We start from the raw sequence: 115343 nt of genomic DNA, 5'->3' as shown, positions 1-115343 counted from the left end.
AATTATTCAATGCAGGTCGCTATCAACAAGCAGCGCAGGTGTTTAGTGAGATACTGGCAGAGTTGGGCGAGCAACCAAGTCATAAACGCTGTGTTACTTTGGGTATGCTGGGGCGGTGCTTTGCAAACCAAAGACAAACAGCACAAGCAGCAGAAATTTACCACCAGGGGTTGGCAGTGGCGCAGCAGTTGGAACAGTCTGATTATGTAAAGCAACTGATGGGAATTTTGCAGACTGACTTGGCAAATGCGCTGAGGAATATGGGAGATTATGGTGAGGCACGCATTGCTTATGAAGCAGGATTAGCTATTGATAAAGAACTTGGAAACCTTAGTGGGGCTGCGGTATCAAATTTTCAACTCGGCACTCTAGCCATGCTGCAAGGCAACATCCCAGAAGCAGAACAGCGTTACCGTGAAGCACTGACTACTTTCCAGCAACTCAACGAACCAGCACAACAAGCCACGGTTTGGCATCAACTGGGTATGGTGTACGCAAAAGGTGAGCAGTGGGACGCTGCGGAAGATGCCTACCGAAACTCAGCACAAATTAACGAATTTCTAGGAAATCTGGCAGATGCAGTAGGTACTTGGGGTCAATTAGGTAACCTCAATGCACTTGTTGGCAAACTGGGAGAGGCAGAAGCTTGGTTTCGTAAGGCTTTGAAGCAATTTCAACAATTAGAAGACCAAGCAAATGCATCTCAAACATTAAGGAACCTCGCTTTCATACTACAAAACCAACTCCACCGCCTCAGCGAAGCCCGACAATTGGCAGAAGAAGCATTAGCTATCGACAAAACCTTCGACCCGGCTGCGGCTGAGATTTGGAAAATCTATGACCTCTTGGCATATATTGCCGACAAGCAGGGCTACAGCACCCAAGCTAAAGAATATCGTCACCAAGCAAGGCAAGCAAAAGCAGCGTTTGCGGGGATACAGTATGAGTTGCGGCAATATGGGCAGTTTATTGCAAGGGTAGTAGCTGCTGTGGATAATGCAGAAATCAGGGAACAGTTAGAAATTGAGATGGAAAATTTTGCAGAAGTGTGGCAAAATCTCGTTGCTGCTATCCGTCGTATCTTAGCCGGCGAGCGAGATGAGAATATACTGTGCGAGCAGTTATATTCGGAACATTCTATGATTATCTCCGCTATCCTGCGGGGTATTGCTGACCCTCAATCCCTTGCGGCATTGTTGGCAGAGTGATATTAATTCGTAATTCGTAATTCGTAATTCGTAATTTGCAGTAAATGTAGGGTGTGTTGTCGCCAAGCGGCGCACCGTCAAGAATCTAATACCAATTCAAATATAGCGCTTCTGGTGTTGGATACAAGACAAAATTATATCGTCGCCTGTAGGGGCATCGGCACTGCCGTGCCCTTAAGAGTGTGTAGACTCAACCGATAACCGCTATCATGTTTGCGACACATCAATTATTCTAGGCAATGCCTTGCCCATTGGTGTCAACTTAAGCTTAGATGTATACAGCGTAAGTCTTTGAGCTTATCTCTCTTAGCACCATAAACTTTCTATCCCCCCTAACCCCCCTTAAAAAAGGGGGGAAAAGAATCAAAGTCCCCCTTTTTAAGGGGGATTTAGGGGGATCAAATATCTTGAGCAACAAAGCCTTTCGCGTTAAGTTGACACCAATGCGGCATAACACACCCTACTGGACTTGGAGTACTCTTACTCTCTGCGCCTTTGCGCCTCTGCGTGAGACAAAATTCATTTATTATCCACTTCCGAAGAATAATCTTCACAAAAAGCTTTCAATCCAATATGAATAATAATCACCGTTACTGCAACAACTAAAGGAGATAACACATCCCCCGAAAAACCCATCCCTACCAACACCCCACCCAAGCGTTCCACAGCATCCTTATTATCCAAATCACCCCATTTCTGCCACTGCTTATTCAGCATTCCCCCTTCTTGGCATAAATCACTTTTAGCCGCTCGTCCAAATTTCTGCAAAAAACTCTGAGAATTTTCTTGTGTAAGATTTGTAATTGCTGCGGTTTGTTTTACCAGCAATTTTTCATCTGATATTTCATCCTCTCCTTGTTTTAGCGCTGAATCTGCGACATAGCGCAGTTCTATTAACTGGCGGTCAATTTCCGCAGAGAGGGCAGTAATTTCTTCGGGGGTAAAGATGCTGTTCATTACTGATCTTCAAGAGAATTCTGTTAAAAATAATCATAGATAGTATATGCCATGCACGCCAAAACTGCTGTATGAGTCGTCCCCGAATCATTCAACCCAATCAAAGCTCTACATTAAGCTAAAACACATCTAATTTGCCTATTAAATTTCATCTAACTCTTGTGGGGTGGGCATCTTGCCCGCCCTGATTATGCAAAATAAACGCCGATTCGCTTACCTATCTTCAGTAGCCCCACAACGTTTTGATCCCCCTAAATCCCCCTTAAAAAGGGGGACTTTGATTCTTTTCCCCCCCTTTTTTAAGCTACGGTGTATACACAAGTCAAAAATTTCACGCTGAACCTATTCCCGCCTAGGAATGAATTCCCAGGCTAATAGCGAAAGTCCGTTGAAACGGACTGAAGATTGTAGGAATTTATCATCTAGTCCTCTTGAGAGGACTTGTGCTATTAGACTCGGAATTCATTCCGAGGCGGGATGGATAAACTCCGCCAAGATTTGTGTATACACCGTAGCGGCAATAGCTGCGGGGAGTGTCAATCAACAAATCTCCGCATCAGAGCCTTCCTTCGTCTCCGTATCCACCTTCTGGCTTTCACCCATAAACTCAATTCTAAAATTGTATTTCTCACATCAAATAATTGAGAAATTTCTCATCACTCGCTCAATTAATAAACCAAATAAAAAATCTCTTCCCCATTACCCATTCCCCATTCCCCATTACCCAGTCCCCATTCCCCATCTGTTTATCATGCACCTTTATCAAAATTAAGATTTGCTTGATAAAGCACTTATTATTTGTTTAAGTTGAATTATCTTGATAAAACATCAAAAAAATTTGGGTAAATATGATGTTATGTTGAGAAAAATACGGTTATTGCTTCATCCAATCTTTGTACTAATTACAACGTAATCTATTTAACTGATTTATTACGGTAATTATTGTAATTATTATTTAATCGATATCTAGCCAGTAGGCAAAGGAATATGAGGTTGCTAATCGAAGCTAAAGCTGATACCTGTGCTTTGGTCTTAATCAAATCTTTTTGTCAGCAACACTCAATTTTTTTTCTTAAATTCCTTTAAACTAACGATTCGCATTATGCAAATTGTGCTAGTGTTTGTATTAATTCAAGTCTTTCAAAGCGGCAGGTAAATTAGTGATTTTCTTGGGAGTATAAAAGAAAAAACTAAAGCCAGCAGCATTGTTACTACCTTACAAAGGCTCGATTAATGTTTAAATTACTGCATAAATTCGGAGTAAAAGTGAGGTTTTTTCTGTAACGAACTTGTCAACTTCTATCGGGCGAATTGCATAAAATACATTATCCTGGAAGCTGAAACTGGCTATGACATTTATCAAGATACAGAACGTTGTCATTAACACCAGCTATGTGGCTGCAATAAACTTAGATAGTCAAACTAGTTTGGGAGAAAAAAGCGTTTCTGTCCTAATAGCTACTCCTAAGTTTCCCTTGCTCCAGTGGGATGCAGTTGCCCAAAATCTCTATCACTACGAATGGCTCGAATTTACAGGTCAAGCTGCTACAGCGCTTCACGACTATTTTACTAATTTCAACAACGTCATTGACCTACTGCCACAATATCAAGAGTCGGGCGTTGTCTAGGATTTTTTCCCAATCACTGCTTAATAAAGTGTGAAGGATGAAGTATGAAATATCAATCACCCTTGAGCCTTTATCCTCGCCTACGGCAACCCGCTCCGCGTCTACATTCTTTACATTGTGTGTGGTGTTAATTCGCAGAAAAGCATTTAGCTTTTGCGGATAGGATAGCTAGCTGCTTATTAAAACAGATAGCTTTCATTATTGCACAGCAACAGAAATTACTGTGGCTTGGCAATTCAAAGTCCTCCAGATTCGTTATTTCTATGTCTGCTTATTCCATTGATACTGCCTTGGCTGATTTGGAATCCCAGATCAACAGCTGTGAAAAGACTTTGATTAAGTTTATAGAGGAGAAAAAAGTGAAGACTGATAAACCAATTTCCATTAACAAGATTAACAGACAATTACAACAAAATCCTATAGCCATTATTGGGATGGCATCTTTATTTCCCAAGGCGCGAAATTTACGGGAATATTGGCGGAATATTGTTAACAAAGCTGACTGTATTACTGATGTTCCCGAAACCCATTGGAGCGTTAAAGATTACTACGATCCCAATCCGAGAACAACTGAAGATAAAACCTATTGTAAAAGAGGTGGGTTTATTCCTGAGGTTGATTTTAACCCAATGGAATTCGGGATTCCCCCCAGCATTTTAGAAGTTACAGATGTATCGCAACTATTAAGTTTAGTAGTTGCGAAAGAAGCAATGGAAGATGCTGGCTATGGTGAAACCCGTGAGTTTAGCCGCGAGACGATTGGGGTTATCTTAGGCGTGGCGATGGCTAAGCAATTAGGAATGCCACTTTCGGCGCGGTTAGAATATCCTGTTTGGGAAAAAGCGCTAAAAAGCAGCGGTTTATCTGATGAAGATACCGCACAAATTATAGAAAAAATTAAAAGCGCTTATGTCAAATGGGATGAAAATGCCTTCCCAGGGATGTTAGCGAACGTTGTCGCCGGCAGAATTGCCAACCGTCTGAATTTTGGCGGCATGAATTGTGTCGTTGACGCAGCTTGTGCTAGTTCCTTCGGCGCTTTGAAAATGGCGATTAGCGAACTCGTTGAGTATCGCAGCGATATGATGCTAACTGGTGGTGTGGACACAGATAACACCATCATGGCTTACATCTCCTTCAGCAAAACCCCGGCTGTTTCTCCCAGTGAGAGTGTCAAACCTTTCGATGCTAAGTCCGATGGGATGATGCTGGGTGAAGGTATCGGCATGATTGTCCTCAAGCGTCTAGAAGATGCAGAACGGGACAACGATAAAATCTATGCAGTCATCAAAGGTATCGGTACTTCTAGCGATGGACGCTATAAGAGTATTTATGCTCCCCGCAAAGAAGGTCAAGTCAAAGCCTTAGAACGTGCTTATGAAGATGCAGGCTTTTCTCCCGCTACTGTAGGCTTGATGGAAGCACATGGCACAGGTACAATGGCTGGTGACCCCACAGAATTCGGTTCTTTAAGAGATTTCTTTGGGGAACATGACTCGAAGAAACAGCACATTGCACTTGGTAGTGTGAAATCCCAAATTGGACATACAAAAGCTGCTGCGGGTGCAGCAAGTTTAATTAAAACTGCTTTGGCGCTACACCACAAGATATTGCCGCCAACAATTAACATTACCGAGCCAAACCCCAAACTCAACATTAAAAATTCGGCATTCTATTTAAATACAGAAACCAGACCTTGGATTAAGGCGGAAGGCGACGCACCAAGACGTGCGGGTGTAAGTTCCTTTGGTTTTGGTGGGACAAATTACCACGTTGTTTTGGAAGAATACGAAGCCGAACAAAATAAGCCTTACCGTTTACATAATGCACCTGCGGAAATTCTGCTGTTTGCTGGAACTTCTGCGCAATTGGTAACCAAGTGCGAAGAAACTTTGGCTAAGTTGCAGTCAAAGGACGGCGAAAGACATTATGCACAATTAGTTCAAGATTGCACAGCACAAGAAATTCCCCAAGCGGCGGCGAGAGTTGGGTTTGTAGCTGAAAATCTGCAAGAAGCCTGCAAGTTAATGCAAATTAGTCTTGACTGGCTCAAACACAAAGGTTCTGCTATCTCTTGGGAACATCCCCAAGGAATTTACTTCCGTTCTGCGGGGATGAATTTGGCTGGTAAAGTCGTCTCCCTATTCTCTGGACAAGGTTCTCAATACTTAGAGATGGGGCGGGAATTGGTGATGAATTTCCCCCAAATGCGCCGTCTTTACAGCAAAATGGACAGTTTGTTGCTGAAAGATAATTTGCGCCCATTGTCAGAAATTGTCTTCCCCAACCCAGTATTTGAAGAAGCAGAAAAGAATGCTCAAGTAGCCGCCTTACAACGCACAGAATATGCACAACCGGCAATTGGGGTATTGAGTGCGGGACTGTATACCATACTGCAACAAGCTGGTTTTAAATCAGATTTTGTCGCCGGACACAGCTTTGGGGAACTGACAGCTTTATGGGCTGCGGGTGTGTTGAGCGAGCAAGATTACTTATTCTTAGTGAAAGCTAGGGGTCAAGCAATGGCTGCTCCCGAAGATCCAGACCACGATCGCGGTAGTATGTTGGCAGTGAAAGAAGAAATTGCCAAAGTAGAAGCGATTGTTAGACATTATCCTCAAGTAGCGATCGCTAATATTAATTCTCCCACCCAAGTTGTCTTAGCTGGCCCCACCGCCGAAATCGCTAAAGTTCGCCAAGTACTACAAGATAAAGGCTGTGCGGCTGTATTGCTTCCTGTATCCGCAGCTTTCCACACCCCATTGATTGCTTTTGCGCAGAAATCCTTTGCGATTGCAACTAAGTCTGTCAAATTCCAAGCACCCCAAGTTCCAGTTTTCAGTAACGTTACTGGGCAAAAGTATCCCCAAGAATCCCCATCAATTCAAAAAATCCTGGAAACTCACCTATCTAACTCGGTGCTGTTTAAGCAGGAAATTGAGAATATTTACGCCGCTGGTGGTTACTGCTTTGTCGAATTTGGCCCCCGCAGAATCCTTTCTAACTTAGTCAAAGATATTTTAGGCGATCGCCCGCATCTTACCATTTCCTTGAACCCCAGCACCCAAAAGAATAGCGATCGCTCTTTAAGAGAAGCCGCTGTTCAGTTGCGTGTAGTTGGCTTGAGTTTGAAAAATCTCGACCCTTATCAACTCCCACCCGCCTTACCCGCACCCGAAAATGAGAAGAAAAAGGCGTTAACTGTCAAGTTAAACGGCATTAATTATGTGTCGGAAAAAACCAAAAACGCCTTTCCCCAAGCTTTGCAAAATGGACATAAAGTCAAATTAGCTAGCACCCCAGAACCCACAATTACCAGCATCCCCGAATTCTCTGCACCTGCACCTAAAGTTAACAACATTCCCGAAATCTCTGCACCTTCACCTGCACCTGTGAACATAGAACCTGTAAATCCTACACCCATTCACACCAACGGACATAAGAAAACCGCTCCTGCACCTACCCCAGTCATGAACGGCGTGACTTATTCCCCAGAACCAAAGCCTCAAATGAATCCTGCGACCCTTTTAGAAATACCAGCCCAGGAATCAAAGATGCAAACACCAGAAAAACCTGTAAATCATCAAAGAGTTCTCGAAAGTTTAGAATATCTCCTGTCACAGTTTCAGAACAATCAAAGCGAAAATTTACAAGTTCACGAGCATTATCTCAATCATCAGATGGAATATGCCAAAACATTTTTCCAACTGATGCAACAACAAAACGCCTTACTCGCTCAAGCTAAAACCACTGCGGAAACCGCCAAACTCAAGCAAGTTGTCATGGAAAGCTTAGAGCGTAGCATGATGCAGTTTCATTCCCAACAAGGTGAAACCCTACGCATTCACGAACAGTATCTGCAAGAGCAAATCGAATATACCAAAAACTTTTTCCAACTAATTCAGCAAGAGTATTCACACTTCGTTTCTGGCGAAGAAATCACCCTACCCCAGGTAACATTACCCTTCGCCAGCGAACCCGTTACCGAAGCACCCGTTCCACCCACCGCCAAAATTGTTGAAACGCTTACAACACCTCTAGTTGAACCGACAATTGAGCCTGTAGTCAAAAATGGCTCCACTCCCAAAATTGTCGAACCTCAACCTGAGCCTGTAGCCGAAATTCCTGCGCCTCCAGTTGTGGAAATTCCCCCTCAACCTGTAGTTGAGATTCCCGCACCTGTAGCTGAAGTTGTCAGCTTCACCCCTGCACCTGCACCTGTAACTGTCTCCAGCACCATCGATTTATCTCAATTGGGTACTAACCTGTTAACCATCACCAGCGAAAAGACAGGCTACCCCATCGAAATGTTAGAGATGGACATGGACATGGAGGCAGACTTAGGGATTGACTCCATCAAACGGGTAGAAATCTTAGGCGGATTGCAAGAATTATACCCCGATTTACCCAAGCCAAACTTGGAAGAACTAGCAGAGAAACGTACAATTGGACAAGTTGTCGAGTATCTGCAAACCCACGCATCTGGCAATGTCTCAGTAGCTGTACAGAGCAATTCAGTACAAATAACCACGGAAATTCCTCAAGGAGTCACCGCAGTCACAACTGTAATTACTACTCCTGAGCCAGTAGCGCCAGTCACCGCAGTCACAACTGTAATTACTGCACCTGAGCCAGTAGCACCAGTCACCGTAGTAGAAACTGTAATTACTGCACCTGAAGCAGTCGCCTTCGTCCCCGAAGTAGAAACCACAACTAGCGCTAACTACGCAGACATCGGTCAAACCCTACTCAACATCACCAGTGAAAAAACTGGTTACCCAGTAGAGATGCTAGAACTGGAAATGGACATGGAAGCCGACTTAGGAATCGACTCCATCAAACGAGTAGAAATCCTGGGTGCGATGCAAGAAATGTACCCCGACTTACCCAAGCCAGATATCGAAGAACTCGGCGACTTACGCACCATCGGCCAAATAGTTGATTATCTCCAGAAGCTGGCTGGAGGTGAAAAAAAAAAGCATGAGTTTGAGTTTGACGACGAGCCGATAATCGATGTAGAACATAACGTTCAACGTCTACCCGCCAAACTCAAATACCTTCCCCAACCAGATTACTTAGACTTCAACTTACCAGAGGGACACATCGCCTTAATTACCGATGATGGTTCCCTCACCACCTCAGTGGTAGTGCAATCCCTAGTTGATAAAGGTTGGAAAGTCGTAGTTTTAAGCTTCCCCCAATCGATTGTTCCCCAACAAGCACTCTTACCCCCAGGCGTTACCCGGATTACCCTAGCCGATTTAAGCGAACAACTACTACAAGATAAATTATCTGCCATTGCAACTACCATCGGCAACATTGGGGCCTTCATCCATATACATCCAGTATTCCAAGCCAGTCACACAAAGACACTTCCTTATATTGAACAAGAAAAGGCGATCGTCAAACAGGTCTTCTTCATGGCTAAACACCTGAAAAAATCCCTCAACGAAGCCGCACGTTACGGACGCAGTAGTTTTATCACAGTAGCTCGTTTAGATGGAGCCTTCGGGTTTGAGCATAACACCAACTTTGGAGTCATCGGCGCCGGTTTAGCTGGCTTAACCAAAACAATGCGATGGGAATGGCCCAAAGTATACACCAGAGCAATTGATATTAGTCCCGCTCTCGATGCTCAACAATCAGCGCAACACATCATTGCTGAATTACACGACTCTAATCTTTATCTCAGTGAAGTTGGCTACGGCGCTCAGGGAAGAGTTACCCTAATCACTTCATCTGAGAAGTAAAAGGACAAGGGAGACAAGGGGGACAAGGGAAGGGGGACAAGGAGGAATAAAAATTACTTATTTCTTCTTCTCCCTCCTCCAAAAAACTCTCTAAAACTCTTCTTTCTCTGCGCCCTTGGCGTTCTTGGCGGTTCGTTTAAAAATCTTCTTATCTCACGCAAAGGCGCAAAGACGCAAAGAAATTGTAATAACTTATCTCCCTCCTCCAAAAAACTCTCTAAAACTTCTCTTCCTCCGCGCCCTCTGCGGTTCATTTAAAAATATTTTTTTCTCACGCAGAGACGCAGAGGCGCAGAGAAGAAAACAAATCTAATTATCGGCATTTAAAAATCACATGGCAACACAAACACCTATTCGCCCCTCATCAGTTTTTCTTGTTAGCGGTGGAGCCAAAGGTATCACCGCCGAATGCACCATTGAACTCGCTAAAAAACAACCTTGTAAATTCATCCTTTTAGGACGTTCCGAACTATTAGCAACCGAACCAGATTACGCGCAAAATTGCTTTGAAGAAGCCGCATTAAAAAAACGCATCATGGAAAATCTTCTCGCCCAAGGTGAGAAACCCACACCCATGAATGTGCAAAAAATCTATCACAAAATTAACTCCAGCCGCGAAATCAAAAAAACCCTCGCCGCCATTCAACAAACAGGCGCTACCGCCGAATATCTCAGCGTCGATGTCACCGACACCCAAGCATTAAAGACACAACTCGCAGCTACTGTCAACCGCATGGGGCCAATTACCGGCATCATACATGGCGCAGGGAACTTAGCTGACAAATTAATTGAAAAGAAAACAGAACAGGATTTTGAAAAAGTTTACACCGCCAAAGTACAAGGCTTAGAAAACCTGTTAGATTGCGTCCCCGCTGAACAACTCCAGCATTTAGTGTTGTTCTCCTCCATCACAGGATTTTACGGCAATATCGGCCAGTCCGATTATGCGATCGCAAATGAGATCCTCAACAAATCAGCCCACTTGATGAAACAGTACTACCCCAACTGTCATGTTGTGGCGATTAATTGGGGTGGCTGGGATAGTGGAATGGTAACCCCAGAACTCAAAAAAGCTTTTGCAGAACGGGGAATTGACATTATCCCGGTGGAAGTGGGGACAAAAATGTTAGTCAAAGAACTACATCCCAAGCATCACGACACCACCCAACTAGTAATTGGTAGCCCGCTAATTCCACCACCTCCACCTTTAGATTCAGAACTGAAAACTCATTATATCCGTCGCCGCATCACAGTTGAAGCCAATCCTTTTTTAATGGATCATGTAATTGCTGGTTATCCAGTAGTTCCAGCTACCTGTGCAATGTCATGGATGATTAATGGTTGTGAAGAAGTTTATCCTGGTTATAGATATTTCAGTTGCAAAGATTTTAAAGTTCTCAAGGGAATTACCTTTAATGAATCGGTAGCCAGCGAACATATTTTGCAACTGAAAGAAATTGCTAAAGCTGATGGTGAGTTCATTGAATTTCAAACAACTATCTTCAGTAAAACTCCCGCTGGCAAAACTCATTATCATTTCACTTCTACTATCAAACTGGTGCGAAAATTACCTGATGCACCTATGTATGAGGGCATGAATTTAGCTGAGGATAATCTGATTACCACGATTGGTAAAGATTTCTATCAAAATGGCCCATCTACATTATTTCATGGCCCGTGTTTTCAGAAAATCCAGAGGGTTTTAAATATTAGCGCCGAAAAAATTACTACGGAATGTTTTTGGGAACAAATTACCGAACAACAACAAGGACAGTTCCCAATTCATTGGCACAATCCTTATGCAACTGATTTGAGTACACAACCTTTATGGGTTTGGTTAAGTCATTTTCATGAAGAAGTTTGTTTACCTGGACAATTAACAACATCGGAACAGTATAGAGCAATACCAGTCAATGAAACCTTTTATGTTTCTACTGATATTAAGGAGAAAAAAGGTACTGGTTTAACTGCTGATTTTATCCTTCATGATCGCGAAGGAAAATTATACGCACAAATCTTAGGTGCTAAGGCTGTTGTTGTGCCAATGAGTTTGCTACAGCCTAAGTAATTAAAAACCTTAAATTGCGCGTAGGTTGGGTTGAGGAACGTAGACGCGGAGTGGCTTCCCGTAGGGAAACCCAACATTATCTCGGTGTTGGGTTTCCCAAAGCCTCAACCCAACCTACAATTATCCTTAACACCAATATAAATTCCATTTGGTTTAGTTTAAAGCGTAAATCTTGTGATGTTTGGGGAATCTAATTGATGCGGTTGTTGATTTTTTAACGAACCGCCAAGTACGCCAAGTACGCCAAGGGGAGAGATTAAAGAATAGAGAAAATATCCCCTTTTATTTAATACCCCAACGAGGATATCAGTAGTGGAAAAAATAGCAATTATCGGATTATCATGCCTGTTTCCTGATGCTAATAATCCTGAGCAGTTTTGGCAGAATCTTACAAATGAGAAAGATGCAACTTCAACTACTACTGTTGCAGATTTGGATGTAGATCCCACAATATTTTACGATCCAATTAAAGGAAAACCGGAAAAAATCTATTTTCTCCAAGGTGGATTTATTCGGAATTTTGAATTTGATCCAAGCGAATACAATTTACCTGCTGAGTTAGTAGAAAGTTTGGATAATTCCTTTAAATGGTCGCTGTATGCAGCTAAACAAGCCATTCAGCACAGCGGTTATTGGGGAAATCGGCAAGTTCTCTCAAAATGTGGGGTAATTCTAGGGACTTTATCTTTACCCACAAAGATGTCTAATCAATTGTTTGCTCCAATATATCAGCAAACGATTCAACCTGCGATCGCAGAACTTTTACAAGATGAAAATTTCCGGTTGGCTGCGTTACCAACTACAACGAAGCCTTCCCCATATAATGCAATGATAACCGGCTTTCCCGCCGCGCTGGTCTCTCAAGCATTTTCTTTATCCAGTAATCATTTCTGTATAGACGCTGCTTGTTCATCCTCATTTTATGCGATTAAGCTGGCATCTTACTATTTGCAAACACGCAAAGCTGATGTGATGTTAGCCGGGGCGATTAGTTGTGTAGATCCGCTATTTTTACGGATGTTATTTTCCGGTATTCAAGGTTATCCCGAAAATGGCATTAGCCGTCCTTTAGATAAGTCTTCTCGCGGTTTAGTTACCGCTGATGGGATTGGGATGGTAATGCTAAAGCGTTACAGCGATGCTGTCAGAGATGGTGATAAAATTCTCGCCACAATTGCGGGGAATGGACTATCTAATGATGGTAAAGGTAAGCATTTATTAAGTCCCAATTCCAAAGGGCAAATTCTCGCTTTTGAACGGGCGTACAAGGAAGCACAACTTAGCCCCAAAGAAATTGATTATATGGAGTGTCATGCTACAGGGACATTATTAGGAGACACCACAGAATTTAACTCTATAGAAACTTTTTTTGGTGAACACCAAGCATCGCCTTTGGTTGGTTCTACCAAAGCTAATGTCGGTCACTTATTAGTAGCGGCTGGTATGGTTGGTTTGGCGAAGACAATTTATAGTTTGAATGCTGGTGTGATTCCCCCAACGATTAATGTCAGTGAACCGATTGGTTCAGAGAATAGTATCATTTCTAGCCAAAATATTGTGAGAACGGCGACAACATGGCCAAATAATTCGCCTGTGAAACGTGCAGCTTTAAGTGCATTTGGTTTTGGCGGAACCAACTCACATCTGATTCTAGAAAAGAAAGATGAAGAATGAAGTCATTCTTTCAAAGTGACTCCTAAAACTTGTTTTTTCTCTGCGTTCTCTGTCTTGAAAAGTTTCCTACGCCGGGGAACCCGGCTTTCCTGCGGAACGCTCACGCGAACGAGGAACTTTTCGCTGCGTCCTCTGCGGTTCAAAAATAATTTATCTAACCACAGAGGCACAGAGTACACAGAGATTAAGAGGTTAAAAAGAAATTTCCCAAATAGGATTCTGATATTCTCTGCTTGAGACTTACAGATCATTCTATTCACGACATATCTGATATCGCGTAATTAAACAATGTTTGAACAAGAAATACAATCAGGCAAAATTGCCATTGTCGGCATGGATGCCTTTTTTGGTGAATGTAAAGATTTAGATGCTTTTGAACGTAGTATTTATGACGGCAAACAGCATTTTATTCCTCTACCTTCTCAAAGATGGTATGGCATAGATGGCAAAGAAGATTTACTCAAAGAATACGGTTTACCTGATGGTAAAGCACCGATAGGGGCATACATTCAAGAATTTGCCCTTGATACTTTAGCTTACAAAATCCCCCCAAATGAAGTAGAACAACTGAATCCGCAACAACTTTTACTGTTAACAGTTGCAGATGGTGCATTGAAAGATGCCGGGATTCAAGAAGGGGGAAATGTTGCTGTCATTATAGCAGCAGAAGCAGATTTGTCTGTTCATCAACTACAACAACGCTGGAATTTATCGTGGCAAATTAAAGATGGTTTGAATGCTGCGGAAATTGCTTTACCTGCGGATAAAATTTCTCAGTTGGAAACTATTGTTAAAGATAGTGTTCACCATCAAGTAGATATTGGTGAATATCTGAGTTACATCGCCAATATTATGGCGAGTCGCATTTCTGCGCTGTGGAATTTCACTGGACCATCTTTTACGATGACGGCGGTGGAAACCTCTGCTTTCAAGGCTTTGGAAGTAGCACAAATGCTACTTATGACTGGGGAAGTGGACGCTGTTGTAGTTGGGGCTGTGGATTTGGCTGGCGGGATAGAAAATGTTCTGTTGCGTAGCCAATGGGGAACAGTGAACACTGGTGCTAATACCTTAAGCTACGACCAAAATGCTAATGGCTGGACAGTTGGCGAAGGTGCAGGTGCAGTTGTTCTCAAGCGTTATGATACAGCCAAACAAAATGGCGATCGCATTTATGCTGCGATTGATGCGATTAGTATCGGTCAAGCTGCTTCTACTTCTATAGATGCGGGGACGATTAACCAAGTCTGTCAGCAAGCTTTCCAAATGGCGGGGATTCAGCCGACAGCAGTTAACTATGTAGAAGTGGTTGCGAGTGGTTTCCCCCAAGAAGATGAGGCGGAAATTGCAGGGATGCTTCAGGCTTATCCCTCTGTGGGTGATGGTTTACATTGTGCGATTGGTAGTGTGAAGTCCAATATTGGGCACACTTATGTAGCATCGGGAATTGCTAGTTTAATCAAAACGGCTTTGTGTCTCTATCACAACTATATTCCTGCTACTCCCAACTGGTCTGGGGTGAAAACGCCCCAAGTATGGCAAGGTAGTCCTTTCTTTGTGGCTACGGAATCAAGACCTTGGTTCCTCCATAAAGATAGTACCCACAGAATTGCTGCCATTAATGGTATCGGTTGTGATGGGACTTGCGCCCATGTCATCTTGTCCGATGAACCAGACCAAATCAATCACAGCAGTAGGTATTTACAACAACGGCCGTTTCATCTGTTCCCTGTAGCAGGTGATGACCGTTTGGCTTTACTGAATCTGTTAGATAATTTGCAACAAGAGATTGAGAATTCTGAGTCTCTAGCTGATGCTGCTAGTCAGAATTTTGTTAAATTTCAGCAGCATTCCACAGCCAAGTACACCTTAGCCATTACTGGACGCAACAAAAAGGAATTACTCAAAGAAATCGCCTCAGCCCAAAAAGGTGTAAATACTGCCTTTGAAAAGGGTAGTGATTGGCAAACACCTATAGGTAGTTACTTCACCGCAAAACCTTTGGGTAAAGAGGGTGAGGTTGCTTATGTGTATCCAGCGGCGGTGAATTCCTATGTGGGTATTGGTCGGACTCTCTTCCGGCTGTTCCCTAACCTGCAAAATGAACCCTTCGTGAAGAGTCTGTATAAACGAGTTTCGGATGTCGAGAAACTGGTTTTTCCCAGAAGCTTACATAAGTTGTCTACCAGAGAACTAGAAACCCTGGAGAAGAAATTGCTAGATGATTCCCTAGCAATGTTTGAAGCGGAAATGTTCTTCACTAGGCTAATCACCACAGTAATCCGCGATCGCTTTCAAGTCAAACCCAAATATGTGTTTGGCTATAGCCTGGGCGAAACTAGTATGATGGTTGCCCAAGGTGTGTGGAGTGATTTCTTTGCTGGAAGTAACAGCTTTAACTCCTCGGCTTTATTTGGTGATAGGTTATCGGGGCCAAAAAATTCTGTGCGTGAGTATTGGAACCTACCACCAGCCACCGATGCTTCTGACAATAACTTCTGGGCTAACTATGTACTCATGACTACCCCAGAGAAAGTCACAGAATGCCTCAAAAATGAGAGTCGCGTTTATTTAACGCAGATTAATACACCAGAAGAAGTATTAATCGCCGGTGAACCAGCAGCTTGTCAGCGAGTGATTAAAACCCTTGGCTGCAATGCTTTCCCAGCTCCCTTCGACCATGTCATCCACTGTGAAACCATGCAATCGGAGTACACAGAGTTAGTAAAACTCAACACTTTACCAACTCAGGATATTCCCGGAATTACATTTTATTCTGCTGCTGGATATAAACCTATCACCCTTAACAGTGAAGTAGTAGCCCACAGTATCGCTACTGGACTCAGCCAACAACTAGATTTTCCCCGCTTAGTTAACCGCGTTTACGCCGATGGAGTCAAAATCTTTATCGAAGCTGGTGCTGGCGGTGTCTGTTCTCGCTGGGTAGGTAAAATTCTCGAAGGACAAGAACACATCACCGTTTCTCTCAATCGTAGAGGTATGGATGACCATACTTCCATAGTCAAAGCCCTAGCTAAATTACTCAGCCATCAAGTTGAGTTAGACATCTCATCTCTTTACAACATCACTCAAGAAACTGGGAAACAAAGTAAATTAACCCAACGAAATATTACATTGGGCGGTAACTCAATTATTGCCACAATTTTGAGTGAAGAGAATCGCCAAATTTTCCAAAATTTAGCTAACAAACCACAAACCAACTCCACTACAGTTGATTATTCCAGAGCAAATTCAGTAATCAATTCACTGAATACTCCAGTCGTAATTGCTACCAATAATCAACCTAGCGATGATATTTTACTGCCAACAAATCAGCCAGAAGCAATCGCCGAGAAAAATATCATGGAACACGGTTTAGTCTCAACGAAAGAATTAAAATCCTTTGAGATAACTACCACTCCCCAACAATCAACTCAGCCCAGCTTTTCTCCACAAAATATAACTCGCAAATCCGGTCAAACTATCCGTATGCTCGATTTAAATAAGACTCAATATCAAAAGCTCAACGCTAACAATGCCAATGTAACTAAAGCTCATACTGCTTTCTTAAAGTCTAGACAAGATTTTAGCAAGCAAATGAGCGAAATTATTCAATTGCAATTAGCTTGCGCCCAAAATTTACTGAATGAAGAATCCTAAGAATTAAGTATGAAGTTTGAAGGATGAAGTATGAAATTACTCTATCATCTCTCTTCACTCTGTGTCCTCTGCGTCCTTGGCGGTTCGTTAAAAAATAATCCTTGCAACTCAGCTAAAATTTAACGAACTTTCCAAAACCCAGTAACACTCACGATAGACAAATCAAAATTGGTATTACCTCTTATTTCACCCTTCATCCTTCACCCTTTACCTTTTATAAACCATTGCTTATAAATCGAGGGATAACTAGCGTGACCACTGTAGATACGCCACTAAGTCAACACGAAAACGGACTAGGATTTACCTGCTATTCCTATGGACAAAATCTCATCTGGAAAGGTTCCCTAGATTGCATATCTTTTGATCAACAAGGCATAGTAGATAAATTTCTCAACTTAGAACAACCCTGTTATATAGTCAACGTTTCAGGGAAAATTGGTGTTACTAATGTTGGGTATTTATGCCCAGTTGATAGCACTGTCACCGCACCAGTAGAACTTTTAGCATCCATCCCCCCAATTAAAATTCAACAATTAGGCGACCCCAGTTTTCTCTCCTTTTATGGAGTGAAATATGCCTATGCAACTGGTGCAATGGCTGGCGGTATTGCTTCCGAAGAAATGGTCATCGCCCTCGGAAAAGAGAAAATTTTAAGTTCCTTTGGTGCAGGCGGTTTAAGTCCAGAAAGATTAGAAGCCGCTATCAACAAAATACAACAAGCCTTACCACAAGGCCCCTATGCTTTTAATTTAATTCACAGCCCCAATGAACCGATGATTGAACGTCGGGCTGTGGATTTATTCCTTAAATATGGTGTGAAAGTAGTCGAAGCATCAGCATTTTTGGACTTAACTCCCAACATTGTTTATTACCGGGTTGCAGGATTAAGTTTGAATGCAGCCAATCAAATTGAAATCAAAAATAAAGTCATTGCCAAAATTTCTCGGAGAGAAGTAGCCAGCAAATTTCTCCAACCACCACCAGCCAGAATCCTCAAAGAACTTGTACAACAGGGATTAATTACTGAGTTACAAGCAACTCTGGCTGCTCAAGTTCCAATGGCGGATGATATTACTGTAGAAGCCGATTCTGGTGGTCATACAGATAATCGTCCCCTGGTTTGTCTGTTACCTTCCATTATGGCTTTGAGAGATGAAATTCAAGAACAATATCATTACTCAAAACCAATTAGAGTGGGAGTAGCCGGCGGAATTGCTACACCACAATCAACTTTAGCTGCTTTTATGATGGGTGCAGCTTATGTAGTCACAGGTTCCATTAATCAATCTTGTGTGGAATCTGGTGCGTGTGAACATACCAAAAAATTACTCGCGCAAGCAGAAATGGCTGATGTCATGATGGCTCCCGCAGCTGATATGTTTGAAATGGGAGTCAAATTACAAGTCCTCAAACGGGGCACAATGTTCCCCATGCGGGCGCAAAAATTGTATGAGTTATATCGCGCTTATGACTCAATTGAAGCCATTCCCCTAGCGGAAAGAGAGAAATTAGAAAAACAAGTTTTCCGCAAGACAATTGCTGAAGTTTGGGAAGGAACTGCTGCTTATTTATCCCAAAAAAATCCCGAAAAATTGGGTAAAGCAGTAAATAATCCTAAATTAAAAATGGCATTGATTTTCCGGTGGTATTTAGGATTATCTTCCCGTTGGTCTAATTCTGGTGAAAAAGGACGAGAAGTTGATTATCAAATTTGGTGCGGCCCGGCGATGGGTAGCTTCAACGACTGGGTGCGCGGTACTTATCTAGCTGAACCCCAAAACCGCAAAGTTGTTGATGTTGCTAATCACCTAATGACCGGAGCAGCATTTTTATATCGCATACAAAGTTTGAAATTTCAAGGTTTGCAAATTCCCGATTACTACAGTCAGTATCGCCCAGCTAGTTCTACATTGGAGATGTAAAAATGAATTCAAAACATTCTTTTAGTGCAGCAGATATTCAAGCATGGCTGGTGTCTAATCTGGCTGAATTGATAGGGGTAGAAACTGATGAGATAGATATCCAAGAGAACTTGGAAAACTATGGTTTGGATTCAGCCCAGGCAATGATTCTCGTCAGCAAATTGGAGAAAATGCTGGGATTCCAACCCTCTCCTTTGCTGTTGTGGCATTACCCAAATATTGCGTCACTTTCTCAGCGTTTAGCTGAAGATTTACCGGAAGATTCAGTAATTCAAGATACAACTTCTGCTACTGCTAATACTCCTATCCCAGCTTTAGATTTAAATGCTGAGGTAGTTCTTGACCCCACCATTCGTCCTGACGCTTTACCGCCAGTTGCAATTACTGAACCAAAACACATCTTTTTAACTGGTGGTACAGGCTATTTAGGAGCATTTATCATCCGGGAACTGCTACAGCAAACTAATGCAGATATCTACTGCTTAGTGCGGGCTGCTAATGCTCAAGAAGGTAAGAGTAAATTAGTCAAGAATCTCGAAACTTACGCACTTTGGGATGATTCATACCAGCCGAGAATTGTCCCAGTTGTGGGTGATTTAGCTCTACCATTGTTGGGTATGGGCGCGGAACAGTTTCAAATTTTAGCTGCCAATATTGATACTATCTATCATAGTGGTGCTTTGCTGAATTATGTTTTTCCCTATTCAGCATTGAAAGCTGCCAATGTGTTAGGTACTCAAGAAGTATTGAGATTAGCTAGCCAAATCAAACTCAAGCCTGTACATTACGTTTCTAGTGTAGCGGTGTTTGAATCACCTGCTTATGCTGGTAAGGTGGTGAAAGAACAAGATGACTTTAATCATTGGGAAGGGATTTTCTTAGGTTATTCCCAAACAAAATGGGTAGCTGAGAAGTTAGTTAAACTTGCTCGTGACCGAGGTTTACCTGTAACTATCCACAGACCACCATTAATTTCTGGAGATAGCCAAACAGGAATTTGTAACACCCATGATTTTATTAACTTGATGGTCAAAGGCTGTCTGCAAATGGGATATTTCCCAGATGTGGAATATATGATGGATATGTCTCCTGTAGATTATGTCAGCAAAGCCATTGTTTATCTCTCAATGCAGCCTTCATCTATTGGTAAAGCATTCCACTTGCAACATCCCCAACCAGCGCCATTGAGTACTTTAATTAAATGGGTACAATCCTTTGGTTATCCTGTTAAGGCGATTCCTTACGAACAATGGCAATCAGAGTTAATTAATAATGTCTCTTCTGTGGACAATCCTTTATATACTCTGCGACCATTTTTGTTAGAACGCTGGTCTGATGAGCAATTAACAATTCCTGATTTGTATCTACAAGCAAGAAGACCACACATTAGCTGTCAGGAGACTCTACAAGCACTCGCAGGTAGTTCGATTGTTTGTCCGCCAATCAGTTCGGAAATGTTTATGACTTATACTGCGTATTTAATTCAGACTGGTTTTCTGAATGTTGCGTAGTCGCTAGCTAATAGCCGACACCCTCAAGGGTGCGGCTATACGAACAAAGCCTGCAAAAGCAGATTCATATTCTTACAGCCCGCGAAAGCGGGCTTTGTTTATTTAGCCCCAGGCTTCTAGCCTGCGGGCGGTTTTGGGGTGATTCCAATTAAATAATTGCAACATATAAATTGTTGTCAAGGGCGGGGCGTCAAGGGCGGGGAGACCCTACAGTTATTTTGCGAAAATGGTATTATTCTGGCAACTTGTCTATCATTTCGTGTAGTTCTTCTTTTGCTTGCTTGGCAAATTGAACACTCGTAATAGTGGCTAAAACTCCGCCTCCCGCAGTCAGACTTGCTTCTGAAACTTTATCGAAGTAGAGAAGCCCAACACCAAATAAAGTCATTAAGGCAGATGCAGTAGTTACACCAAGTGCAAGATTGTAGCTTTGACGCACTTGCCGCAACAATTCGCGGATTATTTCTTCTTTAAGATCGCTATAATTATCATTAATTTGTGGTTTTTTAAAAAGCTGGAACTGCATCGCTAACCTCTGAAATGCTGTGTTGTTCTGTTTTGATATTGGTATCCTAGCTGAGTAAAAAATATATATCGAGGGCAGATAGGTTTAGTTTGTCTTGATTTTTGCCCTGTTATTTAGGGCAGATAGGTAAGGTAAAAAAATCTATCTGCCCTAGACTGTAAACGTGAAAATTCGTTATTGTTTGAATATCAGTATGCTTTGTTAAATTTTGACGATGCGTGAATCTCATAAAGTTCAATCGAGCGAACAAGGAAAAGCCAAACTCAAACAAGCTTACAAATATGCCAACCTGACTCAAGAAGTACTAGCACAGCAAGCAAATGTATCTGTTGATACGGTTAAACGCTTACTTGGTACTAAAGATTGCCCTAATGGAGTTGAACGTTGGGCAGTAAAAAGTATTGCCACAGTTTTAAATCTTAAACCTACCGATATCATTGACCCTAAAAGCTGGTATGAACAACAGCAATTACCACCAGAATTTGAACGCATAATTCTAGATAAAACTGAATCATTTTGTGGACGTGAGTTTGTATTTGATACAATAGAAAATTTCTTCAGCAGAAACACTAACGGCTATTTTACAGTAGTAGGTGATGCTGGGATGGGTAAAAGTGCGATCGCAGCACAATATATTATCGAGCATCCTGAAGCAATTTGCTTTTTCAATATTCGTGCTGAGGGGATGAATCGCCCGGAATTATTCCTGAAAAAAATTCGCCAACAATTGATGAATCGTTACCAGTTAAATGATACGGCCGATGCTGATTTATCAACGTTATTGATTAAAGCTAAGGAAAAAACATCTGCTAGCGAACGCTTGGTAATTGTTGTTGATGCGCTGGATGAAGTTGACCAGGAATCAGCCGGAAACCTTTTATATTTACCTACCATTCTTCCAGAAGGCGTTTACTTTCTGCTGACTAGAAGACCATATAACCAGAATGAAAAAAGATTAAGTATTTCACCCAGCATTCCCACTGAGCAATTAGATCTAAGAGAAAAATATCAAGAGAGTTGTCAGGATGTAAATCAGTATATTAGCAGATTCCTAGAAAATGAAAAATATAAACAAGGATTGATTCAGTGGATTCAAAAGCAAAATCATTTAACTACTGATAATTTTGTGGAAGAAATTATCACAAAAAGTGAAAATAATTTCATGTATTTGCGCTGTGTTTTGCCAGCCATAGCTGAAGGGTTTTACGATAATAAACCTCTCGATGAATTACCTATAGGTTTACAAGGATATTATGAAAACCATTGGCAAATAATGGGCATGACAACTAAGCCATTACCAAAAGATAAAATAAAGATTGTCTATGTAATGTGTGCCCTAAGAAGTGCTGCTTCGCGTGGAGTAATTGCCAAATATTCTAAGAAGAATGAGTTGACTGTGCAAGAAGTTCTTGATGGTTGGGCACAGTTTTTACAGAAACAGGAAAATTATCAACCACCACGTTACAGATTTTATCATGAAAGTTTCCGCGATTTTTTGCATCGCCAGGATGTTGTGCAAGCAGCAGGAGTAAATCTACCTGATATCAGCGCCGAAGTTGCCGATATTATGACAGAAGGACTTCATGGTTATGAGTAATATTCGTACCTGGTTAGCTGAACTATCATCAGAAGAAATAGAACATTTTTTAGGTGAAGTTCCACGCTTGTGGTTAGAAGGTAGACGAATTAAGAAATTATGTTGTCTATTGACTGATTTTAACTTTATAGAAGCAAAAATTAATCATCCTAATTTTGGTATACAAGCGCTGATTGAAGATTATGATTTGATTGAAAAAACAGAATTATTAACTCACCGAGAATATAACGACTACAGTGTAAAAGGGCTGAAATTAATTCAAGGGGCTTTACAACTATCTGCACATATTTTAAATGAGGATAAAACGCAACTAGCAGCGCAATTATGGGGACGTTTACAATCTTTTAAAACTAGAGAAATTGGGGTATTGTTGCAGCAAGCAAAGCAGATGAAAGCTTCACCTTGGTTACGTCCTCTATCTGTCAGCTTTATGCCTCCAGGAGGAAGATTATTACGTACTCTTTCAGGGCACACTGGCTTGGTAAGTGATGTGGCTGTAACACCTGATGGCAAGAGAGTGATTTCCGCTTCGGAGGACTACACTCTCAAACTATGGAATTTGGAAACAGGAACCGAACTTTTGACCCTCAAAGGTCATCAAGGATTAGTGCAAAGTTTAGCCGTGACACCGAATGGTAAGCAAATTATTTCTGGTTCTACTGACCAGACTCTAAAAGTATGGGACTTAGAAACGGGAACACAGCTTTTTACCCTCAAAGGTCATACAAGTTCAGTAGATACTTTAACGGTGATGCCTGATGGTAAGAAAGTAGTTTCTGGTTCACATGATAATACTATAAAATTCTGGGATTTGGAAAATAAAAAAGAAATTTTTACTCTAATAGGTCATACAGAGAGAGTAGCAGATATTGCAATAACCCCAGATGGTAAATGGGTGATTTCTGCTTCTGCTGATAAAACTCTAAAAATGTGGAATATTGCAACTGGGAAACTAATCTTTACGCTAAATGGTCATACTGCATGGGTTGAATCAGTGACAGTAACACCAGATGGGAAACGTTTAATTTCTGGTTCGCATGATAACACTATCAAAATTTGGGATTTGGAAACACAAAGGGAGCTTATTACTTGCACGGGTCATGGACACTCAGTTGAATCTTTAGCAGTAACGCCAGATGGGAAACTCTTAGTCTCCAGTTCACGTATTGTTATTAAAGTTTGGGATATAGAAACTGGAGAGGAAATTTTATCCCTTATCGGTCATAGTGATTGGGTAGGAACTGTAACTATTTCCCCAGATAGCAAACTGTTAATTTCAGGTTCATATGACCAGACTATAAAAATCTGGAGTTTAGTAACAGGAGACGAAGTTTATAGCCTCAATGGTCACGTTGACTCTATAAATGTTTTGGCTGTTACACCAAATGCTAAATTGGTAATTTCCGGGTCATATGACCATACTATTAAAATATGGCATCTAGAAAATGCAAAATTAATTTATACCCTTCAAGGTCATACTGATAATATAACTGCCTTGGTAGTGACACCGGATAGTAAAAAAGTGATTTCTGTTTCATCAGATAATACTATTAAAATCTGGGAAATCAAAACAGGGAAAGAACTTTTTACTCTAAAATCTGATAGTAATCTTTTAGAATCTGTAACAATTACACCAGATGGTAAAAAGATAATTGTTGGTTTATCTCAGGGTCTTATTGAAGTTTGGAGCCTAAGAAAAAGAGAAAAAATTGCTACTTTAAAAGGTAGTACAAGGTTAATAGATCCTATAACTGTAACGCCTAATGGTGAAAAGATTATCACTGGAGCAGTATGTAATAACAATTATAATATTGGCAATTGTAAAGTTTTTAATTTTAAAACAGGAAGAGAAAATTTAACTCTAAAAGGCCATACACACTCAATTGAATCTTTTGCAGTGACACCGGATAGTAAGCATCTGATATCTGCTTCTTGGGACAATACTGTTAAAATTTGGGATCTAGAAACAGGAGAAGAACTTTTTACCTTTACTGGTCATACTTTTTGGGTACAAGGTGTAGCAGTGACACAAGATGGCAAGTGGGTAATTTCTGCATCGTCTGACAATACTCTTAAGGTGTGGAATTTACTAACTCATGAAATAATTGCCAGTTTTATTGCAGATGGAGAGTTACTTTGCTGTGCCGTCGCCCCAGATGGCGTAACAATTGTTGCAGGTGAAGCATCTGGACGCTTGCATTTCCTCCGCCTGGAAGGTGTGGAGAAGTAACTATGAATACATCACCTTCCAAAATATCCATAAATTTCACGTTATACTCAACCGAATTTAAACAAATAATTCTTGAAAAAAGCCAAGATTTTGTAGGTCGCACTTTTATCTTCACCTCTATTAACGACTTTTTACAGCGTCACAACCGAGGCTACTTTATCATTATTGGCTCACCTGGTAGCGGTAAAAGTGCCATCCTCGCCAAGTATGCGATCGCAAATCCTGATGTTGTCTATTACAACGCCCAAATTGAAGGCAAAAGTCGCGCTGAAGAATTTCTGAAAGATGTTTGCACGCAATTAATCAAAAGAATTGCCAATGAGGGAGATGAAATAGAGGTTCCTGATAACGCAACTGAGGGGAGTTGGTTTCTCTCACTGCAACTTCAGAAAATTAGCGACGAATTAAAATATAATCAAAAATTGATAATTGCTATTGATGCATTAGACGCTATTGAACGTCACAGTCAACCTCCTGGTTCAAATTTGTTTTATCTTCCTAGGTATCTCCCTCAAGGTGTTTATTTTCTTCTCACCCGCCGTCCCTTTCCTAAAGAAAAATCTGGTTTATTAATTGAAACGCCTACCCAAATACTTGATTTAGCAGCATACCCAGAACAAAACCGTCAAAATGTGCAAGCATACATTCGGCAATACCTAATATCAAATCCAATTGAATACTTATCATTAGGACTGACGCACAGACGAGGGGACACGGAGTCATTAGAAGGACTTGACATACCCCATCACTTTGTAGAGGGTGAACAGTTACAGGAAGAATTTATTTCACGTCTCACAGATGAAACCGAAAACAATTTTATGTTTCTCAGCCAGATTCTACCCTCCATTACTGAAGGTTTTTACTCTCAACCATTCCAGCGCCAACCACTTCCGCCTGGTTTAGAAGCTTACTATCAACAGCATTGGTTGAAGATGACGGCTGAAGGTTTGTCTGATGTGGCGTTGAAGGTAATTCGCGTTCTTACCCATCTTAAAAATGGTGAATCTTTATCAACACAAGCGATCGCACAAACTATACATGAAGATGCATACGATATTGCAGAAGTGCTGGAAGATTGGTTTGAGTTCTTGGTGCCACAGAGAATAGACACAAAAACGCATTACAGTTTCTACCATTCCAGCTTTCGTAATTGGTTGGCAGAAAGGCTTAGTAACAAAGAAATAGAGTAATTAAAAGATCTCTTACAAAAGTCCCCTAACACCCCACCCCTAACCCTAGACTGTAGCCAGGGAGGAGAGACTTTGACTGTTGTCGAAAGCGGGGTGGGGTTCTTTTTTTCAATTGATGCAAGAAGTCTATTGATTAAACAGCAGAAACACTGTTTGACCTAAACCCACAATCACACCCAAAACACCACCTAAAGTCACAATTGCTTGCAATTCATTTTTAACAATTCCTTCAATCGCCGCTTCTAAATCAGCCGGGGAAGTTGATTTTACGCGGTCAACAATTACCTGATCTATAGATAAAATTGGAATTACCTGAGCCACAATTGCTTCTAAATCTTTCTCTAAATATCGCTCCAAAATTAAAGCTAATTCTTGACTCACAACTTCTAAGGAACTACTAACTACAGGTGAGGCGCTAAGACGATTTAGCAGCAGGGAAGCAATATTTTCCCAGTCAACAGAGTCAGTTAATCCTTGTAACACATCACTACCACTTGTTTGTAGGTAGTGGCGGACGCTTTCTCTAGTAGTTTTGCGCAGTTGTCTGACTGTTCCCACAGGTAAGTTTTGCAAGGATAAATTTTGCAATAATTTCTTGACGCGATCGCGGATTCGCAATTCTTGAATCAATTCTTTTAACCTAGCATTACTAGCCTCTTTTTCATCTAAGCAAAAAGCTCTGAGTCTGGTGAGAGTATTGCGTAAACCAAACAAATTGGCCACTACCCAATAAGTACCACTGGTCTTTTCCCGAAAGGTTTCATCAATTGTTTGAATCGTGCGGTCGGTCAAAAAATCAACTATGGTTTGTCGCAGCACATCTGGCGGTAAAACTACTTCTAATAGCCAATCAGCCAGTCTTGTTGACTGTTCTTCACTCAGTTGAAGTTCCAACAGTATTTGGTCAAAAATTTGATTGATTTGTACTTCTAAAAAGTCTTCCTGCCGAGCTAAAACCTTCAACAGACGTGGCAAGGATTCTCCTAATAAATCACGCAAAATCCCGCCCACAATTTTGGCGCTTTTCTGATTTTTCTCCTCTGATTTAACTTGGTCAATGGCTAATTTTAACAACCAGAGAATTGCTGCTTGTACCCGTTCTGTTTGCAAGAGACGACGTGCGAGATTTTGCAATTCTTCTGGTGTCAAAAGTGACCCCATGATTGTATTAGAAATTTTCAGCGCTAAACGTTCCTGGTTGCGGGGAATCAATCCAGGCGTAAACGGCAATCTTTGCTTACCGATATAAATTGCTCGGTAAGGCCGAAATAACATTTTGATGGCTATATCATTTGTGAAATAGCCGATAATACCACCTATCACTGGGGGTGATAGATAAAGCCACAGATGAGACCAATCCACAGAATTTTGGACTTACCAATTTTGGATTTTATTTACTGACTACTAGCACTCCCATCATACCGTTCGCAATGGGGTAGTGTGTGGCCGCAGCAAAACCAACTTGATCGGCTAATTCTACTTGCTCTTTGCCTATGGGAAACCTATCTAAGCTGGGGCTGATGTAGGCGTATTCTTCTTTTACGCCCAACTGAGTCGCTATTGGGACAACAATATTCTCTAAATACCATTGCTGAAACGATCGCAATTGCGGATTAAGCGGCCGATGAAAATCTAAAATGGCGGCTTTCGCGCCAGGCTTGAGAACCCGGTGCAACTCTTGGAGGCTGCGAGGAATATCTTTAACATTTCTTAAACCATAGCCCATTGTTGCTGCGTCAAATTGGTTGTTGTCAAAGGGTAAATCCAGTACATCGGCTTCAACCCAGGTAATAGTTGGTTGGTCGGTATACTGTCTTTGGGAGCGTTCTTGAGCCATCGCTAGCAGGTTAGCAGAGAAATCTAGTCCATACACATGTCCTGTCGCCCCTACACGCCTTGCTAACCCTAAGGTGATATCGCCACTTCCGCAACACAAATCTAGGCAAGTATCACCAAGCTGAGGGTTGCTCCATTTGATTGCCATTTCCTTCCAAATTCGGTGCTGTCCCAAACTCAACCAATCATTCAACTGGTCATAAACAGGAGCAATCCGATCAAAAATCGCGCGAATTTCGTGAGTCATTGGTCAACTGAAGTATGAACTATGAAGTATGAAGTATGAAATGACCCTAGCCATCAAGGGATGGGAGATCAATCACTCCAAAAACTCACGGCAGTTGCTCCTGGGGCATATATCCATTTTTTCATCCTAGCCTGCGCGTCTACATCCTTTAGACAGGGTAGCATTTAGCGTTCCCCAGTCTAAAGCTGAAATTTTGACGGCAACTATTGACTTTGGATTCAATATATGTTCATGAGCAATTACTGCTAGTCAGAGCGATCGCTACCAATTGACCTGATAAATGAATGAGCTTTAATTCATCTTCTCGCAAAGTATGTGGTTGTTTCCACTGTAGAGACAACAATCCCATGACTTTGTTGCGGTAACTAATTGGAATTACCAAGTGTGCTTGGACACCAGAATTTTGGTAGTGTTCAACACTAGATAATTTTTGGTCTTTCAGGACATTTAAGCAGATTTGCACTTGCTCTGTAGCGATCGCCAAGCTCACCAATGGATCTTGCGCTAGCCAGTTTTCCACAGTACCGCCGTAACCGTAAGATCCTTGTGTAGCAGTGAGAGTATTGCCTTCAACTAGTTGCAGAATACAGCCATCAGCCCCAAAACTGTTACTAAAAGCCGTAGCAATCGGTGTGAGAGTTGCTTCTAAACTATTAGCTGCTTGGGTTACCTCTACCAAAACAGTCAGTAGTGCCATTTGAGCGTTAGCACAGCGTAATTCTTCTGTGCGTTGCTTGAGCAAATCGTAGGTTTCTGCTGCCCTCTGGACTACAGCCTTGAGTTCTCCAGGGTCCCAAGGTTTAGTGATATATTTATAAACTTGCCCAGCATTAATTGCTTCTACCAAATCTTCAATATCTGTAAAACCAGTCAAGATAATTCTGACTGTATCCGGGAATTGAGGTACAGTCTTGCTGAGAAATTCCGTACCTTTCATTTCTGGCATCCTTTGATCGGAGATGATCACAGCCACCTCCCCTTCCAGAGCCAACATTTGTAGGGCATTCATGCCGCTATCAGCTTTCAGCACATGAAAATCCCGGCGAAAAGTGCGATACAGCAGATCTAGATTATCTGGTTCATCATCCACTACAAGGATTTTCAGCTTTTTCGGTCTTTCTAAAGTTTTTAATTGACGACGTTCTGTATTAATTTCCAGACTGGGATTATTCACAAAGTTAATTCCTTTAAATAATTACTATCTTGTTATATTCCATACCAAGTCTAGTCGATAATAAATTACCAGCCTTGCGAAAATTTGCGGATGTAGCTCAATATATAGGCAACTGGGTATTGGGCATTTGTCAATAGTCAATGGTCAATAGTCAATGGTCATTTGTCCTCCTTGTCCCCCTTCTTTGCCTTGTCCCCTCCATCCCCCATCCACCTACATTCCTGCATTGCCGCACCGGGGTTTTTGGGCTTTTTTCCTATAGAATAAGACTTGCTGATCGGGTATTAATTATTTGCTGCGTATGACTAACCTCCCACCCAATCCGGAAAATCCTGATAACGCTGATTTAGATACCGCCCAAGAGTTGCTGCGGAAGTTAAGGCAAAAGCAAGGTAACTGGGTGGAATGGGGTCAAGCGATCGCCAATTTGCAAAAATCAGGTTACAATCCCCAAGATATTTTTGAAGCCACTGGATTTGAGCCTGTTCAACAAAATCAAGTGGTTGTTGGTTCTCAAGTTTACAATTCTTTAGAACAAGGTGGTGCCTCAGAGGCAACGCGATCGCATTACGCCACACGCGGCAGTGATATTTTATATGAGTTACGCTTGCTCACCCACGAAGAACGAGCTGCTGCGGCTGACTTGACTTTCCAGCACAAACTGGATATGGATGAAGCACGAGATATTGCCAAAGCGATTAAAGAGTACTCCCGTTTCCGTACCTTGCCAGAAGGATTTTCCGCCCATCCGGGAGATGCTGTTGCCTATAATGTATGGAAACTAGCAAGGCAAAACACAGATTTGCAAGAGCGATCGCGCCTGATTGCTAAAGGTTTGCGGTTTGCTCACACGCAAGCAGCTAGGAAACAAATAGAACAGTTACTTACAGATTTTACTGTAGTTCCCAAACGTCCGGCTCCATTGCTTCCCTTTTATCGCCTAGAGTCTGAAGACGAATTACCTAGGATTGTCCCTGTAGTTGGAGAGTTACCATTAACACCAAACGATTTAAAATCTGTGCCCTTAGTGACAGAAATTGAACCATTTCGCATGGTCAAGTTTACAGGTGAGCAAGCTTGGGTACCATTACCAGGTTGGCAAGTGCTTTTAAGTGCGGAAGACCCAGTAGTGATTTTAGCTAATAGCGATCGCCTGCCCAACCAAACACAGAGTCAGCTAGGAAAAGTATTGGTGATTGTAGATCGCGCCCAACGTGAATGGGATGCATCTAGTTACTTTGTAGTAGATAATTCTGGTGAACTTGATATTCAGTGGTTTGAAACTGCTTCCGAAATCCCCTTATTAGGAAAAGTAATTATCATCTTGCGTCCTAAGAAAATCCTTGATGAAGAAATTACCAAAGATTCCTGGCAAATTGACGAATAAAGATTGAATACGGGTTCAAATTACCCCAAATAGATATATTAATTCAAAGTTAGCCTCCTGAGCGATCGGTGGGGTAATTTTTTTGTCTATTTTCGACAAGTAAAGTGAAGCCAAGGTTGGGCGGCGATCGCCCACATCAAAATAGAGAGAAAATCTGCAATTTACGACTTAAAAATTAGTAAATGATAGAAATCATGGCTCATCAATTCTTTATTGGTCAAATTCAGCAGATTTATTTTTTGAGAAATGTGTGATTAGAAAAATAAATCAGGGAACACTGAATCTAGAAGTTTAAGTTTTGATAAAATTTATGAGAATAAAAGATGATGAAACCTCAAGCCAATTAGACCTGCAAGAGTGTCAAACACACTTAAAGCTGGCAGTTAAGTATCAAAAAATCTTGGGTAGAATTATAGCAAAGATTCGCGCATCAATCAATTTAGAATCCCTTTTTTCAACTACTTGTCAAGATATTTGTCGGCAATTGCAGATTGAGCGAGTAGCAATCTACCGCTTTAATGCAGACTGGAGTGGTAGTTTCATCAATCGTTTTGGTTTTGCAGAATCTCCCTGGAATACACTGACAGCCTTTGGAGAGGAATTAGTGTGGCAAGATTCATATTTGCAAGAAACCCAAGGAGGACGATATCGCACAAATGAGCCATTTGCTGTGGCTGACATTTACGAAGCAGGACATGCTCGTTGTCATATTGAAGTGTTAGAACAGTTTCAGATTCGGGCGTATGCGATCGCCCCGATTTTTGTAGGAGCAAAATTATGGGGAATGCTTGCAGCCTATCAACATTCTGCTCCCCAAAATTGGTATGCTCACGAAGTGGAATTCATAGCACAAGCTGCAAGTCATCTGGGTCTAGCATTGCAGCAAGCAGAAATTTTAGAACAAAGCAAACAACAAACCGCCCAACTGCAAGATGCGATCGCCCGACAACGAGCTTTGGCAGAAGTGGTGGGGAATATTCGCTCATCTGTAAACACCGAAATTATTCTCGACACCGCTTGTCAGGAAATATGTAAACTCCTGAAGCTAGAGCGGGCAGCGATTTACCGCTTTAATGAAGATTGGAGTGGCGAATTTGTCAGTCAATTTGGCATCGTAGAAGCGAAGTGGGATAGAATCAACCCCTTTGGCAAAAATTTGGTTTGGGAAGATACCCATCTACAAGAAACCAAAGGTGGGCGATATCGCAATAACGAAAGTTTTGCCGTCAACGACATCTACCAAGCCGGACACACCCGCTGTCACGTTGATATTCTCGAGCAATTCAAGATTCGGGCTTATGCTTTAGTACCCATCTTCATTGGGCCAAAACTATGGGGACTGCTAGCAGCTTATCAACACTCAGCACCGCGTCAATGGGCAAATTATGAAGTTGAATTTCTCGAACAAGTCGGGGCACAATTGGGAGTGGCAATTCAGCAAGCCGAGAATTTGGCTCAGTCGAAACAACAAGCTTCTGCCCTCAAAGATGCGATCGCCCGCCAACGCGCACTTACAGAAGTAGTTGGGAAAATTCGCTCTTCCCTAGATATTGATTTAATTCTCAAAACTACTTGCCAGGAAGTGTGTAAACTACTGAAAGTTGAGCGAGTCGCCGTTTATCGCTTTCATCCAGACTGGAGTGGCGAATTTGTCAGTCATTTCGGCATGGTTGAGGCACAGTGGGACAGCATCAATCCCTTTGGCAGAAATCTCGTTTGGGATGATACCTACCTACAAGAAAGCAAAGGCGGACGCTACCGCAACAACGAAAATTTTGCTGTCAACGATGTTTATCAAGCTGGACACTCACGCTGTCACCTAGAGATTTTGGAGCAGTTCAAAATTCGGGCTTACGTGTTAACGCCAATTTTTGTTGGCCGGAACCTGTGGGGATTGCTAGCTGCTTATCAACATTCTGCGCCACGCCAGTGGGATGCTGTGGAAGTTGAATTTTTGGGACAGGTTGCTAGTCAACTGGGAGTAGCACTGCAAAGTTCGCAAATGATGACGCAAATCCAAACTCGTGCTGATGAAATGCACAAATCGGCTGAACAGCGGCGAATTTTATTTGATCTGGTCGTCAAAATTCGGGAATCCTTGGACTTAGAAACAATATTTTCCACCATAGTACAGGAAGTAAGGCGATCGCTCACAGGCGATCGCGTCGGCATCTTCCGTTTTGACTCTGATGTTAATTTTTGTAGTGGTGAATTTATCGCTGAAGACGTGCTACCCCAGTTCAATTCTGCCCTCGCTGTCAAGATGCAAGACTATTGCTTCGGCGATCAGTTCGCACCGCAATATCGTCAAGGGCAAATGCAAGTAATATCTGATGTCAACAGCATTGACTCCAAAGTGCCCCATCTGGATGTAATTGAGCGATTCCAAGTTAAAGCAGAGATTATTGTCCCCCTAATGGAAGGTGACGAGCTATGGGGTTTATTGTGCATTCACCAATGCACCCATGCACGTAATTGGGAACAAGCAGAATGGGAATTTGCCAGCCAAGTGGCAGCTCAAATCAGTGTGGCACTACGTCAAGCCAACTTATTCCAACAATCGAGTTTATTGGGTCAAACCCGTGAAGAAGCAAATCAACTCGCCCAGGCACTAAATGAGCTGCGCACAGCTCAAATGCAAATTATCCATGCTGAAAAAATGGCTAGTTTGGGACAATTAGTAGCCGGAGTAGCCCACGAAATTAATAATCCGATTAATTTCATCCACGGCAACTTGGAACACGCCCATCAATACACCCAAGAGTTGCTGCGCTGTGTGGAACTTTATCGGCAACATCATCCCTATGCGGCATCAGAGATACAAGAGTTTTGGCGCAAAGCCGAGATAGAGTTTTTATTTGACGACTTACCTAAATTATTCCAGTCCATGCAGGTCGGCACCGATCGCATTCGCGACATTGTCACCTCTTTACGGAATTTTTCCCGCCTAGATGAAGCCGAATTGAAACAAGCAAATATTCATGAAGGTATAGATAGTACGTTAATGATTTTGCAACATCGCTTGAAGCCCTCAACCGATAAGCAGACCATTCATGTGAGTAGAGAATATGATTCCTTACCTCTGGTCGAATGTTATCCCGGTCAATTGAATCAGGTATTTATGAATTTGCTGTCCAACGCCATTGATGCTTTGGAAGAACGAAACGCGCGGCTATCTCCTGAGGTGGTTGCTGCCAAACCCAGCGCCATCCGCATTTCTACCTCTGTGTTTAATAAAGATTGGATATCTATTCGGATTGCTGACAACGGACTTGGTATGGATGAAAAAGTACTATCACGGCTGTTCGATCCATTTTTTACCACCAAAGCTGTTGGCAAAGGCACAGGGCTAGGACTTTCTATTAGTTATCAGATTGTGACTGAGAAACATCATGGCAAAATCTACTGCCAATCTGAACTTGGCAAAGGTACAGACTTTGTGGTTGAGCTGCCAATTCGTCAGGAGATAACTAAAAAACCACTAGTCAAAGTCAACTTATCAGATCAGGAATAAGCAAAAATACAAATTGACAGACAGAACTTATGCACTCAGATCTGCCAACTCCCTTGACAAGGAGGCTTTAGAGGTTCCCCCCTTTTTGAGGAGGGGGGATCAGGGTTTCAGGTTGAGAGTGCGTAAGTCCGATAATATTTGTTTCGCGATCGCTTTGGTCTGTTTCTACAACCAAGACAAATCTTCGACAGCCGTTACATAAATCCCTGGGGACTGCCTCACAAATTAGGAATTACGCGAAAGGTACTAGTACCGCTGCGCAAAAGTCAAAAGGAGCCAGTGCGTTGCGCGGGTCTCCCGCGTTGTAGCAACTGGCGTTCAAAAGTCAAAATTAAGACAGAGTTGGCATTTCGTTCGTTGACAATGGTTGGTTTATTTACGCCGTGCTGTACTAGTTACAGACTCATTCTTTTGTGAGTTCGTCAAATTCACATTAAATTTATAAAAATTTAGGTAATCACGCTCTAGGCTTGCTTAAACGTGATTTGTCATGATGTATTTAATAATTATTTATGCAAAGTTAATTCAATTTCCAGCTTTGCCCAATCAACCTGGAAATTGAATTGTATCGTTCATTTGAATTGCATAGATAGTTATTCATTCTGAAATAACTTTACCGTTTTAGTAACCGACACAGATGTTTTAATCCATAGAGAGCAAGTACAATATCGCCCTAATAGTAGTATTTGTCCAGAGGATTTTTGATGGTTTTTTAGTCAGGATTTTAGCCTTTTAGTAAACAACTAAATTCCTGATCATAAAATATGTTTCATCCGTCATAACTTTGTCTTAAATAAAAATTACATTCTCAGCAATTCTGTCGATCTACAATCTTTGGAAACCATTTAACCATGTTTGAAAATTCCGAAAATCATATCGACTACTCTTCAGCACAATTGAATAATACTTTAAATTATCTAGATAATAATTCGGTTAATCCTTGCCTACAGGATTGGAAAAATTTGGATTCACAGCAACTTTTGTCATTAGCAGGTGAGACTCTCATTGACGCATGGAAAAACCCCACCAATCCAAACCTAGCATTAATTTACGCAGCTGGGAGTATCTTCAAAAGCAACTTTGTAGAAGCATCTCAGATTGCCTTCGGAGATACCTTTGATATTCACAAAGCAGAAGCATTAGGTGTTGAGATATTCGGTGGACACTATGGTGTATTACCAGATGTACAATTTCTCTCTAATACTCAAATCAATGGTGCTTTCGGTGCATATGCAAAAAGTACCAACACCATCTACATTAACAGTGATTTTCTTACACAGAATTCAACAAACCCAAATGCTGTAGGTAAAGTTCTTGTTGAAGAACAAGGACACTTCCTCGATGCTTACGCCAACAGAGTTGACTCCCCTGGCGATGAAGGTGAGATATTAGCAGAATTGATTTCAGGTAACCAACTGAGTGCAGATAAGCTTAGTCAGCTTCGTCGTGAAGATGATACCAAAACCATTGTTGTTGATGGAAGCCGATTGCTAGTTGAACAATCAACCATAATACCCACAATTACCATCAGCGCCACAGATAATAATGCTGGCGAAACCTTAGCCACAGCAGTCGCAAACCCCGGTCAATTTACCCTGACTCGTACAGACAATATTGATTCAGCACTAACAGTCAATTACACAGTCGGTGGAACAGCAACCAATGGTACAGATTACAACGCACTCACCAACAGCGTCACCTTTGCAGCTGGTTCATCCACAGCCAATGTTAATATTATTCCCATTGATGATGTCCTCCTGGAAAACACCGAGACAGTAATACTCACCTTAGCAACTGGTACAGATTACAATTTGGGTACAGCCAAAGCTGCTACTGTTAACATTGTAGACAACGATAAACCGACAATTACTATCAGCGCCACAGATAACAATGCAGGTGAAACTTTAGCTGGACAATTAACAAACCCCGGTAGATTTACCCTGACTCGTACAGTTAATACGGCTTCAGCACTGACAGTCAATTACACAATTACCGGCACAGCAACTAATGGTACAGATTACAACTCCTTAACCAACAGCGTTACCTTTGCGGCGGGTTCATCCACAGCTTTTATTGATATCACTCCCATTGATGATTTGGAATTCGAGGGTAATGAAACAGTTGTACTCACCTTAGCAACTAGTACTAATTACAATTTGGGTACAGCTAAGACAGCTACACTCAACATTGTAGACAACGATAAACCGACAGTTACCATCAGCGCCACAGATAACAATGCAGGTGAAACCTTAACCACAGAAGTCGCAAACCCCGGTCAATTTACCCTGACGCGCACAGGGAATACAGCTTCAGCACTGACAGTCAATTACACAGTTGCGGGGACAGCAACCAATGGTACAGATTACAACGCACTCACCAATAGCGTCACCTTTGCAGCTGGTTCATCCACAGCCAATGTTGATATTATTCCCATTGATGATGTCGCTTTGGAAAACACTGAGACAGTGGTGGTGACCTTAGCAATCGGTGCGAATTACAATTTGGGTGCAGTCAATACTGATACTGTTAACATTGCAGACAACGATAAACCCACCATTTCTATCAGCGCCACAGATAACAATGCGGGTGAAACCTTAGCCACACAAGTCGCAAACCCCGGTCAATTTACTCTAACTCGCACAGGAAATATTAATTCCGCACTGACAGTTAATTACACAGTTGCGGGAACAGCAACCAATGGTACAGATTACAACGCACTCACCAACAGCGTCACCTTTGCAGCTGGTTCATCCACAGCAAACATTGATATTACTCTGATTGATGATTTGGAATTCGAGGGTAATGAAACCGTTGTCCTGAGTCTAGCAACTAGTGCGGATTACGATTTGGGTACAGTCAATACTGCTACAGCCAACATTGCTGATAACGATAAACCGACAATTACCATCAGCGCCACAGATAACAATGCTGGCGAAACCTCAGCCACAGCAGTCGCAAACCCCGGTCAATTTACCCTGACTCGTACAGGAAATACTGATTCGGCACTAACAGTAAATTACACAATTACGGGAACAGCAACCAATGGTACAGATTACAATGCACTCAGCAACAGCGTCACCTTTGCAGCTGGTTCATCCACAGCCAATGTTGATATTATTCCCATTGATGATGTCCTCCTGGAAAACACTGAGACAGTTGTACTCACCTTAGCAACTGCTACTGATTACATTTTGGGTACAGCTAAGGCTGCTACACTCAACATTGTCGATAACGATAAATCCACAATTACTATCAGCGCTACAGATAACAATGCTGGCGAAACCATCACTGGACAAACCGCAAACCCTGGTAGATTTACCCTGACTCGTACAGTCAATACGGCTTCAGCACTGACAGTCAATTACACAATTACCGGCACAGCAACTAATGGTACAGATTACAACTCCTTAACCAACAGCGTTACCTTTGCAGCTGGTTCATCCACAGCTTTTATTGATATCACTCCCATTGATGATTTGGAATTTGAGGGTAATGAAACAGTTGTACTCACCTTAGCAACTAGTACTAATTACAATTTGGGTACAGCTAAGACGGCTACACTCAACATTGTCGATAACGATAAACCGACAATTTCTATCAGCGCCACAGATGACAATGCTAGCGAAACCTTAACCACAGAAGTCGCAAACCCCGGTCAATTTACCCTGACGCGCACAGGAAATACGGCTTCAGCACTGACAGTCAATTACACAGTTGCGGGAACAGCAACCAATGGTACAGATTACAACCCATTAACCAACAGCGTCACCTTTGCGGCTGGTTCATCCACAGCAATAATTAATATTACTCCGATTGATGATCTCGCCAATGAAAACACTGAGACAGTAGTACTCACCTTAGCAACTGGTACAAACTACAATCTGGGTACAGCCAATACTGCGACTGTCAACATTGCAGATAACGATACGCCCACAGTTACCATCAGCGCTACAGATGACAATGCTGGGGAAACCTTAGCCACACAAGTTGCAAATCCCGGTCAATTTACCCTGACGCGCACAGGAAATATTGATTCAGCACTGACAGTCAATTACACAGTTGCGGGCACAGCAACCAATGCTACAGATTACAATCAATTAACCAATAGCGTCACCTTTGCGGCTGGTTCATCCACAGCAATTATTAATCTTGCTCCCATTGACGATCTCGAATTCGAGGGTAATGAAACAGTTGTACTGACCTTAGCAACTGATGCGAATTACAATTTGGGTACGGTGAATACGGCTAGTGTCAATATTGTAGACAACGATAAACCCACAATTACCATCAGCGCCACAGATAACAGTGCAGGTGAAACTTTAGCTGGACAATTAACAAACCCCGGTAAATTTACCCTGACTCGTACAGGAAATACTGATTCAGCACTGACAGTCAATTACACAATTACGGGAACAGCAACCAATGGTACAGATTACAATGCACTCAGCAACAGCGTCACCTTTGCAGCTGGTTCATCCACAGCCAATGTTGATATTATTCCCATTGATGATGTCCTCCTTGAAAACACTGAGACAGTTGTACTCACCTTAGCAACTGGTACTGATTACATTTTAGGTACAGCCAAAGCTGCTACTGTCAGCATTGTAGATAACGATAAACCCACAATTACCATCAGTGCCACAGATACCACTGCTGGCGAAACCTTAACTGGACAAACCGCAAATCCCGGTAGATTTACCCTAACCCGCACAGTCAATACGACTAACGCAGTCACAGTCTATTACACAGTCACGGGGACAGCAACCAATGGTACAGATTACAACTCTTTAACCAACAGTGTCACCTTTGCGGCTGGTTCATCCACAGCCAACATTGATATTAATCCCATTGATGATTTGGAATTCGAGGGTAGTGAAACAGTTGTCCTGACCTTAGCAACTGATGCGAATTACAATTTGGGTACAGTCAAGACTGCTACACTCAACATTGTAGACAACGATAAACCGACAGTTACCATCAGCGCCACAGATATTAATGCAGGTGAAACTCTAGCCGGACAAACGACAAACCCAGGTCAATTTACTTTTAGTCGTACCGGAGTTACGACACAAGCATTAACTGTGAATTATACGGTACAAGGAACAGGGACTAATGGTACTGATTACGATACATTAACTGGTTCTGTTATCATTCCTGTGGGACAAAGTAGCGTCACGCTTCCCATTAATGTTAAGGATGATTTAATCACTGAAGGTGATGAAACTATTGTTCTCAGTTTACAAGCGAATAATAGCTATGGTTTAGGAAATAACACTCAAGCTATTGTCCGAATTGCTGATAGTAATTTGGGAAATAATCTCAAATTTGATGGTGTGGATGATTATGTTAATGTCCCCGCTACAAGTTTTGGTGGTTCTGTGACAGTGGAAGCATGGGTTTATGTTGATCAACATCAACTTTGGTCACGGATTATTGACTTAGGGAATGGAGCCAATAATAACAATATTATCCTTGGGTATGTTGAAAATTCTGGTAAGATGTTCTGGGAAAGTTTCCAAGGAGCAAATACTCAAAAAATTATCACCAATGATGTATTCCCCACGCAACAATGGGTACATGTTGCTGCTGTTAATGATGGACAAGGGAACGGATACATTTATTGGAATGGAGAACTAAAAGCTTCAGGAAATGTTTTAGCTCCTTTAAATGTTACCCGAACTAATAACTATATAGGGCGCAGTAATTGGAGTGCTGATGCTTATCTTAAGGGACAGATAGATGATGTCAGAATTTGGAATACAGCCCGAACTCAAGCTGATATCAAAAATTATCTGAATCATGAATTAAATGGCAATGAAGCAGGATTAGTAGGTAATTGGAAATTCAATGAGAGCGCAGGAAATGTAGCTATTGATTCTAGTTTTGTCCAGCGCAATGGCACATTAGTAAATAATCCCACTTGGGTAAATCCAAATCAGGGTTTACCTGTTAATCCAAAACAATGGAATGTCAGTTTCATCAATCGGAACGATACAAATTATTCGGCCGTTAATAGTTACGACTTCAATCATCCTGTTGCCACTGTAAATTTGGGTTGGCAGAATGGATTTGTTTATGAATCTACACCGTTTGAAACGTTGACGGTTGATTCGAGAGCTAATGTTGCTCCTATTGGACAACCAAAAGTTAATTCTTCAGTCTTAGAAGCGGGTGTACGTTATCGAATTGAAGCATCTGGTAGTTGGAATCCAGCTACTAATTTAAGTGGATGGCAAGCAGATGCGCGTTTTTATAGTCAGAATAACTGGAGTAGCGTTGCAGGAGATTCAATACCACCAGATATAGGTTTATTCTCTGATCTGCTTGGTGGAGGAAATGACGACTTCTGGGGAGAATATCGAGCGGATCATGTTTATACTTATGAAGTTCTAGGAAATGGTCAACGAGTTGATTTCTACGTCAATGACAGTGATTATTTGAATAATCAAGGCTCATACACTGTCAAAATCTATCGTCAATCTGCTGCACAACCAACTGGTAATACTATCCTTTTGAATGCGAAATTTGGAGAAAGAAATCCAGCACCAAATGTTCAAAGCGATAACTTTGTAATGCAAGCGTGGACAACTACCCGTTTAGAAAACGGAAAAACCTATCAAGTTACTACTCAATCTGATGATGGTACACGCTTCTTTGTCAAGAATTTAGTGACAGGTGAGATCACCTATCTTGGTTCAGACTGGCGTATTCGTAGCGATCAAGAACCAAGTACGACATTATACTTTAATGTCAATCAAACTGGAGATTATGACTTCTATATTCAAGGTTATGACCATTTAGGATGGTCAGCCTTTAATGTCGAGTTAAAAGAAACTCCTGCAAACAGCAAACCCAATCATTTAGGTTTAGTTACCGACTTTAATAAAGACGGTACAAATGATATCCTGTGGCGGAATCTATCCAATGGAGAATTTGGTGCTTGGGCAATGAATGGCACTACAGGTAATTGGATAGATATTGATGATGGGTTTGATAAAAATGATGGAGCTTGGAATTTTGTAGGAACAGGAGATTTCAATAACGATGGTAACACGGATATTATTCAGCGTTATCATTGGGTAGGTTCTCCTGGTTATACTCGTATTTGGTTGATGAATGGTAATCAGCACGTTCAGACTATCGAGATTGAAGCAATAAATAGTAATGACTGGCATATTGCCGGAACAGGCGATTTTAACCAAGATGGTAATGTAGATATTCTCTTGCGTAACTATGTAACAGGTGCTAATCACGTTTGGATGATGCAAGGATATAACGTGATCAATCGAGTTGATTTAGACTCAATGGCTGATCTAAATCAACGCATCGTCGGAACAGGTGACTTTAACAGTGATGGCAAGATTGATATTCTCTGGCGTAATGCAGCTACAGGGGATAATTCCATTTGGTTGATGAATGGTGTAAATCGTACTAGTATCGCCACCATTGAGAAAGTTGCCGATCTCAACTGGCATATTATGGGCGCAGGAGATTTTAACAATGATGCTAAATCTGATATTATCTGGCGTAATTATGCCAATGGTCAAAACGTCGTCTGGTTGATGAATGGTACTACCCACACCAGCGATTTGGATATTCAAGATACAGCCGATCGCAATTGGACTATTGTTGGTAAATCCGATCCTGTTGGCATTTGGACAGCCGAATATTTTGGTAATAAAGATTTGTCAGGTACGCCTACCTATGCTGAAGGTTTTACCGATGTCACTGGTAATTTTAGTCGGAACTGGGGTTCAGGTGCGCCTCCCAATACTCCTGTTGATGCCTTTTCAGCACGATTCAAAAGTGAACGTTATTTAGCTGCGGGACTCTATAAAATTAATCTGAGTTCAGATGATGGAGTCAGGGTTTGGATTGGCAATGAATTAATTATTGATCAGTGGGTAGATCAAACTGTTAATTTATCAGATTATTTCACATCCTCTGGTGGTTATTATCCCGTTACCATTGAATACAAAGAAAATGGAGGAGCCGCTCAACTAAATTATGAAATTGTCAAGTATCAACCCTATGACAACTTTGGCAATCCTGATGGCATAGTTAACTCATGGAATGCCACCTTTTTCCACTGGAATGGGCAAGGAAATCCAATTATGGATGATGCTCATAAAATTGGCACAGTGAACCTAGGTGGAAATGTCCGTGGTGATGGACAATGGGGGATGAATTCACAAAATTGGGGTAGTGGTTCACCTGCGCCCAATGTTCCTACTGATTTCTTTGCGATGCACGCTTATACTCGCAAGAACTTAGAAGCAGGACATACCTATGAAGTTTGGGTACGTTCAGATGATGGTTATCAAATATTTGCTCATAAACTGGGCGGTGGTGCGTTTAATATTACTCCTGATGCTTTAAATGGTGTATGGCAACCTGGTGCTTATGGTAATGCGGTGAAGTGGACATTTGTTGCACCAGAATCAGGCACATTTGACTTCAAGATTAATATGTTTGAAAGTGTCGGAGATGCTTATGTCGATTTGGTGTTGAAAGATGTGACAGCACCAGCTTATAGTCCTATGCTCACAACTCAGGGAGCGCAATATTTTAAAGATCGTCCTCAGTTTTATACAACTGGAAACATATTTGCCCAATCAGGCTATGGATCAAGCCTTGTGAATGCTACTGGTTCAACAGAAGGAAATTGTACTTGGTACGCTTATGGTCGTGTCAAAGAATTGGGTGGCAGTACTGCTGCACTTAATTCGATGTCTGGTAATGCTAATCAGTGGCATAATCAGCTTTCCAATGGAGCAACCATTGTAAGTAGCAATGATGTACAATTTGGTGACATTGCACAATGGACAAGATGGTATACAGATTCTAGTGGTGTCCAGCGTCAAATGAATCATGTGGCTGTGGTTGAGCGTGTATATATTGATGGCTCTGGTGTAAAAAGAGTTGTAGTTTCAGAGTCTCACTATAGTACAAATTATGATGGTGGAGGATCTGGGACACTACATCGTATTTTTGACTACCTTGCAACTAATCCTGATAGGTATATTAGAGTCCCTAGAGCTTAATGCTTAAAGGTTAGGTGACATAGGGAGAAAACGCGCGATCGCTCTTGTATCCTGAATAAATGTAAGGGTTTAGCATTGCTAAACCCCTACCCCTATCCTGTGGTTTTGGGTCATAGAATTTAAAGAGCGATCGCCAAAGTAATTACCCAGAGTGCGATCGCTTTCCCATTCTCATACATATTCAAGTGCGATCGCCTCTGTAATTACCCAGAGTGCGTTGGCGCAGCCTGCCGCAGGCATCGCTCTTTTGTGGTTGTAGATGAAAGTGCGTTGGCGCAGCCCGCCGCAGGCATCGCTCTTTATGAATCAGTTAAAATTAAATCAATCGTTCTCTCGCTCTCGGAACATATTAATTATGAGATGGGAAGAAGTTTGTGAAAATAAAAATTTACAAGATTTACCCTTCAAAATCGAATTAAATAAATGGGGTCAAATTGTCATGAGTCCCGTAAAAATTAAACATTCTTTTTACCAAGGGAGAATCCAACGTTTATTAGAATCTCTACTGAATACCGGAGAAGTTATGCCAGAATGCGCTATAGATACGTCAGATGGGGTTAAAGTTGCTGATGTTGTTTGGTGTTCAGAGGAACGATTTACGCAAATTGAAAATGAAGTTTCAGCGTCGATTGCACCAGAAATCTGTGTAGAAGTTAAATCCAGTGGTAACAGTTTGGAAGAAATGGAATTTAAACAAAAATTATATTTAGAAGCTAAAGCTATAGAAGTATGGTTATGTAATGAACAAGGTGAAATGAAATTCTATAATGAACAAGGTGAATTAGAACAATCTTTATTAGTCCCTAAATTTCCTAAGCAAATTCAACGGTAAGTAATTAATCTGAGTGCTATTGCGTTAGTCTAACAACAAGGCGCTACAGGTCTATGGTTTTTTAATGTCATAGATTATGAAGTGCGTTAGCGCAGCCCAACCCAGGCATCGCCAAAATAACTACCCAAAGTGCGATGTCTAACGACAAGCCGCTACGCATTTACGCTGTTTCATTGTCTTATTTCAAAGAGCGCAATTTCATAGTACGATCGCTCGTCTATCGTCAATGAATTTAGGGGTAAAGCGCATTGCTAAACCCCAACCTATATGCTGAGGTTTTGGGTTATAGAATTTAAAGAGCGATCGCCTTTATGACTACCCACAGTGCGTTGGCGCAGCCCCCACAGGCATCGCTTTGTTAGCACTCCAATAAATTAAATCCTTTGTCGTCTCTCAACTTTCGGTCAAATGTTGCTGTCGTGGTACAACCAGATTGTTGAGCAACTGCACCAATCAAATAGTGGGAAAAATCTGCGCTTCCTTGCTTAAAACGCTGTAATGCTTGATAAACTACAGAGCGATTTTCTAACTCAAAAACTGCACATTGCAGCATCATCTCTATAGTCTCACTGATTTCTTCTCTACTAAATTGATAAGGCTTACCGCGCAAAACCCAAACTAATTCACACAGAACTATATTAGCAATAAAACACTGCTCTTTTCCTTCAATAATCTCAACAGCTTGCTCCCACTGCTGCTCATTATCTTTTGTCAGGTAGCGCACTAAAATATTTGTATCAACCCCAATCACTTACACCTTCTCTGATTGCTGTTTCCATTTCCTCTAAAGTGGCGCTTTTCATCCCTGGACGATGTAAAATCCCTGATAAGTTTTGAACAGGGATATTCAAGGGAATAAGTGTCACAATCCCATTTTCATCAATCACAAAATCAACCTTGCTACCTGTGTCTAAATTTAGGTAATCTCTAATTTCTTTAGGAATAGTTACTTGTCCTTTCGTCGTGATGGTTGCAGTAGTCATTACTTAAACTCCTTACTTGAGTTCCTTACTTCATCGTAACATGGAATGAAGGAAGCATAGATATTATCTGATGGATATGATGGGAGAGCGATTGCCAAAGTAACTACCCACAGTGCGTTGGCACAGCCCGCCTCAGGCATCGCTCTTTCGCTGAAAATACTAAAAGCGATCGCTTATTCTAAGGATAGGTATAGCCATTAATCTGAACCCCACCATAGAGACCTGGTGTTGGGCGAGGAAGAGAAATGCGAGATTGGGGTAGTTGAGTACCATAATTACCATATACTGCGGGAGTTGAGGGGTTGACAACACCAGGTATTGAAGTTGGCGCAGAATATGGTGAAATATTGTTGCTGACAGCAGAAGTAACAGTTGGTGTCACTGTTGTTGCTGGTATTCCATTAGGTAATGGCTGACTATTGTTGAAGTTAGGGTAAGAATTTTGGTTTGTTGCAGTTGGTTGAGTGTAACTTGTGACCGTATTTAAGTTATTGTTAGGCGCTACATTTTGAGTGGGTAAGCTATTAGTTGATGGCATCGTTGCTCCGTTATATGAAGCAGCCCCCATAATATTTGTCTGGTTAGAAGAATTTTGGTTTATTGATGCTACTCCAGTATCAGAACTAGTCCCCATAATGTTTGTGGGGCTAGAAACTGTAGTATTGAAATCAGAAATATTCTGGTTTGATGATTGATTGATAGCAGCTTCTAAGGGACTGATATTAGCAGAATTTTGAGTTTTCTTGCTTTGATTTGCTAATCCTATTCCTGAGTTAACAATGGGTGTTGTTGCAGTTTCTATTTCTGCTGAGGAATTAGTTGAAGATTTAGTATCTAACAATGGGCTATTACTATAACCCGATCGCAATAAATTGTCTGCTTGTACCACAAAGGGGTTGTTATCCTTAAAAGTAGATGTGCCATTAACTGTTCCCAAGCTAGGATTTGATTTGGCAACATTGGTAGCAGAGGGTTGTTGGCTAATAACATCATCAAATAAGCTTTGGTTGTTCTTGGCGTGGGAATTTTCTTCAGGTATACTTAATCCGGCTGCCAAATTTGCTTGTTCTATGTCTTGAGTCAGGACTGGTAAATTATCAATATCTGCGATCGCAGCTCTGTCTTCAATTGAAAGTGAGGATTCAGTAACCTTGGGGGAATTAGCTTCTTGATTCTGCTGTTGAGTAAACACATCTGGATCTGACAGAAATTCCCACGTTACCAGCCCCAGCACAGATAAAATAATTGCTGTCACCCAAAAGCTAGGTCGCCCTAAATTCAATAGTCTGGCTTTAAGATAACGTAAGTAGGCGGGGGGATAATGAAGATTTGACATAGGTTTGGGTATGAGGAATTTACTTAGAGGTGATAATAAGTTACGTAATTTCCGAATACAGAGATGACTAAAAAGTTTCTGCTGAGAAAAATTTTCAAATAAAATTTAAGGTTGATTTCATCCTAACTGCTCAATCTTCATGAGTCATTAGTGATGGACAATTATTAGTGAAAAATTTACTTTTTGCTAATTAGTTTATTGTGTATGGCTTTGCTGGGGGAATAAGATAACTATTTTTCAGCGATGGTCACTTTGGATATCATCAGGAATTGAAAGCTAGTCTAAGTTTATGGTTGTAGCTATTTTCTAGTTACTCAACTGTGCGTTGCCATTGTCGATATGCCTATAAAGGCGCTGCCAGCCTTGTTCTTGCATCGCATAGTATTATTTACCAGGAGACTACAGCAATGATGAAAGCTGAAGATATCATGACCAAGAACGTAGTGACCATTCGTGGTTCAGCGACTGTTGCTGAAGCGGTGGGACTAATGAAGGAAAAAGGATTGCGTGCTTTGGTTGTGGATCGTCGTCATGAGCATGATGCCTATGGCATAGTCACTGAAACGGATATTGTCTATAAGGTAACAGCCTACGGTAAAGACCCAAAGCAAGTACGAATTTACGAAATCATGAGCAAGCCTTGCATTGTCGTCAATCCTGAGTTGAGTGTGGAATATGTAGCGCGGTTGTTTGCTAATACTGGGATTCGTAGGGCACCTGTGATTAAAGGTAAGCTGTTAGGGATTATTTCAGTGACCGATATTTTGACAAAAAGCGACTTTGTTGAGGCTCCCAAAAGCTTACTGCTAGACGAGAGAATTCAAAAAGCGATCGCACAAGCCCGTGCTATTTGTACCGAACAAGGAGCCTATTCTAAAGCCTGCGCCGCCGCTTGGGATGAAGTTGAAGAACTCCAAGCAGAAGCAGCCCATCAAAAAGCTGAAGGTATGGAGTCAGCCAAACTCTCTTTTGAAGAATACTGTAAAGACAACCCAGAAGCCCCGGAATGTCGGCAGTATAGTTCTTGAGGGATGAGGGAATGGGGGCAGGGGGGCAGGGGGGGCAGGGGGGACAAGGAGGACAAGGGGGACAAATGCCCCATGCCCAATGCCCCATGCCCAATGCCCAATGCCCAATGCCCTTTATCTTTGCGCCACTCGCATCAATAAAAATAGCCCTGTTCCCAAGCCGATAAAGTTAGGTAGCCACGCCCCCATAAAGGGAGAGAGGATATTCGCCTGTCCTAAGGCTCCAGTAATAAAGCTGAGGAAGTAATATGAGAAAATGACAATGACACTAATCCCAAAACTTGTGCCGCGTCCAGTGCGCTGGGGTATGCTTCCCATCGCTGCGCCTACTAAGCCAAACACTACACAGACAAATGGTAAGGCGATTTTTTGTTGAATTCGGACTTCCAGTTTACGGATTTTTTGGCGATCGCCACCGAGACGTTCTACAGCTAGTTGTTCTATGGCTTCGGAAATATTCATCTCGCCGTAGTCGCGGCTTTTTTCTGCCAAACTTAATGCTGTGCGGGGAAGGCGCAGTTGTTGGTGTTCAAATCGCAGAATGTTGCGATAGGAGCGATCGGGCGATACTAAATAGATGGTGCCGTTATAAAAATCCCAAACGTTTTGTGATGCGTTCCATTGCCCTGATTCTGCTACGACAATTTGATTGAGATTTTTTTCCGAACGGTCAATAATTGTCAAACCTGTCATACGCTTACCATCAAATTGGTCAGCGTAAAACAAGCGTGTCAATATTCTATTTGTCGTCCCATCCTCCCCCTTGACATCTCGATATTCCGGATAGAAAATGTTTTGTTGTTTTAAAATTGGTTTATCTGACTTTAAGGCGTTGTTTAAAGTCATATTTGCTTGATAACTTGCAGCTGGTGCTATATGCTCGTTAAACACAAATGTCAGCCCTGTGACGACTAAACTTAACATCACAGCAGTAAAAACCATCCGATAAACACTTACCCCACAGCCCCGCAGGGCAATGAGTTCACTCTCGCTAGAAAGACGACTGTAAGTCATCAAAGTAGCTAACAAAGTGGACATAGGAAAGGCTAAAACAATGAAAGTTGGCAGTTTTAAAACAAAAACTTGCAGCGCAATATCTATCGGTAGCCCAGATTCTACGATTTTTCTGACTAAGTCAAATACGGCATCAATTGTCACCCCAATTGATGAAAAAGCTCCCACCCCAAATAAAAACGGCGGTAGTAATTCGCTGGTTAGGTAGCGATCCATGATCGTAAAAGGCATCAGCGAATTGAGGGTGTAATAAGATGTGAGCTTTTTTGTAATCATACACTAACTTAAAAAGTAAATATCTAGAACCCAGACACAGCCAAACCTTGAAAGTAAATTTAATCAGGAAAATAAATTATCAGTCGCTGGAAATAAAGATAAAACCTCTGGATTAAATGGTAATAATAAAGGTGTAACAATCTCCAGAGAAATTATTAATTAATCAATTTGGTTTTAAACTTGGAAATTATCGCCTAAGTAATATTGACGCACTAGCGGGTTATTATAAAGTTCATTGGCATTACCAAAAGCGAGAATTTGTCCCTCGCGCATGATATAGGCGCGATCAGTAATAGCCAAAGTTTCGCGGACATTGTGATCTGTTATTAAGATACCCATACCGCGATCGCGAAGTCGCGCTACAATCTGTTGAATCTCCGAAACTGCAATTGGATCGACTCCAGCAAATGGTTCATCCAAAAGTAAAAATTTTGGCCCTTCTCTACCAGAAGCTAAAGCTCTAGCTAATTCCGTCCGGCGGCGTTCACCACCAGAAAGTTGAATTCCTTTACTGTTAGCTACTTTTTCCAAACGAAACTCCCGCAGTAAATTTTGGGTTCGCCCTGACCATTCCCACTGTGGTACATTGGTTTGCTCTAGTACTAAGAGTATGTTATCGCGTACCGAAAGCTGGCGAAAAACACTTGCTTCCTGCGCTAGATAGCCAATACCCAACCTTGCCCGCTTGTGCATTGGCATTGCGGTAATATCGAGATTATCTAGCCAGACTTTTCCCTGATTGGGTTTTTCTAACCCTGTGGCGATATAAAAGGTTGTCGTTTTACCTGCGCCATTCGGCCCTAATAAACCAACAACTTCTCCTTGAGCTACAGAAAGGTTAACACGATTGACAATCTGCCGCTTACCGTAAGATTTGTGGATATTCTCCAAAATAATTTTCACTTTCTTGATGCCCCTCTCTGTTACTGCTAATTAGAACCTTTGAGATCTGGTGTCTTTGGGGCAGGTTTTGCAGATTGTCCGCCAAGTTCTCCATCCTGTACCATATAAATAGACTCTACCTGACGGTTAGATTCGGGCAAAGCCACAAATCGTCCTTCGTCAATCAGATAAGTTACTTTCTCTGCGCGGATACTATTGCCGCCCTGTTGCAAAATATAGACATTCCCACTAAAATCAATCCGGCGTTCCTTGCTAAAATATTGTGCTTGAGTAGCTGTTGCCTGAATCTGGCGTGCCGGATATAACATTTGCACATTGCCGCGAGCAGTTACCACTTGGCTTTTGGCATCATATTCTTGGACATCCGAGCGAATTGTCAAAGGGCGATTTCCCCCAGATGTTTGTGCCGTAACACTTTGCACTTGGGGAGGAATCACCATTGCACCCAAGAGAGTCACTGGTAACACCAAGCTTAAGGCACAGCGACGTATTTGCGCTTTGGTCAATCGATAGGAGGACATCATAGCAATTTACAATTTAGAATTTCAGCTTGTATTTTAATTATCTCAACTACTCTATCCAAACGTGAAAAATCCCATCTGGACTAATTTCAGATAAATACTGATGCTATAGACGCTTATCCCCACCTCAAGGTTTCGCATCAGTTCGTAGTCAGGACTTTAGTCGGTGAATTTTTAAGCACGCTTTGTGCTTACTACGAACTGATTGTGCCTAATTACATCGAACCCAAAACCACACCCCAGAAATAATCCTCGAAATGGCCTTTACCCTTGTCGATGTAATATTTTTTTGCCCAAGAGTAGACATCCATGCTGAAACGTCCAGTATCTTTTGACCACAATAAACCTCTTTTAATTGAGATATTCCCCAGTATGGTGATCCAATGATTCGGGTAAGGCAAAAATGGCTGATTACCAGTGTCAAGTAAACCATCAGCAGTAATTAAAGCAAAAGCTACACCACCAGAGGCGATCGCTTGTGTCGCTGTATTCAAAGCTTCAGTTTCACCATATATATATGTATGGATGTACTTGACTTGGCGATAGTTTAAAACTTCCTGTGTCCAGCCTTTCATTTCCCAAGATTTAGTCATACCAGCTAAATTGCGGAGAATATCCGGTGCATCTGGTTCCACAGGAAAAATCAGATTTTCCGATTCTCGTAATGTTGCCAAAACCATCCAATCTGCTTGACTCATCCTTAGTCTACCTTGAGAGCGCCGCAGCCTCTCAGTTGCTTGAATGCGTTTAGTTTGTCCTGCAAAACCCCCAGTTTCAAACAGACTGCGGCAAATTTGCACATATCTGAGTGGTTGTTTGCGAATCAGTTCAAACAAAATTGATGCAGGGCCACAAAATGGTTGTCCCCCCTGATTAACTTGAAAAGGATCGTTGAGGCGGATTTTAATTTCCGCCAGCACTTGCTTTTTATCCAAATTTGCCCACACACTGGGGGAATTGGATTTTTCAAAGTCTGCAAGGGCGGCAATAATTGATGTATCTAAAGGTTGGGAAGTCATAATTTTTTGTGCAAAATAGGTTATTGGTTAGTAATTTTCGGAGAATTTGGATAAAAATTATACCGTAAATTTTGATTTATTCACGCAACTTAGTGAGCAAGAAGGCGATCGCTTAAAATCAGGTTTTGCAGACAAATCCCAAAAACTCGCACATTGTACAGGTGAATTACTCTTGAGTAATTTCCACAGGTTGAGATGATGCAAATTTGCAATCAAAGGTTGTATTTGCGATCGCGAGTAGAACACAATAGCCCAAAGCTGACTAGATAATTTACTTTTTTGTCTTCCCGAAGCCGTTTTTCATCTATTTTTCATCTAATTTCAGTCTCATCATTTTTTTGTACCTTTTTTTACTGCATCCAACTCACATTAAATTCATCACAATTTAGGTAATCACGCTATAGCCACGCTTCAACTTAACTTGTCATGATGTATTTGATAGATATTTTAGCCAATTTAATTGCATATAAACTTCGCTAAATCATGCTTTAAATAAAGTATGAAATACTCAGTCATAGATTGACTTTGGCAAGTTTAATGTTTCAGAAATTCTGTTTATTTTCAATATTCCGAACTAACTGAACTATGTTTGACAATCCTGAAGTTAACATCAATTCTTCGTTGCCAGAATTAGATAATAATTCGCTAAATCCTTTACAAGCTGATTGGCAAGGATTCAGTTCACAGCAACTTTTATCATTAGCCGGTGAGACTCTCATCCAAGCATGGCAAAACGAAATTAACCCAACCAACGCATTATTTTACGCTGCTGGGAGTATTTTTAAAACTAACTTTGCTGAAGTAGCTCAGATTGCTTTCGGAGAATCTTTTGATGTTAATAAAGCAGCAGCATTAGGTGCTGAGATATTGAGTGAAAGCTATGGTGTATTGCCAGATGTGCAATTTCTCTCTAATGCTCAGATGAATGGTGCTTTAGGTGCATATGCTAAAGATACAAACACCATATATATTAATAGTGTTTTTCTCGCGCAGAATGCAGATAACCCAACCGCTATAGGCAAAGTCCTTGTAGAAGAAGAAGGACACTTTTTAGATGCTTACGCTAATTCTATTGACTCCCCTGGCGATGAAGGTGAGATATTAGCTGAATTGATTTCAGGTAACCAACTGAGTGCAGAGCAGATTATTAAGCTTCGTGCTGAAGATGATACGACAACAATTTTTATTGATGGACACTCATTGGTAGTTGAACAGTCAACTCTCATACCCACAATTACCATCAGCGCCACAGATAACAATGCAGGTGAAACCTTAGCCACACAAACAACAAATCCCGGTCAATTTACTCTGACACGCACAGGAAATACGGCTTCTGCACTAACAGTAAATTACACAATTGCAGGGACAGCAACCAATGGTACAGATTACAACAAATTAACCAACAGCGTTACCTTTGCGGCTGGTTCAGCCACAGCTTTAATTAATCTTACTCCCATTGATGATGTCGCATTTGAGGGGAATGAGACAGTTATACTCTCCTTAGCAACGGCTACAAATTACAATTTGGGTACGGTGAATACTGCTACTGTCAACATTGCAGACAACGATAAACCCACAATTACCATCAGCGCCACAGATAACAATGCTGGCGAAACCTTAGCCCCACAAACAACAAATCCCGGTCAATTTACTCTGACACGCACAGGAAATACGGCTTCTGCACTAACAGTAAATTACACAATTGGAGGGACAGCAACCAATGGTACAGATTACAACAAATTAACCAACAGCGTTACCTTTGCGGCTGGTTCAGCCACAGCTTTAATTAATCTTACTCCCATTGATGATGTCGCATTTGAGGGGAATGAGACAGTTATACTCTCCTTAGCAACGGCTACAAATTACAATTTGGGTACGGTGAATACTGCTACTGTCAACATTGCAGACAACGATAAACCCACAATTACCATCAGCGCCACAGATAACAATGCTGGCGAAACCTTAGCCCCACAAACAACAAATCCCGGTCAATTTACTCTGACACGCACAGGAAATACGGCTTCTGCACTAACAGTAAATTACACAATTGCAGGGACAGCAACCAATGGTACAGATTACAACAAATTAACCAACAGCGTTACCTTTGCGGCTGGTTCAGCCACAGCTTTAATTAATCTTACTCCCATTGATGATGTCGCATTTGAGGGGAATGAGACAGTTATACTCTCCTTAGCAACGGCTACAAATTACAATTTGGGTACAGCCAAGACTGCTACTGTCAACATTGCAGACAACGATAAAACCACAATTACCATCAGCGCCACAGATAACAATGCTGGTGAAACCTTAGCTGCACAAACAACAAACCCCGGTCAATTTACTCTGACACGCACAGGAAATACGGCTTCTGCACTAACAGTAAATTACACAATTGCAGGGACAGCAACCAATGGTACAGATTACAACAAATTAACCAACAGCGTTACCTTTGCGGCTGGTTCAGCCACAGCTTTAATTAATCTTACTCCCATTGATGATGTCGCATTGGAGGACGGTGAGACAGTTGTACTCACATTAGCAACTAGTGCGAATTACAATTTGGGTACGGTGAATACTGCTACTGTCAATATTGCAGATAACGATACACCTACAATTACCATCAGCGCCACAGATAGCAATGCTGAAGAAATCTTAGTCGGACAACCGACAAATCCTGGTCAATTTACCCTGACTCGCATCGGAAATACGGCTTCAGCAGTGACAGTAAATTACACAATTGCAGGGACAGCAATTAATGGCACAGATTACAACAAATTAACCAACAGCGTCACCTTTGCGGCGGGTTCATCCACAGCATTAATTAATATTAATAGCATAGACGATCCCGAATTTGAGGGGAATGAGACAGTTGTACTCTCCTTAGCAACTGGTACAAATTACAAGTTGGGTACGTTAAATACTGCTACTGTCAACATTGTAGACAACAACGATAAACCGACAATTTCCATTAGCGCCACAGATAGCGATGCTGGCGAAATCTTAGCTGGACAACCGACAAATCCTGGTCAATTTACCCTCAACCGCACAGGAAATACGGCTTCTGTACTAACAGTAAATTACACAATTGCAGGGACAGCAATTAATGGTACAGATTACAATAAATTAACCAACAGCATCACCTTTGCGGCTGGTTCATCCACAGCGTTAATTAACATTACTCCTATTGATGATGGGGAATTCGAGGGAAATGAGACAGTTGTACTCAACTTAGCAACTGGTACGAATTACAATTTGGGTACGGTGAATACTTCTACTGTCAATATTGCAGATAACGATAAACCCACAGTTACCATCAGCGCCACAGATATTAATGCAGGTGAAACTCTAGCCGGACAACCGACAAACCCCGGTCAATTTACTTTTAGTCGTACCGGAATTACGACACAAGCATTAACAGTTAATTATACGGTACAAGGAACAGCAACTAATGGTACTGATTACGATACCTTAAGTGGTTATGTTGTAATTCCTGTGGGACAAAGTAGCGTCACGCTTCCCATTAATGTTAAGGATGATTTAATCACTGAAGGTGATGAAACTATTGTTCTCAGTTTACAAGCGAATAATAGCTATGGCTTAGGAAATAACACTGAGGCTATTGTCCGAATTGCTGATAGTAATTTGGGAGGAAATGTCAAATTTGATGGTGTGGATGATTATCTTAGTATCTCCCTGGATGAGCCAGAAACAGAAATTACCCATGAGTTTCGCTTTAAAACCAGCGATCCAAATGCAGGATTATTTGCTGTAGTTGATGGTGACTTAGGCGCTGGTGGACACGATCGCCATATTTACTTAACAGGCGGAAATATTAAGGCGCGTCTTTGGAACACAGAAGAAATTCAGAGTAAGGGATTATATTTAGCAGACGGAAATTGGCATCACGTAGCTTATACTATTGGCGCTGCTATTGGTGGACAAAAATTATATATTGATGGTCAATTAGTAGCTTCTGGCAGTAAGACTAAATCTGATTTTGATTGGCAAAAAAAGATTAATATTGGCTTCTCAAATGATGCAGTCAATAAATACCTCAACGGCAATATAGACGAGGTTCGCATTTGGAATAAAACACGTAATTTAGATGAAATTCGTGGTTACATGAATCACGAATTAAACGGTAATGAAACTGGATTAATTGGCTATTGGAAGTTAAATGATGCAACTGGAAATATTGCTGTTGATTCTAGCAGTGCTAAACGAAATGCAGAATTGCGCAATAATCCGACTTGGGTAAATCCAAATCTAAGTCTACCTTCTAATCTTAATCAATGGAATGTCAGCTTCATTAATCGCAATTCTAGCAATGTAGCTGATTACAACAGCTATGATTTTACCCGTCCCGATGCAACTGTCAAACTTGACAGATTTAACCTAAATAGCAACCTCAAATTTGATGGTGTGGATGATTATGTCAATATTTCCGCTACAAGTTTTGGTGGTGCTGTAACCGTTGAAGCATGGGTTTATGTGGATAAACATCAAGGTTGGTCACGCATTATCGACTTGGGTAATGGAGCCAATAATAACAATATCATCCTTGGGTATGTAGAAAATTCCGGTAAGATGTTCTGGGAAACTTACCAGGGAGCAAATACTCAAAAACTGATCACCAATGATATATTCCCAGAAAAACAATGGGTTCATGTTGCTGCGGTTAATGACGGACAGGGGAAAGGATACATTTATTGGAATGGAGAATTAAAAGCATCAGGTAATGTTTTCGCTCCCTTAAATGTTACCCGTAGTACGTCTTATATCGGGCGTAGTAATTGGAGTGCAGATGCATATTTCAACGGCAAAATGGATGATGTTCGCATCTGGAATGCGGTACGAACTCAAGCGGATATTCAGACTTATCTGAACCGCGAATTAAATGGTAATGAAGCGGGATTAATTCGCTACTGGACATTAAATGAAACAACAGGAAATATTGCTGTTGATTCCAGTATTAATAAACAAAATGGAGAATTACGCAATAATCCCATTAGGATTACTAACAATTCAGTTGCGCTAAAAGTTAACTATGGAGAAGGAAGTCCAGCAGCAAATGTGCAAAGCGATTACTTTGCAATGCAAGCGTGGACAACTACCCGTTTAGATGCTGGTAAGATTTACCAAGTTACTACTCAGTCGGATGATGGGACTCGCTTTTTCCTGAAAAATGTAGCTAATGGTCAGATCACTAACATTGCTGGAGATTGGCGGATTAGGAATGTTGGTGAATCTGCAAGTACCTATTTCTTCAATGTGGCGCAGTCTGGTGACTACGATTTTTACGTTCAGTATTACGAAAATTTGGGTGGTGCAGCAGTTAATGTCGATGTAAAAGAAGCACCAACTAATATTCAGTTTGATAGCTCTCAGGGTATCTTTATTGATCAGAATAGTTCCTATCGTGCTGAATATTACAACAATATCTCTCTTAGTGGAACACCTACTTTCACTCAAAACGAGAGTAATATTAACCACGATTGGGGATTAGGTAGTCCCGCCACTGGTATAGGTGCTGATAACTTCTCTGTGCGCTGGACAGGTAAAAACTATTTCCAAGGGGGACTATATAATTTAATCAGTCAAGCTGATGATGGAATTCGCATTTTTGTTGATGGAGTCAAGGTATTAGATAAATGGGTTGATCAACCCTATATTCGCAATGATTCTTATGTACAAATTTCTCCTGGAGAACATCAGGTTGTAGTTGAATATTTTGAGCATGGTGGCAATGCTATTCATAATTTGCGTTGGGAACGCTTAAGAGATTTAAATGATTGGCAAACGGGTGTTTTGCCGATTAATACGTTCCAAGCAGAGTATTTCAATAACCGTTCTTTGAGTGGTAATCCTAGTTTTAAACAGGTTGAAGATCGAATTTACCATCAATGGGGAACGGGTGGCCCTGGTAATGGCGTAGCAAATGATAATTTCTCAGCGCGTTGGACAGGATTATACAATTTTGCAGCAGGATCTTATTTCTTCCGTGCCATTGCTGATGATGGTGTCCGTTTATGGATTGATGACAATTTAGTAATTGATGCTTGGAAGGATCAAGGCGCAACAAATTATGGATTTAATCGTTTTTTGAGTGACGGATTACATCGAATTAAAGTTGAATATTACGAAAATGGTGCAGATGCTATTACTAATGTTTGGTGGGAGCAAAGCACCCAAACTGGACAATGGAATGCTGAATATTTCAACAACCGTGATTTAAGTGGTAATCCTACTTTTACCCGTGCCGAAGGCGAAAGTATTACTCCAATCAAAGCACTTAGTAATAATATCGTTTCTCAGCCTTTATACAATGAATTAGGCAGCAAAATTGATTACTTTTGGGGTGTAGGTGGGCCTGGTAATGGTGTAGGAAATGATGGCTTCTCCGCGCGTTGGGCAGGAGTTTTCCAGTTCGATGAAGGTAACTATTTATTCCGCGCTAATGCAGACGATGGAATCAGAATTTGGGTAGACGATCAGCTGGTTGTGAATGGATGGAAGGATCAGGGTTTTGCTGCCTATGGGGCTAATCGTTATCTCACCGCAGGACAACATAAGGTGAAGGTGGAATACTACGAAAATGGTGGGGATGCTGCTGTTAAAACATGGTGGGAAAAGGTTGGTGCAACAGGACTATGGACTGGTCAATATTTCAATAATACCGATTTAAGTGGAACTCCTGTATTTACTAACCCTGCTGAAGCAAGTCTTAGATATGATTGGGGTTCAGGTAGTCCAGGAAATGGTGTGAATAATGATAATTTCTCGGCACGTTGGATAGGGGTATTTAATTTTGAAGAGGATAATTATCGCTTCAGTAATAGTGTCGATGATGGAATGAAAATTTGGATTGACGATCAATTAATCCACGATACTTGGAATGGTCGAAATGCGGTTAATTATAGTGTGGATCGGTTCTTAACGAAAGGCGATCACAAGATTCAAGTTGAATATCGAGAATTTGGTGGTTTAGCTATTTCCAAAATCTGGTGGGATCGGATTGTTCAAGCCCCTGTTTATACGCCTCCTGCATTACCAGCCCCAACTCCAGTACGCGATACTTACACAGTAAAACCCAATGATACGCTTTGGGGTATTGCACAAAGCTACTACGGCGATGGAAGTAAATGGACTCAGATTCAACGGGCGGATGGATCTACCTATACCTCTGAACAAGCAAAGTATTTACAAATTGGTGCAGTAGTTTATATCCCGAAAGGAACTAGCACCCCTGCTTTACCTAATCGTATTTCTTACACAGTACAACCCAATGATACGCTTTGGGGTATTGCTCAAAGTTTCTTAGGGGATGGTACGCGCTGGACAACAATTCAACGGGGGGATGGTTCAACCTATACTTCTGAACAAGCACGGTATTTACAAATTGGTGCAGTAGTTTATATTCCCCAAGCGAATACAGAGAATACTGCAAGTGTCAGCCCCGTGGCAAACCTGCCAAGTTATATTATCAAATCGGGTGACACACTTTGGGATATTGCTTCTCAATATATGGGAAGTGGTGCAAAATGGACTTCGATTTTAAAAGCTAATGGTACAAGCTTTACGGAAGCAGAAGCCAGAAGGCTACAAATTGGTACGATAGTTTATTTCCCACCCAATACTAATACTAGTAAACCAGTTGGCGCTTCTCCTGTTGTCAATTTACCCAGTTATGTAATTCAGTCCGGTGACACCCTTTGGGATGTTGCACAGCGTTATTTGGGTAATGGTACTCGCTGGACTTCGATTTTGAAGCAAAATGGTACGCAGTTTAGTGATGCAGAAGCGCGACAATTACAAGCGGGTACTGTAGTTTATTTCCCTGCGGGTACGGATACTTCTCGTCCGATTGTTTCTAATCCTTCAACTCCTAGGATCAATAATCCTGTTGATAATCCTTCTGTGAATCCACCTATACAAGAGCCGATTAGTGGTAATCCAGGTAGTGGTAATCCCGATAAAGGTTATTACAATGGAGATTCTACTCCTTATAATCAAGTCGCGAATTTTATTGAGAGAGCTAAACAAGGTTATGAGTCTGAGAAACCTTGGGATTTAGACTTTATTAAAAAAGCTCGATTAAGCGGACTTAAGATTTCTTTATATGGACTGGCAAATACTTGGGATAGTTGGGGTTGGGATGATGCAGCTCAATTACTTCGCCATTTTTTGGATAACAATGGTGACACATGGTATGCAAACGCTGGCTCAAGTGTCTCAATAGATGAATTAATTCGGGAATCTGGAAACTTTAGAGAAATTCTATTTCAGAATGCTATTAAAGATGCAGTTCAAAGAAGTAAGTCTTATATTGCATCAGATTATTCTGGTGGAAATCTAGAACAACAATGGGGAAATGCGGTAGGACACTTTGATCTGTGGGATGATGGAGGAAATTGGTCTGAAGCTCTTGGAGGTTTTAGTTACAGATATAGTGCAGGATTTACAAAGGTTTCTTCCAATATAATCAGTATCAACGTGAAATTTTACGTTGCTGACATATATGATTTTGAGAACGATTCATGGGCAGGTTGGATTTTAGAAGCAATCAACGAACTTCATAAAGCAGGCTATGCAAAAAACTTTGCTGTATCTGGTGAATCTCGTGAATATACATGGCTTTATTCAATCGATAGTGGATTCCTAGATAGTATAGGTGGTGTTTGGAATGACACTTTCGTTTAATTTTTTCATGTCATAGATGAACTGCGATCGCCTTTATCACTACCTACAATGCGATCGCCTTTCCATTTTCATACATAATCAAGTGCGATCGCCTTTAGGACTACCCACAGTGCGATCGCTTTCCATTCTCATACATATTCAACTGCGATCGCCTTTGTCATTACCCAGAGCGTGATCGCCTTTGTGTGATGGTGGATGAAAGTGCGATCGCTCTTGTTTACCAAAACCCTGTAATATCATTTCATGATTGACCATGACCAATTATTTAAAAAGCTTTTAGAAAACTTCTTTCCTGAGTTCATCGAGCTATTTTTCCCCGATATCACTAACTATTGGGAACGCGACAGTATCGAATTTATACCCCAAGAGGTATTTACAGATATCACTGTGGGAACCAAGAAAATCGTTGATTTAGTTGTCCGCGCATCTTTTTGTGATCGAGATTCATTATTTATCATCCATACCGAACATCAATCATCCAGTGAATCTGATTTTAATGCGCGGATGTTTACCTATTTTGCACGTCTCCACGAAAAATATGCTTTGCCAATTTACCCGATTGTCTTATATTCCCACGACTCACCCCTAACCCGCGAACCAAACATTTACACCGTTGAGTTTCCCGGTTGGAAAGTCCTAGAATTTAACTACAGGGTAATTCAATTAAACCAATTTAATTGGCGGGATTTTGTCAATACACCCAATCCAGTTGCAAGTGCTTTAATATCAAAAATGCGGATGGACAAACAAGAACGTCCCACCGTGAAATTATTGTCATTACAGTTACTTGTGAGTTTGGGACTAAATCCCGCACAAATTGAGCTAATTTCCCAATTTGTCGATGTTTACCTAGAATTAAACACCCTGGAAGAAGCCATTTTCCAATCACAACTTGCTACCATTGAACCAGCACAGGAGGAAGAAGTTATGGAGATTGTCACAAGTTGGCAACGTCGAGGAAGGGAAGAAGGACGAGAACAGGGAAAACAATTAGAAGCATGTACGATGGTTCTGCGACAACTCAATCGTCGTGTCGGTGCGTTAACTCCCCAGTTACAGGATCGGATTCAACAGCTATCAACCCCTCAGTTAGAAGATTTGGGTGAAGCTTTGTTAGATTTTAGCATGATCGCCGACTTAGAAAACTGGTTGATTGCCCATGAAAATTGAGGATAAGTAAGAGCGTTGGCGTAGCCCGCCGCAGGCATCGCTTGGACAATCTCATACATAATCAAGTATGTTGGCGCAGCCCAACCCAGGCATCGCTTTCCCTAAAAATGCAGCTATTCCACTAAATTAATTTAAAAACTTCTCCACACACCTAATAAATATTTCCACACCCATTGGTAATGCAGTTTCATCAAAATCAAACCGGGGATGATGATGAGGATAAGCCAAATCTTTGGCGGGATTGGCAGAACCTAAAAAGAAATAACACCCAGGAACTTCTTGCAAGAAAAATGACATATCTTCACCGCCCATAGTTTGGCATTCTGGCACAATTCCCATCGGCGTTTCTACCACTTCTTGTGCTAGTGATCGCACTAATTCTGCAATGCCTGCATCATTAATTACTGGGGGATAAAGTGACACATATTCTAAGTCATAACTTGCGCCATGACTCTGGCACACTCCGGCAATTATCTGCTCAATCCGCTGGTGAAAATAACCTGCAAAAGCTGGGTTAAAATACCTGACTGTGCCTTTCATATTTGCTGTGTCAGCAATCACATTATGTGCTGTACCCGCATGAAGCGCACCTACAGTTACCACTGCTGAATCAATGGGATTCACGTTTCGTGCTACGATTGTTTGCAAAGCGTTGACAATTTGGGCGGCAACGACAATCGAATCCACAGTTTGATGTGGTATTGCCCCATGTCCACCTTTGCCGAAAATTGTGCAGTTGAATAATTCTACAGCTGCCATTAACGCTCCAGGCCGAACGCCGACTGTTCCCAAGCCTAGGTTATTCCACAGGTGTAAGCCAATAATTGCATCGACATCGGGGTTTTTCAGTACCCCAGCCTCAATCATCGGTTTTGCACCTCCTGGCCCTTCTTCTGCTGGCTGGAAGATAATTTTTACAGTGCCAGCAAAATCGTCGCGATGCTGCTGGAGATAGTAAGCTGTACCTAGGGCGATCGCAGTATGTCCGTCATGTCCACAAGCGTGCATTACGCCATCATGCTGGGAACAATAAGCCACTTGGTTGAGTTCTTGAATTGGCAAAGCATCCATATCAGCCCGAATTGCCAAAACCTTACCATTGCTGAGTTTGTTACCTTTGATAATCGCCACAATTCCAGTTTGGGCAATACCAGTTTGATGCTCAATTCCCCATTCTTGCAACTTCTGTGCGATAAACTCAGCTGTGAGTTTTTCTTTAAAACCCAACTCTGGTTTTTGATGTAGTCGCCGCCGCCATTCTACCAGTTGCGGAAGCAATGAACGGATCGAGAGTCGGACATGAGATAAGTCAACAGACGCAGGATTTGGGAAGGTGGAAACCATCTGAAGGATGAAGGATGAAGGATGAAGGATGAAAGATGAACTTACATAACTTTATTATTAACGTGATTTTTTAGTCTTTGTCTTTTACTCTTGAGATTTTGTTGATTTCTGGAATGATTCCTAAATCTAAATTTGACGCAACTTGGGCTAATTTGTCTAAGTCAGCGAGGTTATCTAAATGGGGTAAGCAACCTAAAACTGGGGTATTGGTGAGTGATTGAATCAAATCTTGTGGCGTTAAGTCGGCTATTTCTGCCTCAGAACGGGGTTGTACGCAGTTGAGAACAATTCCTTTGAGATTTACCCGCGCTTGTCTAGCTAATGCTACATTAGCCACTGCTTGCGCGATCGCTCCTAACCTGACAGGAACTACTAGAACCGTTGGTAAATGCCAGTCTCCAGCTAAGTCTGCTACCGTCAATTCATCTGTGATGGGTGAGCCTAAGCCCCCTAAAGATTCTACCAGGACAAAATCCCGCTGCGATCGCAATTTAGACAGAGCTTGCCAAACTACAGCTAAATCCACTTGGCGATTTTCCTTGGCGGCGGCGATCGGCGGCGCTAAAGGTGCTTGAAAATACAACGGTGTAATTTCTTCAGATGTTTGTTGTAGGGAAAACAGCTTTTGATACCATTCGCGATCGCCTTCTCCTGATTGAATCGGTTTCATAATTCCCCAATTGCGCTCAGGAAAATATTTTTGCCAATAGGCTGCTAATGCTGTTGTTAAAACAGTTTTCCCCGCTTCAGTATCAGTACCTGTAATTAGTAGTGTGTTCAACAATTTGTTTCTGGAAAAGTCAATTATCAGCTTGTGTACTAATTGCTCATCATACTTATAATTCTGTTTATTTACAATTGATTTATTATTGTAAATTTTAATAGCTAACATTTATTAAAGATAAAGGATGAAGTGAGAATTGGTACAAGCTTGCCCTACGTCCCGCTACGCTAACGCCCAAGGTGGGCGAAAAAAATTAAGTTTTTCCTTAATTTCTGCCCCATCCCACCCTTCAGGAATTAACGCATTCAAGAAATTTATTTTTGACTTTTGACTTCCGTTCATCGGTTGGGTGGGGTAATTTCATACTTCAGTTGACTTCAACCCAACTATCTATATAGTTTAAACCTTCAGGCATCATCCGCCCTTTTTCTCGAAAGCGACGGTATATTTTTTAAGGATCGCGATTGTTGAATCGCTCGATTACCATGAATAACATTTTGCCTCCTTAGCCATCTTTAAAAAACACAATGTCTTGGTATTCAGTGGAATTCCTGTTTAAGTTCCTGGGCTATTAGTGGGATTAGGTACGTTAGTTGGTTGTTCAGTGGCAGTGGGTGTGGGTGTGGGGCTTGGTGTGGGGCTTGGTGTGGGAGTTGGTGTGGGAGTTGGTGTGGGGCTTGGTGTAGGAGTTGGTGTGGGAGTTGGTGTGGGAGTTGGTGTGGGGCTAGGTGTAGGAGTCTCCTGGATGGATTTTTCTAATCCAACATTGAGAGTGTAATCACTCTCGGCAATTCCTGGTTCTAGACTTAATTGAATAGTGTATCTACCTGTTCGCGGTAATTTGCCATCATAGGATGTAACTTGATTAGCCAAATTATCAATGGGTTGTTTATTCCTATCTAAAATTGCTAGAACAATGCCATTACCTTGCTCCAGCGCCGCAGTTAATCTTTGCCCTTTTTGTCCAGAAAAACTGTACTGAACTATTTGATTTTCTTTCAGCGTATTTTCTACTTTAGCTGTATTGGATGCTCCAAAATTAAGGCGCTTACTCAAAACAACAGGTTCAGCATTAGTCGGTGTCGGTGAGGGTGTTAATGTCGTACCACCAGAAACAACTGGTGAAGGGAAAGTTTGTGGTGGTGTTTCTGGTGGTGTTTGCGGCGACTGACTGCGAATAGAACTCACCAACGCCCAAGAACCAACTCCTGCTAAAATAACTACAGCACTGCCAATAGCCCCAACTGCTAGTGGATTATCTAAGACAGAATTACTATTGCTGGGTGGAATTGCTGGTCTAGGCTTATTGGGTGAAGGTGAAGGTGCTGGCTGAGGCTGACGACCACCAACAGCAAGGGTTTGGAGATTGGAGACATTATTGGGGATAGGGACATTGGGTTGATCGATCGCTTGCAATGCTTGGATCACCTCAGTTGCACTTTGGTAGCGATCGCTTGGTCGATAATTCAACATCCGATTAATCACTTCGGCAAATCGGGGATTAACTCTCGCCCATTGTTGCCAATTCCATGTTAGTTGATTGTCATCAAATAAATCTCTTGGTTCTCTACCAGTCAGCAAAACGAGCGCAGTCACAGCGAGTGCATATAAATCACTATTAGGGTAAGCTTGCCCTGTTTGCATTTGTTCGCTGGGAGAATAACCTGATTTCCCCACAGTAGTGACGGGCGCGGTGCTATTGGGAGATTGCAATCGAGTTGCTAATTCTTTCACTACCCCAAAATCAATTAATACTGGTTTAGCATCACTATCTCGTAAAATAATATTCTCTGGTGAAATATCTCGGTGAATAATTCCCCGACTGTGAATATGCTCCAATACAGGTAACAAAGAGCGCATCAACAGTAACACTTCTGGTTCTGTTAAAGTTTGACCAGTAGCTTGGCGTTCCGCAAGTATAGTCCGGTAAGTCTTACCTGGAACATAATCTTCCACCAAAAATAAACGCTGATCTTGTTCAAATCTTTCTCGGAATTTTGGTATTTGCGGATGTTCAATTTGATACAAAATTGCCGCTTCTCGGTGAAAAAGTTCTTGTGTCTTCTCCCACACAGAAGTTCCAGTAGTTGTCGGAATTAATTCTTTAATCGCGCAAAGTTCATTAAATCGCCGCTGATCTTCCGCCAAATAAGTTCTGCCAAATCCTCCTTGTCCGAGGATTTGAATCATGCGGTAACGGTTTTGCAGGATAGTGCCAACAGTAATAGGTGGTTGCATAATTGTTTAATTAAGGGGCATTGGGCATGGGGTATTGGGCATTGGGCATTGGGCATTGGGCATTGGGCATTGGGCATTGGGCATGGGGCATTGGGCATTGGGCATTGGGCATTGGGCATTAGGCATTTCTGATTTATCTCCCTTGTCCTCCTTGTCTCCCTTGTCCTCCTTGTCCCCCTCATCTCCCGGTGAGTTTCGACTTCTCTGCGAGACGCTACGCGAACACTCAACTACCGCGAAGTCGAACCACATCTCCCTCATCCACAAAGCTTTTTGCATTCACAACTGGCTGCTGTATGATTTATCACTACCATTGTTTTTAATTCGGTAAATCAGTATCATATAAGACTTGTTATTTACTTAAGTGTTGATTTATTCGTGTGCGACTATATAATATCTCGGAGCAATTGCGCTGAAACTGTAAAAAGTTTGTAGCTAATTCCCAAAATAGGTGCGTATAAGTAGCAATCTCCCAAAAAAATCTCAGATGTGAGGTTTTGCTGACTGCAAGCAAAAATCCGAATAATGGCTCTAGTTATTCGAGTGCTTGTTCAGTTAAGCTATCAATGGTTTGTTTACCAAACGTACTCAAAAATTTGCAAATCATAATTTTTAGGAGAAATGTTTTAACTTTTACAGATATTTTTTTACACTATTCCGGTTAAATTTGCTAAATTGCTGATGTTAAGATTGCCATGAATGCACATCGAGGATCTGCTGTGCTCAGTTCTGCAACTTTATCTAAAGTGCAGCCAGCTGCAACAGGAATAACTGAAAATAATCGCCTGCGGCTGTTTTCTGGTTCTGCCAATGTACAACTGTCTCAAGAAGTCGCTCGCTACCTGGGCATGGACTTAGGTCCAATGATCCGTAAAAGGTTTGCGGACGGCGAACTCTATATCCAAATCCAGGAGTCTATCCGGGGTTGTGATGTCTATCTCATCCAGCCATCCTGTCAGCCCGTTAACGATCATTTAATGGAATTGCTGATTATGATTGATGCCTGTCGTCGAGCTTCTGCTCGCCAGGTGACAGCAGTAATTCCGTACTATGGCTATGCGCGGGCTGATCGCAAAACAGCAGGACGAGAATCAATCACTGCGAAGTTGGTTGCTAACCTCATCACTCAAGCAGGAGCCAACCGTGTTTTGGCAATGGATTTGCACTCAGCCCAAATTCAGGGATATTTCGACATACCTTTTGATCATGTTTATGGTTCGCCAGTTTTACTAGATTATCTGGCCAGTAAACAGCTATCAGATCTTGTAGTTGTCTCTCCTGATGTTGGCGGTGTAGCCAGAGCCAGAGCATTTGCCAAAAAGCTGGGTGATGCTCCGTTGGCGATTATTGATAAACGTCGTCAGGCTCACAATATCGCCGAAGTATTAAATGTAATTGGTGATGTGAGGGGTAAAACAGCAGTCTTAGTGGACGATATGATCGACACTGGAGGCACAATTGCTGCCGGAGCAAGGTTGCTACGTGAAGAAGGAGCGCGTCAGGTCTATGCCTGTGCAACTCATGCAGTGTTCTCGCCACCTGCTGTTGAGCGGTTGTCTAGTGGCTTGTTTGAGGAAGTAATCGTCACCAACACGATTCCCATTCCAGAAAGCAATCGTTTTCCGCAACTCGTAGTGCTTTCAGTGGCTAATCTACTCGGAGAAACCATCTGGCGGATTCACGAAGATACTTCAGTAAGTAGTATGTTCCGCTAGCAAAAAAACGACTGTTACATCCGTTACAGTTCTGCGTAAATAACTATGAAGTACGAAGTATGAAGTAGGAAATTTTTCTCGCTTCATTCTTCAACCTTCATGTCGAGGGGAATCTCAGCAGAGGCGTTCTAATTCTGCGGCGATCGCTCTTTGTCCCATATTGTGGAAGTATATGAATAGCGAAACAGTAACCTTGCAATCTTTGTATACGGTTACAGATCAAGAACTACTGCTGATGAGTTCGCAAAACCCAGAACTGCGGTTTGAACGCAATGCTGATGGAACTATAGATACTATGCCACCAACTGGAGGAATTTCTGGGAATCGGGAAGCCAAAGCCGTAGCTTATTTATTAAATTGGGTAGAAAGTCAGGATTTAGGCGAAGTTTTTAGTGCCAGTACAGGTTTTAGATTACCAAATACGGCTGTACGTTCTCCTGATGCTGCTTTTGTCGCTAAAGGACGCTTACCAATCGGTTGGGATGAGCAAGAAGATCAGTTTATCAACTTAGCACCGGATTTCGTGATTGAAATTCGTTCTCAAAATGACAGCCTAGAAAAACTCAAAGCCAAGATGGCAGAATATATTGCCAATGGCGTGCGCTTAGGATGGTTAATTGACCGTCAAAATCAGCAAGCTTTAGTTTACCGTCAAGATGGCTCAATTACTCAATATCCAGCCACAGCCACTTTGAGTGGGGAAGATGTTGTACCTGGATTTACGTTGTTGTTAAAAAAATTATTGTAATTACAAATCTTAACTACTATTCAAGATTACCAATCCGGTTAAAAGGGTAAAATCTTTTGCTGACTTTACCAACAATCAATTCACGAGGTACAACTCCCCAGCAACGTCCATCATAGGAACTGTTGCGATTATCACCTAATGCTAGATAGGATGCAGGTGGTATAGTGACTGGTTTTGCTAGGTAAGGTGGCTGAATTCCTGATGTGCAAACATCAATTACAGTTCTCTGATTAGAACTCAAGTACTTATTTTCTGGTAAAGGTTGGTTGTTAATATAAACTTGCCCATTCTTCAATTCTACTTTTTCACCAGGTAGCCCAACTATACGCTTAATAAACGCATCCTGGTATCCTTCCTTTTGTAGCGCTTCAGTAGGCGAAAATACTACAATGTCGCCGCGTTTGGGATCTTCAAAGCGATAACTGAGCTTATCAACTAAAATTTTATCTGCCTCCCATTGGTTTGGTGAACCGTGCAGAGTTGGTTCCATAGCGCCTGAAGGTATCCATCTAGCTTCCATTACATATTTTCTCAAAGAAAATCCAGTGCTTATAAATAATAAATCTGATACTGCTATGAGTATGGCAATAATTAATGCCCAATTTTTTGACCTTTGACGATGCACTGGGGAAAACACATATGCTAGATATGAAATCACAGCATAAATAATCGGTGAGAGAAATTGTGAGATACCTGAAAAAACAATGATCAAGATAACTGCGAATATGCCAAATAACCACTTACCAATGTAGAAGTGACCGATTCCTAAAAATAGCTGCGAAAGAAACATAGCTAGCCAAGGGTCTTTACTTTGCTGGCGTAAGTCCTCGAATTCTCGAGTATTCTTACTTTTGGCAGCACTATAAGCATCGAAAAGATTCCACAACCAGACAAACCCAAGAGTAACTAAAAGACCAACACCAATTATCAAATTACCTTTGGAACTGACTATCGAGCATAATGCAGTTATATATAAAGCAATATAAATAAATATCAGGAAATATCCCTGATTTTTTTGTCCTGAATATATTTGTCCTAACCCAGGAAATATTTTGGATAAATTTACGGCTAGCCAAGGTTCTTTAGACATATCAAATCACTCTTCTGTGAGGATGATGTAAAACAAAGATTTTATAAGTAATCATATTTTATAGCTATAAGAGTCATATTTGATTTTTGAAATAATACGTAGGGGAGCCACTGCGTTGGACGGGTTCCCCGGCATAAAGCAAGTGGCGTTGGGCATTGTCCACTCTACAAATACTTCAGATTCAGCAATAGCAAATTTGAGGGGCAAAGATATTGCAGAAGGGTTTACTTTGCTTTTCAAAAGTTAATATAATTTTGCAGTGTTACAAGCTTTATCCATTATTTGCTTTGCTAATGGATGATAACCATTGTGATTTAAAAACGCTAAAGGTGATTCTTTTACTTGATAGCTAATAGCTTCACCTGTAGTTACCAACCTAGCGAAGTGTTCACAATTCCATCCTAAAACCCCATAATGCCAGTCCTTGAAAAGTTCATAAGCAATTAAGCATCGAGCAAGCACTTTCTTTCTATCTAATAAAATTACATGTTGTGTTCTTTGAGCCTGGTGTGGAATTGGAAATACAGCAAATCCGTTTCCACCAAAGTTAAAAGCGTGAGTTTTAGAGATAGTTATGTGATAGTGCAATGTAGAACTTTTTCGATGATCTTTGTGATGTATGAGTAATCCAGCATTGGGGCTGTCATAGTCTACATGTGCAGTAAATTCCTTAATAATACGGTCTGTGGATGTAGAATTAACGATTTTGATAGTAGGAAAGTTAACATTAGCGCTTTGAAGACTTTGAATATTCAAAAGTGAAAGCCACTCCTCAATTGACTGAGGGCGATTTTCTGGCTTCACCTCCATACCCTTGAGAATTGCCTGATTAACTCTATCGCTGATACCAGGATTGATAATTTTTGGTTCTTCTAACGGCGCACCAATTGCTCTGATTGGAGCCATTGTTGGTACTTCTCCCGTTACCAAACAATACAGCGTTGCAGCCAAAGCATAAACATCTGTAAAAGCACCTCGTTTTGCTCGCTTATCATATTGCTCAATTGGCGAAAAGCCATCAGCTAGCATTTGTGTATGAGTCTGAGTCAAATTTTGAGAAAATTCCCGCGCAATCCCAAAATCAATTAATACCGCCTCTGATTTATCAGCACGCAACATAATATTTTGCGGTTTTACATCCCGATGCAGCAAGCCGTTATTGTGAACTACGGTTAGCGCCTCACCAATTTGCTGAATATATCGTAATGCTTCCGCCTCTGGTAAAATACCTTGATTCTCAACTCGATAAGCTAAATTGTCGCCATCAATGTATTCCATGACAATGCACCACAGGTTATCCTCTTGGATTACCTCATCTATTTGCACAATATGGGGATGACTGCATTTAGCTAGTTTTATAGCTTCATTCAAAAAATCTTGCTGAAACCTGGTAAAGTCGGGACGGCGTTGTACTTGATCGTTCAATGTTTTAATTACAATGTAGCGACCATTATTATCTCTAGCGCGGTAAGTAATACCAAAGCCACCTTCGCCTAATTCTGTTTCTATCGTATACTTACCACACTGCAACTGCTGTCCAGTTTTCCAAACCATAATGACAAATTTCCTGCCAAAAATTTATGTCAATTTTGGCACAACGGTAATTGGCAAATTGGAAATTTGAAGTAATGGGTGAAAAAGTCCCCGGAATTGTGACGATTACGCTAGAATTGTTAAAGCTTCTTTACAGAGTTTGTACTTTATCCGCAATTCTGCTAAAACAGCCTAGCATCCTAACATTTAAGATGTACATCTGAAAACCCCCTCTAGAGTTCACAAAAGCTTCTATGACGCTCCCAATTCGTAACGTCGCCATTATTGCCCACGTAGACCACGGCAAAACCACCCTGGTTGATGCACTCCTCAAACAATCCGGCATTTTCCGAGAAGGTGAAGACGTTCCGGATTGTGTCATGGATTCCAACGCCCTGGAACGAGAACGGGGAATTACAATTCTCTCTAAAAATACAGCGGTTCGTTACAAAGACACGCTAATCAATATTGTTGATACCCCAGGTCACGCTGACTTTGGTGGTGAAGTTGAACGCGTACTCGGCATGGTTGACGGATGTCTGCTGATTGTCGATGCCAATGAAGGCCCCATGCCCCAAACACGCTTTGTACTCAAAAAAGCGTTAGAAAAAGGTCTGCGCCCCATCGTTGTTGTCAACAAAATCGACCGTGGCCAAGCTGACCCCCACGTTGCTGTTGATAAGGTTTTGGATCTGTTCTTGGAATTAGGGGCAGATGAAGACCAGTGTGATTTTACCTATCTGTTTGCCTCCGGTATGGGGGGTTATGCCAAGGAAAGCTTGGAAGCAGAATCGGTAGATATGCAACCCCTATTTAATGCAATTCTGCAACACGTTCCACCACCAGTTGGCGACGTTAACAAGCCCCTGCAATTGCAAGTCACAACCCTAGATTATTCTGAATATCTGGGACGAATTGTGATTGGCAGAATTCACAACGGCACTATCCGGGCTGGACAACAAGCCGCTTTAATTACAGAAAATGGCACAGTTGTCAAGTCTAAAATCACCAAGTTGATGGGCTTTGAAGGCTTGAAACGGGTGGAAATGGAAGAAGCCACCGCAGGTTATATTGTGGCGGTTGCTGGTTTCGCTGATGCTTACATTGGAGAAACAATTACTGACCCTAACGAACCACAAGCTTTGCCACTAATTAAAGTGGATGAACCAACCTTACAAATGACCTTCTGGGTAAATGATTCGCCCTTTGCAGGTCAAGAAGGAAAGTTGGTGACTTCACGCCAAGTGCGCGATCGCCTGTTCCGTGAACTGGAAACGAACGTTGCTTTGCGTGTCGAAGAAACAGATTCTCCCGATAAATTCCTCGTTTCCGGTCGTGGTGAACTTCACCTGGGTATCTTAATTGAAACCATGCGCCGGGAAGGCTTCGAGTTTCAGGTATCTCAGCCACAGGTAATTTACCGCGAAGTCAGCGGTCAACCTTGCGAACCTTACGAACTCCTGGTGTTGGACGTTCCAGCTGATGCAGTGGGTAGCTGTATTGAACGCCTAGGACAACGCAAAGGCGAAATGCAAGATATGCAACCAGGTAGTGGCGATCGCACTCAACTAGAGTTTGTAATTCCCGCCCGTGGTTTGATTGGTTTCCGTGGTGAATTCATGCGGATGACTCGCGGTGAAGGCATCATGAACCACAGCTTCTTGGATTACCGTCAACTGTCTGGCGACATTGAAGCCCGTAACAAAGGCGTTTTAATCTCCTTTGAAGAAGGCGTTTCTACCTTCTACGCCATGAAGAACGCGGAAGATAGAGGAGCATTCTTTATTACACCAGGTACTAAAGTTTACAGAGGTATGATTGTGGGTGAACACAATCGTCCCCAAGACTTAGAACTGAATGTTTGTAAAACCAAGCAGTTGACCAACCACCGCGCTGCTGGTGGCGATGAACTAGTGCAACTGCAAGCACCGATAGACATGAGTCTAGAACGTGCTTTGGAATACATTGGCCCCGATGAATTGGTGGAAGTTACACCCAAATCGATTCGTCTGCGGAAGATGTCGAAGAAGTTGGTAAAACGGTAAGTAAAGCCATAACTTAATTGATTTAGAAAGCCCACTTATGTGGGCTTTTTATTTTGTTGGTTACATCTGTGCGTGTCTTTTTTAAGTTGCTCAATTCCTCAAAACTATCTAGTGTTGTTTGTCGTACTTATATCCAAAAAGACAAATTTGTTTTTTATGAAGATTTATACAAATGTTCGTTATGTTCATTAGAGCATGAGGTTTTTACTGATATAAATATAATTGTCAGTATTATAAAAAAACTAACTAAACTTTTATTAGTACAGTATGACCGCAAATAGTATTAAATTTACGATCGCCTTCAACGACCCTGACTTAGATGCGGAAGAAAAGGACGAACAGGTTCAACGGCTAATAACTGAACTCAAACAAATTGAGGAGGTAGATGCAGTTGTTGGTCGTGTTCTTGACCCCAAACCACCAGAAGGCAACAAAGCATTAGGCGGGTTTCTGGTGGGTATGTTAATGGCTGAGGTAAATACAGCCAATGCGAAAAAGTTGGTGGGATTTCTGGGCGATCGCCTGGGGGGTAAACCGATTGAATTGTCAGTGGAAGCCAACGGCAAAAAACTGTCGGTGAAAGCACACAGTCGGGAAGAACTGGAAGCAGCCATCAAAGCAGCCCAAGATTTTATTGCAGCATAGACAGGAAAACATGGCAAAGGTAGCGTTACTGATTGGGGTCAGTGAGTATGAGCCGGGGCTAAATCCATTACCTGCGGCTGTCAAAGATATTGAGGCACTGCAACGGGTTTTGAAAGATTCGGAAATGGGCGGATTTGATGAGGTGAAAGCGCTTCCTAATCCTGACCGCCAGACAATGGAATCTGAGATTGAAAACTTGTTTGCGGGTCGTGATAAAGAGGATTTGGTGTTGCTATTTTTTTCTGGACACGGCATTAAAGATGATGGTAACAAGCTGTATTTTGCCACTCGGATAACTCGTAAGAATCTCAAAGGCGAGTTGATTCGGTCAACTGCTGTACCCGCCAACTTTGTTCAGGAAATTATGAACAATAGCCGTGCCAAACGGCAGACAATTATCTTAGACTGTTGCTTTAGCGGAGCCTTCGATCCTGCTTTACACACCAAAGATGATGGCTCAGTTGACTTGCAGAGCCTGGGGGCTGAAGGGCGGGTAGTACTGACTTCTTCTAGTTCAACCCAGTATTCCTTTGAGCAGCAGGGATCGGACTTATCGATTTACACCCGATATCTAGTTGAGGGGATTGAAACCGGAGCAGGCGATCGCAATGAGGATGGGTTTGTTTCGGTGCTGGAATTGCATGAGTATGCTGCTAGCAAAGTGCAGGAAACTGCCCCCAAGATGACCCCAAAGATTATCGTTCTTAAAGACAAGGGGTTTGAAATTGTTCTCTCCAAAGCACGAGTTACTGACCCTAAGTTGAGATATCGGAAAGCTGCTTCACGTTATGCAAATGCTGGAACGATTCGGCCTGCTGGTCGCGCTGTTTTGAATACACTGAGGCAGCAGTTAGGCTTGACTTCTGAAGAAGCTGCTGAAATTGAAACTGAGGTATTACGCCCTTATCAAGAGCGATTAGCGAATTTACAAACCTATCGGGAAGCTTTAATTGCAGAAGCAGAGCATGAATATCCTCTAAGTGAGGAAGCCTGTAAAGAAGTGAATATGCTGCAAGAGCTTCTGGGGTTAAGAGACGCTGATATTTTGGCAGTTAAGCAAGAAGTTGAGGCGCAGTTTGCCCAGAAGTCAGAGTCATACCAACAGAATTTAGCTCAATACAAGCAGGTATTCATAGAAGCAATTCAACGAGAATTTCCTTTAAACCAGCAAGCTCGTCAAAATTTAGAGAATTTGCAGAAGTCTTTAGGACTGAGAAATGAAGATATTACTCTTGTTGAACAACCTCTTCTTCAGCAAGCAGAAATCGAATATCAGGAAAAGCTGAGACAAGAACAAGAGCAGGCGGAATATGAAAATCAACTCCGTCGTTACGAGCAAAATTTTGCAAAGGCAGTTGAGGCAGAGTATCCACTAAAGCAAACAGTTTTGAATGACTTGAAGAACTTTCAGCAGCAACTAAACCTTAAGGATGAAGATGTTGCACGCGTTGAGCGAACAATTCGTGAACGAGCGGAAGCAGACCTTACAAAGAAACTGAATGAACAAAAGGCTGAGTATGAAAGCAAATTACGGCGCTATGAGCAAGAGTTTGCAAATGCTGTTCAGGCAGAATATCCACTAAGTGAAGTAGTTTGGTATCAACTTAAGAAACTTCAGCAGCAACTACACCTTAACGATGAAGATGTTGTATGCGTTGAACGAACAATTCGTCAACCAGCGGAAGCAAAGCTTACAAAGAAACTGAATGAACAAAAGGCTGAGTATGAAAGCAAATTGCAACGTTACGAGCTAGATTTTGCAAAGGCAGTTGAGGCAGGATATCCAAGCCAAGGAGTTTGGAGTAAATTTAAGAAACTTCAGCAGCAACTACACCTTAAGGACGAGGATGTTGCCCGTGTTGAGCAAGCGGCTCTTCGTGAACAACAGGAGAAACTGAAGCAACAAAAGGCTGAGTATGAAAGCAAATTGCGGCGCTATGAGCAAGAGTTTGCAAAAGCTGTTCAAGCAGAGTACCCGCCAAACCAGTATGTTGTGGATGGGCTGAAAAACTTTCAGCAGCAGCTAGGACTTAAGGATGAGGATGTTGCTCGAATTGAGCGACCCATTCGCGAGCGAGCAAAGGCAAAGCATCACAAGGAAAATAACATTAGTTGGGGAGACGACGTAATTGACGCTGACTTCACTGAGGACTACGTAAGTAATGCTGATGATGTAATTGACGCTGACTTCACAGAAACAGACAAAGATTTAGATCGACAACGACGTGCATATAATAACCACCAACTTGGGCAGTATTTGTACAATCAAGGGCACTTAGATGAGGCAATCGCAGCATATCGAGAAGCCATCCAATTTAGTCCCAATCAAATGGAGATTTACCTTAGTTTGGGGATGGCTCTCCAGGATCAAGGCAAGCTGGATGAGGCGATCACAGCGTATCGTAAAATTATTCAAATTGACCCGAACAACGCAAATGCTCACTATATCTTAGGGGCTGCTCTTGATATTCAAGGAAAGTTGGATGAGGCGATCGCAGCATATCGGAAAGCAATCCAAATTAACCCTAACATTGCAAATAATGCTCACAAATACTTAGGAGATGCTTTAAAGGCTCAAGGCAAACTAGATGAGGCAATCACAGCGTACCGTAAAGCAATCCTAATTGACCCGAATAATGCAAATACTCACAACGACTTAGCGATTGCTCTTTATAACCAAGGCAAACTAGATGAGGCGATCGCAGCGTACCGTAAAGCTATTCAAATCAACTCGAACAATGGAATATTTCACAGCAACTGTGCAATTGCTCACAATGATTTAGGGTTTGCTCTTTTCAACCAAGGCAAACTAGATGAGGCAATCGCAGAATATCGTAAAGCCATCGAACTTGACCCTAATTATGCAAATCCTCATAATAACTTAGGGGCTATTTTGCATCAACAAGGTAAACTAGATGAGGCGATCGCAGAATATCGCAAAGCTATCCAAATTGACCCAACTCTGTCGGCTGTTATCGAGAATTTGGAGGCTGCTTTGAAGGCTCAAGGAGAAAAGAAAAAGTTTTTAGGGCTTTTCTGATATATGAATGTAAAATCGTTCCTTTGCATATTTTCACACAAAGCGATCACCCTTAGTCAAATCTTTGAGTAACAATGAAGAGGACTGAAAAAGGATTATTCTCATGACTATTCGTGAAACTGCGATCGCCAAACCCTAGCATAGATTTACAGTGCGTAGGCGAGCTTTTCGTAGACATCGGACTTACGTAAATATCTCTGTTTCATAAAACGTATTGACAACGTAAATACACAATGTCTACTATGTAAGGTATGGATGTGTATTTCGTGCTAAATGGTATCACTTTCGTTTGGAACGAAGAAAAAGCTTGGATAAATCCCGGCAATCATCATGGCGTGACATTTCAGCAAGCCACATAGGTATTTTTCGATCCGTTTTTAGTAGTTGTTGATGCAAGTCGCAATGATGAAGAAAGAGATGCTGTTATTGGCTTAGACAGACGATGGAATCTTCTGTATGTCGTCTACATTGAACGTGAAAACGAAATAATTCGGATCATTTCATCTCGTAAAGCTACACGCAAGGAGCGAGAATATTATGAAAGCTGAAGCACTGAAAAAGCGACTCGATAAAAATCGTCCAATGACTACAATCACAATTCGCATTCCCGAAGATGTCATTGAAGATTTGAAAAGAATAGCACCATTACTGGGATTTTCTGGCTATCAGCCGTTAGTGCGTGCCTATATTGGGCAAGGGCTAAGAGTTGATCTGGAACGACTGGAAGGTGATACTATCTCAGCACTGATTGCTAGCTTGAAGCGTCACGGTGTTAGCGATGAGGTTATCCATGAAGCCCTGACTGAAGTTACTCAAAAATAGTGCAATTGCGATCGCTATACTCAAAAGGGAAGACTCGCTTTTTTGCTTGGTTACAACCTCAAAATTGACTGAAGAGGGCGGGGAAACCCCACCCCTACAATTTGGGATAATTTATTTTTTGCTATTTCCTTAGCTATTCGCCTGGGAATTGATTTTTAGGTGAGACTACTCTCCGCGATCGCTATAGCTATAAGTTGTGTAAACATCACGTCGGGTGCTATGAGATGGGTCTAAACCTTCATTGCGGGAACGACGACGCAAATCACCGACATCTGGTGTGATGCTGAACGCATCTTCAATACTAATTTGACCAGTTAGCATTAATTCACAAAGAGCATCATTCATGACTTTCATACCATCTTTGCTGCTAGCTTCCATCAGTTCATAGGCTTCTGCTTCTTCACCTTTGAGTAGGTAATCTTGCATTGTGGGTGTATTGAGCAAAATTTCCATTGCGGCTGTACGTCCACCATCGGTTGTAGTGAGCAAATTTTGATTAATCACAGCGACTATGGAATCGACAATTTGCACCCGCATGATTGCTTGCTCATCAGGATTATAGAGGTTGAGTAAGCGATTAATTGCCCGAATACTGTCTTTAGAGTGGAGTGTACCTAAAACTAAGTGACCAGTTTGTGCAGCTTTGAGGGCAGTATCAACAGTAATGCGATCGCGCATTTCTCCGATTAAAATCACATCAGGGTCTTCCCGCAATACTGACCGTAAAGCCTCGTGAAATTCATGGGTATGCAAACCTACTTCCCGTTGACTTATTAAGCAATTTTGGGAGGTATGCACATATTCAATTGGATCTTCAATTGTAACGATATGTTTTTGTGTTGTTTCGTTCAAATAGCGAATCATCGCCGCTATTGTAGTAGATTTTCCTGAGCCAGTCGCGCCTGTAACTAGTACTAATCCTTGTTTTTTATTAATAATATTTTTGAGGATGGATGGTAACCCTAAGTTATCAATACTGGGGACATGCAGGGTAATTAACCGCAGTACTATCGCACCGCCAGTTAAGGTTTCAAAACAGTTGACGCGACAGCGTAAGAATCCCGGATAAACTATTGCTGTATCTAGTTCTTTGGTTTTGGCAAATTGCTCTTTTCCTGAAGGAGTCAGCATCTCGTCTAAATATGCAGCAAAGATTGTTTGTGTGACTAACTCTCCTCGTTCATATACCTCCATCTGTCCCCGAATCCGAAATCGCGGTAATTCTCCGACGCGAATATGAATGTCAGAGGCTTGCTGGATATAAGCATCGCGTACCATTTGCTGAATCGAGACTAGCTTTTTGGGCGATCGCTGTGGGGCTGGTGGTGGTGGGGGCGGTGGAAGTTCGGAAATGAAAAACTCGGACTTCAGTGCGTTATTCATATAATTTTTGCTATCGCAAGTATCAGGTGATAAGTAACGGTTAAACTGAGCTTTGACTAGCAATTTTAGATTGAATAAAAGCCGATTTTGAGATGTTTTTGCTGCTTATTTCACACTTTAGGGATGAAAAAAATTCAAAATCTAAAATCGTTTGATGACACAAACTATCCAGTTAACCCCAGACGAAAAGATTAACCGACTTTTTTTAAGTCAACCGTATACTTACTTAGATTTTCTAATCTACAACTTGCTGAGGAAATATTTTTCTTTTTCAGATGGTCTTCATAAATTCTTTAGGTAAACCCGGAATTTTTATAAATTTTAGGCATGGTTGAGCTAGAACAGAAATTATGAAAATCATCACACCCATGATTAATTGGTTACAAACCCGCGCTTGTGCGCCTGCATACAGCGGTTGGGTATTAGCAGGAATTGCTATTTGTTTTTTTGGGGCTGCTATTAATACAATGGCTGGTTGGTTGTATGCAATCAGCGGTGTCAGTTTTGCCCTATTGATTGTCGCCGCTATTTTACCTGTGCGATCGCTTGTGGGTTTAACTGTCAAACGCCGTCCGATCTCGCCGATATCAGCGGGAGATGAATTAACTTTAGAAATAGAAATTTACAATCAGACACAGCAGTCTGTTAACTTGCTCAAGGTTGAGGATATACTGCCTTTCGTTTTAGGTAAACCAGTAGCAAAAGCTATAGAAACAATTCCCCCCAAAGCCACTTATCGTTGGGTCTACTACCAACCAACCCAGCGCCGGGGTGTGTATCGCTGGCAAACTGTTGAATTAGTCACCGGTGCGCCTTTAGGATTGTTTTGGTGTCGCCGTCAGCGTCAATCTCCGGCGACAGCGATTGTTTATCCTAGCGTGTTACCGCTGGCTTACTGCCCGCTAGTCGATGAAATGGGGCAGGAAGAAAGCTATACTAGCCATCTGCGTGGTAAACCCTTGCAGACAGAGACAACCGGACTAGTGCGATCGCTACGTCCTTACCGAATCGGCGATCCGATCCGTCTAATTCACTGGCGTACCAGCGCCCGCTACGGGGAATTACGAGTACGGGAGTTAGAAATAGTTACCAGTGGACAGGAAATCATTATTGCCCTTGATAGTACGGCTCAATGGGAAGCAGAAAACTTTGAACAAGCGGTAATCGCCGCCGCTTCACTATATTTTTATGCCCAACGTCAAAATATGCAGGTAAAACTATGGACAGCATTTACAGGTTTAATCAAAGGCGATCGCATAGTTCAAGAAGCCTTAGCCGCAACCACAGCCCAGGAAGATAGCAACACACCTGTGCCTGAAAGCTACCCAGTGATTTGGCTGACCCAAAACCCCAACAGCCTTTCTTCTCTTCCTTCAGGCAGTCGCTGGGTTTTGTGGCAAAATAGTTCTTCACCCGCAGAACCAGTAGGAGTTAATAGAGATTACCCCGGCATCATTGTGCAAAGCGAAGAAGCACTACAACCCCAGCTACAAAAATCATGGCGCTGATGAGAGATTTTGATTTTAATTTGTGCAATATTTCAATATGTGTCTAAACATTAAGTCTTGCTGATGACCCAGATTTTTTTGTTGCCAGCAAGCCAGACATATAAGCCTTTAAGCAAACCTCAGGTTAAATTTCAAATGTCAGGTTGAGGAAATATCCCAGCAATAGCCCTATGAGGCTGATGTACAATGCAAAGAAATATTTAAATTATGAGCTGCCGATCCAATGATCTCACCAGAAGTTAATACAAAATCCAGCGATAAAAACCTAGAAGCAATGCGGCATTTTTCCGAACAATATGCTAAGCGCACTGGAACATACTTCTGTTCTGAACCTTCAGTCACAGCAGTGGTGATCGAAGGGCTAGCCAAACATAAAGACGAGCTTGGCTCACCTTTGTGTCCCTGTCGCCACTACGAAGATAAAGAAGCTGAGGTCAGTGCTGCATATTGGAACTGTCCTTGTGTGCCCATGCGAGAACGCAAAGAATGTCATTGTATGCTGTTTCTTACCCCAGACAATGAGTTTGCTGGCGAACAGCAAGAAATCACCCTAGAAACAATCAAAGAAGTGCGAGAAAGCATGGCATGAGTGAGACCATGCCCCAAGAGTTTTGGCTAGGCGTAGAACAGTTCAATTCTGGACAGTTCTATGCCTGTCATGATACTTTGGAAGCTCTGTGGATTGAAGCCAGCGAGCCGGAAAAAAGCTTCTATCAAGGGATTCTGCAAATTGCTGTAGCGCTTTATCATTTAAGTAATCAAAACTGGCGAGGTGCTGTAATTTTACTGGGAGAAGGTAGTAATCGTCTGCGACGCTATCCATCGGATTATGCTGGCATCGATTTAGAAGCGCTATTAAACCAGACTGTGGCATTGTTACAAGCATTACAGCAAACAGGCCCACAAGATAAGATTGCATCTGATGATCTGGGTGAAGCTGACACCTTACCCTTGCCTAGAATTGAGCTAATTAATGAGACGTAATCCGTACTAGGGCTGAAGTATGAAGTATGAAGTAGTAGGGGCGGGTTTACCGATATCCACGTTGCGAAACAAAGATCCAAATAAACCCGCCCCTACATATCAACTCTGATCTAAATAAACCCGCCCCTACCATCCTTCATCCTAGCCTGCGCCAAGCCGCTCCGCGTCTACATCCTTCATCCTTTCTTTTGTCAAATTACGATCGCAAGTCGTTGACTGTTGTCGGGGCAGGTTTAACCGACATATTTGTTTTCTGTGTAAATCTCTCAAAGAACCCGTCCCTACAGACTGTTGAGTGTGAACTCTCAACAGTCAACAGTCAACAACAGCAAATATTTTTTTACTTGGAAGTCCCTTACCTTCCTGCTGTCATCTTCTGAGCCATCTGCAAGTGTTCAGCAACAATTGGTGTAATTTCACTAGCAAAAACTCTCAAATCTTTGTCTAGTCCTGTGTTCAGATAATTTTGGTATTCAGCCAAAGTTTTTTGATGAGCTTGAGTCTGTCCTTGCATATAAGCTTGGTCAAAACTGTTACCAGATAGGCTTTGCAGCTTGGTCAATAAGGCTTTATTTTCCGAACCAATATCTGTAGGTAGAGTGACACCTTTAGCTTTGGCGATCGCACCTAGTTTTTGACTCGAAGCTGTATGCTGTTGAATCATGTGCTGTGCAAAGTTACGAACCGATTTGTTTTGTGACTTTTGTAGTGCCAGCTGACTTGTTTGAATCTCAGTTAAGTCACTTTGGGCTGCTTGGTTCATGAACTCTATATCAGATGTGGTTACTGGAGTATTAGAATCCGTGGGCTGTGGACTAGAGGTGGAACTTGCTGTAGGAGTCGGCGTAGGCGTACTCTGAGTCAAAAGATGCTGATTGGAATTGTTGTGAGCCTGAGAATTTAAGCAAGCTTGTGCTAATCCCGGCAGACTAATGAAAGCACTGGCGCTAGCAATTCCGAGAAAGCTGCTAATAACCTTTTTCAGACTTTTTGTTTGATAAAGCATATTCAATGATAATGATTGGTTTGAATCTTGGAACAATCTTGGTGATTCCCAATCAAACCTGTCTTTGGTGAATTTGTGAAAAAATTTCTGGGATAAAAGTTTCACATGCTTACCATTGGGTATTTGTGACAGGTTCGATTTATGTTTATTTCTGATGACAAAGGTAACTATGAAGTGAGTGCAAAACTTCTGTCACAGGAATAGGCTTTGCTTCCATCTGTGGAGAGACTGTTAAACGACAAAGAATATCTCGAAAAAACTTGACTAGCTTTGACCAGACAGCTAATGATGGAAAAATAACCCCATGCCTGTTAGGCTGAATCTCAACTTCCCGGTAGTTGAGCGGAGTCGAAACTCGATTTCCACGAAGCCTCAGCCTCAGTCCCTAAATTAAAGGTAGCGGCGTGTACAGAGAATATTAATATACTGAAAATTAATAGACTATTTTTGTGCTAAAGATTAAAACTACGTATGCTAAAAACAAAACCATTCCAGACTGAACCAGTAGTGATTGCAGCGGTGGCTGAGTATTTCAAGGTGCTATCAGAGGTGAGTCGGCTACAGATTTTGATCTGTCTCAAGTCAGGCCCGATGAATGTGATGGAAATTGCAGATGCAACTGGTTTGGGACAGGCAAATCTATCTAAGCATCTGAAAGTATTAACTCAGGCTGGGGTTTTATCTCGTCAGCCCAAAGGGACTAGTGCTTTTTACGAGATTACTGATCCGATGATTTTTGAACTTTGTGAGATAGCTTGTAATCGAATTAGCGATCGCATTTTACAGCAGGCAGAAAGCCTGAAAGCTATGCGCAGCAATACAGCAGTTTTTTAACAAAAAAGCACCCTCACAAATAGGGTGCTGATCAGTATCAAACAGAGGAGAGACTTGGAAATTGCCAACTAGCTGGCGATGGTTGGTGCGGTGAGAGCGATCGCTTTAGGGTCATCAAATGCTAAATCTAAGGGGAAGTTGTGCGCATTACGCTCATGCATGACTTCAATCCCTAGGTTGGCTCTATTGAGTAGATCAGCCCAGGTGGGAATTGTCCGTCCTTCGCTATCCAACACAGAGTTGTTGAAATTGAAGCCATTCAAGTTAAATGACATGGTGCTAACACCAAGTGCTGCAAACCAAATACCAATTACAGGCCAAGCAGCGAGGAAGAAATGCAACGCACGGGAGTTATTAAAGCTGGCATATTGGAAGATTAACCGCCCAAAGTAACCATGTGCCGCTATGATGTTGTAGGTTTCTTCTTCTTGACCAAACTGGTATCCAGTATTTGCAGATTCTACTTCTGTTGTTTCCCGAACCAAAGTAGAAGTAACTAGAGAGCCGTGCATTGCCGAAAATAAAGCACCTCCAAAAACTCCCATTACCCCCAGCATATGAAACGGATGCATCAGAATGTTATGTTCTGGTGAGAACACAATCATAAAGTTGAAGGTTCCGGAAATCCCAAGCATCATCCCATCGGAAAAACTGCCTTGCCCAATCGGATAGATCAACAATACAGCTGTTGCTGCCGCCGCAGGTGCAGAAAATGCTACAGGAATCCAAGGACGCATCCCTAAGCGATAGCTGAGTTCCCATTGCCGACCCATATAGGCATAGACAGCAATCAGAAAGTGGAAAATAATCATCTCGTAAGGGCCACCATTGTAAAGCCATTCATCTAAAGAAGCGGCTTCCCAAATGGGGTATAAGTGCAAGCCAATCGCTGCTGAAGTAGGCACTACAGTCGCAGTGATGATGTTATTGCCATAGAGAAGTGAACCAGTTACAGGCTCCCGAATCCCATCTACATCTACGGGAGGCGCAGCAACAAACGCCAACACAAAAACAATCGCCGCAGTCAAGGCTGTGGGAATCATGATCGCTCCAAACCAACCCACATAAAGCCGATTTTCAGTACTGGTTACCCAGTTACAAAATCGATCCCATAAACCAGCGTTTCTGCGCTTTTCTAGAATTGTTGTCATTGTTCAATGAGTGCGAATGTATTGGTTAAATATCGCGCAGCAAGTTACCCTTGTTACACTAAAACTATATAACCATAAAGTTATATAATAGTCAAGCGCCAGACTGCTAAAACTAATCGGCTTTGAAATCCTGAAACTGAAGTCACTAATGTAGCTATGGAAAACGAGCCTGCAATTAACACAACCCAACCGTCAACAGTTGAGTATCGATTATTGCTCCAGCTTTATGTAAAAACTTGGTAGCTATCCCAACACAAGTGCCTGCTGTATCTTGGTCTTCCTTTTGTACTGCGGCGATCGCTTATTGGAATTGGTAGCGCTCCTGACTGAGTAAGTCTTGCCACATCTTTGCTGACTTGGTGGCTACAGATGCGACATCACAACTCAGGGGTGCTTGTTGAGCGTAGGTGCGATCGCTGTCGGTAAATTGTCAGATGTAGACCCAACTGAGATTTTTTAGCTGAACTTCACTAGACTTCAGATTTAATGGAGGTTAGCGGACTCGAACCGCTGACATCCTGCTTGCAAAGCAGGCGCTCTACCAACTGAGCTAAACCCCCGTAAAATAAAAAATGAGGTAATTAACATACCTCTACTATTGTAACTTATATATGGTTCCATTGGCAAAGGAATGAAACAAGAAAATCCCCTAGTTGTGGCAACACTTTATAAATTCGTCAGTTTGCCAGATTTTGCCGAAAAGCGAGACCCTTTGTTGTCTTACTGTCAACAGCAAGGTATTAAGGGCACAATTCTGTTAGCACAAGAAGGCATTAACGGTACAATTGTCGGTTCCCGTCAGGCTGTGGACTCAGTTCTGGAATTTATGCGTGGCGATCCGCGTTTAGCCGACTTAGAACACAAAGAGTCTTATACGGAAACTCTGCCGTTTGAGCGGATGAAGGTGCGGTTAAAATCAGAAATTGTGACTTTAGGATTGCCCGAAGTTGACCCCAATCAACAGGTTGGTACTTATGTCACTCCTCAAGAATGGAATGAGTTAATTTCTGACCCAGAAGTGGTTGTGATTGACACCCGCAACGATTATGAGGTGGTTATCGGTACTTTCAAGAATGCACAAAATCCTCAAACTCACTCATTTCGTGAGTTTCCCGATTTTGTTCGCCAGACCCTTGACCCCAGTAAACACAAAAAGATAGCGATGTTTTGTACTGGCGGTATCCGCTGCGAAAAAGCCTCATCTTTTATGATCTCTCAAGGCTTTGCCCAAGTGTATCACCTCAAAGGCGGCATTCTCAAATATTTAGAAGAAGTTCCTGCCGAAGAAAGCTTGTGGGAAGGGGAATGTTTTGTCTTTGATGAACGAGTTGCTGTCCGTCACGGCTTGGAAGCAGGTAGCTATGATATGTGTCAAAGTTGTGGTCGCCCGATTTCTGCGGCAGATAAGGCTTCACCTCAGTATGAGTCAGGTGTTTCTTGCCCCTACTGTTTTGATAACCTTACGGAAGAAAAAAGAGTACGTCAGCAGGAAAAAAGGCGACAGTTTCTCCTTCAAAGTAACCGCAAAAACCAATAATTACAACTTTTAGAGCAGAAAGCTAATGGGGCATTGGGCATGGGGCATTGGGCAGAAGTCATTTCTCCCCACACTCCCTCATGCCCCTGCGTCCTCACTAGGCGGCTTGGGGATTGAGGTGAAGCATCTGCCAGGTAGTATAAGTACCGATGGGACTCCAAAGCAAGTAGGGAACTAATAACAGCGCTGCCCAACCAGAAGTACTCAAGACTGCAAGTGTTAATAATAAACCGATAATGAAGCCTGTACCGCCAATAATCGTACCTATTTTTAGACTACGGAGGCGAAACATTACAGGCGTATAGGCAATAGTCACAATCTCTAGAAGTATGTATAAAGCCATGATTAACCAAGTGGCGTTGGTTCCTGGGTTTTTTTCCCAAATAATATAAGCTGACCAAGCACCGCAAATAAAAATTACAGTCCAGATAATCGGAATTGCTGCTTCAAAAGTTAACCATCTAGGCCTTTGCAATCGCTCAAACCACTTGCGATCGCTTGGTGTAATAAAATTAGCTGCTAGAGCAACTACGAAAGCTACACCCCCAATTACCATCCAAGATTTAATCATGCCGCCCTATCCTTTGCGATCGCTAGCAACTATTTAAATTTCACATATTCAAGTCTAATATTGGCAATTTAGCTGTGTTATCTCATCATCCTTGAGTTTGATTACTTGCCTTCAGTTTTTGAATATTTTCACGTTTTATGCCTATATTGGCAATTGTCTTTCCGTGGATGTGGTAGTGATTCCGTCTGGGGATGGGGGTATTAAGCAAGCTAGTAGACATATTCTTGATGATTACAGCCGGAGCTAATCAGATGGAAAGCAATATGCAAACTCAATCAGAAATGCGTTCGCTAGCATCAGAAGTTCAAGGAATCGCTAATAATATTCGCCTTACAGGCTGGATTACCTTTTGGTTACAGTTGGGAATGGCTGTGGTTTCTTTTTTGGCTTTGTTATTTGCTGCTACTGGTCGAGGCTTTGCGGATCAACCAAATGCAGGTCTTGGAGTAGGGATGTTTTGGGCTGCATCCGGAATTATCGTCCTATTATTTAGCGTTTATTGGGATTTTCGTTACACTCGCATCGGTAAGCGCTTAGGAAATCCCAATCCAGCACTTCATCCTAGTAAAGCAGATACAGTTAAAGTAATTCGGTTGGGAATTATTGCCGCTTTAATCGGCATACTGTTAACTATTTTAGGTGCTGGTTCAACGGTAGGAGTGTTAGTAGCAAAATCTATCTCCCAGCCTCCAGGAGTAGCCATCACCGATCCTTATAAAATTATCCGCGCCCTTGATGTGTTTGTAGCGCTGGCAAATATCAATGGAATTGCGGCTCATTTTGTTGGTACTGTATCTTCACTTTGGCTACTTGAGCGAGTCAATCAAAACTAATTAACAGGGAACAGGAAAATCTGCATAAATAAATTCTTCCCTTCCCCCTGGTTGGTGAGTTTCAACTACTGCGTAGTCGAGATTCAACTGCTGCGAACTCTAACCGCTGCCCCTTGCCTTTCTTCGGTCATGGTATAAGAAATATTCTCCCAGGAACTTGTAGTTACAATTGGTCATCCTAAAAATCACAGTTCCTGGGAAAATAAACATTTATGCCAGCGCGTAAGCCTCAATATCAATTACTGACACTTATATGCTTATTTTTATTAGGAGTTGCTCTATCTCAAACCTTGAGATCTGGAACTTTTCAGTCAAACGGAAACACTGATAATTCTAAAGTAGTTGCCCAAACTTCACCCACGCCAGCACCGCAAGAAATTGTGCAAGCGGGAGAAGTACGTGCTTTACCAGGATCGCTTGATAATATACCTGTATTTAACAGCAATAGCCCAGAATGGGTGAAAAATGAAGGTATTTTACTTTCTACATTTCCCCCAAACGGTAAAAAAGTCCCCGCCGCACATCTTAATTTTCCCTTTGAGGGACGCTTTGATTTATTTGCCCACCACTATACCCACACTCCTAAAGATTTACAGACTCTCTATGTGGGTGTAATTTTGCACAATCCTGGTAAGCAACCTGTGACAGTGGATGTTCTACAAGCAGCGAGTTATTTATTACAGGATGCGCCTTTTGTCACCTTAGCACCCTACATCGAAAATAATGATGGTAAAACTTACTCCGGGCCTGGTGCGCGTGCTGTGAGTGATGTGTTGCGGGGAGTTCGTCAAGCTGATTTCCCCGCAAAATTGATTATCCCGCCAGGACAAAACCGATTATTGCTAAATCATCCCATTCCGGTAAAAAATCTGGAAAAGCCTGTCAATGGTCGGTCTAGTTTTATGCGGCTGCGCAGTAGTAGTAAAGTTTATGCAGCTAGTTTGGCAATGTTTGCGAAGAAAAACCCAGATGGTAGCGATCGCCCTCCCACTTTAGCAGAATGGCAATCTTTACTCAATAATGGCAACTTTGCAGGCCCAAGAGATAAAACTCCTACTCCCCCCAATGCTACAGGCGGTGCGTTGATTTATGGACGTGTAGCAGGTGTATCTGGGGGTTCTCAGTGGCAAGCCCTACTTACAGATAACGCCAAAGCCCAAACTCTCACCCTCCGGGTTCGCAGTTCCTTCAACGGGGGGAACCCCCGCAACGGACTGCTCACCATTCCCCAGCGTGGTAAAGCAATTTCTTATGCCATAGACACCTTACGCGGTGGTCAACTAGGTAGCGGACAAATCCAAACCGCAAAGATGTTAGTACGCTATCCAGATACAGCCTATGAAGCCCACGGTAATTATGGGGTGGAATATAATCTCAGCTTACCCTTAAGTAATACCACTAAAGAAACCCAGAAAGTCACGGTGACATTAGAAACACCGTTAAAAGAAAATAAATTATCCCAAGGTGGTCTCCGCTTTCGCAAACCATCCTTAGATTTTCCCTTTTTCCGTGGTACAGTGCGGCTGCGCTATACCGATGACCAAGGTCAACAAAAAACCCGCTATGTGCATTTATGGCACAGAACAGGCCAAGTTTTAGAACCATTATTACAAGTAACGCTGCCACCTGGAACTAAACGCATGGTACAAGTAGATTTAATCTATCCACCAGATTCCACACCACCACAAGTGCTAAGTGTCAGAACATTGTGAAAGGGCATGGGGAAGAGATGGGGGAGATGGGGGGGAGAGGGGAGATGGAGAAGAAAACTCCCCACACTCCCTCATCTCCCCTGCCCCCCTGCCCCTTTTCCCCCTCTGCCCCTCTGCCCCCCTAGCCTCCTCCATTAATGAATTCATCTCAGTATTTATGGCTACCTGCACCCGTAGATTTAATTTTGTTACCGAACGATGTCCATGTTTGGCGTATAAACCTCAACCAACCAGAAGCAAAGGTGCAACAATTCGCAACAACCCTCTCTAGCGATGAATCGGCGCGTGCGCAAAGATTCTATTTTCCAGAACATCGTCAACGTTTCATTGCTGGGCGTGGTAGCTTGCGGACAATATTAAGTGCTTACTTGGGTCTTCCTCCCCAAGAAGTGCAATTTGATTATGAACCTCGTGGGAAACCATTCTTAGCGAGTAAATTTGCCGACAGTGGAATAACGTTTAATTTATCGCACTCCCAGAATTTAGCTTTGTGTGCAGTGAGTAAAAATCGGCAAGTAGGGATAGACTTAGAATACATTCGTCCGATGTCAGACTTGGAATCCCTGGCGCAACGGTTCTTTTTACCGAGAGAATACGAGTTAGTGCGATCGCTTCCTCCCGCACAAAAATCTTCAGTATTTTTCCGTTATTGGACTTGTAAAGAAGCTTACTTAAAAGCCACAGGTGAGGGCATAGCGCAGTTAGAGCAAATTGAAATTTCTCTCACTCCCACAGAACGAGCTAAGTTACAGACAGATCAAGACTGGAGCCTACTAGAATTAGTACCTGCCAATAATTATGCTGCTGCTGTGGCGGTAGCCGGTTTTGGTTGGGATTTGAAGTGCTGGGACTTTGGGGAATGAGGGAGGGAAGGGGGACAAGAAGAGAAGTCTGAGCGCCGGCGTCCGGCGTTAGCGCAGCGGTAGCGAGGTACGAGCGTCTGGCTTCTCCTAACGGAGACGCTGCGCGAACGCCAACGTCTTCGACGAACAGAACTTCGGGGAGACAAGGAGGACAAAGGACAAATGACAACTGACAACTGACAACTGACAACTAACAAGTTATTAGGGTAGAACTTTTGGGAAAAATGAACATGAGGCTGAGGTGAAGTAAGTAGTTAATGCTACCATCTGTCACTTCCACATCAGGTCATTGCTGAATTAAGTATTGTATCTGTTGATGTTTGCTCGTGGAGTTAACAAGCACAAAAAAGCGATGCAACCAGGTTCTACCCAGAGAAAATTCCCATTGATTCTAGATCGGACAGTATTGATAGCTGCGATCGCAATTCCGATCGTTCACTTTTGTCTGGCCAAATTAGCAGCATCGATGTCATATGACAATGGTGTCACACCTATTTGGCCTTCTTCTGGGGTTTATGTAGCGAGTATTTTGCTGCTGGGATATCGTGTTTTACCGGGGATATTTGTCAGTGAATTAATTATCAATATTTTACTGTTTTATAAAAATCCTTGGCTCGGCATTCTTGGTTCTATTGTCGGTGTAATTGAGCCATTAATCAACGCCTTTCTGATTAAACACTTTATCAAACATCATCATTTGCTCAACCGCTCTGGCGATGTATTTAAATTTCTGGGGCTGATTTTGGTTGCTCCTTTAGTAGGTGCTACTCTTGGGGTAAGCGTCCAATGTCTAGATGGAATTACACCGTGGGCAGCTTATAAAGAAGCATGGCGAATTTGGTATCCTGGTTCCATTGCCAGTGTGTTGATTATCGTCCCAGCAATCGTCACATGGTTTGAGAAACCTGAACAACAGACACAATTAAATTGGCAACAGATTAGTGAGTTAATAATATTGTTGCTATCGCTCATTGGAATCAGTTGGATTGCCTTCTCTGGTGGGTATCCTGTGGAATATATGCTGATTCCACCGTTGATTTGGTCAGCCTTTAGATTTGGACAACGAGAAGCTACACTGCTGATGACTATCGTAACTGCGATCGCAGTTTACGGCACTAGTCATGGTTACGGATCATTTGTCAGACAATCAATAAATGAGTCTTTGCTGCTGCTGCAATCTTTTATTTGCGTTGTTGCTTTAACGATTTTCGTAATTTGTGCCGTCGTTCAGGAAAATAGGAGAGCAGAAAGACACCTCAGAAAAGCAAAAGACGAATTAGAACACCGGGTAGAAGAACGCACTGCTGAACTTCAAGAAGCTAAACTTGCTGCTGATAGTGCTAATCAAGCCAAAAGTGAATTTCTAGCAAACATGAGTCACGAACTTCGTAGCCCACTCAACGGTATTTTGGGTTACGCGCAAATTCTCCAACGTTCCCAAATTTTCACAGCTAAAGAACGTAAAGGGATTGACATAATTTATCAGTGTGGTTCTCACCTGCTCACATTAATTAATGACATCCTCGATCTCTCCAAAATCGAAGCCCGAAAAATGGAAATCCAACCACAGGATTTTAATTTTCATAAGTTTCTCCAAGAGGTAGTAGAAATTTGTCAAATTCGGGCACAACAGAAAGGAATTGGCTTCATATATCAACCTAGTCCAAAGCTTCCTAATATTATTCATGCCGATGATAAACGTTTACGGCAAGTTTTGATTAACCTTTTAGGTAATGCCATCAAGTTTACCGATCGCGGCGGAGTAAAGTTTCAAGTAGAGGTCATAAAAGCTGGAAATTGGCAACTGAAATCTAGAATTACTCGTGTTCGCTTTCAAATTAAAGATACAGGTGTGGGCATGTCCCCAGAACAACTAACAAAAATTTTCTTGCCCTTTGAACAAGTTGGTAATACACAAAAGCAAGCAGAAGGTACAGGTTTAGGATTAGCTATTAGTCAAAAGATTATTGCCCTCATGGGTAGCAAAATAGAGGTAAAAAGTCATCCAGAGAAGGGTAGTATTTTCTGGTTTGATTTAGATTTAGCTGAAGCGGAAGAAAGGACATTAAACCAAACCATTCCGCAAAAAAGAACCATTATTGGCTTTCAAGGTCACAAACGGAAAATATTAATTGTTGATGATCGTTGGGAAAATTGTTCAGTGCTGGCGACTTTATTAGAAGCTGTCGGATTTGAAATTTTTGAAGCTTATAACGGCCAAGAGGGATTAAATAAAGCAATTGAATGTCAGCCAGATGTAATTATCACTGACTTAAAAATGCCGCTGATGGATGGTTTGACAATGACTAAAGAACTGCGCCAAAAACCTGAGCTAAAAAATACAATTGTTATAGTATCCTCTGCAAGTGTGTTTAACTTCCATCGCCAAGAAGCGCTAAATGCTGGTTGCAATGATTTTCTTCCTAAACCAATACAAATGGAAGAGTTATTTTGGCAACTACAAAATCATTTGCGATTAATTTGGAATTACGAAGAGGAAACAGCATTAAATAACAACCACCAAGAAACTTCAGAGGTATTAGTAAAAATGCAAGTTCCAACGCAAGCGGAACTTATCGCCTTGCAGAAAGCTGTACAAATTTGTGATGTTGCAAATATCCAAACAGAAACTAATCGCATCAAAAATTTAGATCGAAAGTATGCTGCTTTTGCCAATAAGATATTAGCCCTGGTTGACGAATTTGAAATTGAAGCAATTGCTGAGTTAATTGAAACACATGTTGGAAAATCTTAAAAATTATTATGCCACTTATTAAAACAAACTCTATTTTGGTTGTCGATGACAATACAAATAATATTCGTGTTTTGTTTGAGATTCTACATAATTCTGGTTTTCAAGTTTCTGTAGTTAAAAGTGGTGAAATGGCACTAGAGAAAGTGCCTTCTATTCAACCAGACTTAATTTTATTAGATGTGATGATGCCAGGAATTGATGGCTTTGAAACTTGTCATCGTCTCAAGTCTAACGAAAGCACCAAAGAAATTCCTATAATTTTTATGACTGCTTTAAGTGAAGTCGAAAATAAAGTTAAAGGATTACATTTAGGTGCAGTAGACTACATCACAAAACCAATTCAAGTTGAAGAAGTACTAGCCCGTGTCAACGTTCATTTATCATTACGAAATACCAAAATAGAGTTATTAGATGAAATCTCTGAACGCCGACAAGCAGAAATTAAACTTCAGCAAACTTTAAAAGATTTACAAGCAGCCCAAATCCAACTTATCCAAAGTGAAAAAATGTCTGGTTTAGGTCAAATGGTTGCAGGTGTAGCTCACGAAATCAATAACCCAGTCAACTTTATTTATGGTAATATTGATTATCTCGATGAATATACAAAAAATTTGCTCAGGATGCTCAATCTTTACCAGCAAATTTATTCCATGAATCAACCAGAAGTACAAGCACTAGCTGAAGAAATAGATTTAGAATTTTTAGTTAAAGATTTACAAAAACTTCTACCTTCAATGAAAATGGGTGCAGAAAGGATTCGTAACATTGTCCTATCACTGCGTAACTTTTCCCGCATGGATGAAGCAGAATTTAAAGCAGTGGACATTCATGAAGGAATCGAAAGTACACTGATGATTCTGCAATATCGCTTGAAAGATAGACCAGAACGTCCAGCAATTGAAGTAATTCGTGATTATGGTAAATTACCCCTAGTCGAATGCTATGCAGGACAACTTAATCAAGTTTTGATGAATATCTTAGCAAATGCAATTGATGCTTTAGAAGAAACTTGTAGCCATTACACCTATCAGGAGATGAAACAAAATCCTCATAAAATTATGATTCGGACTTTCCTAAGTGATTCACAATGGGTGACAATTGCGATCGCAGACAATGGCTTAGGAATCCCAGACAAAGTAAAAAACCGTATCTTTGACCCTTTCTTTACTACCAAACCTGTGGGTAAAGGAACAGGTTTAGGCTTGGCGATTAGCTATCAAATCATCACTCAAAAGCATGGTGGAAAATTAGATTGTCTTTCAACTCCAGGTCAAGGAACTGAGTTTATCATTAAAATCCCTGTGCAACAAAGAAATTAATTTGTTATTTGTCATTGGTCATTGGTCATTTGTAATTTTTCAATACTTTTATGTAACTTTTTTTAATTACGAATGATTTTAATTATACTGAGCAGGACTAGAGCAATTACCAAAGCTAGTGCCACATTTCTCAGTATAGGATTGTTCCAGTGCTTGATTGCGATCGCCAAAATTGCCCACACCGCTACTCCCGTATAAGCAATATCTCGGCGCTGGATGACAATGACGACAGCAATTGTAGCTGCTATCAACAACATAATTACAGTCCATACTTCGGCAGAAATACCCCATCCATTCCAATTCTGAGAATATAAAGCACAGGCAACATTGACAATTGTCGCTACACTAATCCAACTGAGATAAATGCTTATAGGGCTGTGAATACACCACTTTTTGCGCTGAGAGACAAACCTGTTGCCAATATCTAACCGCAAATAAATACCAATCAGCGGTAGCAAAATTAACAACATGGCGACAACAGAAAGGACAAACAACCGAGAGAGAAACAGGTATACCCAAATACTTTGAGCAATCGAGGCAATTACTAATAGATATCCTGTATTGCGTAAATCTGAATCATCTTTCTGACTGGGAAGAAATTGGTAAATTCCCAAAGCAAACAACCCCAGATAAATTAATCCCCAAATAGCGAATGCATAGTTAGCAGGAATAATTAAGACATCTTTGAACAAAGTATTGGAAATTTGCCCAATGCTGAGTCCATTCAGCGGAAAAACGTTCGATATCACATTGATAACGAAAGCAGCGATAATTGCCGCTAAGGTTGCAAGCTGGCGGAAAAAATCGCGGTTATCGCCTTGAGTTGACTGCTGCATGGGATACTTTTAGGTGATAGTTCCAATATGGATGTGCGATCGCTTTTACTGTCTTTACTTTATTTATTGCTAGCTTAAAATCTGGGCTAAATCCAACACAAATCCAGGTAGTACATCCTCTCCTGATAAGCTATGAGGCGATAGCAAAACTTCAACTTCCTGTCCTGGGCGGTAAATTTCTACACTTTGGTTATGCGGATCAATCAGCCAACCTAAACGCACGCCGTTGTCAATATACTCCTGCATTTTGCGTCGCAGTGTCTCTAGGCTGTCTGTAGCCGAGCGTAATTCTGCCACAAAATCCGGAGCCATTGGTAAAAATTTGGCTGGATCTGGGTTGAGGGCTATTAATCGTTCCCGACTCACCCAAGATGCGTCAGGCGATCGATTTGCACCGTTGGGGAGTTTGAAACCTGTGGAAGAGTCAAAAGTTAGTCCCGTACCATCAGCATCAGCCCAAAACTCTAACCGGGCTGTTAATTTTGAATTACGATTTCCGCTTTCCCATCCTGTTGGTGGCATAATAATCAATTCTCCCTCAGCCGTCCGTTCGATACGCAAATCTCGATTATTTTGACAGATTTGGAAGAACTGCTCATCTGTTAGCTCGATAGTAGGATGTAGGTTGAAGATTAGGTCATTCATAGTACTTCGTGGGTTGTGTGGAAACCCACTGCTTCTATATGCGGGAGGAAATACCAATCAAGCGCAGGGGTTGGATAAGTAGAGGAGTAGTACTTACCGAACTCTCCTGTATACCGGAGAACGCTTTGCTACGACTGTATGTATAGTTAGCCTAGCATTTACCAATCTCGATGGAGCAAGCGTCATGAGCGATCGCAGCATTCACAGCATTACCCAGGCCAATATCAATCGCCTCAGCCCACGTCTGATCACCCGCGATGTCGGCGAAGCGCAGCTTGGTGAGGATATTGACCCTTTCATCATCGTTTCGCTTTACGATATGACAGGCCCCACCTTTCCCCCACATCCACATGCAGGTTTTTCGGTGGCAACCTATATCCTACCGGAAAGCGCAATTGGTTTCATCAATCAGGACTCGATCGGCCATCGCAATCGGATCGCGCCGGGGTCGCTCCATTGGACAACCGCAGGATCTGGCGTTCTGCATGAAGAGCAGCCCGAACGCCCCGGTGCGATCGCTCGCGGGTTCCAGATCTGGATCGATCTCCCTAAACAAGACCGCCACATCGCGCCGGATGCGCGGCATCTTGCCGCAGATAATGTACCTACACTGATCAAAGATGGTGCAACGATCCGTGCTGTCTTGAGCGCGTCCAACGGACTGACATCGCCATTGACTGTACCAACACCAGTGCGATTGATCGACGTGACGCTGGAGCCTGATGCCGCTTTCGTCCAGACGCTTGATGAAAATGAAAACGCTTTCATCGTCATGCTCGGTGGCGAAGCCCATATGGGCGAAGCGATCGCGCGTACTGACGATATCATTCGCACCAAAGCGGGCGGCAAAGCCCTGCGTATCAATGCTGGAGCAGTGGGTGCGCGCTTCATATTGTTTGCAGGCGAGCCGCTACGCCAATCACGCGCCCAGCGAGGCCCCTTTATCGCCAGCGACACCAGCGAACTCAACGGTTTCATGAATGCTTATGCAGCCGGTCTCTTTGGGCAACTCACGCCCTTTGCCCAGCAGTCACCTCAGCCTAAATCCATATCCGAAGCTTGAGAGATGGATTTTGAAATTTGCTCCAGGGTTTGAGGGATGAGGGAAGGGGGACAAGGGACAAGGGAAGGGGGACAACTGACTTTTGACTCTTGACTCTTGACTCTTGCCCAATGCCCCATGCCCCATGCCCCATGCCCATTAACTAACCCTTAGACTTGAATTTGGGATAAGCAATGCGTTTATGATGGAATTGCTGCCAAACTTCTACGAAGATGTGAGCAATTTTGCCAACTTCGTCTTTGGTTAGCCCTGAATCTACAAGTTGATCGTCTTGCCACCGGGCACGGAGAATATTATTAACCATTGTTAAAGCTTGTTCTGCTGAAGCATCTTTGAGCGATCGCAGGGCTGCTTCACAAGAATCTGCTAACATGACAATTGCTGTTTCCCGCGATTGGGGAATCGGCCCGTCGTAGCGAAAATCAGCGTCGTCTACTTGTAAAGTAGGATTTTCCTGCGCCATTTGCTGCGCTTGGTGATGAAAATAAGCAATCAGCATTGTTCCCTGATGTTCTGGAATGAAAGCTTGAATTGCTGTGGGCAGGAGATGTTTTCGCGCCATCACTAATCCTTCAGAGACGTGCTTTTTGATAATCTCTGCACTCTTCCAAGGGTCATTAATTTCTGTTTCATGTTTATTGGGTCCCCCCATTTGGTTTTCAATAAAGCCGAGAGGGTCGTGCATTTTGCCAATGTCGTGGTATAATGTCCCGGCTCTTACTAGTTCGACATCACATCCCAGTTTTTTGGCAGCGGCTTCCGCCAAGGTGGCGACAAATAGGGTATGCTGAAAAGTTCCGGGAGCATTTGTCGCCAGTAGTTTTAATAAGGGACGGTTAGGATTGGCTAGTTCTGCTAACCGAATGGGGGTGACTAAATCAAAGAGTTTTTCTAAATAAGGACTCAAGCCCAAAGCTACAATACTCCATGCTAAGCCCAATAATCCAAATAACCCTGCATCTTTGAAGATGATATACCAAGACACTGGACTTCGTATAAGCGAGAGGATTAAGTAAATACCTCCCTGAGTGGAGGCGATCGCCAGTCCTAATAATGCCAATTCTTCGCGCGATCGCAGTCTTTTGGCCATCAAACTGCCGACTATTCCCCCAGCTGCACCAGCTATTAAAATAGTTTTACTGATTTCCATGCTAATGGGTAGCACTAGCAACAGTAGCCCGATAACTGTTACTCCTAAACTAGGGCCATAGAAACTGCCCAACAATAACCCAATAGCACTCCAGGTAGTATGTGACACACCCATCATTACCATCCCTGGCGTACTCAGGGTTAGCAGCAATATTAACACGCGATCGCGTTGTCGCAATTGACCCACAAGACTCCGTTCGACATAGACAAAAATGCCAATTGCTGTTGTGATTGCGCCTGTCAACTTCAGCAACTGGGGCCAGTTAATCTCTCGCCGATTCAGGTGATAATACTCCAGTACCTCAAAATGCCATTGGGTAATCTTCTCTCCTTTAGTGACAATTACCTGATTTTGCTGCACCTCAACCATGACTGGTTTTACCTCAGCAGATGCCTGTTTTTGCTGTTTTTGTGTTTTTTCTTCATCTTTTTTCAAATTCGGTTGCAGCACAGCCAACAACAGTTTGCTAGCCAAAGGTTGAGCTTCTGGCGGTTCTAATGTCTGCACTTGTAAGCTGACAGTATCCTTTAAAGTATTTGCTGGCAGACCCTGGGGGATACCTTGGGTGAGAATGCGTGCAGAAATCTGGCGGATTCCTGTTTGTATGTTTGCCCATTCTGTATCTGACAGATCCAAGAGTATCTTTGCTTCATATACTGCTTTTGATTTAGCAGTTTCTAGCTTTTGAAGTTGGATTTTGGCTTGGGCGAATTTTTGGCGTGCTTGCACAATTTCGTCCATCAGTGAGGACAAACCGTCTTCAGAATATCTAATTCGGTAAGTTTCTAGTTCCGTCACTACTTGCAAAAAGTCAGATGTTAAGGAGAGATTTGCTGGTTTTTCATTCTCCCAAATCGGCTTTGTAGACTCTTTGGCAATCTGGGGGATAGAAGTCTGTCTGCTAGTTTTTAACTGGCTCTGGCGACGAGATGGGTTGGTGGATGATTGTAAAGATGAGAATAATTTTTCCGTCTGGGAACTGCGCTTAGGGTTAAAAAGTTCTGCTTGCTGTTTTCTTTTCTTTTCTAAAGTTTGTAATATATCTTGCCATTCTCCTTGAGTGCAAGCCCGGAGATAACGTTGGCTAGGTATTTGTATATCCATCTGTGACCGAAAAGGAAAAGTTCCAGCCGTGTTACGGATTTTATCAGCATCATCTAAAAGTTTTTGTAAATTCTGGTCGATTTGTTCATTGATTTTTTCATCGACCATTAAGATTGGTAGAGAATTGTTACTGACTGCTTTGCGTTGGGCTGCTGTTTTTCTGGGATCTTCAATCTTGTCTGTGTATGGAGCTTTAATTGTCTGGGGTGCGATCGCCCCCTGTTTTAGCTGCGGTTGATTATATAGTTTATGCCCGATTACACCTGTAAGGGATACTACTGCGATCGCCAAAATTACAGTAGAACGATTTTGATGCACCCAGCTTAAACCGATTGTATTTATCACTCTCTGAGGTTTAACTGATTTGACGATTGACCTCAGTGCTATTCCTGGTTTTTGGCTAATTTCATTAGTTATTGATACATACAGGCGTAAGTTCTTAACTAGAGTTTTTTGCCATTGTTCCAGGCGTTTTTGGCTACTGCGATCGCTCACCACCCTCAGCAATTTTCCTCTACGACACAGTAGTTTGTACTGTCGCCGCCAAAGAGTTAATTGCTGGGCTAAAGAATTAAAAAATCGCTGATGTTTCATTACCTCTGCCTACAGTTGCTTACTTTGATACCTCAAAACAAGACAAACCTAGGGGAAGTCCAAGCAGGAGCAACCGAAGCTGCTCAGAACTTCGGAGGAGGGGTTTGCTTGCGGCTGATTTGCCACAATACCTACCTATAGAGTCAGGTTAAGAGTTTCTTTGGAAATTGTAGTATAAAGAACTACTAATTGTGGGTTTTTCTGGCTGCTGACTAGAATTGAAACTTGATATCTCCTCTACAATGCTGCTCAGTAGAAATAGCATTAACGCGACCTGATAACACGAGGAGCTGCAAAGACCCATAGAGGAGGCTGTACATGTCTCTGCAAATTAGAGTTGTAGCAATTACCGTCAGGAATAGCTGACCATAAAGGTAATGGTACTTCTGACTCAGGTATGAAATCTCCCTCTGTGCTTAACTGTCCCAAATGTTGGGCATGATTATACAACCCTGACCACACAGACACAAGTGCATCAGCTAATTCCACCATCAAAGAAAAATTACTCAGTTCCCTGGTTGCTGAATTGGCTTGCGAGTATGAGATCTGCCAACCTACGGGAATACCCGCAATGCTATTATATGCCCCCGATAAAGCACCAGTAATTGCACTTATATGATGTAAGTATAAACCCTTATGGTCTTGTCGCCACCTATCGCTGAGTTGATTAGCTCGCAAAACTGCTAAGCGGTAGTCTTCCAAGGTACACAGAAAGCAGTAAAATGCCATAGCAATACTTTTACTGAGCTTTTCTTCTTTACTCAATTCGATTTGCACCCTTTCTAAACTTGCGCCCTGTTGTAATAAAGTATTAATTTTTATTAATTGTTGTGGTAGAGATGTTGAGGTTTCACCAATAAAGGCGATCGCCTCGGGAATCAGGGTGCGGGAGTGGAGTTTTTCTGTCAGGATTTGCGTGATCGCATAACCTACTGCTAGTGTTCCATCTCGAATCACTGGGTCATCATCCCAGATTTTTAACACCAAGAGCAAGCTTTGTCTTAATTTCAAGGGATTTTCATGAAAAAAAAGTGCTACTGGTAAGGTAGCCAGTATCACTTTTAGCGAAATTTTCTCAGATGCTTGTGGCTTTTGCGCTCGCCAATCATCTAAATCTAATTTTCCCAGTCTGATTAAACTTTCCGTACCTCTGACTGCGATCGCATCGATGTCACAGCAGTTCTGAAATTCTTTGTCATGACTAGCGGCTAAACTTTGCCCAATTAATGCTCCGAGTAAAGTCCCGCGAAACCGACTAACAATAGAGTAGCGCATACATCAAACATAAAGTGTGAAGTTTCCAGGATGAAGAAATCAGGATGAATGATACAAAATCTGATCACCCTGAGTTCTTCATACTTCATACTTTAATCTTTTCTTAAGTGTTGCACTATTGCATGTAAACCTAATATGTAGCTTTGGACACCAAAGCCACTGATTTGCCCAATAGCTACGGGCGCTATATAAGAATGATGGCGAAATTCTTCCCGTCGGTAGATGTTACTCAAATGTACTTCTACTGTTGGTAAGCTCACACCTGCGATCGCATCCCGCAATGCCACACTTGTATGGGTGTAAGCCCCAGCATTAATCAAAATTCCCTGATGTTTCCCAAAGGCTTCATGAATAGTATCAACTAAAACGCCTTCATGATTTGACTGCACAGGATAAACTTCCACCTGTAGTTTGAGTCCTTCTGCTGCTAACAGGTGGTTAATTTCAGCCAGAGTAAATGAACCGTAAATTCCCGGTTCTCGCTGTCCTAGCAAATTCAGGTTTGGCCCATGCAGCACCAAAATACTTAAAGGCTGCAACGTCAAGTCCGGCACTTTCTCACTCTTAACGACGACGCGAACGATCATCTACTGGAATCGGAATTAGTTCTGGTTCCGGTTCAGCCTCCGGCCCTAGTAGGGCTTCAATCAACTTTCGCGCCAATTCTTTAAGCTTTTCCAGTACCTTTTCTATATAGTCCATTGAACTGACTGCTCCTGAGATACTACCTCAATTTTGACTAACAGCTACGCAGAAATTGGCGTACTTCCGCACCTCTGGCTGATGATTAGGCGATCGCACTCCCGAATTTCGGGGATGATCCACTTTATCAAATTTTGTGTTGTGATCTGCCTTACTTCTTAGAGTATCACATTCTGATAATCCTACGACAATCAAACTATCCCTTGGTTTAATATCAGGTATTGGCAAATATCTCTGTGAGTAAGTTCCTAGACAGGACTTAAGTCCTGTCTTTTGCAGCACAAAGCCTACTGACTACGAATCAAAAATTTGGCGATCGTTCACTAATCTTCAGCATCATTTTTTTTACTAGCGGTTGTCGCTGTCTTAGAAGTTGACTTAGAAGTTGACTTAGAAGTTGACTTAGATTTAGAAGTTGTGGATTTAGTGGACTTGCGAGTTGATTTGGTTGACGAAGTTTTGCCTGCCAATAATTGTAGTGCCTTATCCAATGTCATATTTTCCACAGATTCACCTTCGGGAATGCTGACATTGGTTTTGCCGTTCTTAATGTACGGCCCATAGGGGCCATCATAGATATTGACTGGTGTTCCCTCGTCTGGATGTGTACCCAATTCGCGCAAAGCCGCTTTGGATTTGCTAGTGCTGGAATTGCGTCCTTTTTTCGGTTCCGCCAACAACTCTAATGCGCGTTCTAGAGAAACTGTCAAGACATTATCAGCAGCTTTCAGGGAACGGTAATCTTTCCCTTCCTTACCTTGGTCATGAACAATGTAAGGGCCAAAGCGCCCCAAACTAGCTTGAATTTTTCCTCCTGTTTCCGGATGCACTCCTAATGTCCGGGGTAATGCTAACAGTCCCACAGCGGTTTCCAGAGTGACGTTTTCTGGCGTTACACCTTTGGGTAAGGAAGCTTGTTTGGGTTTGGGGTTTTCATCGGTCTTATCACCCAATTGGACGTAGGGGCCATAGGCGCCAATCTTGACATAAATTGGTTCACCAGTGTCGGGATGGCGACCGAGTTGGTCAGGCCCGGAGGTTTTTTGTCGCAGTAGTACTTCTACTTGTTTGGGGTCAAGGTCGGCTGGGGTTAGGTCTTTGGGAATGGAAGCTGTCACCACACCTTCACCATTTTCTACTTCGATGTAAGGGCCATATTTACCGATGCGGACTTTGGCTGGTAAATTTTCTAGTTCTACCGTCCTGGCTTTCTTTTCATCAATTTGGGGTTCTCGTTCTTTGACTAAAGTTTCTAGACCTTTATCGCCGAGGTAAAATTCCCGTAAGTAGGGAAGCCAGTTAACTTCTCCTGTGGCGATGTCATCCAGCGTTTGCTCCATTTTGGAGGTAAAGCTGGGATCGACCACATCGGGAAAGTGTTTTTCGAGTAAGTCAGTCACAGCAAAAGCCGTGAAAGTAGGCACAAGAGCATTATTGACTAATTGGGCATAACCTTTATCGATGATTGTGCCAATAATACTGGCGTAGGTACTAGGACGACCAATACCTTCACTTTCTAAGGTTTTCACCAGAGTAGCTTCACTGTACCTAGCTGGCGGTTGCGTTTCGTGACCAATTGCTTCCACTTCTTGACAATCTGGATGATCGCCTACTTTCAAACTTGGCAAAATTACTTCCTGGTCTTCCAATGCAGCTTCGGGATCGTCGGAACCTTCCACATAGGCGCGTAAATAGCCAGGAAAATCAATTCTTTTCCCAGAAGCACGGAAACCAGCATCTTCTACTTGCAATTGCACAGTAACTTGGGTTTGGCGGGAGTCAGCCATTTGACAGGCGACGGTGCGCTTCCAAATTAAATCGTAGACAGCCAATTCTCGACCGCCCAAACCAGTTTCTTGGGGCGTGCGGAAAGTGCTACCCGCCGGACGAATTGCTTCGTGTGCTTCCTGTGCGCCTTTAGATTTGGTGGTGTATTGCCGAGGTTGGGGGCTGAGATATTGTTTACCATAGCGTTGTTCCACACAGCTACGAGCAGCTGCGATCGCTTGGTCAGACAAATGTACCGAATCTGTCCGCATGTAGGTAATATACCCTTGCTCGTACAAATTCTGAGCTACCCGCATCGTATCTCGAGCTGAAAGGCGCAATTTCCGGTTAGATTCTTGTTGCAGAGTCGAAGTTGTAAACGGTGGCGCTGGTTTGCGCGTCACTGGGCGTTCTTCTACCTCTTTTACATTCCAGGTTTTACCAGTCAGGCGTTCTTTGAGTGCAACTGCATCCGCTTCCCTCAGCAAAACCACATTGCGTCCAGCCGCGATTTGTCCGGTCGCCGGGTCAAAATCGCTGCCATTAGCTATTTTGGTTCCTCCTAGGGTCACCAACTGGGCGGTAAACGGAGATTTTTCCTGCTCTAGGTAAGCTTTTAAATCCCAATAACTACCCTCACGAAAGGCGCGGCGTTGACGTTCCTTGGTCACCAATAGCCTCACGGCTACAGATTGGACGCGTCCAGCAGATAATCCCCAGGCGATTTTTTTCCACAGCAGCGGAGACAGGGTATAACCGACCAACCGATCCAAAATCCGGCGCGTTTCTTGGGCGCGAACCAACTGCTCATCGATATTACGGCAGTTTTTCAGAGCCTTTTTGATCGCTTCGGAGGTAATTTCGTGAAACACCATCCGCTTAGTCGGTACTTTGGGCTTGAGCAACTGGTATAAATGCCAACTAATGCTCTCACCTTCCCGGTCTTCGTCAGTAGCCAGAATCAACTCATCAGCCTCTTTGAGAGCATCTTTGAGCTGAGTGACAACTTTCTTTTTGTCTTTCGGGACAACATACACCGGTTCAAAGTCGGCGTCTACATTTACCCCCAACTGCGCCCATCTTTCTGCTTTGACAGCGGTGGGAATTTCGCTAGCCGATTGGGGTAGGTCACGGACATGACCCATCGACGCTTCCACCCGATAGCTTGATGGTAGGTAGTTGCGAATAGTACGAGCTTTGGTCGGAGATTCGACGATGACGAGAGTTGACATGGAAATTTTAAAAAAAAGAATAGCTGCTCAGCTAAACAAGCAAATTTAGACGATTTCGGCGAGATGTCAAATTAAAACGTCGCGCTTTTTGATGTGAGTTGATCCTCACACAAAATGCCCATGAGGGTAAAAATCCGCTACAGTTTGGGCATAGTCCTTTCCAGATAATAAGGGAGGAAAACGCCGGCTGTGAATTTCCAGCTATTTCAATCTTTAACTTATCTCAGCAAAATTGGCGACTACAGTTTTCAAAATACCCCCCAAGTGTAATACAACGATACGTCCTGTTTTTTGGAGAGATTCGGCGATCGCGAGCTAAGGGGAAGACAACAGAGAAGTCTCTTGCATGATTCCCCCTTGTCCCCTTTCCCTTGTCCTCCTTGTCTCCCTTGTCCCCCTCTTCCCCCGGTTAGTGAGATTCAACTACCGCGAAGCGATGCACTGAGAAGCTCACAGAAGTGTCGAACCACATCCTCCTCATTTCCCTATTTCAAAGAAGGTTGTGCCAAAATTAAATCAAATTTGAGAGAAAAAGCGAAGTGGGGTTGATACCTACTGCTAGGAGGCAAAAGTATGCAACCAATCCGTCAAGGTGATGTCATTTTACAACCTGTGGAACAAGTCGAGGGAGAAAGATTACCTCACTTGACTTTGGCAGAAGGTGAGGTAACTGGACATAAGCATCGGATTACTGAGGGCAAAGCAAAATTATTCTTAAAGAATGATGCTCTCTACCTGCGTGTGTATTCCCGGACTGCTTTGCTTGCTCATGAGGAACATCAGGCGATCGCAGTTCCCCAAGGTCATTGGATGGTGAGAATTCAAAGAGAATACGAGCCTGAAGGGTGGCGCTATGTCGCTGATTGAAAAGTTAACGCCCCAACAAGAAGCTTTAATTCCAGTTTATCGGAAAAAATGGCGAAATATTGCACTTTCAACTGAGCGAATTGATCGTGAAAAAGCTGCGTCAGCAGTAAAAGCAGCCTACATAGCAATTGGTAAGAATGCTCCTAACATTATTTTTTATGAAAGTCCTTATGTAGCTCTAAAATCTACTATCTTTGACAAGCTTGAGTCCTTGAAGCAGGAATTAAATAACAAAGTTGTTAGCCAATTAAATAATTCATCAATTAGTAACCTAAAAAGGCTGCAACGGGAGTTGCTAGAAAAGCCACTAGAGCAATTGGGAAGACAAACTTCGTTCTTCAGCGATCTGAGTTATTCAATATATCCTCAAGTTTTTCAGGATATCAAAATCGATGAAGAACTATACGATGAACTGGTGTATGGTAAATTGAATAACAATTTTTCCGACATTTTAGGTTTTAGGCTAAGTTTGATACTAGAAAATTACATCAAAATATATCTGAATGAACAACTACAAAGTGAAGATTGGCAACAAATAAACCTGCAACTCGGAAGTCGGCTATCATCTTCTCTCCAAGCCAGTTTATACTCTTACATAAATAATTTCTTTGGGCTATGTTTTCAGCCAGAAGAAGAGTGTAAAATTAACAGCTTTAGGGATTTTATTATTGCTTGTGTATGGTTTTCGGAAATTCTACCAGAATGGTTAATATATCAATCTTTAATTAAAGAGTGTGGATGGATTTTTGCTTTTGATAAGGCTGTAATTATCTGCGATCGCCCGCTTCAACTCCGCTTCGATAATCAAAATCGCCTCCACGCAGAAGGTGAACCAGCCATACAGTATGCTGATGGATTTAGCCTCTACTCTTATCACGGTGTCACCTTACCGGAAGAATACGGTAAACTCAACCCGCAACAATGGCGATCGCAATGGTTATTAACAGAAGATAATGCCGAACTACGGCGAGTGTTAATTCAAGGTATTGGTTACGCCCGAATTTGCCAAGAATTACAAGCCATTGAATTAGATAGTTGGGCAGAATATACGCTATTAAAAATTGATGCTGATGTTGATGAAGAACCAATTTACTTATTAAAAATGACTTGTCCCAGTACTGGATTCATACACGCTTTGCGAGTTCCACCTGAGATGAAATCAGCCCATGAGGCTATTTGCTGGGTAAATTGGGGTATTCCCCCAGAGGAATTTGCTATCCAAACCTGAAAGCTGACCAATATAGTAGACAAAATTACAAAAAATACCGTATTCTAGCACACATTATGACAAATGGATAAGATTTATCGCCTAGCTAGAGAAAAGTTGTGTTAGCATAAAATTGGAGAAGTTAAATTCGGTGATAAGGATCTTGTTTTTAGTCATAATTGCAAGCTGCTCTCCGGATAAGCATCTCTGCATCAATGGATTCTGGAGAGTTTCATGTCTATCTACGTAGGGAACCTATCCTACAGCGTCACACAAGACGACCTCACTAAGGTATTTTCTGAGTACGGTTCTGTTAAGCGAGTTCAATTACCCACAGATCGGGAAACTGGTCGCGCGCGGGGCTTTGGTTTCGTGGAAATGGAAACATCAGCCGCAGAAGATGCAGCTATTCAAGCTCTGGATGGTGCCGAATGGATGGGGCGTGTAATGAAAGTTAATAAAGCTAGACCACGGGAGGAGAAAAGTACTCGCTCTGGCGGTGGCAATTGGGGAAGAAATGCCAGTGGATACTCCAGACATTATTAAGTCTTGAGGGTATGCATCAAGGCAAAGCGTTAAAAAACATTACCTAAACAACAATTATTCCATAATTAGCAGATTCAGTAGCTCACTGGACTGCTGGTTGATATATTAAGCAGTTCAGCTTTATATTTGAACTGCTTATTTTTCAATGAATGATATCATGTTCACTTGATTGCTTATACAACGTCATTGCGAGCGGAGCGAAGCAATCGCAAAGGCTGGGATTGCTTCGCTGCGCAGGCAATGACAGGTTGCAAATATACCAGTTCCATCCACATGATTGTGAGGGATGTCTGCTGACAAGAGGCTAATCTATGGAAACAGATAGAAAGGTTTATGGAACTTTAGTTCAGAACAATAGATAGAATGAACAAAGTTAGCCTTGATGTCTAATCGCCAAAACCTATACAACTCATGGATTTTGCTAATCTTGCATCCCAGTTAAATGCTGGAACGATTTTACCAGAGGGGATTGTCATTCTCACCCTCTTGGGGGTTTTGATTGTTGATTTGATTTTGGGGCGTACATCTTCACGCTGGATTGGGTATCTAGCGATCGCAGGTTTACTAGCTGCGACTGTCGCCCTGTACTTTCAATGGGATGCTACCAATCCCATCTCCTTTAGCGGTGGCTTTAACAGTGACGACCTCAGTATCGTCTTTCGCGGTATTATTGCCTTATCTGCGGCTGTTACCATCTTAATGTCCATTCGCTATGTGGAGCAGAGTGGCACTGCTTTAGCAGAATTCATTGCGATTTTGTTAACCGCTACCCTAGGAGGAATGTTCTTATCCGGGGCTAGTGAGTTAGTGATGATTTTCATCTCCCTAGAAACCCTGAGTATTTCCTCTTATTTGTTAACAGGTTATACCAAGCGTGACCCACGCTCGAATGAAGCGGCGCTGAAATATCTGTTGATTGGTGCTTCCAGTACAGCAGTATTTTTATATGGCGTGTCGCTGCTGTACGGGTTATCGGGTGGACAAACAGAATTGAGTGCGATCGCCAATGGCATAGCCAAAGCTAATATCGGTCAGTCATTGGGTATAGTAATTTCCCTTGTGTTTGTGATTGCCGGCATTGGCTTCAAAATTTCTGCTGCACCCTTCCACCAATGGACTCCAGACGTTTACGAAGGCGCTCCCACCCCAGTGATTGCCTTTTTATCTGTAGGCTCCAAAGCAGCAGGTTTTGCCCTAGCTATCCGCTTACTCACCACAGTCTTTCCCCTAGTAGCTGATGAGTGGAGATTCGTCTTCACTGCTCTTGCCGTTCTCAGCATGATACTGGGTAACGTAGTTGCCCTAGCACAAACCAGCATGAAACGGATGCTAGCTTATTCATCCATTGCCCAAGCAGGGTTTGTGATGATTGGCTTGATTGCTGGTACTGATGCCGGATATGCCAGTATGATATTTTACTTACTGGTCTATCTGTTCATGAACCTGTGTGGCTTCACCTGCATCATTCTGTTTTCTCTACGGACAGGAACAGACCAAATTGCCGAATACTCTGGCTTATATCAAAAAGATCCACTTCTCACATTGGGCTTGAGTATCTCCCTGCTGTCTTTGGGTGGTATTCCACCACTAGCTGGGTTTTTTGGCAAAATTTACTTGTTCTGGGCAGGTTGGCAAGCAGGTCTTTACTGGCTAGTCCTGTTAGGCTTAGTTACCAGTGTTGTCTCCATCTACTACTACATTCGTGTAGTCAAGATGATGGTAGTCAAAGAACCCCACGAAATGTCTGACGTAGTCAAGAATTATCCCGCAATACGTTGGAATTTACCTGGATTTAGACCTTTGCAGGTGGGGTTGATAGTAACTTTAATTGCTACCTCCATCGCCGGGATTTTGTCAAATCCTCTGTTTACCTTAGCTAATAATTCAGTTGCTCATACTGCTATATTGCAAGCAACTAATGTTGTTAGCACTCAGGCAAGTGCCGTTAACACCGAGCATTCAGACAGCTTGTAAATTAGTCAATAGGTAATAGGTAATTAAAAACAGCAATTACCTATTACCTAAATTCATCATCAATCGGCAGAGTAATTACAAATTCTGCACCTTCACCGGGGATTGAATTAACCTCTATACTTCCCCCGTGTTTCTCAACAATGATTTGCTGAGTAATTGCTAAGCCTAAGCCTGTACCTTTACCTACAACTTTAGTTGTGAATAAATGATCAAATATTTGTGATTTGATTTCCTCAGGAATACCTAAACCATTATCTTTAATCATAATTAAAATATTATTTTCATCTTCATTTAACTTAGTTTTAATTTTAATAAAATTGGGATTAGCTATAATTTCTTTATAGCTACGCCCGACATTAGACTCTTCTAAAGCATCAATAGCATTAGTTAAAAGATTCATAAATACTTGATTTAATTGACCAGGAAAGCATTCTACCTCAGGTAAATCATCGTAATCTCGGATAATTTCAATTGCTGGGTGAGTATTAGAAGCTTTCAATCTATGTTTAAGAATTAAAATAGTACTGTCGATACCATCGTGAATATTAAAAGGAATTTTCACCATGTTATCAGCACGAGCAAAGGTGCGTAGAGAATTACTAATATCGCCGATCCGCTCTATTCCTTCTTGCATGGAATGGAGGATGTGCGGGAAGTCTTTGAGGAGATATTCAAAATCAATTTTGGCTGCATGTTGGGCGATTTCTGTTGCGGAAGCCTGATTTTTATAAAGATGGATGTGATCGATCAAGTCTTGCATATATTTCTGTGCATAGGTGAGATTACCTTGTACAAAGCTAGTAGGGTTATTAATTTCATGAGCAATTCCTGCTACCAACTGACCTAAAGAAGACATTTTTTCACTTTGTACCAACCGCTGTTGAGATTGTTTTAGCTGCTCAACAGTAGCAGTTAACTCTGCTGCGCGTTGTTCTAGCTTTTGGTTGAGTTGACATAGTTTTAAATGAAGATTAATCCTAGCTCGTACATCTTCTGGTTGAAATGGCTTGGTAATGTAATCTACTGCACCGAGAGTTAAACCTTTAACTTTATCTACCACATCTGATAGCGCCGTCATAAAAATAACTGGGATATCTTGGGTAGCCTTGTTTTCTTTTAAGCGACGACAAGTTTCAAAGCCATCAATTCCCGGCATCATGACATCTAATAGAATTAGGTCAGGAGACACTACTTGCAATTTCTCTAAAGCACTTTCGCCACTTTTGGCAACTAAAACGCGAAAACCTGATGCTTGTAAAAACTCAAACAGTACCTTGGCATTTGTTGGGTTATCATCAACAATCATAATGAGGTTTTGTTTATCATTAACCATATTTACGGTTGTCAAATATACTGTTTCATTAACTTGAGAATGGCTTCTTCATCGAGATTTTGAGTTAGTTCCAAAAGCTTGGTACTAAAGGCTAGATATTTAATATCTAACTGCTGTAGTCGTTGCGCTTCCTGTTCAACTCCTGCAATATCGCCAATGGTGGCAGCAGTCCAGAGATTTTGTAATTCCTCTGTAGGTGGAACGATGAACTCGCAAGCAAGATTATTTGCTGCTGGTGGTGGGACAGTTGCACTACCTGATTGATAAATCCAAGTTAAGCCTAAATGCTTCTGAATCTGTGTTAACAGTTGCTCTGACTGCACAGGCTTGGGAAGAAAATCATTGCAGCCAAAATTATAACTTTGTTGTTGATCAAAATTGAAGACATTCGCAGAGGAAGCAATGACGATCAATTGGGAAAATTCTGCTTGGGAACGTAACTTTTGTACCATCTCCCAACCATTGAGTATAGGCATAACTATGTCAGTGATGATTAACTCAGGCTGCCAAGCCAAGGCTTTTGCTAATCCTTCTTGTCCGTTGACTGCTTCCATTAGTACAAAACCAAGGGGTTCTAACAGATTAACAATCACAGAGCGATTTTCCCATCGATCATCAACAACCAGCACCTTAATGGGATTTCCTTCATAGCCAATAATGTTATGGGTAGGCTTGCTAGAAGTTGAATTAATCCATTGTTGTGAGACTTGTAAATCTACATCAAACCAAAACTTGCTACCTTCCCCCAAAGCACTTTCTACTTTGATTTCACTGCCCATCATTTGCACGATTTTCTGGCTAATAGCTAGTCCGAGTCCAGTTCCCTCTACCATTCGCTGCTTATTTCCCACCTGTTCAAAGGGTAGGAATATTTTTTGTAATTGCTCTGGACTCATGCCAACGCCTGTATCCTCAATTTGAAATATAATTTTTATTATAGGTAATTGTTCCGGTTGGTTATGACCTACAGCCTCCTTTTTGACCTGATTTGAAGAATCTTCAAAATTGGGCGAATTATCCCACACACCAACTTTGAATATGACTTCACCGCAATCTGTAAATTTAATCGCGTTACTTAATAAGTTCAGTAGCACTTGGCGTAAACGTTTTTCATCAGCTAATACGGCGGTGGGGAGTTGATTAAGTTCCTGGTAAGTAAAAGAAATTTCTTTTTGCTCAGCTTTGATCTGGCAGATTTGAAAAATACTGTTGAGGAAGTTATTCAAGTGGAAATCGTGGGGAAATAATTCTAGTTTTCGGGCTTCAATTTTTGATAAGTCGAGAATATCGTTGATCAAAGTCAGTAGATGGGAACCACACTGGTAAATAATGCTGATAGCATTCTTTTGTTTGGAATTCAAATTTTGGTCAAGCTCAAGTATTTGTGCATATCCTAAGATACCGTTGAGTGGTGTGCGCAGTTCGTGGCTCATATTTGCCAGAAATTCACTTTTAGCTGTGTTCGCACTATCAGCAATTTCTTTTGCTGTTTTTAACTCGCTAGTACGTTCTTCAACTCTGGTTTCTAGTTCTAAGAAAGATGCTTGCAACTGTGCAGCCATCTGATTAAAAGATTGGGCTAGACTTTCTAGTTCATCTATACCCTTAATTTCAACTTTTTGGTCTAATTCTCCAGAAGCGATCGCCATACTTGCAGCCTGCAAGCGTAGAATTGGTTTGGTAATCCAACGCGATGTCAACATTCCTACCAAAATAGCTACTGCTAATGCTGCTAAACACAAGAGTATACTAATACGGGTATTAGCATCGATTTGTGCCATAAAGTCGGATTTTGGCACTACAACAATAACTAGCCAATCCAAGCCAAATTTGTCTCGCCAAGGGGTAATTTGGACAAATTGCCGTTCGCCTTTGAGGGGAAAGTCAAGTTCTTGACTATCTTTAATTTCTCTAAAACTGCCAAATTTTTGCTTTAAATATTGTGCTGTTCCTTTAATTAAATCATCTTTACTGTTTAATGCTGAAAGCCGTTTTGCTTGACCATTAATAATATTATATGGTAGCTCATGATTAGAAGCAGCAACTATTAAACCAGAACGTTCTAAAATTAATATTTTCCCTTTTGCTCCTACCTGTAAATTTGCTAAAAACTTACTAATTTGTGACAAGATTAAATCAATGCCAATTACCCCAATCAGCTTATTATCTTCATCATAAAGCGGAAAACTGGAGGATATCGAGAAAATTTCTGGTTTATCTTCCCATTGATAAATTTGAGTCCATAAGGGTTTACCCATTTTGATGGCATCTGCATACCAAGCTTCTAAGCGAGGATCGTAATTTTTAACGGCTGTTAGCTGCTGACGATTTCCTTGGGAATCTGTAGTATAAACATAAAGTTTACCAAGCCTTTGCTTTTCGGAAACTTCATTAATTAAAAGATTCCCATTATCTAAACGTTCAATACCAATAAATTCGCCTTTGGGATTGGCAAAGTTAATATAGCCAATATTAAGCACTTGCATTTGCTGACAAAAATAATGTCCTGTGCTTTGTAGATTAGTTAAATCTATCAGCTTTAACTTGATAGCATCGGTATTAATCTGATTAATCTGTGGAGGCGTTGCTAAATATGTATCCAGGTGCTGAACGACAAGTCCATTGATTTTTTGCATTAATTGATTAGCTAGATCATTGACTACCCTCTCTCCATTTTTCCAGGAAAGATAGCCTACTAGTCCCACAGCAGTAAATATCTGGATAACAAAGGGGAGAATCAGGATAAACCTGAATGATACTTTTTTATAATTTTTGAGATTGTAATTGCTCATAAATAGCAGTTTTATATTATTTTAATCTGTTGCTGCTTCAGGCACATGTAAAAATAATATTTTTTACTGACTTAACAAAAAATCAGTAAAAATATCCTGATAATTACTATCAGCAATTTTTGGAATAATTAAAGGCTGAGCAAAATATGTGTAATCAAAAAATACAAGAGATTATTTTTTATTAGTAAATTCGGGGATGAATTTTTGGGAATTACACATAAAAAAGCATAAATATAGAAAACAATAGAGAAATTACGTAAGTAATGTAGGAGTGATACAAATAGATTTACTGGGAAAAGTTTAGATTTTTTTAAGTGTAGCGATCGCACAATTTATTTAACACACTCAGTCCCCAGCTTTATTGAGGGTATTATATATGAATCATATTTGATTTGAGAAATATACTTAGGGTACGTTATAACTAATAACAATTCAATAAATGATTTTGACATAATGGATTGTCGCAAAGGCGGGGAAACCCCACCCCTACAGATGCATCTGTCTCATTCTTTTTTCAAATTGGTATAAAGTCCATAACCCACCCTTATATATGTAGCAACCGAGCTTTTAGTTTGTGGGTGATAGGACTTGTGTATACACTGTAGTCTTGTAGTCAGGGAAAATTCAATATCACGCCACTTGCGACAAAGCTCTTAACCCGCTCTTAACCCACGCAACGCAGTGGCTCCAAAATCTCCGAATTTTAGATTTTAAATTGAGATATAGTAATCAGTTCACTCAATTTCTACTTAATTTTCTGTTTAATAAATGTCACAACTTGATTTAGCTGTTTCTTTAACCCATCAATTTCTACTTGCATCTTGGCAATTTTGTCATTGAGCATCTGAATTTCCGCAGCAGAAGCAGACTCCGCAACAGGAGATTGAACTGCGCCATTACCACTATTAGAAGTTGCTACTGTACCATTCGTGTTATTAGCGGCTATTGCTGAGCCATTGTTAACAGGAAAACTGACTCCGATCAAAGTTTGATCTGGGCGTATCTGTTTCGCTTTCGCCATTGCTGATTTAATGGCCCCAATTAGTTGCTTCTGATCAAAGGGCTTCCCAAGAAATTCAAAATATTCAAAGGGTTCTGAGATTTTCTCCGTCACCTCTTCTTTCCGCCCAGACATCAGCACTAAAGGAATTTTCCTTAACTCAGGCTGAGCTTGAATGTGTTGGAAAACGTCCCAACCACTCATTTTAGGTAAAAGAAAATCCAACATGATCAAGCTAAATTTGTCTTGAAGGATGTAATTGAGTCCTTCCATACCGTCTTTTGCTTCTACAACCTCAAAATTGCCAGGAGGCAACATTTCTCGTACTTTTACTCTGACAACTGTGGTGTCATCAATAACTAGGATCTTGTTACTTGCCACGACTGATTACTCTAATAAAAACTATAGGTGGAGATGGCGATATTGCCGATTGACCGTGAGAATTATCCCACTATATCTAAAATTTATCTTGATTGGGGGATAGTATATTTCGGTATAAGTGATGTTACTGGAAGTGTTTTAAGAAACTTCTGCTTTTATTTTTGGCAAATTGTGTCATGGTGATATTTAAGGCTTTCACCTGGCCTTAAAGTATAGAAAACCTGCCCTACAGTACCTTCTCTTCTCGCTTGGATGTCTATGACTTCGTCACAACAAGCCCAACTCAAGTCAGAAATTATGGCAATGCCTAGCTGGTTGCGTCGCTCTATCGGCAAAGCTAGTGAAATCTCTACCGTACAACGCATTATCAAGCAGCGCCAAATTCATACAATTTGCGAAGAAGGACGCTGTCCTAATCGGGGGGAATGCTATGCCCAAAAGACAGCTACTTTTTTACTAATGGGCCCTACTTGTACACGTTCTTGTGCATTTTGTCAAGTAGATAAAGGTCATGCTCCCATGCCTGTTGACACAGAAGAACCACAAAAGGTGGCTCAAGCCGTGCAGCTTTTGGGATTACGTTATGTAGTGCTGACTTCTGTCGCCCGTGATGACTTAGCAGATCAGGGAGCGGGACATTTTGTCCAAACGATGGAAACTATCCGCCAGTTGAACCCAGAAACTCAAATTGAAGTGCTGACGCCAGATTTTTGGGGTGGTGTGGGGGCTGGGGAAGAAGGTCAACGCCAACGGATAGCGATGATTGTTAAAGCGAAGCCAGCCTGTTTTAACCATAATATTGAAACAGTGCGACGCTTAAGTGGGCCAGTGCGCCGGGGAGCGAAGTACGATCGCTCGCTGCATGTACTTTCACTGATCAAAGAGCTAGATTCCTCCATCCCCACCAAATCAGGTTTGATGCTGGGACATGGCGAAACCTTTGATGAAGTCATCGAAACAATGACAGATTTAAGAGCAGTAAAATGCGATCGCCTCACCATCGGGCAATATATGCGACCTTCCTTAGAACATCTGCCAGTCCAAAAATACTGGACTCCAGAGGAATTTGATCAACTCGGCAGCATAGCATGGAAAATGGGATTCAGCCATGTCCGTTCCGGGCCTCTGGTTCGCAGTTCCTACCATGCAGGGGAGGAGGGATGAGGGGACAAGGGAGGGGGGACAAGGAGAGAAGTCTGAGCGGAGGCTTCCTCCGCTCAGAACTTCGGAGGGACAAGGAGGACAAGGGAGATAAATAAGAAATGCCCAATGCCCAATGCCCAATGCCCAATGCCCAAAATACACAAATATTTTTAAAGAAAGTGGGCAATGGGGACATCTGTTTGGTATGTCTTAAAAAGTCCTGAAATTTAGGAGAACAGATTAATGGCTGATAAAACGGCTAATTCCCCAGTTGCTGACAGTGGCGCTAAACCTCCGTATCCCTTCCGTACTGGTTGGGCATTGTTTTTGTTAGCGATCAACTTCTTAGTTGCCGCTTACTATTTCAATATCATCCAGTAATTAGAAGCTGAGAGGTGCTGCTCAAATCGTGCCTTTGAATAAACCT

General features: G+C 41.9%; 76 protein-coding genes, 1 tRNA gene and 1 pseudogene (2 of these 78 running past the window's edge). 43 read left to right on the top strand and 35 right to left on the bottom strand.

Annotated features, from left to right (window positions below; translation table 11 throughout):
- A protein-coding gene (locus tag AACU32_RS01185) for a CHAT domain-containing protein (RefSeq protein WP_096597072.1) crosses the window boundary here: on the top strand, nt 1-1208 show its end. It extends 2557 nt beyond the left edge of the window; only the last 1208 of its 3765 coding nucleotides appear in the window; its start codon lies beyond the left edge, outside the window; it ends in the stop codon at nt 1206-1208.
- A 519-nt stretch (nt 1209-1727) separates the two neighbouring features.
- On the opposite strand, the gene AACU32_RS01180 is transcribed toward AACU32_RS01185, so the two are convergent.
- Complete coding sequence (locus AACU32_RS01180; protein ID WP_096597070.1) at nt 1728-2165, bottom strand: hypothetical protein; 438 nt, start codon at nt 2163-2165, stop codon at nt 1728-1730.
- A gap of 1349 nt (nt 2166-3514) precedes the next feature.
- Between AACU32_RS01180 and AACU32_RS01175 the strand changes: the two genes are divergently transcribed.
- The 7 genes from AACU32_RS01175 (at nt 3515) to AACU32_RS01145 (ending at nt 20378) form a co-directional block, all read left to right on the top strand.
- On the top strand, nt 3515-3793 hold the full coding sequence (locus AACU32_RS01175) for a hypothetical protein (protein WP_096597068.1): 279 nt from the start codon (nt 3515-3517) through the stop codon (nt 3791-3793).
- 263 nt (nt 3794-4056) lie between these two features.
- Nucleotides 4057-9543, top strand: coding sequence for a type I polyketide synthase (locus tag AACU32_RS01170; protein WP_096597066.1), 5487 nt, complete (start codon nt 4057-4059; stop codon nt 9541-9543).
- A gap of 334 nt (nt 9544-9877) precedes the next feature.
- Nucleotides 9878-11611, top strand: a complete 1734-nt coding sequence (locus AACU32_RS01165) for an SDR family NAD(P)-dependent oxidoreductase (protein ID WP_096597062.1) — start codon at nt 9878-9880, stop codon at nt 11609-11611.
- A gap of 312 nt (nt 11612-11923) precedes the next feature.
- Entirely contained in the window at nt 11924-13285 is a 1362-nt protein-coding gene (locus AACU32_RS01160; protein WP_096597060.1) for a beta-ketoacyl [acyl carrier protein] synthase domain-containing protein, read from the top strand.
- 288 nt (nt 13286-13573) lie between these two features.
- Nucleotides 13574-16945, top strand: coding sequence for a PfaB family protein (locus AACU32_RS01155; protein WP_096597056.1), 3372 nt, complete (start codon nt 13574-13576; stop codon nt 16943-16945).
- A gap of 251 nt (nt 16946-17196) precedes the next feature.
- Nucleotides 17197-18867, top strand: a complete 1671-nt coding sequence (locus AACU32_RS01150) for a PfaD family polyunsaturated fatty acid/polyketide biosynthesis protein (RefSeq protein WP_096597054.1) — start codon at nt 17197-17199, stop codon at nt 18865-18867.
- Between the two features lie 2 nt (nt 18868-18869).
- Nucleotides 18870-20378 (top strand): thioester reductase domain-containing protein, encoded by a 1509-nt coding sequence (locus AACU32_RS01145; RefSeq protein ID WP_096597052.1) that lies wholly within the window; start codon nt 18870-18872, stop codon nt 20376-20378.
- A 232-nt stretch (nt 20379-20610) separates the two neighbouring features.
- Here the strand turns inward: AACU32_RS01145 and AACU32_RS01140 are convergent, their stop codons facing one another.
- On the bottom strand, nt 20611-20904 hold the full coding sequence (locus AACU32_RS01140) for a TRADD-N-associated membrane domain-containing protein (protein WP_096597050.1): 294 nt from the start codon (nt 20902-20904) through the stop codon (nt 20611-20613).
- A 214-nt stretch (nt 20905-21118) separates the two neighbouring features.
- Here AACU32_RS01140 and AACU32_RS01135 point away from each other — a divergent pair, with 214 nt between their 5' ends.
- From AACU32_RS01135 to AACU32_RS01125, 3 genes are read left to right on the top strand one after another with little or no spacing between them, the layout of a single operon-like run.
- On the top strand, nt 21119-22501 hold the full coding sequence (locus AACU32_RS01135) for an ATP-binding protein (protein ID WP_096597048.1): 1383 nt from the start codon (nt 21119-21121) through the stop codon (nt 22499-22501).
- Complete coding sequence (locus tag AACU32_RS01130) at nt 22494-24731, top strand: outer membrane protein assembly factor BamB family protein (RefSeq protein WP_096597046.1); 2238 nt, start codon at nt 22494-22496, stop codon at nt 24729-24731. The genes AACU32_RS01135 and AACU32_RS01130 overlap by 8 nt, the downstream gene beginning before the upstream one ends.
- Before the next feature lie 2 nt (nt 24732-24733).
- On the top strand, nt 24734-25921 hold the full coding sequence (locus AACU32_RS01125; RefSeq protein ID WP_096597044.1) for an ATP-binding protein: 1188 nt from the start codon (nt 24734-24736) through the stop codon (nt 25919-25921).
- A 126-nt stretch (nt 25922-26047) separates the two neighbouring features.
- Here AACU32_RS01125 and AACU32_RS01120 read toward each other — a convergent pair whose 3' ends face one another.
- The 3 genes from AACU32_RS01120 to AACU32_RS01110 all read right to left on the bottom strand — a co-directional run bounded on the left by AACU32_RS01120 (nt 26048) and on the right by AACU32_RS01110 (nt 29178).
- A complete protein-coding gene (locus tag AACU32_RS01120; protein ID WP_096597042.1) occupies nt 26048-27283 on the bottom strand; it encodes a DUF445 domain-containing protein in 1236 nt (411 codons plus the stop codon).
- 28 nt (nt 27284-27311) lie between these two features.
- Nucleotides 27312-28004: a bifunctional demethylmenaquinone methyltransferase/2-methoxy-6-polyprenyl-1,4-benzoquinol methylase UbiE gene (ubiE, locus tag AACU32_RS01115; protein ID WP_096597040.1), complete on the bottom strand. Its 693-nt coding sequence runs from the start codon at nt 28002-28004 to the stop codon at nt 27312-27314.
- Nucleotides 28005-28233: 229 nt separating this feature from the next.
- Nucleotides 28234-29178, bottom strand: coding sequence for a response regulator (locus AACU32_RS01110; RefSeq protein WP_096597038.1), 945 nt, complete (start codon nt 29176-29178; stop codon nt 28234-28236).
- Nucleotides 29179-29479: 301 nt separating this feature from the next.
- Here AACU32_RS01110 and AACU32_RS01105 point away from each other — a divergent pair, with 301 nt between their 5' ends.
- From AACU32_RS01105 to AACU32_RS01090, 4 genes are all read left to right on the top strand, one after another.
- A complete protein-coding gene (locus tag AACU32_RS01105) occupies nt 29480-30565 on the top strand; it encodes a RuBisCO accumulation factor 1 (protein ID WP_096597036.1) in 1086 nt (361 codons plus the stop codon).
- Nucleotides 30566-30875: 310 nt separating this feature from the next.
- Entirely contained in the window at nt 30876-34079 is a 3204-nt protein-coding gene (locus AACU32_RS01100; protein WP_096597034.1) for a GAF domain-containing sensor histidine kinase, read from the top strand.
- 851 nt (nt 34080-34930) lie between these two features.
- On the top strand, nt 34931-43123 hold the full coding sequence (locus tag AACU32_RS01095) for a Calx-beta domain-containing protein (protein ID WP_096597032.1): 8193 nt from the start codon (nt 34931-34933) through the stop codon (nt 43121-43123).
- Nucleotides 43124-43478: 355 nt separating this feature from the next.
- Complete coding sequence (locus AACU32_RS01090) at nt 43479-43955, top strand: Uma2 family endonuclease (protein ID WP_096597030.1); 477 nt, start codon at nt 43479-43481, stop codon at nt 43953-43955.
- 358 nt (nt 43956-44313) lie between these two features.
- Here AACU32_RS01090 and AACU32_RS01085 read toward each other — a convergent pair whose 3' ends face one another.
- The 3 genes from AACU32_RS01085 to AACU32_RS01075 form a co-directional block, all read right to left on the bottom strand.
- The gene (locus AACU32_RS01085) at nt 44314-44706 is read right to left on the bottom strand and encodes a PIN domain-containing protein (RefSeq protein ID WP_096597028.1); all 393 of its coding nucleotides are present in this window, start codon (nt 44704-44706) and stop codon (nt 44314-44316) included.
- Nucleotides 44693-44938 carry an AbrB/MazE/SpoVT family DNA-binding domain-containing protein gene (locus AACU32_RS01080; protein WP_096597026.1) on the bottom strand — a complete coding sequence of 82 codons (246 nt, stop codon included), beginning with the start codon at nt 44936-44938 and terminating at the stop codon, nt 44693-44695. Before AACU32_RS01080 ends, AACU32_RS01085 begins: the two co-directional genes overlap by 14 nt.
- Before the next feature lie 178 nt (nt 44939-45116).
- Entirely contained in the window at nt 45117-46274 is a 1158-nt protein-coding gene (locus AACU32_RS01075) for a hypothetical protein (protein WP_096597024.1), read from the bottom strand.
- Between the two features lie 407 nt (nt 46275-46681).
- Between AACU32_RS01075 and AACU32_RS01070 the strand changes: the two genes are divergently transcribed.
- Entirely contained in the window at nt 46682-47302 is a 621-nt protein-coding gene (locus AACU32_RS01070; protein WP_339377393.1) for a CP12 domain-containing protein, read from the top strand.
- A 114-nt stretch (nt 47303-47416) separates the two neighbouring features.
- On the opposite strand, the gene AACU32_RS01065 is transcribed toward AACU32_RS01070, so the two are convergent.
- The 4 genes from AACU32_RS01065 to AACU32_RS01050 all read right to left on the bottom strand — a co-directional run bounded on the left by AACU32_RS01065 (nt 47417) and on the right by AACU32_RS01050 (nt 51035).
- Complete coding sequence (locus tag AACU32_RS01065) at nt 47417-48592, bottom strand: LptF/LptG family permease (RefSeq protein WP_339377391.1); 1176 nt, start codon at nt 48590-48592, stop codon at nt 47417-47419.
- 174 nt (nt 48593-48766) lie between these two features.
- A complete protein-coding gene (gene lptB, locus AACU32_RS01060; RefSeq protein WP_096597022.1) occupies nt 48767-49495 on the bottom strand; it encodes an LPS export ABC transporter ATP-binding protein in 729 nt (242 codons plus the stop codon).
- A 26-nt stretch (nt 49496-49521) separates the two neighbouring features.
- On the bottom strand, nt 49522-50019 hold the full coding sequence (locus AACU32_RS01055; protein WP_096597020.1) for an LptA/OstA family protein: 498 nt from the start codon (nt 50017-50019) through the stop codon (nt 49522-49524).
- Between the two features lie 212 nt (nt 50020-50231).
- Complete coding sequence (locus AACU32_RS01050) at nt 50232-51035, bottom strand: hypothetical protein (protein WP_096597018.1); 804 nt, start codon at nt 51033-51035, stop codon at nt 50232-50234.
- A 585-nt stretch (nt 51036-51620) separates the two neighbouring features.
- Between AACU32_RS01050 and AACU32_RS01045 the strand changes: the two genes are divergently transcribed.
- The 3 genes from AACU32_RS01045 to AACU32_RS01035 all read left to right on the top strand — a co-directional run bounded on the left by AACU32_RS01045 (nt 51621) and on the right by AACU32_RS01035 (nt 60905).
- Nucleotides 51621-59735, top strand: a complete 8115-nt coding sequence (locus tag AACU32_RS01045) for a Calx-beta domain-containing protein (protein WP_096597016.1) — start codon at nt 51621-51623, stop codon at nt 59733-59735.
- Nucleotides 59736-59751: 16 nt separating this feature from the next.
- The gene (locus AACU32_RS01040) at nt 59752-59910 is read left to right on the top strand and encodes a hypothetical protein (protein WP_339377390.1); all 159 of its coding nucleotides are present in this window, start codon (nt 59752-59754) and stop codon (nt 59908-59910) included.
- 68 nt (nt 59911-59978) lie between these two features.
- Nucleotides 59979-60905 (top strand): DUF4351 domain-containing protein, encoded by a 927-nt coding sequence (locus AACU32_RS01035; protein ID WP_096597014.1) that lies wholly within the window; start codon nt 59979-59981, stop codon nt 60903-60905.
- 126 nt (nt 60906-61031) lie between these two features.
- On the opposite strand, the gene AACU32_RS01030 is transcribed toward AACU32_RS01035, so the two are convergent.
- From AACU32_RS01030 to AACU32_RS01015, 4 genes are all read right to left on the bottom strand, one after another.
- The gene (locus AACU32_RS01030; protein ID WP_096597012.1) at nt 61032-62249 is read right to left on the bottom strand and encodes a M20 family metallopeptidase; all 1218 of its coding nucleotides are present in this window, start codon (nt 62247-62249) and stop codon (nt 61032-61034) included.
- A 70-nt stretch (nt 62250-62319) separates the two neighbouring features.
- On the bottom strand, nt 62320-63030 hold the full coding sequence (gene bioD, locus AACU32_RS01025) for a dethiobiotin synthase (protein ID WP_096607807.1): 711 nt from the start codon (nt 63028-63030) through the stop codon (nt 62320-62322).
- Nucleotides 63031-63340: 310 nt separating this feature from the next.
- Nucleotides 63341-63421: a DUF3303 domain-containing protein gene (locus AACU32_RS01020; protein ID WP_339378665.1), complete on the bottom strand. Its 81-nt coding sequence runs from the start codon at nt 63419-63421 to the stop codon at nt 63341-63343.
- Nucleotides 63422-63528: 107 nt separating this feature from the next.
- Complete coding sequence (locus AACU32_RS01015) at nt 63529-65211, bottom strand: serine/threonine-protein kinase (protein ID WP_096597010.1); 1683 nt, start codon at nt 65209-65211, stop codon at nt 63529-63531.
- A 695-nt stretch (nt 65212-65906) separates the two neighbouring features.
- Between AACU32_RS01015 and AACU32_RS01010 the strand changes: the two genes are divergently transcribed.
- Both AACU32_RS01010 and AACU32_RS01005 read left to right on the top strand, forming a co-directional pair.
- The gene (locus tag AACU32_RS01010) at nt 65907-66926 is read left to right on the top strand and encodes a ribose-phosphate pyrophosphokinase (protein WP_096597006.1); all 1020 of its coding nucleotides are present in this window, start codon (nt 65907-65909) and stop codon (nt 66924-66926) included.
- A 172-nt stretch (nt 66927-67098) separates the two neighbouring features.
- Nucleotides 67099-67674 (top strand): Uma2 family endonuclease, encoded by a 576-nt coding sequence (locus tag AACU32_RS01005; RefSeq protein WP_096597004.1) that lies wholly within the window; start codon nt 67099-67101, stop codon nt 67672-67674.
- A 16-nt stretch (nt 67675-67690) separates the two neighbouring features.
- Here AACU32_RS01005 and lepB read toward each other — a convergent pair whose 3' ends face one another.
- Both lepB and AACU32_RS00995 read right to left on the bottom strand, forming a co-directional pair.
- Nucleotides 67691-68257, bottom strand: coding sequence for a signal peptidase I (gene lepB, locus AACU32_RS01000; RefSeq protein WP_445223212.1), 567 nt, complete (start codon nt 68255-68257; stop codon nt 67691-67693).
- A 750-nt stretch (nt 68258-69007) separates the two neighbouring features.
- On the bottom strand, nt 69008-70318 hold the full coding sequence (locus AACU32_RS00995) for a serine/threonine protein kinase (protein ID WP_339377388.1): 1311 nt from the start codon (nt 70316-70318) through the stop codon (nt 69008-69010).
- 233 nt (nt 70319-70551) lie between these two features.
- Between AACU32_RS00995 and typA the strand changes: the two genes are divergently transcribed.
- The 5 genes and pseudogenes from typA to AACU32_RS00970 all read left to right on the top strand — a co-directional run bounded on the left by typA (nt 70552) and on the right by AACU32_RS00970 (nt 76849).
- On the top strand, nt 70552-72342 hold the full coding sequence (gene typA / locus AACU32_RS00990; protein WP_096597000.1) for a translational GTPase TypA: 1791 nt from the start codon (nt 70552-70554) through the stop codon (nt 72340-72342).
- A gap of 267 nt (nt 72343-72609) precedes the next feature.
- Complete coding sequence (locus tag AACU32_RS00985) at nt 72610-72987, top strand: hypothetical protein (protein ID WP_096596998.1); 378 nt, start codon at nt 72610-72612, stop codon at nt 72985-72987.
- Between the two features lie 10 nt (nt 72988-72997).
- On the top strand, nt 72998-76027 hold the full coding sequence (locus AACU32_RS00980; protein WP_096596996.1) for a tetratricopeptide repeat protein: 3030 nt from the start codon (nt 72998-73000) through the stop codon (nt 76025-76027).
- A 371-nt stretch (nt 76028-76398) separates the two neighbouring features.
- Nucleotides 76399-76575: pseudogene (locus tag AACU32_RS00975) on the top strand (BrnT family toxin); the annotation flags it as partial.
- The gene (locus tag AACU32_RS00970; protein WP_096574137.1) at nt 76565-76849 is read left to right on the top strand and encodes a hypothetical protein; all 285 of its coding nucleotides are present in this window, start codon (nt 76565-76567) and stop codon (nt 76847-76849) included. The pseudogene AACU32_RS00975 and the gene AACU32_RS00970, both read left to right, overlap by 11 nt.
- A gap of 165 nt (nt 76850-77014) precedes the next feature.
- Here AACU32_RS00970 and AACU32_RS00965 read toward each other — a convergent pair whose 3' ends face one another.
- Entirely contained in the window at nt 77015-78232 is a 1218-nt protein-coding gene (locus AACU32_RS00965) for a type IV pilus twitching motility protein PilT (protein WP_096596994.1), read from the bottom strand.
- A gap of 350 nt (nt 78233-78582) precedes the next feature.
- Between AACU32_RS00965 and AACU32_RS00960 the strand changes: the two genes are divergently transcribed.
- The 3 genes from AACU32_RS00960 (at nt 78583) to AACU32_RS00950 (ending at nt 80724) form a co-directional block, all read left to right on the top strand.
- Complete coding sequence (locus AACU32_RS00960; RefSeq protein WP_096596992.1) at nt 78583-79740, top strand: DUF58 domain-containing protein; 1158 nt, start codon at nt 78583-78585, stop codon at nt 79738-79740.
- A 223-nt stretch (nt 79741-79963) separates the two neighbouring features.
- Nucleotides 79964-80329, top strand: coding sequence for a ferredoxin thioredoxin reductase catalytic beta subunit (locus AACU32_RS00955; protein WP_096596990.1), 366 nt, complete (start codon nt 79964-79966; stop codon nt 80327-80329).
- Nucleotides 80326-80724 carry a DUF309 domain-containing protein gene (locus AACU32_RS00950; protein ID WP_096596988.1) on the top strand — a complete coding sequence of 133 codons (399 nt, stop codon included), beginning with the start codon at nt 80326-80328 and terminating at the stop codon, nt 80722-80724. Before AACU32_RS00955 ends, AACU32_RS00950 begins: the two co-directional genes overlap by 4 nt.
- Before the next feature lie 355 nt (nt 80725-81079).
- Here AACU32_RS00950 and AACU32_RS00945 read toward each other — a convergent pair whose 3' ends face one another.
- On the bottom strand, nt 81080-81730 hold the full coding sequence (locus tag AACU32_RS00945) for a DUF4142 domain-containing protein (protein WP_096607806.1): 651 nt from the start codon (nt 81728-81730) through the stop codon (nt 81080-81082).
- Nucleotides 81731-82201: 471 nt separating this feature from the next.
- Here AACU32_RS00945 and AACU32_RS00940 point away from each other — a divergent pair, with 471 nt between their 5' ends.
- Nucleotides 82202-82564 (top strand): ArsR/SmtB family transcription factor, encoded by a 363-nt coding sequence (locus AACU32_RS00940; RefSeq protein ID WP_096596986.1) that lies wholly within the window; start codon nt 82202-82204, stop codon nt 82562-82564.
- Between the two features lie 68 nt (nt 82565-82632).
- On the opposite strand, the gene psbA is transcribed toward AACU32_RS00940, so the two are convergent.
- A complete protein-coding gene (psbA, locus tag AACU32_RS00935; protein WP_096596984.1) occupies nt 82633-83715 on the bottom strand; it encodes a photosystem II q(b) protein in 1083 nt (360 codons plus the stop codon).
- Between the two features lie 487 nt (nt 83716-84202).
- Nucleotides 84203-84275 (bottom strand) — tRNA-Ala (locus AACU32_RS00930).
- Between the two features lie 71 nt (nt 84276-84346).
- On the opposite strand from AACU32_RS00930, the gene trhO reads away from it, so the two are divergent.
- Nucleotides 84347-85252, top strand: a complete 906-nt coding sequence (gene trhO, locus AACU32_RS00925; protein WP_096596982.1) for an oxygen-dependent tRNA uridine(34) hydroxylase TrhO — start codon at nt 84347-84349, stop codon at nt 85250-85252.
- Nucleotides 85253-85349: 97 nt separating this feature from the next.
- Here trhO and AACU32_RS00920 read toward each other — a convergent pair whose 3' ends face one another.
- Nucleotides 85350-85823 (bottom strand): TspO/MBR family protein, encoded by a 474-nt coding sequence (locus AACU32_RS00920; RefSeq protein ID WP_096596981.1) that lies wholly within the window; start codon nt 85821-85823, stop codon nt 85350-85352.
- 263 nt (nt 85824-86086) lie between these two features.
- On the opposite strand from AACU32_RS00920, the gene AACU32_RS00915 reads away from it, so the two are divergent.
- From AACU32_RS00915 to AACU32_RS00895, 5 genes are all read left to right on the top strand, one after another.
- Entirely contained in the window at nt 86087-86656 is a 570-nt protein-coding gene (locus AACU32_RS00915) for a DUF3611 family protein (protein ID WP_096607805.1), read from the top strand.
- A 212-nt stretch (nt 86657-86868) separates the two neighbouring features.
- On the top strand, nt 86869-88368 hold the full coding sequence (locus AACU32_RS00910) for a DUF3370 domain-containing protein (RefSeq protein ID WP_096596979.1): 1500 nt from the start codon (nt 86869-86871) through the stop codon (nt 88366-88368).
- Nucleotides 88369-88505: 137 nt separating this feature from the next.
- Nucleotides 88506-89231 (top strand): 4'-phosphopantetheinyl transferase HetI, encoded by a 726-nt coding sequence (gene hetI, locus AACU32_RS00905; RefSeq protein ID WP_096596977.1) that lies wholly within the window; start codon nt 88506-88508, stop codon nt 89229-89231.
- Between the two features lie 352 nt (nt 89232-89583).
- Nucleotides 89584-91986 carry an MASE1 domain-containing protein gene (locus AACU32_RS00900; RefSeq protein ID WP_096607804.1) on the top strand — a complete coding sequence of 801 codons (2403 nt, stop codon included), beginning with the start codon at nt 89584-89586 and terminating at the stop codon, nt 91984-91986.
- Between the two features lie 8 nt (nt 91987-91994).
- Nucleotides 91995-93305, top strand: a complete 1311-nt coding sequence (locus AACU32_RS00895) for a hybrid sensor histidine kinase/response regulator (RefSeq protein ID WP_096596975.1) — start codon at nt 91995-91997, stop codon at nt 93303-93305.
- 62 nt (nt 93306-93367) lie between these two features.
- On the opposite strand, the gene AACU32_RS00890 is transcribed toward AACU32_RS00895, so the two are convergent.
- The gene (locus AACU32_RS00890; protein ID WP_096596973.1) at nt 93368-94141 is read right to left on the bottom strand and encodes a hypothetical protein; all 774 of its coding nucleotides are present in this window, start codon (nt 94139-94141) and stop codon (nt 93368-93370) included.
- Nucleotides 94142-94210: 69 nt separating this feature from the next.
- On the bottom strand, nt 94211-94786 hold the full coding sequence (locus AACU32_RS00885; RefSeq protein WP_096596971.1) for a Uma2 family endonuclease: 576 nt from the start codon (nt 94784-94786) through the stop codon (nt 94211-94213).
- 184 nt (nt 94787-94970) lie between these two features.
- Here AACU32_RS00885 and AACU32_RS00880 point away from each other — a divergent pair, with 184 nt between their 5' ends.
- Nucleotides 94971-95849, top strand: a complete 879-nt coding sequence (locus AACU32_RS00880; RefSeq protein WP_096596969.1) for a pirin family protein — start codon at nt 94971-94973, stop codon at nt 95847-95849.
- Between the two features lie 142 nt (nt 95850-95991).
- Here AACU32_RS00880 and AACU32_RS00875 read toward each other — a convergent pair whose 3' ends face one another.
- From AACU32_RS00875 to topA, 6 genes are all read right to left on the bottom strand, one after another.
- Nucleotides 95992-98697 carry an HD family phosphohydrolase gene (locus tag AACU32_RS00875; protein WP_096596967.1) on the bottom strand — a complete coding sequence of 902 codons (2706 nt, stop codon included), beginning with the start codon at nt 98695-98697 and terminating at the stop codon, nt 95992-95994.
- A 264-nt stretch (nt 98698-98961) separates the two neighbouring features.
- Complete coding sequence (locus AACU32_RS00870; RefSeq protein ID WP_096596965.1) at nt 98962-99972, bottom strand: ADP-ribosylglycohydrolase family protein; 1011 nt, start codon at nt 99970-99972, stop codon at nt 98962-98964.
- Between the two features lie 92 nt (nt 99973-100064).
- A complete protein-coding gene (gene aroQ / locus AACU32_RS00865) occupies nt 100065-100559 on the bottom strand; it encodes a type II 3-dehydroquinate dehydratase (protein ID WP_096596963.1) in 495 nt (164 codons plus the stop codon).
- Nucleotides 100537-100674: a hypothetical protein gene (locus AACU32_RS00860; protein ID WP_009459292.1), complete on the bottom strand. Its 138-nt coding sequence runs from the start codon at nt 100672-100674 to the stop codon at nt 100537-100539. Before AACU32_RS00860 ends, aroQ begins: the two co-directional genes overlap by 23 nt.
- 27 nt (nt 100675-100701) lie before the next feature.
- Nucleotides 100702-100902 carry a hypothetical protein gene (locus tag AACU32_RS00855; RefSeq protein ID WP_339377387.1) on the bottom strand — a complete coding sequence of 67 codons (201 nt, stop codon included), beginning with the start codon at nt 100900-100902 and terminating at the stop codon, nt 100702-100704.
- A 95-nt stretch (nt 100903-100997) separates the two neighbouring features.
- Complete coding sequence (gene topA, locus AACU32_RS00850) at nt 100998-103673, bottom strand: type I DNA topoisomerase (RefSeq protein WP_096596961.1); 2676 nt, start codon at nt 103671-103673, stop codon at nt 100998-101000.
- A 573-nt stretch (nt 103674-104246) separates the two neighbouring features.
- Between topA and AACU32_RS00845 the strand changes: the two genes are divergently transcribed.
- The 4 genes from AACU32_RS00845 (at nt 104247) to AACU32_RS00830 (ending at nt 108267) form a co-directional block, all read left to right on the top strand.
- A complete protein-coding gene (locus tag AACU32_RS00845; protein ID WP_096596959.1) occupies nt 104247-104540 on the top strand; it encodes a hypothetical protein in 294 nt (97 codons plus the stop codon).
- On the top strand, nt 104527-105768 hold the full coding sequence (locus AACU32_RS00840) for a DUF6745 domain-containing protein (protein ID WP_339377385.1): 1242 nt from the start codon (nt 104527-104529) through the stop codon (nt 105766-105768). Before AACU32_RS00845 ends, AACU32_RS00840 begins: the two co-directional genes overlap by 14 nt.
- Before the next feature lie 213 nt (nt 105769-105981).
- A complete protein-coding gene (locus AACU32_RS00835; RefSeq protein WP_096596957.1) occupies nt 105982-106293 on the top strand; it encodes an RNA recognition motif domain-containing protein in 312 nt (103 codons plus the stop codon).
- Between the two features lie 411 nt (nt 106294-106704).
- On the top strand, nt 106705-108267 hold the full coding sequence (locus AACU32_RS00830) for an NAD(P)H-quinone oxidoreductase subunit N (protein ID WP_096596955.1): 1563 nt from the start codon (nt 106705-106707) through the stop codon (nt 108265-108267).
- Nucleotides 108268-108310: 43 nt separating this feature from the next.
- On the opposite strand, the gene AACU32_RS00825 is transcribed toward AACU32_RS00830, so the two are convergent.
- From AACU32_RS00825 to AACU32_RS00815, 3 genes are all read right to left on the bottom strand, one after another.
- The gene (locus tag AACU32_RS00825) at nt 108311-109600 is read right to left on the bottom strand and encodes a sensor histidine kinase (protein ID WP_096596953.1); all 1290 of its coding nucleotides are present in this window, start codon (nt 109598-109600) and stop codon (nt 108311-108313) included.
- Nucleotides 109601-109611: 11 nt separating this feature from the next.
- The gene (locus AACU32_RS00820; RefSeq protein WP_096596951.1) at nt 109612-112392 is read right to left on the bottom strand and encodes a hybrid sensor histidine kinase/response regulator; all 2781 of its coding nucleotides are present in this window, start codon (nt 112390-112392) and stop codon (nt 109612-109614) included.
- A 745-nt stretch (nt 112393-113137) separates the two neighbouring features.
- The gene (locus AACU32_RS00815; RefSeq protein ID WP_096596949.1) at nt 113138-113773 is read right to left on the bottom strand and encodes a response regulator; all 636 of its coding nucleotides are present in this window, start codon (nt 113771-113773) and stop codon (nt 113138-113140) included.
- A gap of 258 nt (nt 113774-114031) precedes the next feature.
- Here AACU32_RS00815 and lipA point away from each other — a divergent pair, with 258 nt between their 5' ends.
- Both lipA and AACU32_RS00805 read left to right on the top strand, forming a co-directional pair.
- Complete coding sequence (lipA, locus tag AACU32_RS00810; RefSeq protein ID WP_096596947.1) at nt 114032-114937, top strand: lipoyl synthase; 906 nt, start codon at nt 114032-114034, stop codon at nt 114935-114937.
- Between the two features lie 222 nt (nt 114938-115159).
- Entirely contained in the window at nt 115160-115297 is a 138-nt protein-coding gene (locus AACU32_RS00805; protein ID WP_096596945.1) for a photosystem I protein PsaX, read from the top strand.
- Nucleotides 115298-115318: 21 nt separating this feature from the next.
- Here AACU32_RS00805 and AACU32_RS00800 read toward each other — a convergent pair whose 3' ends face one another.
- Nucleotides 115319-115343, bottom strand: the final stretch of a protein-coding gene (locus tag AACU32_RS00800; RefSeq protein WP_096596942.1) for a branched-chain amino acid ABC transporter permease. Its footprint extends 842 nt past the window's final position; only the last 25 of its 867 coding nucleotides appear in the window; its start codon lies beyond the right edge, outside the window — the gene reads right to left on this strand; it ends in the stop codon at nt 115319-115321.

The sequence above is a fragment of the Calothrix sp. NIES-2100 genome, assembly GCF_963875285.1.
Classification (GTDB): Bacteria; Cyanobacteriota; Cyanobacteriia; order Cyanobacteriales; family Nostocaceae; genus Aulosira.
The sequence above is the reverse complement of the archived record's forward strand: the minus strand, read 5'-3'. Positions and strand labels throughout refer to the sequence as shown.

Excerpts from the sequence above, each read along its gene's own strand:
- AACU32_RS01175 (WP_096597068.1), top strand. The coding sequence starts at position 3,515 with ATGACATTTATCAAGATACAGAACGTTGTCATTAACACCAGCTATGTG.
- AACU32_RS00970 (WP_096574137.1), top strand. The coding sequence starts at position 76,565 with ATGAAAGCTGAAGCACTGAAAAAGCGACTCGATAAAAATCGTCCAATG.
- AACU32_RS01040 (WP_339377390.1), top strand. The coding sequence starts at position 59,752 with ATGAACTGCGATCGCCTTTATCACTACCTACAATGCGATCGCCTTTCC.
- AACU32_RS00825 (WP_096596953.1), bottom strand. The coding sequence starts at position 109,600 with ATGGTTAATGATAAACAAAACCTCATTATGATTGTTGATGATAACCCA.
- AACU32_RS01080 (WP_096597026.1), bottom strand. The coding sequence starts at position 44,938 with ATGACTACTGCAACCATCACGACGAAAGGACAAGTAACTATTCCTAAA.
- AACU32_RS00920 (WP_096596981.1), bottom strand. The coding sequence starts at position 85,823 with ATGATTAAATCTTGGATGGTAATTGGGGGTGTAGCTTTCGTAGTTGCT.
- AACU32_RS01015 (WP_096597010.1), bottom strand. The coding sequence starts at position 65,211 with ATGCAACCACCTATTACTGTTGGCACTATCCTGCAAAACCGTTACCGC.
- AACU32_RS00830 (WP_096596955.1), top strand. The coding sequence starts at position 106,705 with ATGGATTTTGCTAATCTTGCATCCCAGTTAAATGCTGGAACGATTTTA.
- AACU32_RS00985 (WP_096596998.1), top strand. The coding sequence starts at position 72,610 with ATGACCGCAAATAGTATTAAATTTACGATCGCCTTCAACGACCCTGAC.
- AACU32_RS01095 (WP_096597032.1), top strand. The coding sequence starts at position 34,931 with ATGTTTGAAAATTCCGAAAATCATATCGACTACTCTTCAGCACAATTG.
- AACU32_RS01105 (WP_096597036.1), top strand. The coding sequence starts at position 29,480 with ATGACTAACCTCCCACCCAATCCGGAAAATCCTGATAACGCTGATTTA.
- AACU32_RS00955 (WP_096596990.1), top strand. The coding sequence starts at position 79,964 with ATGATCTCACCAGAAGTTAATACAAAATCCAGCGATAAAAACCTAGAA.
- AACU32_RS00870 (WP_096596965.1), bottom strand. The coding sequence starts at position 99,972 with ATGCGCTACTCTATTGTTAGTCGGTTTCGCGGGACTTTACTCGGAGCA.
- AACU32_RS01030 (WP_096597012.1), bottom strand. The coding sequence starts at position 62,249 with ATGGTTTCCACCTTCCCAAATCCTGCGTCTGTTGACTTATCTCATGTC.
- AACU32_RS00875 (WP_096596967.1), bottom strand. The coding sequence starts at position 98,697 with ATGAAACATCAGCGATTTTTTAATTCTTTAGCCCAGCAATTAACTCTT.
- AACU32_RS01135 (WP_096597048.1), top strand. The coding sequence starts at position 21,119 with ATGCGTGAATCTCATAAAGTTCAATCGAGCGAACAAGGAAAAGCCAAA.
- ubiE (WP_096597040.1), bottom strand. The coding sequence starts at position 28,004 with ATGACTCACGAAATTCGCGCGATTTTTGATCGGATTGCTCCTGTTTAT.
- trhO (WP_096596982.1), top strand. The coding sequence starts at position 84,347 with ATGAAACAAGAAAATCCCCTAGTTGTGGCAACACTTTATAAATTCGTC.
- topA (WP_096596961.1), bottom strand. The coding sequence starts at position 103,673 with ATGTCAACTCTCGTCATCGTCGAATCTCCGACCAAAGCTCGTACTATT.
- psbA (WP_096596984.1), bottom strand. The coding sequence starts at position 83,715 with ATGACAACAATTCTAGAAAAGCGCAGAAACGCTGGTTTATGGGATCGA.
- AACU32_RS01155 (WP_096597056.1), top strand. The coding sequence starts at position 13,574 with ATGTTTGAACAAGAAATACAATCAGGCAAAATTGCCATTGTCGGCATG.
- AACU32_RS01140 (WP_096597050.1), bottom strand. The coding sequence starts at position 20,904 with ATGCAGTTCCAGCTTTTTAAAAAACCACAAATTAATGATAATTATAGC.
- AACU32_RS00915 (WP_096607805.1), top strand. The coding sequence starts at position 86,087 with ATGCAAACTCAATCAGAAATGCGTTCGCTAGCATCAGAAGTTCAAGGA.
- AACU32_RS00980 (WP_096596996.1), top strand. The coding sequence starts at position 72,998 with ATGGCAAAGGTAGCGTTACTGATTGGGGTCAGTGAGTATGAGCCGGGG.
- AACU32_RS00820 (WP_096596951.1), bottom strand. The coding sequence starts at position 112,392 with ATGAGCAATTACAATCTCAAAAATTATAAAAAAGTATCATTCAGGTTT.
- AACU32_RS00965 (WP_096596994.1), bottom strand. The coding sequence starts at position 78,232 with ATGAATAACGCACTGAAGTCCGAGTTTTTCATTTCCGAACTTCCACCG.
- AACU32_RS00860 (WP_009459292.1), bottom strand. The coding sequence starts at position 100,674 with ATGGACTATATAGAAAAGGTACTGGAAAAGCTTAAAGAATTGGCGCGA.
- AACU32_RS00845 (WP_096596959.1), top strand. The coding sequence starts at position 104,247 with ATGCAACCAATCCGTCAAGGTGATGTCATTTTACAACCTGTGGAACAA.
- AACU32_RS00910 (WP_096596979.1), top strand. The coding sequence starts at position 86,869 with ATGCCAGCGCGTAAGCCTCAATATCAATTACTGACACTTATATGCTTA.
- AACU32_RS01170 (WP_096597066.1), top strand. The coding sequence starts at position 4,057 with ATGTCTGCTTATTCCATTGATACTGCCTTGGCTGATTTGGAATCCCAG.
- AACU32_RS00885 (WP_096596971.1), bottom strand. The coding sequence starts at position 94,786 with ATGAATGACCTAATCTTCAACCTACATCCTACTATCGAGCTAACAGAT.
- AACU32_RS01090 (WP_096597030.1), top strand. The coding sequence starts at position 43,479 with ATGAGATGGGAAGAAGTTTGTGAAAATAAAAATTTACAAGATTTACCC.
- AACU32_RS00940 (WP_096596986.1), top strand. The coding sequence starts at position 82,202 with ATGCTAAAAACAAAACCATTCCAGACTGAACCAGTAGTGATTGCAGCG.
- AACU32_RS00945 (WP_096607806.1), bottom strand. The coding sequence starts at position 81,730 with ATGCTTTATCAAACAAAAAGTCTGAAAAAGGTTATTAGCAGCTTTCTC.
- AACU32_RS01100 (WP_096597034.1), top strand. The coding sequence starts at position 30,876 with ATGAGAATAAAAGATGATGAAACCTCAAGCCAATTAGACCTGCAAGAG.
- AACU32_RS01035 (WP_096597014.1), top strand. The coding sequence starts at position 59,979 with ATGATTGACCATGACCAATTATTTAAAAAGCTTTTAGAAAACTTCTTT.
- AACU32_RS00895 (WP_096596975.1), top strand. The coding sequence starts at position 91,995 with ATGCCACTTATTAAAACAAACTCTATTTTGGTTGTCGATGACAATACA.
- typA (WP_096597000.1), top strand. The coding sequence starts at position 70,552 with ATGACGCTCCCAATTCGTAACGTCGCCATTATTGCCCACGTAGACCAC.
- AACU32_RS01165 (WP_096597062.1), top strand. The coding sequence starts at position 9,878 with ATGGCAACACAAACACCTATTCGCCCCTCATCAGTTTTTCTTGTTAGC.
- AACU32_RS01010 (WP_096597006.1), top strand. The coding sequence starts at position 65,907 with ATGAATGCACATCGAGGATCTGCTGTGCTCAGTTCTGCAACTTTATCT.
- AACU32_RS00960 (WP_096596992.1), top strand. The coding sequence starts at position 78,583 with ATGAAAATCATCACACCCATGATTAATTGGTTACAAACCCGCGCTTGT.
- AACU32_RS01055 (WP_096597020.1), bottom strand. The coding sequence starts at position 50,019 with ATGATGTCCTCCTATCGATTGACCAAAGCGCAAATACGTCGCTGTGCC.
- AACU32_RS00995 (WP_339377388.1), bottom strand. The coding sequence starts at position 70,318 with ATGGTTTGGAAAACTGGACAGCAGTTGCAGTGTGGTAAGTATACGATA.
- AACU32_RS00950 (WP_096596988.1), top strand. The coding sequence starts at position 80,326 with ATGAGTGAGACCATGCCCCAAGAGTTTTGGCTAGGCGTAGAACAGTTC.
- lipA (WP_096596947.1), top strand. The coding sequence starts at position 114,032 with ATGACTTCGTCACAACAAGCCCAACTCAAGTCAGAAATTATGGCAATG.
- AACU32_RS01005 (WP_096597004.1), top strand. The coding sequence starts at position 67,099 with ATGAATAGCGAAACAGTAACCTTGCAATCTTTGTATACGGTTACAGAT.
- AACU32_RS00880 (WP_096596969.1), top strand. The coding sequence starts at position 94,971 with ATGAGCGATCGCAGCATTCACAGCATTACCCAGGCCAATATCAATCGC.
- hetI (WP_096596977.1), top strand. The coding sequence starts at position 88,506 with ATGAATTCATCTCAGTATTTATGGCTACCTGCACCCGTAGATTTAATT.
- AACU32_RS01045 (WP_096597016.1), top strand. The coding sequence starts at position 51,621 with ATGTTTGACAATCCTGAAGTTAACATCAATTCTTCGTTGCCAGAATTA.
- AACU32_RS00890 (WP_096596973.1), bottom strand. The coding sequence starts at position 94,141 with ATGCAGCAGTCAACTCAAGGCGATAACCGCGATTTTTTCCGCCAGCTT.
- AACU32_RS00840 (WP_339377385.1), top strand. The coding sequence starts at position 104,527 with ATGTCGCTGATTGAAAAGTTAACGCCCCAACAAGAAGCTTTAATTCCA.
- AACU32_RS01075 (WP_096597024.1), bottom strand. The coding sequence starts at position 46,274 with ATGTCAAATCTTCATTATCCCCCCGCCTACTTACGTTATCTTAAAGCC.
- AACU32_RS01065 (WP_339377391.1), bottom strand. The coding sequence starts at position 48,592 with ATGATTACAAAAAAGCTCACATCTTATTACACCCTCAATTCGCTGATG.
- AACU32_RS00900 (WP_096607804.1), top strand. The coding sequence starts at position 89,584 with ATGCAACCAGGTTCTACCCAGAGAAAATTCCCATTGATTCTAGATCGG.
- AACU32_RS00835 (WP_096596957.1), top strand. The coding sequence starts at position 105,982 with ATGTCTATCTACGTAGGGAACCTATCCTACAGCGTCACACAAGACGAC.
- AACU32_RS01070 (WP_339377393.1), top strand. The coding sequence starts at position 46,682 with ATGATGAAAGCTGAAGATATCATGACCAAGAACGTAGTGACCATTCGT.
- AACU32_RS01145 (WP_096597052.1), top strand. The coding sequence starts at position 18,870 with ATGAATTCAAAACATTCTTTTAGTGCAGCAGATATTCAAGCATGGCTG.
- AACU32_RS01125 (WP_096597044.1), top strand. The coding sequence starts at position 24,734 with ATGAATACATCACCTTCCAAAATATCCATAAATTTCACGTTATACTCA.
- AACU32_RS01050 (WP_096597018.1), bottom strand. The coding sequence starts at position 51,035 with ATGACTTCCCAACCTTTAGATACATCAATTATTGCCGCCCTTGCAGAC.
- AACU32_RS00805 (WP_096596945.1), top strand. The coding sequence starts at position 115,160 with ATGGCTGATAAAACGGCTAATTCCCCAGTTGCTGACAGTGGCGCTAAA.
- AACU32_RS01130 (WP_096597046.1), top strand. The coding sequence starts at position 22,494 with ATGAGTAATATTCGTACCTGGTTAGCTGAACTATCATCAGAAGAAATA.
- AACU32_RS01180 (WP_096597070.1), bottom strand. The coding sequence starts at position 2,165 with ATGAACAGCATCTTTACCCCCGAAGAAATTACTGCCCTCTCTGCGGAA.
- aroQ (WP_096596963.1), bottom strand. The coding sequence starts at position 100,559 with ATGATCGTTCGCGTCGTCGTTAAGAGTGAGAAAGTGCCGGACTTGACG.